The sequence below is a fragment of the Roseateles sp. L2-2 genome (assembly GCF_050613215.1).
Taxonomy (GTDB): Bacteria; Pseudomonadota; Gammaproteobacteria; order Burkholderiales; family Burkholderiaceae_C; genus Roseateles; species Roseateles noduli.
The window spans coordinates 1116943-1231007 of record NZ_CP192509.1 but is presented as its reverse complement, the minus strand read 5'-3'; the positions used below and the strand labels follow the sequence as shown (position 1 = coordinate 1231007).

General features: G+C 69.0%; 96 protein-coding genes and 1 pseudogene (2 of these 97 only partly in view). 45 read left to right on the top strand and 52 right to left on the bottom strand.

Going from position 1 to position 114065, the window contains the following annotated elements; translation table 11 throughout:
• On the bottom strand, positions 1-1515 hold the 5' portion of the coding sequence (uvrA, locus tag ACQZ13_RS05605) for an excinuclease ABC subunit UvrA (RefSeq protein ID WP_431050231.1). 4122 nt of this gene lie to the left of the window's left edge; the window shows 1515 of its 5637 coding nt (coding positions 1-1515); the start codon lies at positions 1513-1515; the stop codon falls past the left edge of the window.
• Between the two features lie 379 nt (positions 1516-1894).
• Between uvrA and ACQZ13_RS05600 the strand changes: the two genes are divergently transcribed.
• From ACQZ13_RS05600 to ACQZ13_RS05590, 3 genes are all read left to right on the top strand, one after another.
• Complete coding sequence (locus ACQZ13_RS05600) at positions 1895-2425, top strand: response regulator (RefSeq protein ID WP_431050230.1); 531 nt, start codon at positions 1895-1897, stop codon at positions 2423-2425.
• A 190-nt stretch (positions 2426-2615) separates the two neighbouring features.
• The gene (locus ACQZ13_RS05595; protein WP_431050229.1) at positions 2616-2828 is read left to right on the top strand and encodes a hypothetical protein; all 213 of its coding nucleotides are present in this window, start codon (positions 2616-2618) and stop codon (positions 2826-2828) included.
• Positions 2818-3078: a hypothetical protein gene (locus ACQZ13_RS05590; protein WP_431050228.1), complete on the top strand. Its 261-nt coding sequence runs from the start codon at positions 2818-2820 to the stop codon at positions 3076-3078. Before ACQZ13_RS05595 ends, ACQZ13_RS05590 begins: the two co-directional genes overlap by 11 nt.
• Positions 3079-3097: 19 nt before the next feature.
• Here the strand turns inward: ACQZ13_RS05590 and ACQZ13_RS05585 are convergent, their stop codons facing one another.
• The 9 genes from ACQZ13_RS05585 to ACQZ13_RS05545 all read right to left on the bottom strand — a co-directional run bounded on the left by ACQZ13_RS05585 (position 3098) and on the right by ACQZ13_RS05545 (position 13732).
• Complete coding sequence (locus ACQZ13_RS05585; RefSeq protein WP_431050227.1) at positions 3098-3943, bottom strand: alpha/beta fold hydrolase; 846 nt, start codon at positions 3941-3943, stop codon at positions 3098-3100.
• Positions 3940-5013, bottom strand: coding sequence for a branched-chain amino acid ABC transporter permease (locus tag ACQZ13_RS05580; protein ID WP_431050226.1), 1074 nt, complete (start codon positions 5011-5013; stop codon positions 3940-3942). Before ACQZ13_RS05580 ends, ACQZ13_RS05585 begins: the two co-directional genes overlap by 4 nt.
• A 16-nt stretch (positions 5014-5029) precedes the next feature.
• A complete protein-coding gene (locus tag ACQZ13_RS05575) occupies positions 5030-6082 on the bottom strand; it encodes a branched-chain amino acid ABC transporter permease (protein WP_431050225.1) in 1053 nt (350 codons plus the stop codon).
• A complete protein-coding gene (locus ACQZ13_RS05570) occupies positions 6079-6840 on the bottom strand; it encodes an ABC transporter ATP-binding protein (RefSeq protein ID WP_431050224.1) in 762 nt (253 codons plus the stop codon). The genes ACQZ13_RS05575 and ACQZ13_RS05570 overlap by 4 nt, the downstream gene beginning before the upstream one ends.
• Positions 6837-7592, bottom strand: coding sequence for an ABC transporter ATP-binding protein (locus tag ACQZ13_RS05565; RefSeq protein ID WP_431050223.1), 756 nt, complete (start codon positions 7590-7592; stop codon positions 6837-6839). The genes ACQZ13_RS05570 and ACQZ13_RS05565 overlap by 4 nt, the downstream gene beginning before the upstream one ends.
• Positions 7592-8842: an extracellular catalytic domain type 2 short-chain-length polyhydroxyalkanoate depolymerase gene (locus ACQZ13_RS05560; protein WP_431050222.1), complete on the bottom strand. Its 1251-nt coding sequence runs from the start codon at positions 8840-8842 to the stop codon at positions 7592-7594. The genes ACQZ13_RS05565 and ACQZ13_RS05560 overlap by 1 nt, the downstream gene beginning before the upstream one ends.
• A 34-nt stretch (positions 8843-8876) precedes the next feature.
• Positions 8877-10016, bottom strand: a complete 1140-nt coding sequence (locus ACQZ13_RS05555) for a substrate-binding domain-containing protein (RefSeq protein WP_431053134.1) — start codon at positions 10014-10016, stop codon at positions 8877-8879.
• 364 nt (positions 10017-10380) lie between these two features.
• The gene (locus ACQZ13_RS05550; protein WP_431050221.1) at positions 10381-12024 is read right to left on the bottom strand and encodes a methyl-accepting chemotaxis protein; all 1644 of its coding nucleotides are present in this window, start codon (positions 12022-12024) and stop codon (positions 10381-10383) included.
• Positions 12025-12208: 184 nt separating this feature from the next.
• Positions 12209-13732: a sigma-54 interaction domain-containing protein gene (locus tag ACQZ13_RS05545; protein ID WP_431050220.1), complete on the bottom strand. Its 1524-nt coding sequence runs from the start codon at positions 13730-13732 to the stop codon at positions 12209-12211.
• 213 nt (positions 13733-13945) lie between these two features.
• Between ACQZ13_RS05545 and ACQZ13_RS05540 the strand changes: the two genes are divergently transcribed.
• The 5 genes from ACQZ13_RS05540 to ACQZ13_RS05520 are packed head-to-tail and all read left to right on the top strand — an operon-like array spanning position 13946 to position 20681.
• Positions 13946-15280, top strand: coding sequence for a malonyl-CoA decarboxylase domain-containing protein (locus ACQZ13_RS05540; RefSeq protein ID WP_431050219.1), 1335 nt, complete (start codon positions 13946-13948; stop codon positions 15278-15280).
• A 59-nt stretch (positions 15281-15339) separates the two neighbouring features.
• Entirely contained in the window at positions 15340-16344 is a 1005-nt protein-coding gene (locus ACQZ13_RS05535; protein ID WP_431050218.1) for a Bug family tripartite tricarboxylate transporter substrate binding protein, read from the top strand.
• Between the two features lie 30 nt (positions 16345-16374).
• Positions 16375-17943: a malonate--CoA ligase gene (locus tag ACQZ13_RS05530; RefSeq protein ID WP_431050217.1), complete on the top strand. Its 1569-nt coding sequence runs from the start codon at positions 16375-16377 to the stop codon at positions 17941-17943.
• A 22-nt stretch (positions 17944-17965) separates the two neighbouring features.
• Positions 17966-18259, top strand: coding sequence for a cysteine-rich CWC family protein (locus ACQZ13_RS05525; RefSeq protein WP_431050216.1), 294 nt, complete (start codon positions 17966-17968; stop codon positions 18257-18259).
• A 31-nt stretch (positions 18260-18290) separates the two neighbouring features.
• A complete protein-coding gene (locus tag ACQZ13_RS05520; protein ID WP_431050215.1) occupies positions 18291-20681 on the top strand; it encodes a diguanylate cyclase domain-containing protein in 2391 nt (796 codons plus the stop codon).
• Between the two features lie 47 nt (positions 20682-20728).
• Here ACQZ13_RS05520 and ACQZ13_RS05515 read toward each other — a convergent pair whose 3' ends face one another.
• The 4 genes from ACQZ13_RS05515 to ACQZ13_RS05500 all read right to left on the bottom strand — a co-directional run bounded on the left by ACQZ13_RS05515 (position 20729) and on the right by ACQZ13_RS05500 (position 25282).
• Positions 20729-21307: a 3'-5' exonuclease gene (locus tag ACQZ13_RS05515; protein WP_431050214.1), complete on the bottom strand. Its 579-nt coding sequence runs from the start codon at positions 21305-21307 to the stop codon at positions 20729-20731.
• 52 nt (positions 21308-21359) lie between these two features.
• The gene (locus tag ACQZ13_RS05510) at positions 21360-22424 is read right to left on the bottom strand and encodes a VTT domain-containing protein (protein WP_431050213.1); all 1065 of its coding nucleotides are present in this window, start codon (positions 22422-22424) and stop codon (positions 21360-21362) included.
• Positions 22425-22555: 131 nt separating this feature from the next.
• Positions 22556-23242, bottom strand: a complete 687-nt coding sequence (locus ACQZ13_RS05505) for a methyltransferase domain-containing protein (RefSeq protein WP_431050212.1) — start codon at positions 23240-23242, stop codon at positions 22556-22558.
• A gap of 114 nt (positions 23243-23356) precedes the next feature.
• Entirely contained in the window at positions 23357-25282 is a 1926-nt protein-coding gene (locus ACQZ13_RS05500; protein WP_431050211.1) for a methyl-accepting chemotaxis protein, read from the bottom strand.
• A 356-nt stretch (positions 25283-25638) separates the two neighbouring features.
• Here ACQZ13_RS05500 and ACQZ13_RS05495 point away from each other — a divergent pair, with 356 nt between their 5' ends.
• Positions 25639-27693, top strand: a complete 2055-nt coding sequence (locus ACQZ13_RS05495) for a PEP-CTERM sorting domain-containing protein (RefSeq protein WP_431050210.1) — start codon at positions 25639-25641, stop codon at positions 27691-27693.
• 228 nt (positions 27694-27921) lie between these two features.
• Here ACQZ13_RS05495 and ACQZ13_RS05490 read toward each other — a convergent pair whose 3' ends face one another.
• Positions 27922-28512, bottom strand: a complete 591-nt coding sequence (locus ACQZ13_RS05490; protein ID WP_431050209.1) for a DUF3455 domain-containing protein — start codon at positions 28510-28512, stop codon at positions 27922-27924.
• Positions 28513-29029: 517 nt separating this feature from the next.
• Here ACQZ13_RS05490 and ACQZ13_RS05485 point away from each other — a divergent pair.
• Positions 29030-29218, top strand: coding sequence for a hypothetical protein (locus tag ACQZ13_RS05485; RefSeq protein WP_431053132.1), 189 nt, complete (start codon positions 29030-29032; stop codon positions 29216-29218).
• 87 nt (positions 29219-29305) lie between these two features.
• On the opposite strand, the gene ACQZ13_RS05480 is transcribed toward ACQZ13_RS05485, so the two are convergent.
• Positions 29306-33451: an LAGLIDADG family homing endonuclease gene (locus ACQZ13_RS05480; RefSeq protein ID WP_431050208.1), complete on the bottom strand. Its 4146-nt coding sequence runs from the start codon at positions 33449-33451 to the stop codon at positions 29306-29308.
• A gap of 322 nt (positions 33452-33773) precedes the next feature.
• On the opposite strand from ACQZ13_RS05480, the gene ACQZ13_RS05475 reads away from it, so the two are divergent.
• Positions 33774-34424: a GGDEF domain-containing protein gene (locus ACQZ13_RS05475; protein ID WP_431050207.1), complete on the top strand. Its 651-nt coding sequence runs from the start codon at positions 33774-33776 to the stop codon at positions 34422-34424.
• A 25-nt stretch (positions 34425-34449) separates the two neighbouring features.
• Here ACQZ13_RS05475 and ACQZ13_RS05470 read toward each other — a convergent pair whose 3' ends face one another.
• Complete coding sequence (locus ACQZ13_RS05470; RefSeq protein WP_431050206.1) at positions 34450-35100, bottom strand: DUF1134 domain-containing protein; 651 nt, start codon at positions 35098-35100, stop codon at positions 34450-34452.
• Positions 35101-35368: 268 nt separating this feature from the next.
• Between ACQZ13_RS05470 and ACQZ13_RS05465 the strand changes: the two genes are divergently transcribed.
• Entirely contained in the window at positions 35369-35797 is a 429-nt protein-coding gene (locus ACQZ13_RS05465) for a hypothetical protein (protein WP_431050205.1), read from the top strand.
• A gap of 25 nt (positions 35798-35822) precedes the next feature.
• Positions 35823-36185 (top strand): PilZ domain-containing protein, encoded by a 363-nt coding sequence (locus ACQZ13_RS05460; protein ID WP_088404978.1) that lies wholly within the window; start codon positions 35823-35825, stop codon positions 36183-36185.
• Positions 36186-36343: 158 nt separating this feature from the next.
• Here the strand turns inward: ACQZ13_RS05460 and ACQZ13_RS05455 are convergent, their stop codons facing one another.
• Complete coding sequence (locus tag ACQZ13_RS05455) at positions 36344-37192, bottom strand: alpha/beta fold hydrolase (protein WP_431050204.1); 849 nt, start codon at positions 37190-37192, stop codon at positions 36344-36346.
• 111 nt (positions 37193-37303) lie between these two features.
• Here ACQZ13_RS05455 and ACQZ13_RS05450 point away from each other — a divergent pair, with 111 nt between their 5' ends.
• From ACQZ13_RS05450 to ACQZ13_RS05435, 4 genes are all read left to right on the top strand, one after another.
• A complete protein-coding gene (locus ACQZ13_RS05450) occupies positions 37304-38572 on the top strand; it encodes a sensor histidine kinase (protein WP_431050203.1) in 1269 nt (422 codons plus the stop codon).
• Positions 38569-39678, top strand: a complete 1110-nt coding sequence (locus ACQZ13_RS05445) for a histidine kinase (RefSeq protein ID WP_431050202.1) — start codon at positions 38569-38571, stop codon at positions 39676-39678. The genes ACQZ13_RS05450 and ACQZ13_RS05445 overlap by 4 nt, the downstream gene beginning before the upstream one ends.
• Entirely contained in the window at positions 39675-40436 is a 762-nt protein-coding gene (locus tag ACQZ13_RS05440; protein WP_088404974.1) for a LytR/AlgR family response regulator transcription factor, read from the top strand. The genes ACQZ13_RS05445 and ACQZ13_RS05440 overlap by 4 nt, the downstream gene beginning before the upstream one ends.
• 68 nt (positions 40437-40504) lie before the next feature.
• On the top strand, positions 40505-42781 hold the full coding sequence (locus tag ACQZ13_RS05435; protein WP_431050201.1) for a molybdopterin-dependent oxidoreductase: 2277 nt from the start codon (positions 40505-40507) through the stop codon (positions 42779-42781).
• On the opposite strand, the gene ACQZ13_RS05430 is transcribed toward ACQZ13_RS05435, so the two are convergent.
• The 4 genes from ACQZ13_RS05430 to ACQZ13_RS05415 form a co-directional block, all read right to left on the bottom strand.
• Positions 42741-43784, bottom strand: coding sequence for a sce7725 family protein (locus ACQZ13_RS05430; RefSeq protein WP_431050200.1), 1044 nt, complete (start codon positions 43782-43784; stop codon positions 42741-42743). The two genes, ACQZ13_RS05435 and ACQZ13_RS05430, sit on opposite strands and share 41 nt — an antisense overlap.
• Positions 43785-44043: 259 nt before the next feature.
• Positions 44044-44691: a BON domain-containing protein gene (locus ACQZ13_RS05425; RefSeq protein WP_431050199.1), complete on the bottom strand. Its 648-nt coding sequence runs from the start codon at positions 44689-44691 to the stop codon at positions 44044-44046.
• Between the two features lie 87 nt (positions 44692-44778).
• Positions 44779-45348 (bottom strand): SIS domain-containing protein, encoded by a 570-nt coding sequence (locus tag ACQZ13_RS05420; RefSeq protein WP_431050198.1) that lies wholly within the window; start codon positions 45346-45348, stop codon positions 44779-44781.
• 137 nt (positions 45349-45485) lie between these two features.
• Positions 45486-45905: a YraN family protein gene (locus ACQZ13_RS05415; protein WP_431050197.1), complete on the bottom strand. Its 420-nt coding sequence runs from the start codon at positions 45903-45905 to the stop codon at positions 45486-45488.
• Between ACQZ13_RS05415 and rsmI the strand changes: the two genes are divergently transcribed.
• Positions 45904-46851: a 16S rRNA (cytidine(1402)-2'-O)-methyltransferase gene (rsmI, locus tag ACQZ13_RS05410; protein WP_431050196.1), complete on the top strand. Its 948-nt coding sequence runs from the start codon at positions 45904-45906 to the stop codon at positions 46849-46851. The two genes, ACQZ13_RS05415 and rsmI, sit on opposite strands and share 2 nt — an antisense overlap.
• Positions 46852-47015: 164 nt before the next feature.
• Here rsmI and ACQZ13_RS05405 read toward each other — a convergent pair whose 3' ends face one another.
• Positions 47016-47357, bottom strand: a complete 342-nt coding sequence (locus ACQZ13_RS05405) for a hypothetical protein (RefSeq protein WP_297530825.1) — start codon at positions 47355-47357, stop codon at positions 47016-47018.
• Positions 47358-47593: 236 nt separating this feature from the next.
• Here ACQZ13_RS05405 and tldD point away from each other — a divergent pair, with 236 nt between their 5' ends.
• Together tldD and ACQZ13_RS05395 are read left to right on the top strand one after the other, a co-directional pair.
• Positions 47594-49057: a metalloprotease TldD gene (gene tldD / locus ACQZ13_RS05400; protein ID WP_431050195.1), complete on the top strand. Its 1464-nt coding sequence runs from the start codon at positions 47594-47596 to the stop codon at positions 49055-49057.
• A 318-nt stretch (positions 49058-49375) separates the two neighbouring features.
• On the top strand, positions 49376-50521 hold the full coding sequence (locus tag ACQZ13_RS05395) for a 3-deoxy-7-phosphoheptulonate synthase (protein ID WP_088404966.1): 1146 nt from the start codon (positions 49376-49378) through the stop codon (positions 50519-50521).
• Between the two features lie 2 nt (positions 50522-50523).
• On the opposite strand, the gene ACQZ13_RS05390 is transcribed toward ACQZ13_RS05395, so the two are convergent.
• The gene (locus ACQZ13_RS05390; RefSeq protein ID WP_431050194.1) at positions 50524-50910 is read right to left on the bottom strand and encodes a hypothetical protein; all 387 of its coding nucleotides are present in this window, start codon (positions 50908-50910) and stop codon (positions 50524-50526) included.
• Between the two features lie 336 nt (positions 50911-51246).
• Here ACQZ13_RS05390 and ACQZ13_RS05385 point away from each other — a divergent pair, with 336 nt between their 5' ends.
• Positions 51247-52065 (top strand): zinc-dependent peptidase, encoded by an 819-nt coding sequence (locus ACQZ13_RS05385; RefSeq protein WP_088404964.1) that lies wholly within the window; start codon positions 51247-51249, stop codon positions 52063-52065.
• A gap of 39 nt (positions 52066-52104) precedes the next feature.
• Here ACQZ13_RS05385 and ACQZ13_RS05380 read toward each other — a convergent pair whose 3' ends face one another.
• Positions 52105-52656 carry a protein phosphatase CheZ gene (locus ACQZ13_RS05380; RefSeq protein ID WP_431050193.1) on the bottom strand — a complete coding sequence of 184 codons (552 nt, stop codon included), beginning with the start codon at positions 52654-52656 and terminating at the stop codon, positions 52105-52107.
• A 287-nt stretch (positions 52657-52943) separates the two neighbouring features.
• On the opposite strand from ACQZ13_RS05380, the gene ACQZ13_RS05375 reads away from it, so the two are divergent.
• Entirely contained in the window at positions 52944-53393 is a 450-nt protein-coding gene (locus tag ACQZ13_RS05375; RefSeq protein ID WP_088404961.1) for a hypothetical protein, read from the top strand.
• 37 nt (positions 53394-53430) lie between these two features.
• Here ACQZ13_RS05375 and ACQZ13_RS05370 read toward each other — a convergent pair whose 3' ends face one another.
• The gene (locus ACQZ13_RS05370; RefSeq protein WP_431050192.1) at positions 53431-54129 is read right to left on the bottom strand and encodes a CBS domain-containing protein; all 699 of its coding nucleotides are present in this window, start codon (positions 54127-54129) and stop codon (positions 53431-53433) included.
• Positions 54130-54189: 60 nt separating this feature from the next.
• The gene (locus ACQZ13_RS05365) at positions 54190-54660 is read right to left on the bottom strand and encodes an Lrp/AsnC family transcriptional regulator (protein ID WP_088404959.1); all 471 of its coding nucleotides are present in this window, start codon (positions 54658-54660) and stop codon (positions 54190-54192) included.
• A 162-nt stretch (positions 54661-54822) separates the two neighbouring features.
• On the opposite strand from ACQZ13_RS05365, the gene ACQZ13_RS05360 reads away from it, so the two are divergent.
• From ACQZ13_RS05360 to ACQZ13_RS05335, 6 genes and pseudogenes are all read left to right on the top strand, one after another.
• Positions 54823-58410, top strand: a complete 3588-nt coding sequence (locus tag ACQZ13_RS05360) for an indolepyruvate ferredoxin oxidoreductase family protein (protein ID WP_431050191.1) — start codon at positions 54823-54825, stop codon at positions 58408-58410.
• A gap of 98 nt (positions 58411-58508) precedes the next feature.
• Entirely contained in the window at positions 58509-60089 is a 1581-nt protein-coding gene (locus tag ACQZ13_RS05355; RefSeq protein WP_431050190.1) for a DUF1800 domain-containing protein, read from the top strand.
• A 15-nt stretch (positions 60090-60104) separates the two neighbouring features.
• Complete coding sequence (locus ACQZ13_RS05350; protein WP_431050189.1) at positions 60105-61313, top strand: DUF1501 domain-containing protein; 1209 nt, start codon at positions 60105-60107, stop codon at positions 61311-61313.
• A gap of 329 nt (positions 61314-61642) precedes the next feature.
• Positions 61643-62116, top strand: a complete 474-nt coding sequence (locus ACQZ13_RS05345; RefSeq protein ID WP_431050188.1) for a hypothetical protein — start codon at positions 61643-61645, stop codon at positions 62114-62116.
• A 19-nt stretch (positions 62117-62135) separates the two neighbouring features.
• Positions 62136-62744: pseudogene (locus tag ACQZ13_RS05340) on the top strand (lyase family protein); the annotation flags it as partial.
• Between the two features lie 73 nt (positions 62745-62817).
• On the top strand, positions 62818-63636 hold the full coding sequence (locus tag ACQZ13_RS05335; RefSeq protein ID WP_088404964.1) for a zinc-dependent peptidase: 819 nt from the start codon (positions 62818-62820) through the stop codon (positions 63634-63636).
• Between the two features lie 39 nt (positions 63637-63675).
• Here the strand turns inward: ACQZ13_RS05335 and ACQZ13_RS05330 are convergent, their stop codons facing one another.
• Positions 63676-64227 (bottom strand): protein phosphatase CheZ, encoded by a 552-nt coding sequence (locus ACQZ13_RS05330; protein ID WP_431050193.1) that lies wholly within the window; start codon positions 64225-64227, stop codon positions 63676-63678.
• A 287-nt stretch (positions 64228-64514) separates the two neighbouring features.
• Here ACQZ13_RS05330 and ACQZ13_RS05325 point away from each other — a divergent pair, with 287 nt between their 5' ends.
• Positions 64515-64964 carry a hypothetical protein gene (locus ACQZ13_RS05325; protein ID WP_088404961.1) on the top strand — a complete coding sequence of 150 codons (450 nt, stop codon included), beginning with the start codon at positions 64515-64517 and terminating at the stop codon, positions 64962-64964.
• A 37-nt stretch (positions 64965-65001) separates the two neighbouring features.
• Here the strand turns inward: ACQZ13_RS05325 and ACQZ13_RS05320 are convergent, their stop codons facing one another.
• On the bottom strand, positions 65002-65700 hold the full coding sequence (locus ACQZ13_RS05320; RefSeq protein ID WP_431050192.1) for a CBS domain-containing protein: 699 nt from the start codon (positions 65698-65700) through the stop codon (positions 65002-65004).
• Positions 65701-65760: 60 nt separating this feature from the next.
• Positions 65761-66231, bottom strand: coding sequence for an Lrp/AsnC family transcriptional regulator (locus ACQZ13_RS05315; RefSeq protein WP_088404959.1), 471 nt, complete (start codon positions 66229-66231; stop codon positions 65761-65763).
• 162 nt (positions 66232-66393) lie between these two features.
• Here ACQZ13_RS05315 and ACQZ13_RS05310 point away from each other — a divergent pair, with 162 nt between their 5' ends.
• From ACQZ13_RS05310 to ACQZ13_RS05285, 6 genes are all read left to right on the top strand, one after another.
• Positions 66394-69981: an indolepyruvate ferredoxin oxidoreductase family protein gene (locus tag ACQZ13_RS05310; protein ID WP_431050191.1), complete on the top strand. Its 3588-nt coding sequence runs from the start codon at positions 66394-66396 to the stop codon at positions 69979-69981.
• A gap of 98 nt (positions 69982-70079) precedes the next feature.
• Positions 70080-71660, top strand: coding sequence for a DUF1800 domain-containing protein (locus tag ACQZ13_RS05305; RefSeq protein WP_431050190.1), 1581 nt, complete (start codon positions 70080-70082; stop codon positions 71658-71660).
• A 15-nt stretch (positions 71661-71675) separates the two neighbouring features.
• The gene (locus ACQZ13_RS05300) at positions 71676-72884 is read left to right on the top strand and encodes a DUF1501 domain-containing protein (RefSeq protein WP_431050189.1); all 1209 of its coding nucleotides are present in this window, start codon (positions 71676-71678) and stop codon (positions 72882-72884) included.
• A gap of 329 nt (positions 72885-73213) precedes the next feature.
• Entirely contained in the window at positions 73214-73687 is a 474-nt protein-coding gene (locus tag ACQZ13_RS05295) for a hypothetical protein (RefSeq protein ID WP_431050188.1), read from the top strand.
• 19 nt (positions 73688-73706) lie between these two features.
• Positions 73707-75116: a class II fumarate hydratase gene (locus ACQZ13_RS05290; RefSeq protein WP_431050187.1), complete on the top strand. Its 1410-nt coding sequence runs from the start codon at positions 73707-73709 to the stop codon at positions 75114-75116.
• On the top strand, positions 75103-76029 hold the full coding sequence (locus ACQZ13_RS05285; RefSeq protein ID WP_431050186.1) for a ZIP family metal transporter: 927 nt from the start codon (positions 75103-75105) through the stop codon (positions 76027-76029). Before ACQZ13_RS05290 ends, ACQZ13_RS05285 begins: the two co-directional genes overlap by 14 nt.
• A 38-nt stretch (positions 76030-76067) precedes the next feature.
• Here ACQZ13_RS05285 and ACQZ13_RS05280 read toward each other — a convergent pair whose 3' ends face one another.
• Positions 76068-76799 carry a glycoside hydrolase family 25 protein gene (locus ACQZ13_RS05280; protein WP_431050185.1) on the bottom strand — a complete coding sequence of 244 codons (732 nt, stop codon included), beginning with the start codon at positions 76797-76799 and terminating at the stop codon, positions 76068-76070.
• A gap of 132 nt (positions 76800-76931) precedes the next feature.
• Positions 76932-78029: an LD-carboxypeptidase gene (locus ACQZ13_RS05275; RefSeq protein WP_431050184.1), complete on the bottom strand. Its 1098-nt coding sequence runs from the start codon at positions 78027-78029 to the stop codon at positions 76932-76934.
• A gap of 260 nt (positions 78030-78289) precedes the next feature.
• On the opposite strand from ACQZ13_RS05275, the gene ACQZ13_RS05270 reads away from it, so the two are divergent.
• The 3 genes from ACQZ13_RS05270 to ACQZ13_RS05260 all read left to right on the top strand — a co-directional run bounded on the left by ACQZ13_RS05270 (position 78290) and on the right by ACQZ13_RS05260 (position 80750).
• Positions 78290-79003 (top strand): hypothetical protein, encoded by a 714-nt coding sequence (locus tag ACQZ13_RS05270; RefSeq protein WP_431050183.1) that lies wholly within the window; start codon positions 78290-78292, stop codon positions 79001-79003.
• 392 nt (positions 79004-79395) lie between these two features.
• On the top strand, positions 79396-79956 hold the full coding sequence (locus ACQZ13_RS05265; RefSeq protein WP_431050182.1) for a hypothetical protein: 561 nt from the start codon (positions 79396-79398) through the stop codon (positions 79954-79956).
• Between the two features lie 320 nt (positions 79957-80276).
• Positions 80277-80750, top strand: a complete 474-nt coding sequence (locus ACQZ13_RS05260) for a hypothetical protein (RefSeq protein WP_431050181.1) — start codon at positions 80277-80279, stop codon at positions 80748-80750.
• 64 nt (positions 80751-80814) lie between these two features.
• On the opposite strand, the gene ACQZ13_RS05255 is transcribed toward ACQZ13_RS05260, so the two are convergent.
• On the bottom strand, positions 80815-82512 hold the full coding sequence (locus tag ACQZ13_RS05255; RefSeq protein WP_431050180.1) for a hypothetical protein: 1698 nt from the start codon (positions 82510-82512) through the stop codon (positions 80815-80817).
• Between the two features lie 304 nt (positions 82513-82816).
• On the opposite strand from ACQZ13_RS05255, the gene ACQZ13_RS05250 reads away from it, so the two are divergent.
• Positions 82817-83566, top strand: coding sequence for a carbonic anhydrase (locus ACQZ13_RS05250; protein WP_431050179.1), 750 nt, complete (start codon positions 82817-82819; stop codon positions 83564-83566).
• 60 nt (positions 83567-83626) lie between these two features.
• Here the strand turns inward: ACQZ13_RS05250 and ACQZ13_RS05245 are convergent, their stop codons facing one another.
• From ACQZ13_RS05245 to ACQZ13_RS05205, 9 genes are all read right to left on the bottom strand, one after another.
• The gene (locus ACQZ13_RS05245) at positions 83627-84757 is read right to left on the bottom strand and encodes an acyl-CoA dehydrogenase family protein (protein ID WP_088404948.1); all 1131 of its coding nucleotides are present in this window, start codon (positions 84755-84757) and stop codon (positions 83627-83629) included.
• 13 nt (positions 84758-84770) lie between these two features.
• On the bottom strand, positions 84771-86174 hold the full coding sequence (locus ACQZ13_RS05240; protein WP_431050178.1) for a hypothetical protein: 1404 nt from the start codon (positions 86172-86174) through the stop codon (positions 84771-84773).
• Between the two features lie 147 nt (positions 86175-86321).
• The gene (locus ACQZ13_RS05235) at positions 86322-86990 is read right to left on the bottom strand and encodes an SDR family oxidoreductase (RefSeq protein WP_431050177.1); all 669 of its coding nucleotides are present in this window, start codon (positions 86988-86990) and stop codon (positions 86322-86324) included.
• Positions 86991-87001: 11 nt separating this feature from the next.
• On the bottom strand, positions 87002-88180 hold the full coding sequence (locus ACQZ13_RS05230) for an acetyl-CoA C-acyltransferase (protein WP_431050176.1): 1179 nt from the start codon (positions 88178-88180) through the stop codon (positions 87002-87004).
• A gap of 34 nt (positions 88181-88214) precedes the next feature.
• Positions 88215-90038, bottom strand: a complete 1824-nt coding sequence (aceK, locus tag ACQZ13_RS05225) for a bifunctional isocitrate dehydrogenase kinase/phosphatase (RefSeq protein ID WP_431050175.1) — start codon at positions 90036-90038, stop codon at positions 88215-88217.
• Positions 90039-90043: 5 nt separating this feature from the next.
• Positions 90044-90718: a carbonate dehydratase gene (gene can, locus ACQZ13_RS05220; RefSeq protein ID WP_088404943.1), complete on the bottom strand. Its 675-nt coding sequence runs from the start codon at positions 90716-90718 to the stop codon at positions 90044-90046.
• A 56-nt stretch (positions 90719-90774) separates the two neighbouring features.
• Positions 90775-91953, bottom strand: coding sequence for an isovaleryl-CoA dehydrogenase (locus tag ACQZ13_RS05215; protein WP_088404942.1), 1179 nt, complete (start codon positions 91951-91953; stop codon positions 90775-90777).
• 351 nt (positions 91954-92304) lie between these two features.
• Positions 92305-92772 (bottom strand): DUF1854 domain-containing protein, encoded by a 468-nt coding sequence (locus ACQZ13_RS05210; protein ID WP_431050174.1) that lies wholly within the window; start codon positions 92770-92772, stop codon positions 92305-92307.
• Positions 92773-92790: 18 nt separating this feature from the next.
• Positions 92791-95097 carry an ABC transporter ATP-binding protein gene (locus ACQZ13_RS05205; protein WP_431050173.1) on the bottom strand — a complete coding sequence of 769 codons (2307 nt, stop codon included), beginning with the start codon at positions 95095-95097 and terminating at the stop codon, positions 92791-92793.
• A gap of 193 nt (positions 95098-95290) precedes the next feature.
• Between ACQZ13_RS05205 and cphA (ACQZ13_RS05200) the strand changes: the two genes are divergently transcribed.
• The 3 genes from cphA (ACQZ13_RS05200) to ACQZ13_RS05190 all read left to right on the top strand — a co-directional run bounded on the left by cphA (ACQZ13_RS05200) (position 95291) and on the right by ACQZ13_RS05190 (position 102264).
• The gene (gene cphA, locus ACQZ13_RS05200) at positions 95291-97468 is read left to right on the top strand and encodes a cyanophycin synthetase (protein WP_431050172.1); all 2178 of its coding nucleotides are present in this window, start codon (positions 95291-95293) and stop codon (positions 97466-97468) included.
• Positions 97469-97558: 90 nt separating this feature from the next.
• Positions 97559-100144: a cyanophycin synthetase gene (gene cphA / locus ACQZ13_RS05195; protein WP_431050171.1), complete on the top strand. Its 2586-nt coding sequence runs from the start codon at positions 97559-97561 to the stop codon at positions 100142-100144.
• Positions 100144-102264 carry an FUSC family protein gene (locus ACQZ13_RS05190; RefSeq protein WP_431050170.1) on the top strand — a complete coding sequence of 707 codons (2121 nt, stop codon included), beginning with the start codon at positions 100144-100146 and terminating at the stop codon, positions 102262-102264. Before cphA (ACQZ13_RS05195) ends, ACQZ13_RS05190 begins: the two co-directional genes overlap by 1 nt.
• Positions 102265-102267: 3 nt before the next feature.
• On the opposite strand, the gene ACQZ13_RS05185 is transcribed toward ACQZ13_RS05190, so the two are convergent.
• From ACQZ13_RS05185 to ACQZ13_RS05165, 5 genes are all read right to left on the bottom strand, one after another.
• Positions 102268-102693, bottom strand: coding sequence for an Hsp20/alpha crystallin family protein (locus ACQZ13_RS05185; protein WP_431050169.1), 426 nt, complete (start codon positions 102691-102693; stop codon positions 102268-102270).
• A 61-nt stretch (positions 102694-102754) separates the two neighbouring features.
• Positions 102755-103255, bottom strand: a complete 501-nt coding sequence (locus ACQZ13_RS05180) for an Hsp20/alpha crystallin family protein (protein ID WP_431050168.1) — start codon at positions 103253-103255, stop codon at positions 102755-102757.
• A 180-nt stretch (positions 103256-103435) separates the two neighbouring features.
• Positions 103436-104815 (bottom strand): c-type cytochrome, encoded by a 1380-nt coding sequence (locus tag ACQZ13_RS05175; protein WP_431050167.1) that lies wholly within the window; start codon positions 104813-104815, stop codon positions 103436-103438.
• Positions 104812-105600 (bottom strand): c-type cytochrome, encoded by a 789-nt coding sequence (locus tag ACQZ13_RS05170; protein ID WP_431050166.1) that lies wholly within the window; start codon positions 105598-105600, stop codon positions 104812-104814. Before ACQZ13_RS05170 ends, ACQZ13_RS05175 begins: the two co-directional genes overlap by 4 nt.
• Before the next feature lie 103 nt (positions 105601-105703).
• Entirely contained in the window at positions 105704-107620 is a 1917-nt protein-coding gene (locus tag ACQZ13_RS05165; RefSeq protein WP_431050165.1) for a diguanylate cyclase domain-containing protein, read from the bottom strand.
• 229 nt (positions 107621-107849) lie between these two features.
• Here ACQZ13_RS05165 and ACQZ13_RS05160 point away from each other — a divergent pair, with 229 nt between their 5' ends.
• The 3 genes from ACQZ13_RS05160 (at position 107850) to ACQZ13_RS05150 (ending at position 110344) form a co-directional block, all read left to right on the top strand.
• Entirely contained in the window at positions 107850-109070 is a 1221-nt protein-coding gene (locus ACQZ13_RS05160) for a low temperature requirement protein A (protein ID WP_431050164.1), read from the top strand.
• Positions 109067-110044, top strand: coding sequence for an alpha/beta fold hydrolase (locus ACQZ13_RS05155; protein WP_431050163.1), 978 nt, complete (start codon positions 109067-109069; stop codon positions 110042-110044). Before ACQZ13_RS05160 ends, ACQZ13_RS05155 begins: the two co-directional genes overlap by 4 nt.
• A 66-nt stretch (positions 110045-110110) precedes the next feature.
• Complete coding sequence (locus ACQZ13_RS05150) at positions 110111-110344, top strand: hypothetical protein (protein ID WP_431050162.1); 234 nt, start codon at positions 110111-110113, stop codon at positions 110342-110344.
• Positions 110345-110386: 42 nt separating this feature from the next.
• Here the strand turns inward: ACQZ13_RS05150 and ACQZ13_RS05145 are convergent, their stop codons facing one another.
• The 5 genes from ACQZ13_RS05145 to ACQZ13_RS05125 all read right to left on the bottom strand — a co-directional run.
• Positions 110387-111205 carry a hypothetical protein gene (locus ACQZ13_RS05145; RefSeq protein ID WP_431050161.1) on the bottom strand — a complete coding sequence of 273 codons (819 nt, stop codon included), beginning with the start codon at positions 111203-111205 and terminating at the stop codon, positions 110387-110389.
• A 157-nt stretch (positions 111206-111362) separates the two neighbouring features.
• Positions 111363-112286, bottom strand: coding sequence for a nucleotidyl transferase AbiEii/AbiGii toxin family protein (locus ACQZ13_RS05140; protein ID WP_431050160.1), 924 nt, complete (start codon positions 112284-112286; stop codon positions 111363-111365).
• Entirely contained in the window at positions 112283-113020 is a 738-nt protein-coding gene (locus ACQZ13_RS05135; RefSeq protein ID WP_431050159.1) for a type IV toxin-antitoxin system AbiEi family antitoxin domain-containing protein, read from the bottom strand. The genes ACQZ13_RS05140 and ACQZ13_RS05135 overlap by 4 nt, the downstream gene beginning before the upstream one ends.
• A gap of 251 nt (positions 113021-113271) precedes the next feature.
• The gene (locus tag ACQZ13_RS05130) at positions 113272-113805 is read right to left on the bottom strand and encodes an NYN domain-containing protein (protein ID WP_431050158.1); all 534 of its coding nucleotides are present in this window, start codon (positions 113803-113805) and stop codon (positions 113272-113274) included.
• A 164-nt stretch (positions 113806-113969) separates the two neighbouring features.
• Positions 113970-114065, bottom strand: partial view of an efflux transporter outer membrane subunit gene (locus tag ACQZ13_RS05125; RefSeq protein WP_431050157.1) — the 3' portion only. 1329 nt of this gene lie beyond the right edge of the window; the window shows 96 of its 1425 coding nt (coding positions 1330-1425); the start codon falls outside the window, past its right edge; its stop codon occupies positions 113970-113972.

The window sequence follows — 114065 nt, the reverse complement described above, 5'->3', positions numbered from 1 at the left end:
GGACAGCGTGCGGCTCTGGCGGTCCAGCGTCAGGTAGCCGATGCCGACGTCGACGAGGTACTTCAGCCGGTTGCGGATTTCGTCCAGCAGCAGCTTGAGCGCCTCGTCGAGCAGCGAGCCCGGCAACTGCAGCTCGTCCATGAAGCGTCTCAGCCGATGGATGGGGAGCTGCATCAGGTCGTGGACCGACAGGCCCGGCAGCGCTTCGAGCTGCGCGCGGGTCCACTTGACACCTTCGGGCATGAAGCGCTTGTCCGCCGGCAGCGCCGCGTCCGCCAGCGCCTTCGAGCCGACGCGCCACAGCAGCGCCTCGGTCTTGAGCCGCGCGCCGCGGCAGGTCGGGCACTCGGTGTAGCTGCGGTACTTCGACAGCAGCACCCGGATGTGCATCTTGTAGGCCTTGCTCTCCAGGTACTCGAAGAAGCGGCGCACGCCGTACCACTGCTTGTTCCAGTTGCCGTTCCAGTTCGGGCTGCCGTCGATCACCCAGTCGCGCTGAGCCTGCGTCATCTGGTTCCACGCGGTGTCGCGCGGGATGCCGGCGTCGCCGGCGTACTTCAACATGTCGTCCTGGCTCTCCTTCCAGGCCGGCGTCTGCATCGGCTTGATCGCGCCGCCGCGCAGCGTCTTGCGCTCGTCGGGGATGACCAGGCCGAGGTCCACGCCGATCACCCGGCCGAAGCCGCGGCAGGTCTCGCAGGCGCCCATCGCCGAGTTGAACGAGAACAGCGCCGGCTGCGGATCGGCGTAGCGGATGTCGCTCTCCGGGCAATGCAGGCCGGTGGAGTAGCGCCACAGCGTCGGCTCGACGCCTTCCTCCGCGCTGAGCACGTGGACCGTCAGGCGGCCGCTGCCGCGCTTGAGCGCCAGCTCGATCGCCTCCATCGCGCGCGCCTGCTCGACGCCCTGGATGCGGAAGCGGTCGGCGACCACGTCCAGCACCTTGCGCCCGTTGACGACGCGCTCCGACTGCACGCGGGTGAAGCCGGAGGCGGACAACCATTGCTCGACCTCGCCGGCGCTGACCGACTCGGGCAGCTCGACCGGGAAGGTCAGCACCAGGCGCGGGTCGTCACCGACGGTGCGCGCCAGCAGCTCGGCGTAGATGGTCTGCGGCGTGTCATGGCGGACCGGCAGGGCGGTGTCGCGGTCGAACAGCGCCGCGCCGCGCGCGAACAGCAGCTTCAGGTGGTCGTTGAGCTCCGTCATCGTGCCGACGGTGGAGCGGCTGGTGCGGACCGGGTTGGTCTGGTCGATCGCGATGGCGGGCGGCACGCCTTCCACCTTGTCGACCGCCGGGCGGTCCATGCGGTCCAGGAACTGGCGCGCGTAGGCGGAGAAGGTCTCCACGTAGCGGCGCTGGCCCTCGGCATACAGCGTGTCGAAGACCAGGCTGGACTTGCCCGACCCGCTGGGCCCGGTCACCACCGTCAGCTCCCCCGTGCGGATGTCCAGGTCGAGGTTCTTGAGGTTGTGCTGGCGGGCGCCCCGGATGCGGATATCGGAATCGGACATGTGGTGTCGTCTCTCGCGCCTCGAAAAAGGCAGTGGGCGATGATTCTAGGGAGCGCCGCGCCCCGGATTGGCAGCAGCGGTCAACGAGTGGGCGAACGGGCGGCGGACCGTGGGAGGGCAACCGTCCGGCGGGCGTCCGTGGCGGCGGGCACGACACAGTGGTAAGCAATTGCAAGCGCGCGACCGCTCAGGAAGCCTTCGCCTACCTCTTGTCAAGGCCTCCGATTGATGACTTCCGCACACTTGCTAGTCTTCGGGGGGTGCGGCAACAATGGACCCCGTCGTCGCCGAGCAACACACGATGCCGGTCCCACCCGAACGGCGGACGACTTTTCTAGGGAATACCCGCATCCTGATCGGATCGGGGACGACAAGCGACATGGACAGAAACGACGGCCATCCCTTTTCCGGAAGTTCCGAGACCACGCTGGTCTTGATGACCTCCGACGCGTCCGCCAAGCCCGCTCCCCCGTCCACGATGACCGACCCTTCCGTCTCCGGCCAGCGTCCGGCGCCCGGCGAGCCCTTCGTGCTGCTGGTCGAGGACAACCCGATCAACCAGGTCGTCGCGCTGGAGTTCCTGGCGCTGATGGGGCTGAAGACCCAGCTCGCCCGCAACGGCCAGGAAGCGCTGGACCTGTGCGAACAGGCGGCCCCCAGCCTGGTGCTGATGGACATCCAGATGCCGGGCATGGACGGCCTGGAATGCGCGCGCCGGCTGCGGGAGCAGCAGGCGCAGGGACGGCTGCCGCGTTTCCCCATCCTGGCGCTGACCGCGCACGCACTGGACAGCGACGTCGCCGACAGCCTGAAGGCGGGCATGGACGAGCACCTGACCAAGCCGCTCGACTTCCTGACGCTGCGCCGCCGCCTGGCGCGCTGGCTGGATCTGCCGCAGCTCAACGACTGACCCCGCGAGGGATCCCTCCGACGAGGGACGAAGCGTCGCCACAACGGGGGGACGCTCGTTATTTCGAGGGTCTTTGACGGCGCGCAAAGCTTCCGCGAATCCCCCGTCGCGGCACTGGCGTTGAGCGCTGCCTGCGTGCTCCACTTTCGATCCGTGCCCGATGTCCGGGCACCAGACGAAGGAGTCGCGAATGACCGTGCGTTTTCAGTTGGACATGCCTGACGACCAGCACCGCGCGCTGGAGCGCATCTACGCCGCAGACAGTCTCAGTTTTCCCGAGTTTCTGGCGCGAGCGGTGTCGCTCTTCCTGATGGCCCGCAGCGCCATCCGCAACGGACATGCGGTTGGCGTCGTCGACGCGGATCAACGGTCGACGCTGAAGGAGGAATTCATTGGCTTCTGATGCACTGCAAGCGCCCGGGGTCACCTTCTCGGGCACCTTCAGCTCGCCAGAACCTTCGGCTGACGCAAGCGTCCGTCGATTCAAGGACCTGGGACTGTTCGTGGTCAGCAACGTCATCCTGCTGACGCTCGTTGGCTTCAGCATCTTCGTGCTTGCCAACACCTGCGCTGCCGATGACAGCCATCAGTGGGCGCTGTCGACGCTGACGACCGTGTTCGGCGGCGTGCTGGGCTGGCTCATCAAGCGATGAGGCCTCGCATGCCGCACGCTCACCCGTTCTCAAGAAACCGCTGCACGATCGTGAAGTGCTCCGGCACGTTCAGCGCTGGCGCGTGCCCGCAGCCCGGGATCGTCACCACCTTCGCCCGCGGACCGCGCACGCGCATCGCGTCGGCCGTCTCCAGCAGCAGAAGATCCGAACTCTCCCCGCGCAGGCAGAGCACCGGCAGGCTCAACGAGTCCCACTCGGTCCAGCGCTTGTAATCGTCCGGATGGACGAAGAACTGGCGGACCATCGCCGGGTCGTAATGCGGCGTCACGCGCCCATCGGGCAGCCGACGCACAGAGCTCTCCGTCAAGCGCCGCCATTGCGCATCGCTCATCCAGCCGTAGGGCTGGTAGATCTGACGGAAGTACTGTTCCAGCGCCGTCACGGTATCGAACGCCGACGGCGACCCCGCGTAGCTGCGGATGCGCTGGATCGCCGGTTCCGCGAGTTCCGGGCCGATGTCGTTGAGCACCAGCCGCCGGATGCGCCCGCGCAGCGAGGTCGCCGCGGCCAGCAGGCCGATCGCGCCGCCCATCGACGTGCCTACCCAGTGGAACTCCGGCAACCCCAGCTGATCGACAAGCGCCACCGCCAGCTTCACGTAGAACGCCAGGCAGTACTCGTTGTCTGGATCCGGACTCCACTGCGACAGCCCTCGTCCGAGGGTGTCCGGACACACCACGAAGTAGCGGCCCGTCCCCGCGAGGTGGGCCGCCAGTTCGTCCATGTCGCGCCCGGTGCGCGCCAGGCCGTGCCAGGCGACCACCGGCTCCGCACCCGGGTCGCCCCAGGCCTGGAAATGAATCTCGCGGCCCTCGCAGCGCAGGTAGTTCGACGTCGACGTCACGATCCCCTCCTCGCCTGCCGCAGGCGTCCGACCAACCCGTTCGGGAAGTGATACACGGCCAGCACGAACAGCACGCCCAACCACAGCAGCCAGCGTTCCGGCGCGATCAGCTGCGACAGCACCGGCACGCCCTCCACCGCCGACGCGCCTATCCGCATCAGATCCTGCAGGTAGCTCTGCGCCAGCACGAACAACGCGCTGCCGACCACCGCGCCGTAGATCGTGCCCATGCCGCCGATCACGACGATCAGCAGGATGTCGAGCATGATCTCGAAGGACAGCGAGGTGTCCGGCCCGTTGTAGCGCAGCCAGATCGCCAGCAGCGCGCCGGCGAGCGTGGCGAAGACCGCCGCCAGCAGCGTCGACAGCGTGCGGTAGGTCACCAGCCGGTAGCCGATGGCTTCGGCGCGGAAGTCGTTGTCCCGGATGGCCTGCAGCACGCGGCCGAACGGCGAGTTGACGATGCGCAGCAGCGCCAGCACCAGCATCACGGCGACGACGAACAGCAGGTAGTAGGTCAACAGCCGACCGTCGACGACAACGCCGAGCACAGGCTCCTCAAGAAACTCCGTCGACGGCGAAAGCAGCGCCGGGAGCCTGAAGTTGAGCCCGTCCTCCCCGCCGGTGAAGTCCGACAGCTGCGAAGCCAGGCCCTGGAACGCCGCCGCGACGGCCAGCGTGATCATCGCGAAGAAGATCGCCTTCACACGGAGCGAGAACAGCCCGATGACGAGCGCCAGCAGCAGCGACACCGCCAGCGCGCCGCCGATGCCGAGCGCCAGCGCCGTGAAGCCCGGCGCCATTCGCGAGCTCGCGATGGCGACGCCGTAGGCCCCGATGCCGAAGAACATCGTGTGCGCGAAGCTCACGATGCCGGTGTACCCGAGCAGCAGGTCGTAGCTGCCCACGAGCACGATGAACACGAGGATCTTGGCCGCGACATTCATCGCCTTGGTGCCCGGGAACACGAACGGCGCGAACGCGAGTCCGAGCACGGTGAGCAGCAGCAGCGCCGCCAGCAGGCGGCTGCGCGGCAGGTCGTGGGAAAGCAGCGAACGGATCAGGCGCATGGCAAGCTCGCTCCGCTCAACGGTGGCCGACCGGATAGAGGCCCTGCGGCCGCCACAGCAGCACGGCGACCATCAGCCCGATGTTGGAGAACAGCGCCACCTTGGGCGCGAGGAAGCCGCAGTAGTTGGCCATCAGGCCGACCAGCAGCGCGCCGACGAAGCAGCCCAGCGTCGAGCCCAGCCCGCCGATGATGATGACGATGAAGATCAGCGTATTGACCTGTGCGCCGATCTGCGGGATCACGCTCTGCTGGTAGAGCCCCCAGAGCACGCCACCCAGGCCCGCCAGGCCGGAACCGGCGACGAAGACCGCCACGAACAGCCGCCGGATGCGGTAACCGAGACTCTCGACCATCTCGCGGTCCTGGACCCCGGCGCGGATCAGCAGGCCGAGCTTGGTGCGGTTGAGCAGCCACAGCAGCCCGATGAAGACCGCGAGGCCGACGACGACGGCCAGCAGACGGAACTTCTCGACCGCCACATCGCCCAGCACCAGCGCGCCGCGCAGGGATTCCGGCGGCTGCAGCGGGATCATCTGCGGGCCCCAGACCAGCTTGATCAGTTCCTCGCCGATGATCATCCCGCCCATCGTGATCAGGATCTGCTTCAGGTGCATGCCGTAGACGGGCCGCACCAGCACGCGCTCGAAGACCAGGCCCAGCGCCGCCGCGCTGACGATGCCGGCGAGCGCCGCGACGGCCACCGCGGCGAGATTGACCATGAGCGACGGACTCGACACGAAGCCCCCGTAAGTGTTCATCGCGCCCATCACCGTCGTCGCGACGAAGGCGCCGAGCGCGATGAACACGCCGTGGCCGAAGTTCAGCACGTCCATCAGGCCGAAGACCAGCGTCAGGCCCGAGGCGATGACGAAGACGATCAGCCCCATGGCGAGGCCGGCGATGGTCAGCGTGGCCCAGCTCGACATCGAGCCGATCATCGGCAGCGCCGCCAGCGCCAGCGCGACGACCAGCAGCAGCGGGATCGCGTCGAAGCGGGCCCTGGGAACGGGATCGGTCGGGTTCGGGCTCGCCAGCGGATGCGGATGCGATTGCGGATTCGGGGTCATTGGTGTGCCGCCAGGGAAAGGCCGAGCAGCCGCTGCTGCAGCGCCTCGTCGTCGGCCAGATCGGCCATGCGGCCGGCATGTGCGACGCGACCGTCGTCCATCACGGCCACGCCGTCGCCCAGCGCGCGGGCGACCATGAAGTTCTGCTCGACCAGCAGCACCGTCGTGCGCACGCCGTCGCGGCCGCGCTTGATCTCGCCGAGCGCGTCGATGAGGTTGCGGATGATCGCCGGCGCCAGCCCCTTGGTCGGTTCGTCGATCAGCAGCAGCCGACGCGGCTCCACCATCGCGCGCGCGATCGCCAGCATCTGCTTCTGCCCGCCGCTCAGCTTGCCGGCGGGATACAGCCAGAACTTGCGCAGCGCGGGGAACAGCCCGAACAGCCACTCCAGGCGCGCGGTATCGAGGTCATCGAGCGAGCGCGCCTGCCGCGCGGCCAGCAGCAGGTTCTCGCGCACCGTGAGGTCGCCGAAGATGCCCATGTTCTCGGGCACGTAGGCGATATCCAGACGCGCGATCTCCGGCGTCGGCGTGGCCTGGATCTCGCGGCCGTCGAACAGCACGCGGCCCGCGCTCGCACGCCACAGGCCCATCACCGTGCGCAGCGTCGTCGTCTTGCCGGCGCCGTTGCGGCCGAGCAGCATCGTGACCTCGCCCTCGACGACGGCCAGATCGACGCCATGCAGGATGTGATACGCCCCGATGTGTGTGTGCACGCCTTCGAGGCGCAGCAGGGTCTTGGGCGTCGAGGCTGTCATGCGACCTCCGGCATGGCGAGCCCCAGATACGCGCTCTGCACGACCGGCGAGGCGATCACCGTCTCGGGCTCGCCGTCCGCGACGAGCTGCCCGTTGTGCAGCACGACGATGCGATCGGCCAGCTCCCGCACCACGTCCATCTTGTGTTCCACCAGCAGGATCGTGTGCGTCCCTTCCGCCTTCAGCGCGCGGATCAGGTCGAGGATCACCGGCACCTCGTCGACGCTCATGCCCGCGGTGGGTTCGTCGAACAGGTAGACCTTGGGCTTCAGCGCCATCAGCATCGCGACTTCCAGCTTGCGCTGATCGCCGTGAGGCAGGCTCGCGGCGGTCGCATCGACGCGGTGGCCGAGCCGCACGCGTTCGACGATCGCGCGCGCCTCTTCGATCAGTTCACGATGGTTGAGCCAGACGGACAGCATTCGCAGGCCCTCGCCGCGCCGCGACTGCACGGCCAGACGCACGTTCTCGAGCACGCTCAAGCTCGGGAACAGCTGCGTCAGTTGGAAGGCGCGCCCCAGTCCGCGCCGCGTGCGCAGCGGTGCCGTCATTCGGGTCAGGTCTTCACCGTCCAGCAGCACGCGCCCGGCGCTGGCGACGAGCTGCCCCGAGATCAGGTTGAAGTAGGTCGTCTTGCCGGCGCCGTTGGGCCCGACGATGGCCGTCAGCGTGCCCGGATGGAAGGCACAGCTGACGCGGTCCACCGCCGTGTGCCCGCCGAAGCGGATGGTGAGGTCGCGGGTCTCCAGCATCAGGGACAGGTGCCGATCACGTAGTAGTTGGGCGCGGTCTGCTTCAGCGTCGTGGTGACGAAGATGTTCCACAGACCCATCGCCTGGTTGGAGCCGTTGGCGTAGGTGATGCCGTAGAGCGCGTACGCGCGGCCCGAGATGGAGTGTGTGTAGTTGGACGAGGTGAAGCAGGTCGCGGGCGTGCCCGGGTCGCCGGGATCACCGGGATCGCCCGGGTTGCCGGTCGTGCCGCCGGCCACCTTGTCCACCATCGCCTTGATCGCGCCGATCTGCGTGCCCGCTTTCTGCGCGAAGTTGGAGCCGTACCAGCCGACCCAGTCCCAGCAGCCGTTCGGGTTGGGCAGCAGGCCGCTGGCGGCAGTCGAGCGCGAGGTGTTGTCGACCTTCGTCTGCGGGAACAGCACGACGATGCTGTTGGTGTCGGCCCAGCGCGAGAAGCCGGTGTTCCTCACGAACTTGTCGCCGATGGTGGCGTAGTTCTGCTGGCAGCCGTGCAGCGCCACATGCAGCTTGCAGAGCTGACCGGCGGCGCAGTTGGCCGGCACATACGCCCAGCCGGTCGCCGCGAGACCGGGGTTCGTGCTGAACGCGGTCTGGTCGAACTCGATGTAGTTGGCCGCGGCAGGGCTGTTGTTGCGCGCACTCAAGCTGCCGTAGAGCTTCGTGAGCACCGCCTTCGCGCCGTCATAGCCGCAGTTGGCGATGTAGGGCGACGCGCTGCTGCCGCAGCTGTTGTTGCCGGCGGCGTCGAAGTCGGTCGGCAGCACGTGGGCGGTGCCGCTGCGCTGGACGTAGTCGAGATTGGCCGCCGTGACGCCGTTGTTGAGGTACTGCGTCTGCACCGCGTTCATCGGGTTGGGCCCGACGGTGGTGTCGCTCAGGCCGACGAACAGGAAGACCTTCTGCGAGGCGACGTTGCTCTTGGCGTCGATCGCCGTGCCGCTCCAGTTGTTGAGGTCGGCCTGCATCGTGTTCAGCGCGGACGACGAGATCGTCGCGTTGTACATGCAGGCGGTGTAGTTGCTGTGGCCGGCGCAGTTGTAGGGCCCGGCGGCGAAGACGCCGACGCCCTTGAACGTCGATGAATGCGCGTAGCCGAGCTGGTTGGCCATGAAGCCGCCCGACGACAGACCCGACACCGTGATCTGGGTCTTGTCGATGTTGAGCGAGGGCAGCGGCACGGCGGCATGGGCCGCCCCGGTGAGCGCCATCGCGGCGCCGAGCGAACGGATCAGAACGGAGAACTTCATCGGAAACCTCCTTGATGTAGCCGGACCTTCGGCCCTACCGCTTGTTGCGGACGGGGATGTTCATCTCCTCGGGTTTGATCTCGCGTACCAGTTCGGGCACGCCCCAGGCGAAGGCCGGATCCACCTTGATCTTGAAGTGGTACATCGACTGCATCGCCTGGTGGTCCTCGGGCCGGAAGGTCATGCGGCCCTTGGGCGTCTCGAAGCTCATGCCCTCCATGGCCTTGATGAGCTTGTTCGTCGCGGTGTCGCCGCCGGTCTTCTTGAGTGCCTCGACGACCGCGATCGCCGCGCTCATGCCGCCGGCGGTGAAGAAGTCGGGCGGCGTCTTGAACTGCTTGTAGTGGTTGGCCACCAGCCACTCATTGACCGGGTTCTTCGGAATGCCGAAGTAGTAGTAGGTCGCGCCCTCCATGCCGGGCAGCGCCTTGTACGCGGCCATCGCCGGCAGGATGTTGCCGCCGGTGGCGATCTCGATGCCGTAGCGCTTGAGGTCCAGGTCGGCGATCTTGAACGGATTCCCCGCCCCGGCCCAGATGATGAAGATCACCTTGCGACCGGGCTGGTCCTTGAGCCGGTCGATGAGCCGCTGCGCACCGGCGGTGAAGTCGGTCGTCGTCGTAGGCAGGTACTCCTCATGGACGACCTTGGCCTTCTTGATCGCATCCTTGAAGGCCTTCACGCCGTCGCGTCCGAAGGCGTAATCCTGCGCCAGCGTGGCGATCACCGTCCCCGGCTTGTCGAGCGCCACGGCATTGGAGATCGCATCCTGCGAGCTGTTGCGGCCGGTCCGGAAGATGTACTTGTTCCACTTGTCGCCGGTGATCGAATCGGCGACCGCCGGCTCGACCAGCAGGATCTTCTTGTATTCCTCGGCCACCGGCAGCAACGCAAGCGCGACACCCGACGACGACGGGCCGACGGCGATGTCCGCCTTGTCGTCACCGTAGGCCGCAGCCAGCAGGCTCTTGCCGACGTCGGGCTTGCCCTGGTCGTCCTTCTCGATGACGACGAGCTTGCGGCCCGCCACGGTCATCGTGCCGCCGGTCGCATAGTCCAGGCCCATGAGGAAGCCGGTCTGCGTCTGCTTGCCGTAAGCCTCCAGCGGACCGGTACGGCTGTAGACGTGGGCGATGCGGATTTCCTTGCCCTGCGCGAGCGCGGTGGCGCTCATGCTCAAGACGGCGGACAGCGCCAGAACCGCGCCAGTCGCGGCGCGGATGAAGCCATGGGTCATGGAACTTGTCTCCTGTGGGCGGACCGGTCGTGCGCCGGTCTCGGGGTGACCCCATCGCAAGGTCCGTGCCGACGTCGGGAGGCCAGGCGCGGGCTCTCCACGACTCAGGGGGCGTCCCTCCGGGAACCCCCAGAGTCATTCCGGCCCCACCCACGCTCGCTGACTCCGATTCTTCAAGCGGCCCGCTGAGGACCGGGCCCCGGAAACGACAACGCCGCTGTCCGGAATCCAGACAGCGGCGTACGGCAAGCAGCGGAAGAGTGTCTGGAATGCGGTCAGTGTCCAGACATCGGACAGGGCCTCAGGTGCGGAAGGTGGCGACGTGCTCGTTGAGCAGGCGGGCCTGCTGTTGCAGCGATTCGGCGGCAGCAGCGGTCTCCTCGACCAGCGCCGCGTTCTGCTGCGTCATGTCGTCCAGGTGCTTCACGGCCTGGTTGATCTGGGCGAGACCGTCGGACTGGCCCGCGCTCGATTGGCTGATCTCGGCGACCGTGCCGCTGACCTGCTGCACCGACTGCAGGATCTGACCCATCGCCTCGCCGGCACGGCCGACCTGCGCGCCGCCCGCGTCGACACGCGTGACCGAGTCGTTGATCAGCGCCTTGATCTCCTTGGCCGCATTGGCGCTGCGCTGCGCGAGCGCCCGAACTTCAGAAGCGACGACGGCGAAACCTCGTCCCTGCTCGCCCGCGCGGGCCGCTTCGACCGCCGCGTTCAGCGCCAGGATGTTGGTCTGGAACGCCACGCCGTCGATGACGGAGATGATGTCGGCGATCTTGCGGCTGGCGCCGGCGATGCCGTCCATGGTCTGCACGACTTCACCCATGACGTCGGCACCGAGCTTGGCGCGGTCGGCCGCGCCGATGGCCAGTTGATTCGTCTGATGCGCGGCCTGCGCGGAATGGGTGACCTGCTGCGTGAGCTCATGCATGGACGCCGCCGTCTGCTGCAGGCTGGACGCCGCCTGCTCGCTGCGTTGCGAGAGATCCTGGCTGCCCATCGCGACTTCGCGCGAGGCATGCTGGATGGAGTCCGTGGCGTCGCGGATCGCGCGCACCAGATCGCTGAGGCGACCCTGCATGGCCGCGACCTGCGTCAGCACCTGTCCGATCTCGTCGTTGCCCGCGCCCTGTCCGCCGACCACCTGCGCCCGCAGGTCGCCGTTGGCCACGGCCTCGACCACCTCGCGCATCTGGTTGAGCCGGCGCTTGAGGCCGCGGGCGAACCACTCGACCGCGATCAGCGCGGCGATGCCCACGGCGATCACCAGCACCAGCGCGACCGTCGCGTCGCGACGCGCGATGCCGGACACGTCGTCGATGTAGACGCCCGATCCGATCACCCAGCCCCAGGGCTTGAAGCCGGCGACGTAGGATCGCTTGGGCTCCGGATCCTTGGCGCCGGGCTTGGGCCAGAGGTAGTCGACGAAGCCGCTGCCCTGCGCCTTGACCGTGTCGACGAAGGCGACGAACAGCTTCAGGCCGTTGGGGTCCTTGTTGCCGGACAGGTCCTTGTCGTTGAGCTCCGGCTTGATCGGGTGCATGACCATCTTGGGGGTCATGTCGTTGATCCAGATGTACTCGTTGCCGGAGTAGCGGATCTTGCCGATCTCGGCGGCGGCCTGCTTCTTCGCGTCGGCCTCGGTGAGGCCGCCGGCGCCGATCTTGTCGAAGTAGCGCTTGGCGATCTGCTCGGCGTTCTTGACCTGCTCGACCGTCGTGATCATCTTGACGTCCAGCAGGCTCATCGCGGAGCGGTGGCTCAGCCACATCACCAGCACGACGAAGCCGACCACCGCGGCCAGCACCGCCACGCGCAGCTTGGTGGCCAGGGTCCAGGCCCGGGGCGCTGACGCCTTCGAGGTCGAGGCGGAGGTCGTGGTCGTCCGGACGCCGGAAGGCGCGTCCGCATGGAATCCGGTCGCGGTCGTGGTGAGCGTGTTCATGAAGTCTCCTGGGCGGGCCGGTCCATCCGGTCCTCGTCTTCTGCCCTGACCTCGAATATGCGCATGCCGCACACCGTGCGACAAGCCCCCCGAACCCTCGAAGAAGCCCATGAACACGGGTCAAACGTGACGATGTGGCGTCGCATCCGCGCGCCATGCCAGGGGCCACTCGTTGCCGTACGCGTCAGGCAGAGGCCAGTTCGGGGTACTTCGCCAGCTTTTCGTAGAGCGTGGCGCGGGAGATCGCCAGCAAACGGGCGGCGGCGACACGATTGCCGTTGGTGCTTCTGAGCGCCTGCGCGATGGCGGCGCGCTCCAGCTCGGCCTTGCGGGCCGGCAGAGTCTCCGTGGCTGCACCGAGCACACGTTGCGGCGACCGGTACCCCTCCTCGCTCCCACTCCTGCGCATGCTCGGAAGGTCGCTCGGAGGGGCACCGGCCGCCGCAACGTCCGCACCGCCCGTGGTGATCGCGGTCTCGTGCAGTCCGAAGTGCCTCGGGAGCAGCTCGTCCTCGTCACTCATCAGGAAGGCCTGCTCCAGCGCGTTGCGCAGCTCGCGCACGTTGCCGGGCCAGGTCTTGCCTTCGAGGGCCTGGAGCGCCGCGGCGCCCAGGCGCTTCGGGGCGAGACCGCTGCGCCGCGCGATGTCGGCCAGCAGCACGTCGACCAGCGCCTCGATGTCCTCGGAGCGCTCGCGCAACGCGGGCAGCCGGATCGGGAGGACGTTCAGGCGGTAGAACAGGTCGGCACGGAACTCGCCGCGCTGCACCATCGCCGCGAGGTCCCGGCTGGTCGCCGCGATCACGCGGACGTTGACCTTCACGACCTCGTTGCTGCCGAGCGGCTCCAGTTCCTGCTCCTGCAGCACCCGCAGGAGCTTGGCCTGGAGCGCCGGCGGCATGTCGCCGATCTCGTCGAGGAAAAGCGTGCCCCCGTCGGCCAGCTTGAACTTGCCGTCGCGGCCCTTGCGATCCGCGCCGGTGTAGGCCCCGGGGGCGACGCCGAAGAACTCGGCCTCCAGCAGGGTCTCGGGCACGGCGGCGATGTTGACGGACACCAGCGGCCTGGCCGCGCGCCGCGAGGCCGCATGGATCGCATGGGCGAGCAACTCCTTGCCGGTGCCGGTCTCGCCGAGCAGCAGCACCGTGGCCTCGGTCTGGGCGACGCGGCGCGCATGGCGCTTGACCTCGACCGCCGCCGCGCTCGATCCGACGAAGTCGACGATCCGATGCTTGGCGCGACGGTTGCGGGACTGCTCGGCGGCGAGCTGGCGGCGCGTGTCGTCGAGCTCCGCCTGCAGGCAGGCGAACTTGTTCATCAAGGGCTGCATCGTCGTCTCGGGATGGTCCAGCAGGACCATGCCCATCGCGCCGATGACGTCGCCGCCGGGACCGCGCAAGGGCAGCCGGCTGACGAGGAAGGTCCCCGCCTTGTTGGTCAGCAGGTCCACGAGGATGGGCTGGCCGGTGTCGATGACCTGGGCCATCAGGGTGTTGGGGACGACCTCCTCGACGCGCCGGCCGACGAACTCGGATTCGTCGCCGAAGCCGAGCGCGGGCAGGAAGCGCTTGTAGCCTTCGCTGATCCAGACGACGCGGTGCTCGCGGTTGACGACCATCGCGCCCTGCGCGGTGCTGGCCAGCACGTCGAACATCGATTGCGCGGCCAGCCGAAGCACCGCTTCGGCATCCTGGGGAATGTCGTTCATGACTTGTCTCCTGGACGTTCGTCCTGGGCCTTGCGCAGTACGGCAGGGTGTCCGGGGTCGGGCGGCCGCACGCGGCGCCGCCCCGGATCTGATGCGGCCCAATGTAGCAGCCGCCTCCGCGGTGCGAAGGCCGTCCACGCAGGCGAAGCCCTGGGGAATCCCCGAGGCGGACTTCGAGCCGCGCGAGAGGCGATCCGGCTATAAACCGCCCTCATGGCCATCGTGGATTCCTGGACGTCAGCGCGCGCGGCAAGGCAGGTGCTGTCGTTGGCGCACAAGCTGCTGTCGGAGCGCGGACAGGCGAACAGCCTGGGCCTGGCGCATGATCTGATCGGCCGGATGGGCGCGCTGCCGGCGGACGCGTGGCCGGCCGTGTTCGACAAGCTGGCCGCCGATTTCAATCCGGAGCCCGCGGCCGTGCTGCGCGCCGCGCAGGCGTATGCCGACGCGCCGGGCACCGAGACGCTGGGCCAGTTGACCGAGGTGAGCGAGCCGCCGCGGCAGGAGCTGTTCCGCCGCCTGAACCGCGCGCCCGGCGGCACGGGCACGCTGGTGCGGATGCGCCGCCGGCTGTTGGAGGGTCTGTCCTCGCACCCGGACTGGCGCATGGTCGACGCCGACCTGCTGCACCTGCTGTCCTCGTGGTTCAACCCGGGGTTCCTGGAGATGCGACAGGTCGACTGGCACTCGCCGGCGCACCTGCTGGAGCAGATCATCCACCACGAGGCGGTGCACGCGATCGACGGGTGGGATGACCTGCGGCGCCGGCTGCTGCCGGACCGGCGGCTGTTCGCGTTCTTCCACCCCCAACTGCCGAATGAGCCGCTGATCTTCGTGGAGATCGCGCTGCTGCCCGACATGCCGGACGCGATCGCGCCGCTGATCGGCAAGCGCAGCGAAGCGATGCCACCGAACAGCTTCAAGACCGCCGTGTTCTATTCCATCAGCAACTGCGAGCCGGGCCTGCGCGGGGTCTCGCTGGGCAACTTCCTGATCAAGCGCGTGGCCGAACACCTGCGACGCGAACTGCCGCGGCTGAAGCTGTTCTGCACGCTGTCGCCGATCCCGGGTTTCGCACGCTGGCTGCAGGCGCTGCGGACGGCGGACGACGCCGCCCCGGGACGCGCCCCTCCCACCCCGTCCGCCCTGCCCTCGCGCCTGGCCGACCTGCCCGGTCTGAAACCCGCGCAGCGATCGCGCGCAGCGGAGGCGCTGGAGCGACTCAAGCACCACTCGCCGACCGAGCTCGCCAGCCCGGCGGCGTTGGACGACGAGGCGCTGCAGGCCGACCTGCGCCGCCTCGCCGCCGTTTACCTCATCGGACAGACGCCGCTGCCGGGCGGGGATCCGGTGGCACGTTTCCACCTCGACAACGGCGCCCGGCTGGAACGACTCAACCCCGGCGGCGACCGCTCGGCCAAAGGACTGAAACAGTCGCACGGGATGATGGTCAATTACCTTTACGACCTCGACCGCATCGAGGAACACCACGAAGCCTTCACCCAGGGAGAGATCGCGACGGCGCGCGCCGTCGGCGGTCTGCTCTGATCTTTCCACCGTCCTTGCTTACCGACACCGCGGCCCGCAGAGGCCCACAGGAGACACGCATGACCCAGACTTCCACGACCCGCCGCCGCCTGCTGGGCGCCGCCGCCCTGGCTTCCCTGTCCGCCGCGGGCGCGGGGATCGCGCCGTCGGCGTTCGCGCAGGCCGCCTGGCCGAGCCGGCCGGTGGTCATCGTCGTGCCCTTCCCGGCCGGCGGCGGCACCGACGCCTTCGCGCGGCCGCTGACGGCCGTGCTGACCAAGCAGACCGGCAAGCAGTTCATCATCGACAACAAGGGCGGCGCCGGCGGCACCGTGGGCGCGACCCTCGCGTCCAAGGCCGCGCCGGACGGCTACACCTTCTTCATGGGCGCGGTGCACCACGCGATCGCCCCGGCGATGTACCCCAAGCTCGACTACAAGCTGGAGGAGGACTTCATCCCCGTCGCCCTGGTCTCCAGCGTGCCGCAGGTGATCGTGATCAACCCGTCGAAGGTGCAGGCCACCGACGTGAAGAGCCTGCTGGAATTCCTGAAGAAGAACCCCGGCAAGCTGAACTACGGCTCGGCGGGCAACGGCACCTCGCACCACCTGGCGGGCGAGCTGTTCAAGCTGCAGACGCAGACCTTCATCACCCACATCCCCTACCGTGGCGCCGGTCCGGCGCTGCAGGACCTGATGGCGGGCCAGGTGGACCTGATGTTCGACGGCCTCGGTTCGTCGGCGGCGCACATCCGCAGCGGCCGCATCAAGGCGCTGGCCGTCGCTTCGTCCAAGCGCGCGCCAGGCTTCCCGGACATCCCGAGCGCGGTGGAAGCGGGCATCCCGCAGTACCAGGTCTCCACCTGGTACGGCCTGTGGGCGCCCAAGGGCACGCCCAAGGAAGTGATCGCCGCGATGCAGGCCGAGTTGCGCAAGGCCTATGCGACCGAGGAGCTGAAGAACATCTGGACCGGCCTGGGCACCGACATGCCCACGCTCTACGGCGACGCCTTCGGCAAGTTCGTGCACGGCGAGGTCGTGCGCTGGGCCGACGTGGTCAAGCGCAGCGGTGCGAAACTGGATTGATTGCCTGAACCCCGGCCTGCGACTCCCGACATGAACGCTCCCCAGAAAGCCACCGCGAACGCCAACCTGTTCGCCGCGCTGCGCGCGAATTTCTCCGACGACCTGGACGCCTGCGCGATCGAGCTGGCCGACGGCCCCGACGCCGGCCAGCGCTACAGCTGGCGCGACATCGACCGCGCCACGGCGATGATCGCCAACCTGCTGGACTCGCTGGACCTGCCCGCGGGCAGCCGCGTCGCGGTGCAGACGGAGAAGAGCGTCGAAGCGCTGCTGCTGTACCTCGCGGTGCTGCGCGCCGGCTACGTCTACCTGCCGCTGAACACGGCCTACCAGGCGGCCGAGCTCGAGTACTTCATCGGCAACGCGGAACCGGCCGTGGTCATCTGCGCGGGGAAGAACTTCGGTTGGATCAGCAAGCTGGCGTTCCAGGCGAAGGTGCCATGGGTGTTCACGCTGAACGAGGACCGCAGCGGCACGTTGCTGGACCGCGCGGTGCAGATGCCCGACACGCACCAGCCGGCGCAGAAGCAGGCCGATGAGCTGGCCGCGATCCTGTACACCAGCGGCACCACCGGTCGCAGCAAGGGCGCGATGCTGAGCCACGGCAACCTGCTGTCCAACGCGGAGGTGCTCAAGCATCACTGGGGCTGGAAGGCGGACGACGTGCTGATCCACGCGCTGCCGATCTTCCATGTGCACGGGCTGTTCGTGGCGTCGCACGGGGCGCTGCTGGCCGGGGCGAAGATGCTGTGGTTCAACCGCTTCGATCCGCGCGGCGTGATCGCGCGGCTGCCCGACGCGACGCTGTTCATGGGCGTGCCGACGCTGTATGTGCGGCTGCTGGAACAGGCCACGCTGACGAAGGATGCGTGCGCGCGGATGCGGCTGTTCATCAGCGGTTCCGCGCCGCTGCTGATCGAGACCTTCCACGAGTGGCAACGCCGCACCGGGTTCACCATCCTGGAGCGCTACGGCATGAGCGAGACGGTCATGCTGACCTCGAATCCGTACAGGGAAGAGGACGGCGAGCGCCGGGGCGGTACCGTTGGCCGTCCGCTGCCGGGCGTGGGGCTGCGCATCGTCGACGACGCGGGCGCGCCCTGCCCCAGCACGGGCGACGGCGAGATCGGTCACCTCCAGGTGAGCGGGCCCAACGTGTTCTCGGGCTACTGGCGCATGCCGGAGAAGACGAAGGAGGAGTTCACCGCCGACGGCTGGTTCAAGACCGGCGACGTGGGCCGGCGCGACGACCGGGGCTACGTGACCATCGTGGGACGGAGCAAGGACCTGATCATCACCGGCGGCTACAACGTGTACCCGGCGGAGATCGAAGGCTGGCTCAACGAGCTGCCCGGCGTGGCGGAGTCGGCCGTGATCGGCGTGCCGCATCCGGATTTCGGCGAAGGCGTGATCGCGGTGGTGGTACCTCGATCCGGCGCCACGCTGGACGGCGCGACGCTGGTCGCGGCGCTGAAGGACCGCATCGCGGGCTTCAAGGTGCCCAAGCGGGTCTTCGTCGAGAGCGAGCTGCCGCGCAACGCGATGGGCAAGGTGCAGAAGAACCTGCTGCGCGATCAGCATCGCGGACTGTTCGGCTGAGCATCGCCGACAATCCGTCGTCATGAGCACGCCGACGCCGCTCCCCGCCAGCACGATCAACGCCGACAGCACCGCCAGCGCCATCGACACCGCCTGCCCGCGCTGCGGCGGCGGTTTCCATTGCGGGGTGAATGACGGCTGGTGCGCCTGCTTCGGCACGCGGCTGGGCGAGGGCCTCAAGCGCGAACTCGCCGCGCGCTGGCCCGACCAGTGCCTGTGCCTGCGCTGCCTGGGCGAGCTGGCCCGCGACGACCCGGACAGCCACGTGCCCGACGCCCCGAAAAAACCGTCCGGGCCCCCGTTGTTGGGCGTTTGAAGGCGTACGCGGCACGGCCACAATCCGACCGATGCCCGCCCCCTCGTTCAGCCAGTCCGTCGCGGAGCGCCTCCAGGTGAGGCGCGTGGTGGTCTTCGGCCCCTTCCTGGCGTTGGGGCTGGTGCTGATCGTGCTGTGGGCGCTGGTGCTGTGGTTCGCGCTGCTGTATCCGAAGTCGCTGGTCGAGGATCTTCAGGACGACCTGCACGGCATCGCGCTCAACGCGACCCAGGACACCGAGCAGCTGCTGCGCGAGACCGAAGGCAGCCTGCGCACGCTGGACCTGCTGCTGCTCACGCGCAAGACGGATCGCCAGGACCTCGACGCCACCGTGTCGCTGCTGGCCGATTCGCTGCGCGACAACTCGCGCGGAATCACCGACGTGATGCTCGCGAGCGCCGACGGACGCCTGTGGCGCATCCCGTCGGTCACCGGCGAACCCTATGTGAACCTCGGGCCGAACAGCTTCCTGTCCGAGCTCGGACGGCCGGGCGCGCCCAGCGTCATCCTCGGTACGCCGATCCGGCTGCGGCCGGGCGCCCACTTCGTGCTGCCGATGGCCACGCGCCTGAGCGCGCCGACCGGACCGTTCACGGCCACCGTCGGCTTCATCGACCTCGACGCGCTGCTGCGCCTGTACCGGACGCGCTCGATGCGCTCGGGCATGGCCGTGCTGCTGGAACGCGACGACGGCGTCGCGATGGCCCGCTGGCCCGAAGTGCCGGGCCTGGTCGGCACCAACATGCGCCAGGTGCCGGGCGGCGAGGTGCTGCCGCCCAGCCCGCCGGCCAGCGGCCAGTTCATGGTGTCGAAGAGCCCCGCGGACGGTCAGGACCGCATCGTCTCGTACCGCGTGCTGCAGGACTACCCGCTGCGCCTGTTCGTGTCCTTCGAGCGCGACCGCATCCTCGCCGGCTATCTGCAGCAGCGGCGCGCGGTGCTGGGCTTCTCGCTGCTGGTCACGGCGATCGCGGTCGGGCTGATGGCCTGGTTCACGCGGATCCAGAACCGCGCCCGCCTGCGCGAGGCGGAACGCGAAGCCACCGCCGATGCGTCACCGATGGGTCTCTTCCGCTGCGACCTGCTGGGCCGCACCGTCTACGCCAACGAGACCTATCTGCGCCTGCTGGAAGTCGACCGCAAGGACCTGGCCTGGGGCTGGCTGGACCGCCTGCCGGCGTCGGAGCGCGAGCTGACGCGCGAGCAATGGGCCGCGCTGGTCGCGGTGGGCGAGCCGGTCGACCGCGTGCGGCAGCTGACGCGCCGCGACGGCACGGAGATGCTGGTGCGGCTGCGCATGCGGCCGATGCGGCTGGGCGGACGCATCGTCGCGCACGCCGGCACCATCGCGGACATCAGCGCCGAACTCGCGGCCCGCCGCGAACGCGAACGCAGCCAGGCCGTGATGAGCGCGATGGCGCAGAGCGTCAACGTCATGATGCTGGCCGTCGACACCGACGAACGCGTGCTGTTCTGCAACAAGGCCTTCGAGCGGCGCTTCGACATCCCGGAGAGATCCTGGGAAGGCCGCCACGCGGCGGATGTGTTCAACGACCTGTACCCGGCCGTCCATCCGCTGATCCAGCGCGCCTTCGCGGGCGAGACCAGCGTGGTCGAGATGCGCGACGACGACGGCGTGAGCCGCCCGATGCCGCTGGACGGCGACGACCGCGGCGAGACCCGCTACGTCGAACTGACCTACGCACCGCTGGTCACCGACGACGGCACCATCATCGGCGCCTACGGCGTGGCGCGCGACGTCACCGACGTCAAGCAGGAACAGATGCGGCTGCTGAAAGCCTCCAACACGGACCCGCTCACCGAACTGCTCAACCGCGCCGGCTTCGCGTCGCAGGTCAACGCCGCACTCAGCCGCGCCACCGACCGCGACGAACTGGTGGCCCTGCTGTACCTCGACCTCGACCGCTTCAAACCCGTCAACGACGAGTACGGTCACCCCGTCGGGGACGCGCTGCTGAAAGCCGTCTCCGGGCGGCTGCGGCATGCGCTGCGGCCGCAGGACCTGGTCGCACGCATCGGCGGGGATGAGTTCGCCGTGTTCCTCACCCATGTCGCAAAACCCGTCGACGCACAGGTCGTCGCGGACAAGCTGGTGCACGCGCTGACGATGCCGTTCCGCATCGGTGCGCTCGAACTCCACATCGGCACCAGCGTCGGGTTCTGCGTCCAATGGGCCAGGCAGGCCGATATCGACGACCTCGTGACGCAGGCGGATGAACAGCTCTACCGCGCGAAACGCGCGGGACGCGGGAGATCGAGCGGGAGCCTCTGCGCGGAACGGAAGTCGGCGCAGGCGCCTGCGCCGTCAGACTCCGAGTTGCCAAGCGCGGGCTCTCCACGGGGCATGGGGCACCCCTCCAGGGACCCCAAGCCCCATTCCGGCCCCACAGAGATCAACTGACCCCGTGAGGTTTGGGGAGCAGCAGACTGCGTTGCTGGCGCGAGCGATCAGCCGCAGTTGCCGAAGTCGCCCGGATTGCGTCCATCCAGTGTCGCCGTCGGCGTCAATGGACCATGCTTCAAACGCATCAACGTCATCTGCAGGACCTTGGCGTCGGCGCTGGCGCGATGCCGCCTGAGCTTGGCCTCGGCCCGCACCTCCTGCTGCACCGCGTTCCAGCGCAGCGCCTCGTCTTCGCTGAGCAGACGGCGCAGGTCCTCGATGCGGAACCGCGGCAGGCGACCGACGCTGTCGAAGAGCTTGCTCATCCACGGATAGTCGTGGCCCCAGCTGTCGGAGTAGACCGTCTGGCCCGCCAGACGCTTGTTGAGCTCGTCGACCACCCATTCACGCGGGCGACCGTGGCGCAGCAGCAGTTCGCGCGTGATGCCGTGCAAGGCCTCGGCACCCTCGTCCCAGTGCTCCCAGTCGGGCGCGGGCTGGATCAGCGAACAGAAGGGCAGTCCGCCCGCCTCGACGAAGCCGATCTCGATCGGGTAGCTGCCGCGCCCGAACCCGGAAGCCTCGAGGTCGAGGATGGTCGGCGCAACGACCGGAAGGGCGGCAGGCAGGACGGCAACGGTCATGGGCGCGAGTATGCAAGCGCCGGGCCAGCCGCGGGAGCCTCCCCTCCTCAGATCAGGGGACGGCGGGCGCGGCGGGCGGCAGGGCGGCCGGAGCCACGGGCGAAGCGGCCGGTGATGCCGCCGTCGCGCTGGTCGTCGGCTTGAGCGGCAGTCCCGCCGCGTCGCCGTCGCCGCTATCGCCGCGGTCGCGCCCCTGGCGACGCTGCAGTTCGTGCCAGCCGTCCAGACCGCCGTCGAGCGCCAGCACGCGCGGGTGACCGCGCTTGAGCAGTTCGTGCGCGCCCTGGATGGCGGAGACCTCGTTGGGGCAGTTGCAGTACAGCACCAGCAGCCGGTCGTCGGGCAGTTGCTCGGCGTACTCGGGCAGGCGGGTCAGCGGGATGTTGAGCGCGCCCGGCAGCGTGCGCGGATCCGCGGCGCGGCCGGGATCGCTGCGGACGTCGATGAAGAGCGGCGCCATGTCCTGCTCGACGAGCGCGGCGGCGTCCTCGACGCTGATGCGCTCGACCTCGCCCTGCAGCTTGGCCATCTGGCGGCGACGCCGCCAGCGGTTGCCGACGAGGAGCAGCAGCACGGCGAGGATGGCGATCACCGCGTAGAGCCCGGCGTTGGAGAGGAAGTCCAGCACGTCCTGGATCTGGTCGCTGAAGATGAGGCCGAGGCCGAGGAAGCAGGCGGTCCAGACCAGGCCGGCGACGGCGTCGTAGGCGACGAAACGGCGCCAGCCCATGCCGAGCGCGCCGGCCATCGGGGCGGCGACGACGGAGATGCCGGGCAGGAACTTGGCGGCCAGCAGGGAGCTGCCGCCCCAGCGCGCGATGAGGGTTTCGCTCTGGCGCACGCAGACGTCGGGCGAGAGCGAGACGCGGCACAGGAGACGCAGGACGCGGTGGCCGTAGCTGCGGCCGGCGATGAACCAGATGGCGTCGCCGAGGACGTTGGCCAGCACCGCCGCCACGACCAACGACAGCGCCGACAGGCGGCCCGCGGCGGCCAGTCCGCCCGCCACGACCAGCAGCGGGGCCGCCGGCACGGGCGCACCGATGCGCGCCGCCAAGGTCACGAGGAAGACGAGCAGGAAGTCGTGTTGGATCAGCAGGTCGATCAGGGCGCGCATGCGGCGCATTGTCGCGGCTGCGGAGGACACCCGTCGGCGGTGGGGCGATTCAAGGCCCCCGCGCACCACTGCGGCGGCCCCAGAGGCGGCATGGACCGCAGAGACCGCGGAGCTTCAGCGTCTCCAGGTTCTCAGGACACCAGCCGGGGCGCCCGGGGTCGGGCGACGAAGGCGAACTGCACCCACTTGGTCTCTTCGAGCTGCCGGCCGAAGAGCCGGAAGGCGAGCCGGCGTCGGATCGAGGAGGTGTACCACTGCTCGTTGATGCCCTGGACGCTGAGGACCTCGTAGCCGCATTCCTCGAACATGCGCAGCGCGCTGGTGCGGGTGAAGAAGCGCAGGTGCGTCCGGTCCCGGACGCCGCAGGGCTCGTAGCGGAAGTCGCGGTCATGGACCAGCGGCCAGATGGTGTCCAGGTGCAGCAGGTTGGGCAGCGAAGCAAGCACGACCCCGCCCGGGGCGAGCAGCGGCGCGGCATGGTTGAGCGCCGCCCACGGATCGGGCATGTGCTCCAGCACGTCGTTGAAGGTGATGGCGTCGAAGTGGGACTCGGGCAGCGGCAGGCCCGGGCCGAAGAAGCCCTGCATCACGCGGTCCAGGTGCTGGGTGGCGCGTTCCGCCGCGCCGGCGTCGGGCTCGATGCCCCAGACCTCGGTGCCGGGGCGGGTCTGCTTGACCGCCTCCCCGAAGGCGCCGGTGTTGCAACCGACGTCCAGTACGCGCTGGCTCCCCGGCGGGAGGAAGGGCAGCATTTCGCGGCGTGCCGAATGCGGATAGTCGAATCGGGCCAGGGGACTGGCGGTACGGGTGGCCGGCATGGCGCGCTCCTCGGGCTCCGCCGCGGGCACCGCGCCGGTGCGCGAAGCATAGTCAGGAGCGCCCCCGCCCGACATCCTCCTCTTTCGGGACAGGGAAGTCCCGGGCGCGCAGGATCAGAACGAGGTCCAGTCATCGTCCCCTGCCAGCACCGGCTCGGCGGCCGGTTTGGCGGCGGGTCTGGCGGGCGCGGCGGTCGGGCGGACCACCTGCAGGTCCGGCGTCGGCGCCGAATGCCGCCGCGGTGCCGACGTGGCGGCGACCACCCGGACGTTCGGGCGCGAGACGGCCGGGGCCGATGCGTTGGCCAGTGCCGGGCGGCGCGGGGAAGCCGCAGCCTGCGACGCCGGCGCCGAGGTGGCTCGCGGCGGAACGGACGATGCGGTCCGGGCGGTCGTCGACGCCGTCGCGGACGCGCCGCGCAGAGCGGCGCGAGAGGACGACGACGCGGTCGAGGTCGAGCCCGAGGACCGGTCGTCCTCGCCGATGCGGAAGACCGCCACCGCGCCGACCATGTCGGCGGCCTGCTGCTTCATGCTGTCGGCGGCGGCGGCGCTTTCCTCGACCAGCGAGGCGTTCTGCTGGGTGGCGCGGTCCATCTGGGTGATGGCCTCGCCGACCTGCGTGACGCCGCTGCTCTGTTCGACGCTGGCCGCGCTGATCTCGCCGACGATGTCGGAGACGCGGCGGATCGCGCCGACGACCTCGGTCATGGTGGCGCCGGCCTGGTCGACCAGCCCGGTGCCCTGCTCGACGCGGGCGACGCTGTCGCCGATGAGCTGCTTGATCTCCTTGGCGGCGCCGGCGGACCGGCTGGCCAGGCTGCGCACTTCGGAGGCGACGACCGCGAAACCGCGGCCCTGCTCGCCGGCGCGCGCCGCTTCGACGGCCGCGTTCAGCGCGAGGATGTTGGTCTGGAAGGCGATGCCGTCGATGACGCCGATGATGTCGGAAATCCGGCGGCTGCTGTCGTTGATGCCGCGCATGGTCTCGACGACCTGGCCGACCACCTCGCCGCCGCGCACGGCGACCTCGCTGGCGTTGCGCGCCAACTGGTTGGCCTGCTGGGCGTTGTCGGCGTTCTGGCGCACGGTGGCGCTGAGCTGCTCCATGGAGGCAGCCGTCTCCTCGATGGCGGAGGCCTGCTCCTCGGTGCGCGCGGACAGGTCGTTGTTGCCCTGGGCGATCTGGGCGCTGGCCATCGCGATCTGGTCGGCCGAACCGCGCACCTGGGCGATCAGGGTGACCAGTTGCGACTGCATCACGCCCATGGAGGCGAGCACGCTGTCGGCCGGCGCCGAGGCGGCGCCCTCCACCGGGCGCAGGTCGCCGTCGGCGATGCGGTGGGCGGCGTCGGCGAGCTGCGCCGGCTCGGTGCCGAGCGCCGTCATCAGGCGACGGGTGATCAGCCAGCCGAGCCCGACCGCGACGCCGACCGCGGCCAGGCTGATCAGGCTCATCCACCAGCGCTGGGCCTGGTACTGGGCGGTGGACGCCGCGGTGACCTCGTCGCCGGCCTTGCCGGCGTAGTCGACGTACTCGCGCGCCGCCGTCAGCAGCGCCGCCAGCAGAGGACGGCAGTCCCGGGTCATCGTGTCCATCGCCTCGTCGCGCTTGCCGGCGGCAGCCAGCTCGACGATGCGCGCGGCGACCGGGCCGTACTTGCCTTCGACCTCGACGATCTTCGCCAGCAGCTCGCGCTCGCGCGGCGTGGCGTCGGGCGCCGCGGCAACCGCGTCGCGCAGCTTGCGCAGGTGCTCGCCGATCGCGGCGTGCGCTTCCAGCGCCATCTTCTTCGACGCCTCGATGTCGGCCGCTTCCTTGACGATGACCATGTCGCGCACGCCGATGGCGCGGCGGTTGGCGTCGATGCGGACGTCGACGGCCATCGATTCGCGTTCGTTGATGCCGTGGACGAAACCGCTGAAGCGGGCATCCGCGGCGGCCAGGTCGCGCAGCGCGACCACGCTGACCAGCACGACCGCCGCGACCAGCGCGGCGAAAGCGAACATCAACTGCTTCTTGACCGAAAGCGCATTCATGACCTGTCCCTGGAAAGCGTCGAAACAGCCGAAATGCTACTTTTGAAACTCGTGAAGCGAATGTGTCACTCGCCCCGCCGCGTGACACAGTGAGGGAAGCGGTTCGGGCTCCCCCGCATCCGGGGGGAACGGCGCCGTGACGGGGATCACGGGCGGAGGAATTCCCCGATGGATCCCGAGGATTTCCGACGTCGACGTCGGGGTGGTTCCGCTACCACCCGACCCGCGCGGGAGGTCAGCGCTCGATGACAGGCGTGTGTCAGAACGGCGTTGCAGAGCACCCTGCTCGGGCGGTGCCGCGCGAGGTCCGGGCCTCCTAGCATCGCGTGAATTTTTCACACGAGACATCCTCCGCCATGGTCCACCGCGCGCCCCGCCGTTCCCCGTCCGACCTCCGCCGTGCTCCGGCCTTCCGCCTGAGCGGACTGGCGCTCGCCGCACTGCTGCTGCAGGCCGGGTCGGCCGGCGCCGCGTCCTTCGACCTCTGCGGCGCGGTCACCGCGGCACAGACGCTGGGCAGCGGCAACGGTCAGACCGGCGCGCTGTGCGCCACCGGCACGCTGACGGTGGGCGGCTCCACGGTGGCGGTGACGGTCAGCGGCAACAACGCGACGCTCAACAACCTCGGCAGCATCGTGCAGACGGGCACGGGCCGCGTGATCCGCGACAACACCGGCGTGCAGAACCTGATCATCGTCAACGGCAGCGCGAGCAACAGCACCGCCTCCATGCGCGCGCAGGACGCGGACCTGATCCAGATGAACAAGTCCCCGGCCAGCGTCACGCTGACCAACTGGGGCAGCATGATCTCGACGAACGCGTCGGCGGGCGGCAACCAGGTCGTCGACTTCAACGCGATCGCCTCGGGCGTCAACATCGTGAACAACCAGGCGGGCGCGCTGATGCTGGCCTACGAGGCGGATGCGATCCGTCCCGGCGTCAACGGCATCGTCAACAACGCCGGCACCATCCGCTCGATCACGACGACGGGCTCCAGCAGCGACGGCATCGACTTCCAGGCCAACAGCGGCATCACGTTCAACAACCTGTCGGGCGGTCTGCTCGAAGGGGGCCGTCACGGCGTGACCGGCGGCCCGGAAACGGCGATCGCCTGGACCGGCGCGATCAACAACGCCGCCGGCGGCACGATCCGCGGCATGAACGGCGCGGGCCTGAACTTCGACGGCTTCAACGCGCTGCAGGTGATCACGGTCCGCAACGCCGGACTGATCACCGGCAACGGCGTGACCGGCGACGGGGACGGCGTCGATGTCGACGGCCCGCTGGATCTGATCAACAGCGGCACCATCCGCTCGATCAACGCGTTCTCGTCGCTGGGCGCGGGACTGGCCTTCAGCGAAGGCATCTCGGCGGGCGGCGGCACGATCCGCAACACCGGCCTGATCGAAGGCCTGGTCGCGGTCGGCAACACCAACGCAGTGGGTCGCGGGATCTCGCTGGTCGGCAACGACATCACCAGCGGCCCGAACGCCGGTCAGCGCGAGGCGCTCTATGCCAACGCGACGGTGGTCAACGGCGCCGGCGGCATGATCCGCGGCGACAGCGACTCGGCGATCTACATCGGCGGCCTGGGCGGCAGCGGGAAGCTGGTCCGTATCGAGAACCAGGCCGGCGGCGTCATCGTCGGCGGCGGGACGGCGGCGGCGATCCGCTCGGCCTCGGACTACGACACGACGGTGATCAACGCCGGCCGCATCGACGGCAGCGCGAGCGGCGTGGCGATCGACCTCGGCGCGGGCCGCAGCACGCTGGTGGTCAGCGGCGGGCAGGCGTTGATCCTCGGCGACGTGCACGGCGCCAGCGGCGCGGGCTCGGCGACGGTGCGCTTCGAAGTCGGCAATGGCAACCAGTTCAACTACGCGGGCGCCTTCAGCAACGTCAACCAGCTGCAGGTCGAGAGCGGACGCGTCGTGCTGACCGGCCAGAGCCAGCACATCGGCACGGTGACGCTGGACGGCGGCGTCCTGGAACTGCAAGGCGAGCAACGCCTGGGCGCGGCCGGCGCGCTCGAAGTGAACGGCGGCGCGCTGAAAGTGATCGGCGGGAACCAGAGCTTTGCGAGCCTGTCGCTACTGGGCAGCGGCGCGTTCGAACTGGACGGCGGCGGACTGAACTTCGCCTCGATCGGCAGCGTGGTGGCGGGCAGCGTGCTGACGGTGACGCAGCTCGGCGCCGGCTACGCGCTGCGTTTCGCCGGCGACCTGTCGCATGACGCGAGCTTCCTGAACCTCGTCGCCGCGACCAAGGTCAACGGCCTGACGGCGACCTACAGCTTCAGCAACGGCTTCACGACGCTGAGCGCGGTCCCGGAACCGTCGACCTACGCGCTGCTCCTCGCCGGCATCGCGATGCTGGGCTGGCGCCTGCGCAAGCGCGGCGCCGCCGTCTGACGGCACCACGACGCGCTCCCTCGCCTGCTGGCGGGAGAGATGCCGTCGTCCTCTGACTGCCAAGGTCGCTGGCCCTCACCCCTGCCCTCTCCCGCAAGCGGGAGAGGGAGCAAGAAGGGAGCCATGCGGTGGGCTCGGTGCATTCTCTCTCCCTCTCCCGCTTGCGGGAGAGGGTTGGGGTGAGGGCCAGCGGCGGTGGCAGTCAGCCACCTCTTGCGCCTGGCAGCCTCAGCGCATCGCCACTGGCGCCCAGAAGATGTAGTCCGCCTGATAGTCGACGACCTGCTTCTGACCCACGCCAGCGGCGTCGCACATCGTCTGCGGCGCGACGCCGCCCTTGGTGGCCACGCGCTGGATGTGGCTGACGCCCTGCATGGCGCCCATGCCGACGGCCGGATTGGCCTTCACCAGCTGGAACGGGATGCTCCCGGCCGCCGCGGGCGCCACCGCCACCTGCGTGCCGGTGACCTTGGAGCCGTCGCGGGCTTCCCAGGTCGCCGGCGGGCCGTAGTACTTGCCGACCATGGTGCCGCGTCTGTCGTTCAAGGCCGCATCCGGGCCGACGAACACCCATTCGAACTGCCCCGCCATGTCCTTCTTCGCGCGGCATTCGTAGGTGATCTTGCCGACGCCGACGGTCTCCATCGACACCTTGTGCCCGTCCGGCACCTGCACGGCGGCGGGCAGGCCGGCCTGGGAGAACGCGGGCCCGGCCGAGCCCGACGGACCGGACATGGCGCAGGCGCCGAGCAGCGCGACCGGCGCCAGCAGCGCAAGAACGGACGTGGTGCGGGAATTCAGGGCGTTCATCGGGGTCATCGCAGCTCCTCGGGGGTTGGCGGCGAGGCCGAAGTGCCCCACCGATGACGCTGTACGCAAACGCCGTCTTAACGGATTCGTTTTCCGTCAAAAAGGTTCGCACGCGGGTCTGCGCTACGATCAGCCGATAGACCGTGAGCCTGTCATCCCGAAGTCTTCGCTTCGCTCTCCTGTCGGAAGCCGTGCAAGTCCTCGCCTTGATTGCTTGGCGAATCTGTTCGCTCCGCATGTCGCGGGGTGAGATCGGAGGAGGAGCACCATGCCTGTCCCACAAACCCTCGACGAGCTCCGTGCTTCGTTGCGGCAGAGTGTCGATGCGCTCCAGCGGCGTCAGGCCAACGAGATTCCGGAAAAGCTGATCGACCGCCTGGTCGATCTGGACTGGCTGGAATGGCATGGCGGCGGCCTTCGATTGACCACCACCGGGACCAACGTCCACCGCCAGGAACTGGCCCGGATTCGCGCAATGGCGGAAACGTCAGGCTCATCGATCACCCCCAACCTATCGGAGGCCGATATCGCTACCCCCAACTACTCATACGAAAAACGCCAACGCGAGCTGGCCAAGAAAAAGAAGAAGGAAGAGAAGGCCCATCGCAAGGCCAGCGGTGCGGGCTCGGACGCCCCCGCGGATGAGCCGGTCACCCAGGGCGGACCGGCCGGCGGCGACGCCCCCACGGAAGACAAGGCCCCGGGCCAAGCCTGACCTCAGGGCTCATGTCGGGCCTGGATTCAGGCCTGACGCCGGGCATCAGGCCTGGCATCACGCCGGGCAAGGCGCCCGGCGGCGCGGTCACCCGCACTGCCCCACGAATCCGCACGCGGTGCAGAACTCGCACCCGTCGCGGTGGATGAGCGTGGCGTTGCCGCACTCGGGACACTTCTTGCCGGCCATCGCCACGATGCCGCCGGCTTCCGAGGCGGCGCGCGCCGCCCCTGCGGTCGCTCCCGCGGCCTTGAGCGGCGCCTGCTGCATCAGCCCCATGTCGACGAGCGGATAGCCGCTCTCGTCCAGCACGCCCAGCATCGCGTAGCGGTGGATGACCAGACGCGCAACATACGCGACCGTCGACGGCCACACCTGCTGCCGTCTTTCCCCCGACAGCGTCGGCACCGGCGCCATGAAGTGGCCCAGCGGCTCGCCGACGTTGAGCAGCTTGCGCAGCTTCATGCCGATCCAGCCCGGGTCGAGCACCCGCATGTCCAGCGACAGCAGACGCGCCAGCCCGTCCAGCGCCTTCGGATAGTTGCCGGAAAAGCCCATCGCGCAGGGCCGCGTGACGCTGCCGCCGTCGGGCGTGGGCAGGCTGACTTCCTTGAGCGTGAGCGTGAACAGCTCGCTGGTCGCAGGGTTGTCGACGTCGACCGCCCAGGCAAGCGTGCCGGCCGTGCCGGTGCGCGGCTCCTCGCGCGAGAACATCGCGTCGAGCACCGGCGTCGGACCGCCTTCCTGCAGCGCGCCGAGCTGCTCGCAGCGCCAGCGGATCACCGCCGCAGTGGCCGCGACGACGCCCGGGAACAGGCGCGCTTCGCCGAGCGGCGGCATCGGCATCTCGAAGGCACGCTCCTCGGCGACGGTCGCCAACGCGTCGAGCTTCAGTCGCAGCCAGGCCGCGTCGTTGGCGCGCAGGTCCATCGACAGCGTCTTCGCCAGCGCCCCGAGGCCGCGCGGCTGCTCGGCGCCGTTGACCCAGACCTCGAACGGCAGCGTGCGTCCGAAGAGGCCCGCATCCGGTCCCTCCGCCGGCAGTTCACCGACGAAGAGCGCGAAGTCGCCATGCGGGTGGCGGATCATCGTGGACCAGGCCGGGTTGCCGCCGGGCATCTCGGGCCGGCTCGGCCAGCGCAGCGAGGCCAGCACCGGCTTGGGCAGGCGCTCGACGCGCAGCCGCTGGTTGGGACCGATGTCGGCCTTCAGCGGCTCCGGCTTGGCGATGGGCTCCACGCTGAGCACCGCGCCGAGCACGCTGTTCGGACGATAGGTCGCGAGGCCCTTGAGCCCGCTCTTCCAGGCCAGCCGGTAGAGATCCTGGAAGTCGGCGTACGGATAGTCCGCCGGAACGTTGACGGTCTTGGAGATCGAGGTGTCGACGTATGGAGCGACCGCCGCGACCATCGCTTCGTGATCCGACGCCTGCAGTTCGAGCGCGGTGACGAAGGCGTCGGTCAGCGGTGCGTCGGCGCCGAACAGGTGGCGGTAGAGCCGCCAGGCGTGGTCCTCGACGGCGTACTCCTTGAACGAGTTGTCGGGCATCCGCTTCCTGCGGGTGTAGCTCCACGAGAACGCGGGCTCGATGCCGTTGCTGGCGTTGTCGGCGAAGGCCAGCGAGATGGTGCCGGTCGGCGCGATCGACAGCAGGTGCGAGTTGCGCAGGCCCTGCGCGCGGATCTTGTCCTTCAGCCAAGGAGGCAGCCGCGAGGCGAAGTTGCCGCCCGACAGATAGAGGTCGGCGTTGAAGAGCGGGAACGCGCCGCGCTCGATCGCGAGGTCGGCGGACGCCTCATAGGCGGCGTCGCGCATGATCTCGCTGATGCGCCGCGCCATCGCGCGGGCGGGCTCGCCGTCATAGCGCAGGCCGAGCATCACCAGCGTGTCGCCGAGGCCGGTGAAGCCCAGCCCCACGCGCCGCTTGTTGGCGGCCTCGCGCGCCTGCTGCGGCAGCGGCCAAGGCGTCACGTCGAGCACGTTGTCGAGCATGCGGGTGGCGGTCTTGCAGATGTCGGCGAACTCGGCCTCGTCGAACGAGGCCTTCGCCACGAACGCGTCCTTCACGAAGACCGTCAGGTCGATCGAGCCGAGGCAGCAGCAGCCGTAGGAAGGGAGCGGCTGCTCGGCGCAGTTGTGGACCATCAGACCATTGGCGTCGAAGGCGTGCACGTGCTCGACCGTCACGTCGTAGACGGGCTCGACGCCATCGAGTTCGACCGAAGCGACGGTCGCCACGAAGCGCTCGCGATTTGGCGCGCGCTTCTGTGAAACCAGGCGCTGCGCCAGCCGTTCGGCCTTTGCCGTGTCCGCAAAGCCGATGCGCTCCGCAAAGACCTGGAGGTTGTCGCGTGCGACGACCAGATCGTGGACAGGCTGGTGGGGATACTCCCGTTGTCCGCCTTTTCCGTCCGGCAGGACACGCATCCCCGCGAGCCTCCGGTTGACGTAGATCGTGCTTACGATGCCGAGTCGCTGCAGCATTCGCTGCACGGCTTGAAGCGTGCCCAGGTTGGACTGGGTCAGACGCACGCTGACGCCCTTCTCCTGGGTGCCTTGCACTGAACCATCAGCGTCAAACAGGCCGCGCAGGAATGCAGCTTGAAACGCCGACGACGCCCGTTCCATGACGGGCGTGATCCGCTTACCCCCTGGGCCACATCGCATGCCAAGCTCAAAAGCCAGATCGCGGAGGGGCGCGGACGCCATCCGCATCTGACCTTGCGCGGCGATCGGGCGTTGCCAACCGCGGAAATCGGCGCGATGAGGCAAGGTCGCGATCGCCTCCGAGATTGCAGCGGCAATCCCTTCCGCCGAATGGACCGGCATCACGCCGTTGACTGCCTGATGCAGTTCTGGTGCCCACACGGAAAGCACTGCCTTGGAATCCCTCAGCCATCCGTCGCCCAACAGCGCCCCGATCAGGTATCCCTGTGCGGCTGAGTAGTCGCCGCCCCACCCTTCGAACGAGCGATGCTCGTGGAGGACGACCTCATCCCCCGGCTGCAACGCACCAGCCGCTACCCAATCGGTCTCGGTCAAATAGCGGGAACGCTTGAGGACTCTCCTCACCAGGTGATTCGCGGTCAGCCGCAGCGAATGTCCTTCCTTCGTCTTCAGGCTCAACACGGGCTTCGTTCCCGTCGGGAAGAACCCGGCCGACTCCGTCCGGTAGGCCTTGCCGTCGACCATCGCCAGGAACGGTGTCCCGATCAGGTCGCTGACCTGCCGCGGGCCGTCCCCGGTCAACACCCAGGTGTCAGCCGTCACGCACGGATTCGTCGCGCTGATCGACTCACAGTAATGCAGGTTGTTGTCCGCATTGATCCGGTCCAGGAACAGCACGCCCGGCTCCGCGTGGTCGTAGGTGGAGCGCATGACCAGGTCCCACAGCTTGCGCGCCCGCATCCGGCGGTAGACCCACAGCCCGTCCGCCCGCTGCGTCGCGCCGGCCGCACGCTGCTTGGACCCCGGCGTCGCCTTGTGCACGAGCTCGATGTCCGCGTCCGCCTCCACGGCCTCCATGAACGCATCCGTCACGCCGACCGAGATGTTGAAGTTCTTCAGATCACCCTGGTCCTTCGCATGGATGAACTCCTCGATGTCCGGGTGGTCGCAGCGCAGCACGCCCATCTGCGCGCCACGCCGGGAACCGGCCGATTCCACCGTCTCGCAGCTGCGGTCGAAGACCCGCATGTAGCTCACCGGACCCGACGCGCTCGACTGCGTCGACTTCACATACGCGCCCTTGGGCCGGATCCGCGAGAAGTCATAACCGACCCCGCCGCCGCGCCGCATCGTTTCCGCCGCTTCCGTCAGCGCCGTGTAGATGCCGGGATGACCGTCTTCCTCCTCCGCGATCGCGTCGCCCACCGGCTGCACGAAGCAGTTGATCAAGGTGGCCGACAGCCCCGTCCCCGCCGCCGACGCGATCCGGCCCGCCGGCACGAAACCGCGCCGCTGCGCCTCCAGGAACTTCGCCTCCCAGTGCGCGCGCTGCTCCGGCGACTCCGCCGCCGCCAGCGCGCGAGCCACCCGCGCCCTGACTTCCTCGAGGCTGCGTTCACCGCCCTTGGCGTACTTCTCCAGCAGCACCTCGGCGCTGATGTCTTGCGGCGGCAATGTCTCGGGCGTGCCCTGCAGCGGCAGGTGCGTCGAGACCGCGGACGCGGTCGGGGAACCGTTCGGGGAACCGTTGGGGGGAACAGTCGGGGGCACGGTCTGCTGGGTCATGCGAGGGTCTCCATCGAGATCGACATCCACGGGTTCGGACCATCCTAGTCCCGCCCCTCCCCGACCCTTGTCCCCCAACCACGAAAGCGTCATGGCGTCGGCACGCCGTCGTCATCCGAATCGCGCATCGCCCGCTTCATCCCGACGTCGCGAAGCGCTCATCCGCTCGTCACCAATCCGTCGTCGGCGTGACCACCGGTAAGCACGCACTTGCGCCGCACACACCATTTGATGCGAGTGCAACGGCGTTTCCCCGGGTTCGTCCCATGGTTTGGTCGTATAGCGGACGCTATTCTTTTCCGTTATGACTGTAGACAAGGTCTTGCGATCCAGCCCCGGCACCCTGGGCGATCTGGAACAAGGCTGCGCCGAAGCCCGCCGTCTCATCCTGGACGGCCAACTCGACGCAGCCCGTTCCCGTCTGGATGAGCTGCGCAAGACCCACGGCGACGATCACGCGCCGATGCAGGAAACCTTCAGCGCGCTGGCCGAGGCCCACGGCGACTACAACGTCGCCCTCGCCCACTTCAAGCGCTTCCATGCGCTGGCGATCGAGTCCGGCGCCTCCTCGCCGCTGGCCTCGCGCGATCAGCTGCTGGCGCGGCTGGTCGAGCGCCAGCAGCAGAACTCCCCCGACATGGCCTGGTGCCTGGTCGCGCTCGGCGCGGCGCGGGCGCCCGCGGGCGCGCTGCCGCACATGCTGCGCCAGCAGTGCCGCGCTCAGGACGTGCTCGCGCTCGGACAGGGCGAAGCGATGCTCATGCTGCTGCACGACGTCGACCTGCCCACCGGCCGCAAGGTCTGCGAGCGCTTCCGCGCCGTGTGGATGCAGCAGCAGCCGACCGCCGGTCCGCTCAGCATGGGCCTGACGGCCTGGCGCGGTCCGGGCGATACCGGCAGCGGCCTGCTCGGTCGCGCCGAACAGGCGCTCGCGCGCAGCCAGCGCGAAGGCGCGCCGCTGCGCACCGGCTGAACGCCGGCCTGCCCCTCGCGGGGCTTCAGAACGGATTGATCGACTTCTCGCGCCGGTAGTGGACGTAGCCCACGCTCGCGCCCGCGCGCAGTCCCACGCCCAGCCGGATCGGCGCCAGCGTGATGCCGTTGGCGCGCTGGTAGTTCACGCCCGCACCGCCGATGTAGTACAGGCTGCCGTCCACGCCCGGGAAGCGGCGATAGATCGCGCTCGCCTTGGGCAGCTTGTAGACCAGCGTGAACACCTTGGATGCATTGCCGCCCACGTCGAAGCCCACCGACGGCCCGGCCCAGTAGACCTTGCCGCCGCCGCCGCGCTTCATGATCAGGTCGCCGTCGCCGTAGCGCAGGCCCACCGTCACGGCGCCGCTGGCTTCCTGGCCCTTGATGTAGGCGTTCGGGCGGCCCTGGTCCTTGAAGGCCTTCTCGATCACCTTGGCCAGGCCTTCGGTCGTCTCGCCGAAGAAGTCGGTCGCTTCCTTCAGCACCGAATCCTGGTCGTAGGTGTCGTCCTCGTTGTCGGCGGCCAACGCCGGCAGCACCGCCAGACCCGGCGGCAGCACCAGCCCCGCGGCGGCGTAGCGGCCCAGCCGCCCCAGCGCGTCGCGACGCGTGCGCAGCGACGGCGCCTCGCTCAGATCGATCAGTCCCTCGGTCGGCATGTCATGACGGTCCATGTGAATCTCCGGGTAAGTCGGGATGGCGTCGGGTCACTCATCCGCCGGCGCCGGGTCAGGTCGGACGGCAAAAAGAGTGCCCGCCCTGCGAACCGATGGATGCTACCCGTCGTCGTGACAAACGGTGTGCGCAGGGCCGCGGCGCGCCGATACACTCCTCTTTCCCGCCGTCCGGAGGGACCGGGTTTCCAGGAAGGGAACGCGGATCAAGGACCGGCGACGCATGCGAACAGCAGTCGTGAAAAGAGTGCATCAAGGAGGACATGCAGTGAGCAGTGACCTGCCCCGTCTGGCGCGAGCGCTGGAATACCTGGACATGGCGTCCGCCCTCTACGTGGGCGGCGGCGCGGACCATTCCGCGCAACTGCTGGCGGCCGCCGGCGAGCGCCTGCTGGGCGACCTCGCGCGGCTGATCCAGTCTCCCGAGCACGGCCACGAGGTCCAGCAGCTGCTGGGCCGCCTCACGCAGGCCCACGCGCCGTCGCAAGTGCCCGAGGTGTCCGGCCACCACCAGTCCCGCCAGCTGCAGGCGATGCTGTCGCGCGCCGAGTCGCCCGAATCGACCGAGCTCCGTCAGGCCACCTCCGCGCTGCTGCGCGCCTCGTGGTACCTGCTGGAGACGATGGGCCTGGAACCGCTGGCGCCCTCGCGCCTGCACCAGGCCATCGAGAAGAGCACCATCTACGCCGAGCTCTGAGCGCCGGCATACCCTCGACGACATCATGAGCGCCGAACGCCGTCACTTCTCCCGCATCGCCTTCGCCGGTCCGGCGCAGCTGGTGACGGTCGAGCAACGCCTGCCGGTGCAGGTGCTGGACCTGTCGCTCAAGGGCGCGCTGCTGTTGCTGCCGCCCGGCTCGGGCGTGGAACCCGGCGCGCTGTGCCTGCTGGACCTGCCGCTGGCGCCGCACGACGGGCGGATCACGATGGCCGCCCAGCTCGCCCACGTGGAAGGCGATCGCGCCGGGCTGCTCTGCCTGGGCATCGACATCGAGAGCATCACCCACCTGCGCCGCGTCATCGAGCTGAACCTCGGCGACGCGACGCTGGTCGAGCGCGATCTCAAGGCGCTGGTCGCGTCCTGACCCCTCTTACTCCCTCTCCCGCTTGCGGGAGAGGGCAGGGGTGAGGGCTAGCAGCGGTGGAAGTGCTGAAGCCATCTTTCTGACTGCCCAGGCCGCTGGCCCTCACCCCCGCCCTCTCCCGCAAGCGGGAGAGGGAGCAAAGCGTCACCGCTGACGATTCAATCAGCGATGAACTTCCTCAGCACCGCGAAGGCCGCGACGGGATCGTCACGCCAGGCGCCGTGCCCGACGCCCGGGAAGCGCGCCAGCTGACGCCACTGCGGCGGCAGCGCGTCGTGGATCTCCAGCGCGTCTTCGAGCGGGCAGACCGGGTCGTCCTCGCCGACCATCACCAGCACCGGGCACTGCGCCTTCTCCAGCCCCTTCAGGAGCCCGAGGTCCTGCTTCTCGCCGCTGACGAAGTGCAGCAGGATGTCCAGGTTCACCAGCGTGCGGCCGCCCGCCTCGGGATCGGCCGCCGGCTGCGTGTTGTAGAGGTGGCGCACGCCGGACCAGTAGGCCTCGAAGGTCTCGCGCGTCGGGCGGCTCCAGAACGCTTCCGCCAGGGCACGGGCCTCGGGACCGCCGCGGCGCTCGAACGCGTCCAGCTTGCGTGCCAGGCCCATGTGGTGCGAGGTGCTCGACAGGATCACTTTCGACGCATGCCCCGGATGCCGCGCGATGTAGCGCTGCGCCACGAAACCGCCGAAGGACTGTCCCAGCACGATCGGCTTCTCGATGCCCAGCGCGTCGCACAGGCGCACGATGTCGTCGGCCCACATGTCCAGCGTCCACTCGGACGACGGACGCGGATCGCTGCGGCCATGGCCGCGATGGTCGTAATAGACGATCTGCGCGATGTCCGCCAGCTGGCTGAACGCCGGCTTGAACGCCGCATGGTCGAAACCGGGTCCGCCGTGCATGCAGATCAGCGTCGGCTTCTCGCGCATCCGCGCCCCGTCCGGCACCAGGCCGGGTCCTTCGACGTCCACGAACAGGCGGGCGCCGTTTCCGATATGGATCTTCATGGGCGGCGAGTATGCCGCCTCCGCGCCATGGATGCCGGACTCGTCCGGCCCTGGGCGGCTTCGTCGCACGCCCGCTGGCGCCCCCTGCGCACGGCGGACAGAATCGCGACCATGTCCGATGCGTTCCCTCCCCTGCCCGGTCCCACGCCCGCCGGCCATGCCTCCGCCGGCAGCGCCGCCGTCGGCAGTGCCGCCTTGGGCGATACGCCCGAGCCTCGCCGCTCGGCGCGGGACGCCGCGCTGCAGCTCTTCAACCTGCGCATGATCGCGGCCGCCTTCTACTTCTGTCTGGCGATGGCCGGCTCGCGCGCGCTGACCTGGCTCACGCAGGACGACGGCATGGGCGCGTGGGGCATGGAGTGGCTGCGCTTCACCCGGCAGACGCTGCTCACCGCGCTGAGCGTGCTGGCCGCGCTCGCGTTGGTCGAGGCGCTGCTCACCCGCTGGCGCACGCGCTGGCCGGTCGGCGTGCGCGCCGTGGCCATCGCCGCGGGGGCCACCGTCGGCACGCTGCTGCGCTACAAGGTCGCCAACCTGGGCGATCCGGACGCGCCGCTGCACTGGGACTGGGTGCTGTCCACCTCGCTGCTGTGGCTGGTGCTGGGCGGCTTCTTCGCCGCGCTGCTGCACGGCGTGCGCGAGGAACGCAGCGCCCAGGCCCGTCTGGCCGAACTGGCCCGGCAGCATGACCGCCTCCAGGCGCAGCAGATGGAGGCGCAGTTCTCCGCGCTGAACGCGCAGATCGAGCCGCACTTCCTGTTCAACACGCTGGCCAACGTGAAGCGCCTCTACGAGACAGCGCCCGAACGCGGCCGCGACATGATGGGCAGCCTGATCGCCTACCTGCGGGCGGCCCTGCCCAGCATGCGCCAGGGCACGTCGACGCTGGGACAGGAACTGGAACTGGCGCGCAGCTACCTCACCATCCTGCAGATGCGCATGGGCGAGCGGCTGCGCTTCGACATCGAGGCCGACGCCGCGCTGTTCGCGACGCCCCTGCCGCCGATGGTGCTCCCGACGCTGGTGGAGAACGCCATCAAGCACGGCCTGTCTCCGCTGCCCGAAGGCGGCCGCATCGACATTTCCGCCCGGCGCGAGCCCGGCGGCCAGGGCCTGGTGCTGGAGGTGCGCGACACCGGCCAGGGCTTCGCCGCCAGCGGCGGCAGCGGCGTGGGCCTGGCCAACACCCGGGCGCGGCTGACGGCGATGTTCGGCCGCGAGGCCTGCCTGGAACTCGAAGCGGCGGCGCCGCGCGGCGTGGTCGCGCGGGTGCGCGTGCCGCTGGGCGGCGCGTCGCCCCTCTCGAGCGCCGGCCACACGGGGCTGGCGGGATCAAGCTCTTCGGCAAGCGCCGCGGCCACGGCCGGGGCCGCCCCATGAGCCCGGCCGGCTGGCTGCCCCATGTGTGGCACTCGTGGCGCTCGCTGCGTCGCGAGGAGCTGTCGTGGTTCCTGCTGATGGGCGTGTTCTTCGGCCTGCTGGACGTGTCCTCGGTGTTCTACGTGATGGACAACCCGCGCTGGCCGGCCGCGCTGGCCAACCAGATGATCACGCCGCTGCTGGTGGCGCTGGCCCTGCTGCTGACCTGGCTGCCCGCCGCGCGCAGCGCGCTGGACGACCGCTGGCGGATCGCGCGGCTGGGCGCCGCCGTCCTGATCGGCGCGCTGCTGGCCAAGCTGTTCTACAGCCAGCTGATGCCGCTGCTGCAGCTGCCCTCGATCGCCGAGCTCGCGCGCGAGCGCAAGGGCGAAGGTCCCTACCTGCCGATCCGCTGGCTCAACTTCATCGGCGAGAGCCTGTCGATCTGCGTGCATGCCGGGCTGTCCGTGGCCTGGATCGAGATGGTCATGCGGCGGCGGCGCACCCGCGCGCGGCTGGAGGCGATGCTGCGCGAGCAGAGCGCGATGCAGCGCGAGGCGGTCGCCGCGCGGCTGGCCGCGCTGCAGGCGCAGGTGGAGCCGCAGTTCCTGTTCGACACGCTGGTCGACATCGAGCGCGCCTACGGCCGCGCCGACCACGAGGCGCCGGATCAGATGGAGCGCCTGATCCGCCACCTGCGCGTGGCCCTGCCCCGGCTGCGCGACCGCGGCGTGACGCTGGCCTCCGAGGCGGCCCTGCTGGACAGCTACCTCGCCGTGGTCGCGGGACGGCACCGGCGACTGCTGACCTTGTCGACGGAGTGGTCCGCGTGGCTCGCCGCGCGGGCGGTGCCGCCGATGCTGCTGCTGCCGCTGGCGCAGCTGATGCTGCGCGACACCGCGCGACTGCCGTCGCAGGCCCGCTTGAGCGCACAGGAATCGCCCGGCGGCGGTCTGCGCCTGAGCCTGTCCTTCGACCGCGGCGGACTGGGCGGCGAAGAAGCCGCGCTGCACGCGCTCGGCGAGCGGCTGGAGCGCCTGGAGCGCGCGCCCGGCACGCCGCCGCCTCGGCTGCAGTGCCGCAGCAACGCCGACGACACCGAATTCACGCTGGAGCTGCCCGCATGACCCCGCATCCGACCGCCGTCGTCGCCGAGGACGAGGAAACACTGCGCCACGAACTCGTCGAGCGTCTCTCGCAGCTCTGGCCGGAGCTGGACATCCTCGGCGAGGCCGGCGACGGCGTGCAGGCGCTGCGCCTGCTGCACGAGGTCAAACCCGACGTGCTGTTCCTGGACATCGAGATGCCCGGCGCCACCGGCCTGGACGTGGCGCGGCAGGTGCAGGGGCGGTCGCACGTCGTGTTCGTCACCGCCTACGACCAGTACGCCGTCGCGGCCTTCGACGAGGGCGCGGTGGACTACCTGCTCAAGCCGCTCGAACCGGCGCGGCTGTTCACCGCGATCCAGCGCATCAAGCAGCGCCTGGCGGGACCGCCGGCCGACCTCAGCGCGGTGCTGAGCCAGCTCGGCGCGCAGGCCGGCGCGACGACGAAGCGGCAGTACCTGCGCTGGATCAACGCATCGGTCGGGCAGACGCTGAAGCTGATCACCGTCGACGAGGTGCTGTACTTCCAGTCCGACAGCAAGTACACCCGCGTCGCCACGCGCCAGGGCGAGGCGCTGATCCGCAAGCCGCTGAAGGAGCTGGTCGAGGAACTGGATCCGCAGCAGTTCTGGCAGATCCACCGCTCCACGCTGGTCAACGCGGCGGCGGTCGCCGGCGTCTCGCGCGACTTCCGCGGCCGCATGCAGGTCAAGCTCAAGGAAAGCGAAGACGCGCTGATCGTCGCGGAGAGCTACACCCACCTGTTCCGGCAGATGTGATGTCGCGCACATGACCTCGCGGGCACTGGGCCGCTCCCACAATCGTCGGCAAACGACGGGAGACAGCCATGGCCATCGCCGCCACCGCCAGCAGCTCGGCTGCCACGACCACCGAGCACACGCACACCCGCATCTGCCCGCTCTGCGAAGCCTGCTGCGGGCTTGAGATCCGCACCCGGAGCTCCGCCGAAGGCACGTCCATCGTGTCCATCCGCGGCAACGACTCGGACCCCTTCAGCAACGGCTATCTCTGCCCCAAGGGCTTTGCGCTGAAGGACCTGCACGAGGATCCCGACCGCCTGCGCCAGCCGATGCGCCGCCGCGCGGACCGCTCCGGCTTCGATCCGGTCAGCTGGGAGGACGCCTTCGAGGAGATCGCGCAACGCCTGCCCCCGCTGCGCGACCAGTTCGGCGCCGACGCCGTCGCGCTGACGATCGGCAATCCGGCCTCGCACAAGATCGGCCTGTTCAGCTACTTCCCGCACCTGGCGCGCGCGCTGGGCACGCGCAACCTGTTCTCGGCCTCGACGCTGGACCAGATGCCCAAGCAGCTCGCCTGCGGGCTGATGTACGGCCACTGGCTCAGCGTGCCGGTGCCCGACCTGCCTCGCACCGACCTGTTCATCTGCCTCGGCGCGAACCCGATGGTCAGCAACGGCAGCCTGTGGACCAGCCCCGACTACCGCGGCAAGGCCAAGGCGATGCGCGCCCGCGGCGGCCGGATCGTCGTCATCGACCCGCGCCGCACCGAGACCGCGCAGGCCGCCGATGAGCACCTCGCGATCCGTCCCGGCGGCGACGTCTTCCTGCTGCTGGGGCTGCTGCACACGGTGTTCGAGGAGGGCCTCGTGAATCTCGGCCGCATGGCCGAGCACGTCGAGGGCCTGGACGTGCTGCGCGCCGCCGTCGCCGACTTCCCGCCCGAACGCGGCGCCGCGCATTGCGGCATTGCCGCGGACGCGCAACGGCGGCTCGCGCGCGAGTTCGCCACGACGCCGAAGGCCGTCCTGTACGGCCGCTTCGGCACCTGCAAGCAGCGATTCGGCTCGCTCAACAGCTGGCTGATCGACGCGCTCAACATCGTCACGGGCCACTTCGACGTTGAAGGCGGCCTGATGTTCCCCAAGGCCGCCGCCTTCGCGGCCAACACCCTGGGCAAGCCCGGCCAGGGCAAGGGCGTCGCTACCGGCCGCCGTCGCAGCCGCGTCGGCAAGGCGCCCGAGGTGATGGGCGAGTTCCCCATCAGCTGCCTGGCCGAGGAGATCGAGACCCCCGGCGACGGCCAGGTCCACGCGCTGATCACGGTCGCCTGCAACCCGGTGCTCTCGTCGCCGAACGGCGCCCGGCTGGCACGCGCGCTCGACGGCCTGGACCTCATGGTCAGCCTCGACCCGTACATCAACGAGACCAGTCGCCATGCCGACCTGATCCTGCCGCCGCCGTCGCCGCTGGAGGACTGGCACTACGACATGGTGTTCGCGCAGCTGTCCTGGCGCAATCACGCGCGCTGGTCCGGCCCGGTCGTGCCCGCCGGCCCCGACACGCGCGGCGAATGGCAGACGCTGCTGCGTCTGGCCGCCATCGTCGCCGGCCAGCCGGCCGATGCGGACCTGCAAGCCTTCGACGACGCCGCGCTGCGCGCCGAGCTCAAGCGCCAGGCGGGCGATCAGGCCGAGGCCCTCTTCGCGATGCTGGACGGCGACGCCGGCCCGGCGCGCTGGCTGGACCTGGGCCTGCGCTCGGGCCCGTACGGCGACGGCTTCGGCGCCAAGCCGGACGGCCTGACGCTGAAGCAGGTGCGCGCCGCGCCGCACGGCATCGACCTCGGCGAACTGCAGCCGCGGATCCCCGAGGTGCTGCGCACGGCCTCGGGCCGCATCGAGCTGGCGCCGGCGGCGCTGCTGGCGGACCTTGTCCACGCGGATGCTGCCCTGCGCCATCCGACCGGCGACGAGCTGCTGCTGATCGGCCGTCGCGAGACCCGCAGCAACAACAGCTGGATGCACAACCTGCCGGTGCTGGCGAAGGGCCGGGACCGCTGCACGCTGCTGGTCCATCCCGACGACGCCGCGCGCGCGGGTCTGGCGGACGGCCAGTCCGCGCGCCTGAGCAACGCGCGCGGCAGCCTGATCGCGCCGATCGCCCTGAGCGCGGACATGCGGCCCGGCGTGGTGAGCCTGCCGCACGGCTGGGGGCACGACCTCGCCGGCAGCCGGCTCGCCGTCGCCGCGCGGCACCCGGGCGTCAACATGAACCTGCTGCTGGACGACGAGGCCCGGGACCCGGTTTCGGGCACCTCGGTGCTCAGCGGAATACCAGTGCGCCTGAGCGCGGACCCGTCGTGAGCAGGCTGTGCGGCGACGCCCCCGCCGGCGCCGGCGGGAAGCGTCCCGCCAGCACGCCGCTGACCAGTTCGAGGTGGTGCATGACCTCCCACTGCTTGCTCAGCGCGCGCGTCGGCACCACGTCGTCGATCAGGCCGGAGAGGTAGCGCCGCACCGCCTCGGTCGGACCGAAGCAGACGTCGGGCCGTTCGAGCGCCGCGTGGAAGGCCAGCAGCGCTTGGCGGAAGCGGGCCTCCGCGCCGCCCTCCTCCGGACCGAGGCGTCCGCCCATGAAGTGCTCGATCCAGAACTCGCCGGAGGCGGGCATCGTCCGCAGACAGCTGAGCCGGAAGGCCGCCAGCCGGGACGCGGTCTCGGGCGCCTCCGGGCGCGAGGGCAGCGTCGTGTAGTCCGAGAACCCGGCCAGCCCGTCGCGGGCGAAGGTCAGCGCACGGTCGGTGAACAGGTGGCGGTCGCTGGCGCGCAGGTCCAGGGTCTCCGGCAGCCGGCGGTCCTCGACCCAGACGCATCCCGCGCCGCCCAGCATCGCGCGCGCGGCCGTCGTCGGCTCGATGTCCTTGAAGAAGACCATGCGGATCTGCGCGCCGCCGAGCAGCGACATCACCTCGTGCAGCGGCGGCGAATCGGGCAGGACGACCAGCCCCATCGGCCGGGCGCCGAACAGCTGCACGAAGCGCCGCATCACGCTCGGCGTCAGCGACGGCCCGAGCATCAGGGTCGGGTGGATCCATTGCCGCTTCGGCAGCGAGGTGAAGAGCTGCCGGCCCCATTCGAGGGACTGCGCCGACGGCAGCAGCTCGAAGTCCTGGCGCATCGGATTGACCACCAGCCAGACCTGGAGCCGGTGCGTCTCGCAGGCCTCGAGCGTGTGCCGCACCGAGGTCGCCGCCTGACGCACCGGCTCCAGCACCGGCTGCAACCGGCCCTCCGATCCGAGCACCGGCGCGAGGTGCCGCAGGGCCAGCACCTCCTTCTGTTTGCCATGGAGATAGGGGAAGTACATCGTCTCAGCCTCCGCTTTGCTTATTGAGAGAGGCGCGATGATGAGGAGCGCTGACCGATCCGTCAGCAGCGACTGCCTTCATGTGTGAGGCAAGTCAAAGGAGTCGCTAAAAAACTCGAAAACGACGAGTCGGGATCGCACCGTTCGCGAGGGTCGCGACACTGATGCGCCCCCTTTTTCGGCGCGTGCCGTCGCCGGCCGCGCGCCAATGAAAAAGGGACCGCGATGGCGGTCCCTTCGAGGAGAAGAACGAGGTCGTTCAGGGGTTGGTCTTGGGCTTGTTCTGCTGCGCCTGGCCCATCGCGGCGAGGTCGGCCTCGCTGATGATCTCCATCGCGCGAACGACCTTCTGCACGCCGCGCACGCCGCGCGCGATGTCGGTCACGCGGGTGGCTTCGCGTTCGGTCACGCGGCCCATGATGTAGACGTTGCCGCGTTCGACCACCACGTAGAACGCGTTCGAGATCAGATCCTTCGCATCGACCAGGCTGGCCTTGACCTTGGCGGCGATGGCGACGTCGTTGGCGCGGCTGGACAGCGAGCTCAGCATGCCCACGCCGACCTCGTTGAGCACGCTGCCGACGTTCTCGACGCCTTGCGCGATGCGCTCGACGGCGGCCTTGTCCTCGTCGTTGCGGGTCTCGCCGGTCAGCAGCACCATGCGGTTGTAGCTGTTGACGCTGATGTGGACGCGGTCGCCGAGCTGCTCGCGGATGCGGTTGGAGGTCTTGAGCTCGATGCCCTGGTCCTCCAGCTGCGTGCCGGAGGTGCGCCGGTCGGTCGCCACGAAGGCCCCGCCCACGGCGGCGCCGCCGACGATCAGCGGCACGCAGGCGGTCTGCAGCAGGGCGCCGCCGAGTGCGGCGGCAAGGATCAGGCGGCGGTTCCAGCGGGTCGGGGTCGTCATGCGGAGGTCCTTGGAGAAGTCGGGGAGGAAGTCGTCGGCATCGCCGTCGGGGTCGGGATCAACGGACGAACACTGCGCGGCGCGCGGTCATTCGCCGGCGCCCAGCAGTTGCAGGTCGATCGCGTCGCTGAGGCAGTGCGTGAGCAGGCGGTGCGCTTCCGCGACGCGGGCGAAGCGGCTGTGCGGCACGCGCAGCTGCACGTCGGTGTCGAGCAGCGTGCCGCGCCAGTCGTCGTCCTGGGTGCCGCTGATCACGATCACGCTCATCTCCTGGCCGTGCGCCACCTGCAGCAGTGCGGCGGCGGCGCCGCTGGCCTGCGCCTCGAACAGCAGCAGCAGGTCGCCCGGATGGCCGAAGGTCTGGATCTGGCGCATCAGCGCCGACGCCGGATCGGCGTAGCCCTGCGACTGCGCGTCCAGCGCGATCGCGGCCAGGCCGGGCCGGTCCTGCTCGAAGTTGCCCGACAGCAGCGAGGCCATGTAGGTGGCGTCCGCCGCCGACGTGCCCAGGCCCGCGGTCAGCACGCGACCGCCGCCGGTCAGCACCGTCACCATCATCTGCGCCGCGGTCGCCAACGGCCGCGACAGGCTCTCGGCGATCTGGTACAGCAGGTCCGCGCTTTCGAAGAACTGTTGTTGTATGCGTTGTTCCAACATATGGCGGGGATGATAAGCGGTGAAGACCCTCACCCCATCCCTCTCCCGCAGTGCGGGAGAGGGGGCCATCCAGGGTGGCAATGCGGGGAATGACTCCCTCTCCCGCACTGCGGGAGAGGGCGGGGGTGAGGGTCGTGTCAATGCTCCGCCGGCACATCGAACGCTCCCCGCAGCCACTCGATCCTTTCGCCGTCGACGGCCACCACATCGAACCGGCACGGCGGCACGATGCGCTGCGTGCGCAGGAAACATTCCGCCGCGAAGATCACACGCCGTTGCTTGTGCCGGGTCACGCTGGCCGCCGCGCCGCCGTGGCTGTCGCTCTCGCGGGCGCGCACCTCGACGAAGACCAGCGTGCCGTCGCGTTCGCGCAGGATCAGGTCGACCTCGCCGCCGCGCGCGGACGGTCCGCGCGCCACCCGATAATTGCGGGCCACCAGCCGCAGGCCCTGCCGCCTCAGATGGTCGAGGGCGCGCTGTTCGGCCTCGGCCCCGCGCGCCTGCCTGTCCACGGCCGTTCCGGCGTCCGCGCTTCCCCTGGAGAAGTTCTTGAACATGTCGACGTCCCCGTCCGCTTCGCTGATCGCCGCCGCTGCCGCCGCGGCCGGTCATCAGCAACACCCGGCCGGCACGCTCTACGTCGTCGCGACCCCGATCGGCAACCTCGCCGACCTGAGCCTGCGCGCGATCCACGTGCTGGGCCTGGTCGACGCCGTCGCCTGCGAGGACACGCGCGTCAGCGCTCAGTTGCTGAGATGGCTCGGAGTGCACAAGCCGCTGGTGGCCCTGCACCAGCACAACGAGCAGCAGGCGGCGGAAGGACTGGTGGCGCGGCTGCTGGCCGGCGAGCGCATCGCCTACGTCAGCGACGCGGGCACGCCGGCGATCTCGGATCCCGGCGCGGTGCTGGTCGCCGCGGCGGCGAAGGCCGGCGTGCGCGTCGTGCCGCTGCCCGGCGCGAGCAGCGCGGCGGCGGCGCTCAGCGTCGCGGGCGACGCGCGGGCGCAGGGTTTCCGCTTCGTCGGCTTCCTGCCGACCAAGGCGGCGGAGCGCCGCAGCGCGCTCCAGGCGCTGACCGGCGCGCCGCACAGCCAGGTGCTGTTCGAGGCGCCGCATCGCATCCAGGAATTGATCGCGCTGCTGGCGGAGCTCGCGCCCGAGCAGACGCTGACGGTATGCCGCGAGGTCACCAAGCAGTTCGAGACCATCCACACCGCGCCCTGCGCGACCTTGCCCGCCTGGATGGCCGAGGACAAGCAACGCGAGCGCGGGGAATTCGTGCTGGTGCTGCATGCGGCGCCGACGGTGTCCGACACCGACGGCCTGCCCGAGGAGGCCCTGCGCACGCTGCGCGTGCTCGTGCGGGACCTGCCGCTGAAGCAGGCCGCGGCGCTGGCCGCGGAGCTCACCGGCGAGTCGCGCAAGGCGCTCTACCAGCAGGCGCTGGAGTGGAAGCAGGACGCCCAGGGCGAGGATGACGAGGACGCCGACGCGGCGTCCTGAATTCATCTTCCTGCGGAGACCCCAGCCCTCACCCCCGCCCTCTCCCGCAAGCGGGAGAGGGAGTCCAACCGGCTCCACTCGCAGCGCTGGCTCCTCTTGCTCCCTCTCCCGCTTGCGGGAGAGGGTTGGGGTGAGGGCCAGCGGCCTCGGCAGTCAGGTCTGGATCACTTGCCCGCAGTCTTGTTGTTGTGCTTCGCGCGGCGGATGTCGGCACTGGCGACGTCCTGCTTGCGCTGCAGCTGGCGGCGCTCCTTCGCGGTGACGACACCGTCGGACTTGGCCTTCGCCTCGGCGTTGTCGACGCGGGCCTGCTGCTTCTCCAGATGCTGCGTTTCCTTCGCGGTCAGCTGACCGGACGCGGCGCCGTTGGCGATGCGCTGCTGCTGGTTCGCTTCACGCTGGTCGACGCGCGGCGTGGCGGTCGAGGCCGGCGCGGCGGTCTGGGCGAACGCCGAAGCGGCGAGCAGGCTGGACACGAGGGCGATCGACAGGGACATGCGCTTCATCGAGGTTCTCCTTGGGAGGTTGGCTGCGGTTTTCGTTGCCGCTGGGGAGACAACGAGGGTCCCGTCGGAAACGGCGACCGGGTCGCCGTAAAGATCGGTGAAGCGATTGCTACGGATCGCTACGCCGCGCCGCCGTCCCTCCGCTTCGGGCAACCGACCTCGACTGGTCACCATCCCCCGGGGAGGGTCGCCCCCGTCGGCGAGCGCCCGCCCCGGGCGATGCCTACAATCAGCCGATGATTTCGCGCGAACCCACCCTCGCCCGCCTGGTCACCGCCCGTGCCCAGCTGCTCGAACCCTTCGGCCTGACCGATGCGTCGCTCTCGCAGGCCCTGCGCCTGATCACGGAGCACCGCGTCGACGACGCCGATCTCTACTTCCAGACCACCCGCGCGGAGGGCTGGAGCCTGGAGGAAGGCATCGTCAAGAGCGGCAGCTTCTCGATCGACCAGGGCGTGGGCGTGCGCGCCGTCGCCGGCGAGAAGACGGCGTTCGCGTACTCCGACGACATCTCCGAAGCCGCGCTGCTCGACGCCGCCCGCACCGTGCGCGCGATCGCCTCGGCCGGCCAGAGCCGCCGCGTGAAGGTGCCGACCGAGCCGGTCGTCTCCGGCAGCCGCTCGCTCTACGGCGACGCCGACCCGATCGCCAGCCTGGACAGCGCGCAGAAGGTCGCCCTGCTGGAGCGCACCGAGCGCCTGGCCCGCGCCAAGGACCCGCGCATCGCGCAGGTGATGGCCGGCCTGGCCGCCGAGCACGAGGTCGTCCTGATCGCCCGCGCCGACGGCACGCTGGCCGCCGACGTGCGGCCGCTGGTGCGCCTGTCCGTCACGGTCATCGCCGAGAGCAACGGCCGCCGCGAGGTGGGTTCCGGCGGCGGCGGCGGGCGTTTCGGCCTGGCCTACTTCACCGACGAGATGATCGCCTCCTACGTCGAGCAGGCGGTGAGCGCGGCGCTGACCAACCTCGAATCGCGCCCGGCCCCGGCCGGCGAGATGACCGTCGTCCTCGGCCCGGGCTGGCCCGGCGTGCTGCTGCACGAGGCCGTCGGCCACGGCCTGGAAGGCGACTTCAACCGCAAGGGCTCGTCGACCTTCTCCGGCCGCATCGGCGAACGCGTCGCCGCCAAGGGCGTGACCGTGCTGGACGACGGCACCATCCCCGACCGCCGGGGCTCGCTCAACGTCGACGACGAGGGCTGCGCCTCGCAGCGCAACGTGCTGATCGAGGACGGCATCCTCAAGGGCTACATCCAGGACGCGATGAACGCGCGCCTGATGAAGGTCGCCCCCACCGGCAACGGCCGCCGCGAGAGCTACGCCCACATGCCGATGCCGCGCATGACCAACACCTACATGCTGGGCGGCGACAAGGATCCGAAGGAAATCATCGCCAGCATCGACAAGGGCCTGTACGCGACCAACTTCGGCGGCGGACAGGTCGACATCACGTCGGGCAAGTTCGTGTTCTCCGCCAGCGAGGCCTACTGGGTCGAGAACGGCAGGATCCAGTACCCGGTCAAGGGCGCGACCATCATCGGCAACGGCCCGGACGCGCTGACCCGCGTCACCATGATCGGCAACGACATGCAGCTGGACACCGGCGTGGGCGTCTGCGGCAAGGAAGGCCAGAGCGTCCCGGTGGGCGTCGGCCAGCCGACGCTGCGCATCGACGGGCTGACCGTCGGCGGCACGGCCTGACCCCGCGCTGATCCGGCGCTGCCCCTGGAATCCACGAAGGATGGCTTGCCCGATGTCGTCGCACGACACGGGCGGCTGTCACCCCGCGGTGCTTGACGCGCTGCGGTGAGCACAGGCACTATTGGTCCCATGCGTTCCGCACCCAAGTTCTACTTTGCTTATTTTTGGTTCTCGCACCGCCCCGGCGGAGGAGAGGCGAACGCATAAGCAGAGCGCCAAAGAATCCTCGAAAACCGCCGGGCCCCAAGCCCGGCGGTTTTTTTTCGGCCGGGCCCCGAGCACACAGAGCCAAGCAGCCCACCACTGAAAGCGTCACCCATGAATGCCAAGTCGACCAGTCCTTATCCCAGCGCCACGCAGGCGGAGCGCTGGTATTCGCCGCAGGACAAGACCTCCCAGACCGACGACGAACGCATCCTGGACATCACGCCCTTGCCGCCTCCCGAACACCTCATCCGCTTCTTCCCGATCCGTGGCACGGCCATGGAGCAGCTCGTCGTCGGCACGCGCCAGCGCATCCGCGACATCATGCAGCGCAAGGACGACCGCCTGCTCGTGATCATCGGGCCCTGCTCGATCCACGACCCGGCCGCGGCGCTGGAGTACGCCAAGCGCCTGGTGACGCTGCGCGAGCAGCACGCCGACACGCTGGAGATCGTGATGCGCGTCTACTTCGAGAAGCCGCGCACGACGGTGGGCTGGAAGGGGCTGATCAACGACCCCTACCTCGACGAGAGCTACCGCATCGACGAGGGCCTGCGCATCGCGCGCCAACTGCTGCTGGAGATCAACCGGCTGGGCATGCCGGCGGGCTCGGAGTTCCTGGACGTGATCTCGCCGCAGTACATCGGCGACCTGATCAGCTGGGGCGCGATCGGCGCGCGCACCACCGAGAGCCAGGTGCACCGCGAGCTGGCCTCGGGCCTGTCGGCGCCCATCGGCTTCAAGAACGGCACCGACGGCAACATCAAGATCGCCACCGACGCGATCCAGGCGGCGGCGCGGCCCCACCACTTCCTGTCGGTGCACAAGAACGGCCAGGTCGCGATCGTCGAGACCAAGGGCAACCGCGACTGCCACGTGATCCTGCGCGGCGGCAAGGCGCCGAACTACGACGCCCAGAGCGTCGCGGCAGCCTGCGCGGACCTGGCGACCTCCAAGCTCGACACGCGGCTGATGGTCGACTGCTCGCATGCCAACAGCAGCAAGAACCACGAACGCCAGCTGGACGTCGCGCGCGACATCGCCGCGCAGATCCGCGCCGGCGGCACCAGCATCTTCGGCGTGATGGTCGAGAGCCACCTGAAGGGCGGCGCGCAGAAGTTCAGCCCCGGCAAGGACGATCCGTCCAAGCTGGAGTACGGCAAGAGCATCACCGACGCCTGCCTGGCCTGGGACGACTCGATCGAGGTGCTGGACGTGCTCAGCGAGGCGGTCCGCGCCGCGCGCACGGAAACGGTCTGAATTCAGGCAGTCACGTCGAGGATGCGCGGCGTTCCGCCCGCGCGATCGACGTGGCTGACCAGCATCGGTCCGAGTTCGACCTGCACGCTCAGGTCGGGAAAGCTGACGGCGGTGAAACTGCCGTGAGAGTACGCCGGCGTCTCCACGCGGCTGACCGGCGGCGCTTCCTGCCCGAGCGGGTGACGGCCATAGGTGACGTCGGCGCTGTTGCGCGCGTACATCTCCTTGAGCGGCCCTTCCGTCCCGATGAACGGAGACAGGCGCAGCACCACGGACGGCGGCGCGCCGTCCAGCATCTCCTGCTGGACTTTCGCGCGGTACTGCTGCAGCGGACTGACGTCGAACGGCGACGTCCTCAGCGACGTCGCCTGCACTTCCGAAAACTTCAAATTGCCTCGACGGCCACCGCGCCTTCCGGCCGGTCGCCGCCCTCCCTCTTGACTCGTCTGTTCGTAACAAGGCGACCGTCTGGTGGCGGCGCTTCAATCAGCGCTCAAGTCCGCGGTCGTCCAGGCCGAAATTGTCCGGGTCGCGGGTGACGGGATCGGGCGTCCCGGTCGTCGGATCGACTGGCAATCGCCCCGGGGGCCCGACTTCGTCGCGCCGACGCCGCACTCCTGTTCGAACAACGATTGCAAGCGGCAACACCTGACCCGCTCTTGAAAAGCGCTCCGCCCGCGCGCATCTTCGAAGTCTTGCAGCGAAGCGCCGAAGCGCTCCCCGCCATGACCCTGCTGTTGCTCGCGCTGTTCGCGGCGCTGATCTGCTTCTGGCTGATGAGCCACTCCTGGCGACAGGCGCGCCGCCGCGCCCGGCTGCGTGCGAAGGCCTTCCCCGCCGCATGGCGCGCCATCCTGCGCCGCAACGTGCCGCAGGTCGCGCGGCTGCCGGCGGACCTGCAGCTCAAGCTCAAGCGGCAGATGCAGGTCTTCCTCGCAGAGAAATCCTTCATCGGCTGCGCCGGCCAGGTCATCACCGACGAGGTCCGCGTGACCATCGCCGCGCTGGCGACGCTGCCGCTGCTCGGCCGCGCCCGCGGCTACTACCCGAAGCTGCACACGGTGCTGGTGTATCCCGGCGCGTTCATCGTCGACCGCGTGCGGCATCAAGGCCCGCTGCAGATGCAGGACCGGCAGGTGCTGAGCGGCGAATCGTGGGGCGAGGGCCAGGTCGTGCTGTCCTGGGACGACGTGCTGAGAGACGCCGCGCAGCCCGAGCGCGGCCACAACGTCGCGGTGCATGAATTCGCGCACCAGCTCGATCAGGTCAAGGGCCTGGCCAACGGCGCGCCGTGGCTGGGCAACCGGGCGCGGCAGGCGCGCTGGGCGGCGGTGATGCAGCAGAGTTTCGACCTGCTGCGCGCGCGGCTGGCCGCGGGCGAGCCCGATCCGCTGGGCGATTACGCGGCCACCGAGCCGGCAGAGTTCTTCGCGGTCTCCAGCGAGCGCTTCTTCGGGCAGCCGTGGGCGCTGGCACAGGCGCATCCCGCGCTGTACGGCGAACTGCGGCGCTACTACGAGGTGGATCCGATGCTCTGGTCCTGAGCAGGGACCGCCGCGTTCATCGAACGCCGGGCGTCAGGCTCAGAACCCCATTTCGGCCAGCATCGCGTCGACGTCGTCCTGCTGCAGCGCCTTGTCCGGCGTCTGCACGCCGGCGAGCTGTTCTTCCGCAGCGGCGGCCGGGGCGGCATGTCCCTGCGCGGCAAGCAGCTGTTGCAGCGGCTCCTCCGCAGGGCGCAGCATGCCCAGCACCTTGTTGATCACCTGACCGGACAGGTCCTGGAAGTCCTGGGCCATCATGATCTCGGTCTGCAGGCCCTTCACGCGGTCCGCGAAACCGGCGGCGCCGGCCGCATAGGCGGCGCACAACCGCATCATGGCGCGCGCGCGTTCGACGCTCAGGTCCGGCGACGCGGCCAGACGCTGCAGCGATTCCGACAACTCATGCCCCTGGCGCGCGACGGCCTGCGCGTCCTCCTGCGCCGACTCGACGATCCCCAGCACCTTGTTGGCGGCCTGATCGGTCATGCGCTTGACGTAGTCCAGGCGTTCGCAGGCGTCGGGCAACTCGTGCGACAACTTCTGCAGCGCCTGATGTGCGGCGTCCGTGAGGGGGGTATCGAATTGGGACATGGTGAATCGAGCTCGCGAAGGTGGACGCAGGGTCGGCGTGTGGTTTCGCGCGGTGTGCGCACTGCGCCACTTCGGGCGCTTCAGAACGCCCGGAAGGCGCTCTTTGGAGGTGCAGAAATCTTAGTTCTGCAACTGCTGTAACCAACGGAAAGGGGTGGGATCACCCGTGCATTTTTGGTGGGGAGACCCGCATTTAAGTAGTTGACGAGGCCGGTCGCCTGTAGCCTTCATCCCGTCCGTCTCCGGTCCGCCCAGCTGGTTGTCTTTTTGGCAAAGCGATCCGTCTCATGAACATGGCCACCACCCGTCCTTCGCCCGGCTTGTCTCGCGCCAACGCGCGATCCGGCCCGTCCACGTCGCGTTCGCCTGCGAGCGCCTCGCGGGACGACGGCCGCAGCTTCGCCGCCGCGCCCCGTGCGCAGGTGGCGCAGCCGGCGCCGCCGTCGGCCCTGCGCGACGTCAGCGACATCGTCGTGGGCGTGGCGTTGATGCTGGGCGTGCTGTTCGCGCTGCTGATGCTGACGCTGTACACGCGGGATTCGATGGTCATCGGCAAGGCGCTGCAGGACCAGGGCTCGGCGCGCGGCACCCTGATCTGCAAGGACGGGAAGGTCGCCCGCGGCGACGGCTCGCTGCCGGACCGCATCGTGGAAGACGGCGTGTTCGTGTGCACCGACTGGCGCACGCTGCAGGCGATCGAGCAGGAAGAAGCCGACCGCGGGATGCGCAAGTACTGACCCTGGGCGCCCTCGAGCGCCCCAGGCGTCGCACGCGTCAGGACCAGAGGTCCAGCGGCGGTTCGTGCGTCATGCCGCGCAGCAGGTCGCTGCGCGAGAGAAAGCCGATCAGGCGGCCGTTGTCGTCGCCCACCGGCAGACCCGGCAGGCCAAGGTCCAGCATCAATTGCGCAGCCTCGCGCAGCGGCGTGTCGGACTGCGCCACCGGCACCGGCGTCCACATCACATCGTCCACGGGCGCAGCCAGCCGCCGGGCGATGACCATGATCTCGGCCATCTCCTCCAGATCCTCCGCCAGACCGCGTGTGAGATCACCGCGCGACACCAGGCCACGCACCTCGCCCTGCTCCCCGAGCACCGGCGCCTGAGCCACCCCGACGCGCGACATCGTCCGCATCGCCTGACGCAGCGACGAGCCCGACATCACGCTGATCAGCTTGCGGCTCATCAGCTGATGCACCTGGGTGAGCGGCACGCGCGTGGTGTCGCCGGCGTAGGCCGCCAGCGCCTCGTGCGCCATGTAGGCCGACGGACCGAATCCCGGCCCGCCCCCGACGCCGCCGCCAGCGCCCTGCCCCACCCCCGCCAGCACGACCGTCGACGGCGTCAGGTCGCCCTGCCGCGCAATCGGCGCCACCGCGCGCGTGCGCGCCACCGCCTGCACCGGAGCCAGGTCGCGAACCTGCTCCAGGCCGCCGGTGAGAATCTTTCCGGAAGTGCCGTAGACGGAGAACATGGCGTCAGGATCTCACGTCGAAAACGCGATGCCCATTGAGGAGAACGCGCAGGAACACCATCACGGCACCGGATACGCGGTCTCGTACTTCACCTCGCGCAACACCACGTTGCTGCGCACGCTGGCCACGCCCGGGACACGGAACACCTTGCTCTGCAGGAACTGGTCGTAGGCCTTCATGTCGGGCGCGACGATCTTGATGACGTAGTCCGCCTCGCCGGTGATGGCCTGGCATTCGACGATCTCCGGACTGCCCGCGACCATCGCCTCGAAGGCGTCGACCGCCCCTTCCGTGTGACGCACCAGGCTGACGTTCGCCAGGACGCAGATCGACAGGCCGAGTTGTTCCCGGTCCACCAGCGCCACGTGACGCCTGATCACGCCGCGCTCCTCGAGCTCCTTGACCCGGCGCCAGACCGGCGTCGCCGAGAGCCCCACCTTGTCCGCCAGCTGCTGGGTGCTCTGGCGCGCATCGGCCTGCAACGCCTCCAGGATCAAGCGGGTCGCCCGATCGAAACGTTCATTCTCCATATCCGCGCTTTCTGAGTATGACTTGATCGATCCTTGCTGCCGCACTAGTAAACGGAGCAAGAAAGTTCCCATTGTCTCGGAAAGAATCCCCTCATCGATCCATCTACAAATCCGAGCCGACCGGCCCGCCCCGGCCGGCTCGCCCCATTGGGGAGACAAGCCATGACCGAAGCCAGTCTTGCCGTCGCGCCGGCCCTGCGCCCCTACCAGCTCTCCGACAACCTGGCCGCCAGCGCCGGACCGGTGTTCCTGACCGGCACCCAGGCGCTCGTGCGCCTGCTGTTGATGCAGAAGGCGCAGGACGAACGCCAGGGCCTGAAGACCGCCGGCTTCGTCAGCGGCTACCGCGGCAGCCCGCTGGGCATGGTCGACCAGCAGCTGTGGAAGGCGAAGAAGTTCCTCGACAAGGCGGAAGTCAACTTCCTGCCCGCCATCAACGAGGACCTCGCCGCCACCGCCTGCCTGGGCGTGCAGCGCGTGGCGCTGGACCCGAAGCGCACCGTCGATGGCGTGTTCGCCATGTGGTACGGCAAGGGCCCGGGCGTGGACCGCTCCGGCGACGCGCTCAAGCACGGCAACGTGTACGGCACGGCGAAGCAGGGCGGCGTGCTCGTCGTCTGCGGTGACGACCACGGCTGCGTGTCCTCGTCCACGCCGCACCAGAGCGACCTCGCGCTGCAGGCCTGGTCGATGCCGCTGGTGCATCCGGGCAACGTCGCGGAGTACCTCGAATTCGGCCTCTATGGCTGGGCGCTGTCGCGCTTCTCGGGCGCCTGGGTCGGCTTCAAGGCGATCTCGGAAGTTGTCGAGTCGGGCATGACGGTCGACCTCGATGCGGTGGCCATGGACTTCGAGCTGCCCGTCGACCACACGCCGCCGACCAACCTCCACATCCGTTCCGTCGACCTGCCGTCGCTGGAACTGGAGTCGCGCCTCGCGCACAAGATCGACGCGGTGCTGGCCTTCGCCAAAGTCAATTCGATCGACAAGCACATCGTCGTCAGCCCGCGCGCGTCGCTGGGCATCGTGACTGTCGGCAAGGCGCACTACGACTTCATGGAAGTGCTGCGCCGCCTGGACCTCGACCCCAACGCGCTGGCCGCCGCCGGCGTGCGGGTCTACAAGGTCGGCCTGGTGTACCCGTTGGAGCCGACGCGCATCCGCGAGTTCGCGCAGGGCCTGACCGACATGCTGGTCATCGAGGAGAAGGCACCCGTCGTCGAGCGCCAGATCAAGGAACTGCTCTACCACCTGCCCGACGCGCAACGTCCGCGCGTGGTCGGCAAGTCCGATGAACACGGGGCCGCCGTGCTGAGCGCGCTCGGCGAGCTGCGGCCGTCTCGCATCATGCCGACCGTCGCCGACTGGCTGGCGCGTCTGAACCCGGCGCTGGACCGGCGCCATCTGGTCGTCGATTTCCTGACGCCCTGCCTGCTGTCCAACAGTGCGGATGCGGTGCGCCGCCAGCCCTACTTCTGCTCGGGCTGCCCGCACAACACCTCGACCAAGCTCCCCGAAGGCTCGCGCGCGCTGGCCGGCATCGGCTGCCACTTCATGGCGAGCTGGATGGAACGCGGCACCTCGGGCCTGATCCAGATGGGCGCCGAAGGCGTGGACTGGGCGGCGCATTCGCGCTTCACGACCGAGAAGCATGTCTTCCAGAACCTGGGCGACGGCACCTACTACCACTCGGGCTACCTGGCGATCCGGCAGGCCATCGCGGCCAAGGCCAACATCACCTACAAGATCCTCTACAACGACGCGGTCGCGATGACCGGCGGCCAGCCGGTCGACGGCCAGACCTCGGTGCCGCAGATCGCGCGCCAGGTCGAGGCCGAAGGCGTCAAGCGCCTGGTCGTGGTCTCCGACGACATCGAGAAGTACGAGGGCCACCACGGCCTCTTCCCGACGGGAACGACCTTCCACGACCGGTCCGAGCTGGACGCCGTGCAGCGCGAGCTGCGTGAGATCGCCGGCGTCACCGTGCTGATCTACGACCAGACCTGCGCCGCGGAGAAGCGCCGCCGCCGCAAGAAGGGCGAGTTCCCCGACCCCGACAAGCGGATCTTCATCAACGAGTCCGTCTGCGAAGGCTGCGGCGACTGCGGCCAGGCGAGCAACTGCCTGTCGGTCGTGCCGGTGGAGACCGACTTCGGCCGCAAGCGCGTGATCGAGCAGAGCAGCTGCAACAAGGACTTCAGCTGCGTGAACGGCTTCTGCCCGAGCTTCGTGTCGGTGCACGGCGCCAAGCTGAAAAAGCGCGCCGGCGCGGCCTTCGGGCCGGCGGACCTGTCGCGCGAGATCGCCGCGATCCAGCCGCCCGCGCCCTGGGCGTGGACGGGGCCCTTCGACATGCTGGTCACCGGCGTCGGCGGCACCGGCGTCGTGACCGTGGGCGCGCTGGTCACCATGGCCGCGCATCTGGAAGGCAAGCAGAGCTCGGTGCTGGACTTCATGGGCTTCGCGCAGAAGGGCGGCGCGGTGCTGTCCTTCGTGCGCGTGGCGCCGACGCAGGACCTGCTCAACCAGGTCCGCATCGACACGCAGCAGGCCGACGTGCTGCTGGCCTGCGACATGGTCGTGGGCGCGAGCGCCGACGCCCTGGCGACCATCAAGGCCGGCCGCACGGTGATCCTGGCCAACACGCATGAGCTGCCGACCGCCGCCTTCGTCCGCAACCCGGACGCGAGCCTGCAGGCCGACGCGCTGATCGCGAAGATGCGCCACGCCGTCGGCGAGGGCAAGGACCTGCTCGCCAGCATCGACGCGCAGGACATCGCCAAGCGCCTGATGGGCGACACCATGCCCAGCAACATCATCATGCTGGGTGCGTGCTGGCAGCGCGGCCTGGTGCCGGTGTCCTTCGAGGCGCTGATGCGCGCGATCGAGCTGAACGGCGTCGCCATCGAGAACAACAAGACCGCGTTCGCGCTGGGTCGTCTCGCGATCGCCGCGCCGGAGGCGCTGCGCCGCCTGGCGGGCGAACAGCCGGGCTCCGCGGTGCAGTGGTTCAACTTCGACCAGCTCGACGACAAGGAGGGCCAGCCCGGCCTGATCGCGCGCCGCAAGGCCTTCCTCACCGACTACCAGGACGCCGCCTACGCCACTCGCTACGAGGCGCTGGTGCAGCGCGTACGCGCCGCCGAGTCCGCTCTGGGCAACGCAGGCAAGGGCCTGCGCCTGACCAAGGCCGTCGCGCGCTATTACGCCAAGCTGCTCGCGATCAAGGACGAGTACGAGGTCGCGCGCCTCTACACCGACGGCAAGTTCGAAGCCGCGCTGAAGGCGCAGTTCGAGGACTGGGATCACCTGAGCTTCCACATGGCCCCGCCGCTGCTGTCCAAGCCGGGTGCAGACGGCCGCGCGAAGAAGGTCGAGCTCGGCTCGTGGACCTTCAAGGCGCTGAAGACGCTGGCGAAGTTCAAGGGCCTGCGCGGTGGCGTGCTCGACATCTTCGGCAAGACCGAGGAGCGCCGCATCGAACGCCAGCTGGTTCGCGACTACGAGGCGCTCGTCGACGAGCTGCTGGCGCACCTGAGCGCGGACAAGCTCGACGTCGCCATCAAGCTCGCGCGACTGCCCGAAGGCATCCGCGGCTACGGCCACGTCAAGCTGGCGAACGTCGTCACCGTGCGCGCGCAGTGGAAGGATCTGCTGGACCGCTTCCACGGTCGCGCGGTCGAAGCGCCCATCGCCGTCGTGCCGATGACGAAGGCGCCCGAACGGGTCAAGGGCGTCGCCGAACTCTGAAAACGCAGGCGCCGGGACACGGCGGAACGGGCGCTACAACTGTGAAGTAGCGCAAAGGCCACTGGACACGGTCGACACGAGGGCGGCATGCTTGTCGCATGTCACCTTCGACCACCGCCTCGACCACCGCCTCGATCAGCGCTGCGACCACCGGACTTCAACGCCGGTCGCTGCTGCTCGGCGCGACGGCGACCGCAGCGCTCGCGGCGTGCGGCGGACTGCCTTCGGCGCCCGACATCCCGATGGACGCCTCGCAGCGCCTGCGCGCGGCCAACCGCATCGGCTGGGGCGCGACGCAGTCGCAGCTGGGCGAGATCGAACGCCTCGGCTGGGGTCCTTATGTCGAACGCCAGCTCCGTGCGGATGCGAGCGCGAAGATGCCCGCGCCGGTCCAGGCCCGCATCGATGCCATGGGCATCAGCCAAGGCACGCTGCCGTCGCGCGTGTGGGCGGCGGAATCCTTCCGGCGCAACGGCGACAACAAGGGCGGGACCGAAGAAGAACGCGTTGCCGCGCGCAAGGCCTATCAGGAGGCGCAGGGGCTCGCCGCGCGCGAGACCGGCGAACGTCAGCTGCTGCGCGAGCTCTACGCCCAGCAGCAACTGCTCGAACAGCTGTCGTGGTTCTGGTTCAACCACTTCAACGTGCACCAGGGCAAGCGCGACATCCGTCTGATGCTGGCCGACTACCAGGACCGCGCACTGCGTCCGCATGCGCTCGGTTCGTTCCGCACAATGCTGGGCGCGGTCGCGCGGCATCCGGCGATGCTGCGTTACCTCGACAACGATCAGAACGCCGTCCGGGCGATCAACGAGAACTACGCGCGCGAGCTGCTGGAGCTCCACACCCTGGGCGTCGACGGCGGCTACACGCAGCGCGACGTGCAGGAGCTGGCGCGCGTGCTGACGGGCTTCGGCGTGCGCGTCGATCCCGAGCCGGCGAAGGTCGCGCCGCGCTTCGAGGCGCTCTACAAGCGCGACGGCCTGTTCGAGTTCCACCCCGGCCGCCACGACTTCGGCGACAAGCAATTGCTCGGTCGCACGATCAAGGGCCGCGGCGCGGAGGAACTCGACGAGGTGCTGGACCTGCTGGTCGCGCAGCCGGCGACGGCGCGTTTCGTCTGCGGCAAGCTCGCGGTGTTCTTCCTCGGCGAGCAGCCGCCGCGGGACGTGGTCGACGCGATGAGCGCCGCCTTCCTCAGAACGAAGGGCGACCTGCCCGCAACGCTGCGCCCCATGCTCTACGCGCCGCAGTTCGCCTCGGCAGACTCGCCGCGGTTCAAGGACCCGCACGTCTACCTGCTGTCGAGCCTGCGCGCGGGCTTCGAGCAGCGCGAATTGCAGAACGCGCAGCCGCTGCAGAACTGGCTCCGTCGACTCGGACAGGGCCTCTACGACAAGCAGACGCCGGACGGTTATCCGTTGACGGCGGACGCCTGGAACAGTCCCGGGCAGATGACGCTGAGATTCGAAGTCGCGCGGCAGATCGGCGGCGGCGCGGTCGCGCTGTATCGCCCCGAGGGGACGAACACGCCGGTGCCGCTGCCGGACCTGCAGCCGCTGCGCCTGCGCGTCGAACCGACGCTCGCACCGGCGACGCGCACGGCGCTCGCGCAGACCACGACGCCGCAGCAATGGCTGACGCTGTGGCTCTCCAGTCCTGACTTCATGTATCGCTGACCGGAGCCGTTGACCATGCAACGACGTCACCTCCTGCAAACGCTCGCCGCGGCCCCGTTGGCGATGTCCGGCGCACGGCTGTTCGCGGCGGGCGCGGACAGGCCGCGTTTCCTGCTGGTGTTCCTGCGCGGCGGCTATGACGCCACCAACCTGTTGATCCCCACCAGCAGCAGCTTCTACTACGAGCAGCGCCCGCGCATCGCGATCGCGAGACCGTCGCCGACGGACGCGGCCTCGGCGCTCCCGCTGAATGCCGATTGGGGCCTGCACCCTGCCCTGCGCAACAGCGTGTTCCCGCTGGCGCAGGCGGGTCAGGCGCGATTCCTCCCGTTCGCCGGGACGGAGGACCTCTCGCGCAGCCACTTCGAGACGCAGGACAGCATCGAGCTGGGCCAGCCGGTGGGTGGCTCCCGCGACTACAACTCCGGTTTCCTGAATCGCCTCGCTGCGGAGCTCGATGCGCAGCAGGCGCTGTCGTTCACGGACCAGTTGCCGATCGCTTTCCGTGGACCGGTCCGCATCGCCAACGCCGGCCTGCGCGAGACCGCGCGCCCTGCCGTCGACGCGAAGAACCGCGCGTTGATCGCGAGCATGTACCAGGGCCAGAGTCTGGGCGCTTCGGTGGAGGAAGGACTCGCGCTCCGCGAGGAGCTGGCGCGAGACCTGTCCCCCGACCGGATGAAGACGATGACCGACGCCGCCGGTCGCAATGCGATTCCCGCCAAGGGATTCGAGCTGGAGGCGCGCCGCATCGCCACCTTGATGCGCGGCCGCTTCAGCCTGGGTTTCATCGACGTCGGCGGCTGGGACACGCACGTGAATCAGGGCGGCGCCACCGGCCAGCTGGCCAACCGCTTCGAGGAAGTCGGCCGGGGCCTGGCGGCCATCGCGGACGAACTCGGCCCGGACGTCTGGCGGCAGACCTCCGTCATGGTGATCAGCGAATTCGGCCGCACCTTCCGCGAGAACGGCAACCGCGGCACCGACCACGGTCACGGCAGCGTCTACTGGCTGCTGGGCGGCAGCCTGGCGTCCGGCGGCCCGGTCGCCGGCGTCCAGATCGCCCTGACCGCGTCGACGCTGTTCCAGAACCGCGACTACCCGGTGCTCAACGACTACCGCGCCGTGCTGGGCGGCCTGTGGCAGCGCCAGTTCGGCCTGTCCAACGAGGCGCTCGCCCGCGTCTTCCCCGGCGTCCGCCCCAAGGACCTTCGGCTGATCTGACGCCCCTTCGCCCAAAACCCCCAGGCCTCGCAAGCGCATCCCTCCTCGGGGCTTGCAGATGAGAGCAATTCTCATCTAGGATGGTCCACAAACGAGAAGACTCCTGCGGGTTCCGACCCCGCGCGACCAATGCAAATTGCAGAGAGGTTGCGCCGCGATCCGATTCGGCATCGTTTCGCGGCTCGACCTCTCTTTTCTTTTTGCCTTTGCGTCGGGCGCCGGTCTTGCCGGATCTCCTTCCCGTTCCGCCACAGCAAGCGTCCCTGCCAGCCCGTGTCCGCCGTGTTTCCGGTGTTCCCCGGTTCACGCCTCGATCGTCAGGAGCCGCCATGCCCTTGCTGCCGTCCCGCCTGCCCGCTCCCCGGGGCCCGTCCGTGCCCCCGTCCGCCGTGGGTCTCCCTCCCGCGGGGGAGGCGCGCGCCGCTCCGATGGCGGTCGACGGGGGCTGCGCGGCCGCCGATCATCCGGGCGTCGAATGCCTGCGCTGGATGGCGCTGAAGATCACCTGCGGACTCGCCCCCGACGAACCGGCGCTGCTGCGGCAGCACCAGTTGGCGCTGGAGCAGTTGGTGGAGGCCGGCGTCCTGGCCGCGATCCCCGCTCACGAACAGGCCCTCCGGCTGCTGTACGGCGCCTCTCACAACACGCTGCTACCCTGGCATTGGCGATGTGCCTGCCTGGATCAGCTCAACCGTCCGCTGGCGGCGCTGCACCGGCTGGCCGACGCCCAGGGCGACGCCGCCCTCGTCGCGCGCCTGCAGCGCTTCCATTGGCGTCTGAGCCGCAGCCCCCTCCAGGAATGACCAGGAAAGAAGCATCCCCATGACCAAGGCCACCAAGGCGACCCGCATCGAACGTGACTCCATGGGCGAAGTCGCCGTGCCCGTCGACGCGCTGTACGGCGCGCAGACCCAGCGCGCGGTCGAGAACTTCGCCATCAGCCGCCAGCCGATGCCCGAGCGTTTCGTGCGCGCGCTGGTGCTGCAGAAAGCCGCCGCGGCGCGCGCCAACATCGCGCTGGAGCAGGTACCGGCCGACATCGGCCACGCCATCGACCGCGCGGCCACGCAGCTGCTGCAGGACCCGGCGCTGATGAGCCACTTCCCGGTGGAGATCTTCCAGACCGGCTCGGGCACCAGCTCGAACATGAACGCCAACGAGGTGATCGCCACCGTCGCCACGCGGCTGATCGGCAGCGGCGTGGCCAACCCGGTCACGGTCAACGCCAACGACCACGTCAATGCCGGCCAGAGCAGCAACGACTCGATCCCGACGGTGCTGCACATCAGCGCCGCGCAGGCGCTGCAAGGCGAGCTGCTGCCGGCGCTGGACCTGCTGGTGCAGACGCTGCAGGACAAGATCCGCAGCGACGGCCATCACGTCAAGACCGGCCGCACCCACCTGATGGACGCCATGCCGCTGCGCCTGGGCCAGGAGCTCGGCGGCTGGTGCGCGCAGATCGAGGCGCGCCGCGCGCAACTGCGCCGCCGAAGCGCTCCCCGCCATGACCCTGCTGTTGCTCGCGCTGTTCGCGGCGCTGATCTGCTTCTGGCTGATGAGCCACTCCTGGCGACAGGCGCGCCGCCGCGCCCGGCTGCGTGCGAAGGCCTTCCCCGCCGCATGGCGCGCCATCCTGCGCCGCAACGTGCCGCAGGTCGCGCGGCTGCCGGCGGACCTGCAGCTCAAGCTCAAGCGGCAGATGCAGGTCTTCCTCGCAGAGAAATCCTTCATCGGCTGCGCCGGCCAGGTCATCACCGACGAGGTCCGCGTGACCATCGCCGCGCTGGCGACGCTGCCGCTGCTCGGCCGCGCCCGCGGCTACTACCCGAAGCTGCACACGGTGCTGGTGTATCCCGGCGCGTTCATCGTCGACCGCGTGCGGCATCAAGGCCCGCTGCAGATGCAGGACCGGCAGGTGCTGAGCGGCGAATCGTGGGGCGAGGGCCAGGTCGTGCTGTCCTGGGACGACGTGCTGAGAGACGCCGCGCAGCCCGAGCGCGGCCACAACGTCGCGGTGCATGAATTCGCGCACCAGCTCGATCAGGTCAAGGGCCTGGCCAACGGCGCGCCGTGGCTGGGCAACCGGGCGCGGCAGGCGCGCTGGGCGGCGGTGATGCAGCAGAGTTTCGACCTGCTGCGCGCGCGGCTGGCCGCGGGCGAGCCCGATCCGCTGGGCGATTACGCGGCCACCGAGCCGGCAGAGTTCTTCGCGGTCTCCAGCGAGCGCTTCTTCGGGCAGCCGTGGGCGCTGGCACAGGCGCATCCCGCGCTGTACGGCGAACTGCGGCGCTACTACGAGGTGGATCCGATGCTCTGGTCCTGAGCAGGGACCGCCGCGTTCATCGAACGCCGGGCGTCAGGCTCAGAACCCCATTTCGGCCAGCATCGCGTCGACGTCGTCCTGCTGCAGCGCCTTGTCCGGCGTCTGCACGCCGGCGAGCTGTTCTTCCGCAGCGGCGGCCGGGGCGGCATGTCCCTGCGCGGCAAGCAGCTGTTGCAGCGGCTCCTCCGCAGGGCGCAGCATGCCCAGCACCTTGTTGATCACCTGACCGGACAGGTCCTGGAAGTCCTGGGCCATCATGATCTCGGTCTGCAGGCCCTTCACGCGGTCCGCGAAACCGGCGGCGCCGGCCGCATAGGCGGCGCACAACCGCATCATGGCGCGCGCGCGTTCGACGCTCAGGTCCGGCGACGCGGCCAGACGCTGCAGCGATTCCGACAACTCATGCCCCTGGCGCGCGACGGCCTGCGCGTCCTCCTGCGCCGACTCGACGATCCCCAGCACCTTGTTGGCGGCCTGATCGGTCATGCGCTTGACGTAGTCCAGGCGTTCGCAGGCGTCGGGCAACTCGTGCGACAACTTCTGCAGCGCCTGATGTGCGGCGTCCGTGAGGGGGGTATCGAATTGGGACATGGTGAATCGAGCTCGCGAAGGTGGACGCAGGGTCGGCGTGTGGTTTCGCGCGGTGTGCGCACTGCGCCACTTCGGGCGCTTCAGAACGCCCGGAAGGCGCTCTTTGGAGGTGCAGAAATCTTAGTTCTGCAACTGCTGTAACCAACGGAAAGGGGTGGGATCACCCGTGCATTTTTGGTGGGGAGACCCGCATTTAAGTAGTTGACGAGGCCGGTCGCCTGTAGCCTTCATCCCGTCCGTCTCCGGTCCGCCCAGCTGGTTGTCTTTTTGGCAAAGCGATCCGTCTCATGAACATGGCCACCACCCGTCCTTCGCCCGGCTTGTCTCGCGCCAACGCGCGATCCGGCCCGTCCACGTCGCGTTCGCCTGCGAGCGCCTCGCGGGACGACGGCCGCAGCTTCGCCGCCGCGCCCCGTGCGCAGGTGGCGCAGCCGGCGCCGCCGTCGGCCCTGCGCGACGTCAGCGACATCGTCGTGGGCGTGGCGTTGATGCTGGGCGTGCTGTTCGCGCTGCTGATGCTGACGCTGTACACGCGGGATTCGATGGTCATCGGCAAGGCGCTGCAGGACCAGGGCTCGGCGCGCGGCACCCTGATCTGCAAGGACGGGAAGGTCGCCCGCGGCGACGGCTCGCTGCCGGACCGCATCGTGGAAGACGGCGTGTTCGTGTGCACCGACTGGCGCACGCTGCAGGCGATCGAGCAGGAAGAAGCCGACCGCGGGATGCGCAAGTACTGACCCTGGGCGCCCTCGAGCGCCCCAGGCGTCGCACGCGTCAGGACCAGAGGTCCAGCGGCGGTTCGTGCGTCATGCCGCGCAGCAGGTCGCTGCGCGAGAGAAAGCCGATCAGGCGGCCGTTGTCGTCGCCCACCGGCAGACCCGGCAGGCCAAGGTCCAGCATCAATTGCGCAGCCTCGCGCAGCGGCGTGTCGGACTGCGCCACCGGCACCGGCGTCCACATCACATCGTCCACGGGCGCAGCCAGCCGCCGGGCGATGACCATGATCTCGGCCATCTCCTCCAGATCCTCCGCCAGACCGCGTGTGAGATCACCGCGCGACACCAGGCCACGCACCTCGCCCTGCTCCCCGAGCACCGGCGCCTGAGCCACCCCGACGCGCGACATCGTCCGCATCGCCTGACGCAGCGACGAGCCCGACATCACGCTGATCAGCTTGCGGCTCATCAGCTGATGCACCTGGGTGAGCGGCACGCGCGTGGTGTCGCCGGCGTAGGCCGCCAGCGCCTCGTGCGCCATGTAGGCCGACGGACCGAATCCCGGCCCGCCCCCGACGCCGCCGCCAGCGCCCTGCCCCACCCCCGCCAGCACGACCGTCGACGGCGTCAGGTCGCCCTGCCGCGCAATCGGCGCCACCGCGCGCGTGCGCGCCACCGCCTGCACCGGAGCCAGGTCGCGAACCTGCTCCAGGCCGCCGGTGAGAATCTTTCCGGAAGTGCCGTAGACGGAGAACATGGCGTCAGGATCTCACGTCGAAAACGCGATGCCCATTGAGGAGAACGCGCAGGAACACCATCACGGCACCGGATACGCGGTCTCGTACTTCACCTCGCGCAACACCACGTTGCTGCGCACGCTGGCCACGCCCGGGACACGGAACACCTTGCTCTGCAGGAACTGGTCGTAGGCCTTCATGTCGGGCGCGACGATCTTGATGACGTAGTCCGCCTCGCCGGTGATGGCCTGGCATTCGACGATCTCCGGACTGCCCGCGACCATCGCCTCGAAGGCGTCGACCGCCCCTTCCGTGTGACGCACCAGGCTGACGTTCGCCAGGACGCAGATCGACAGGCCGAGTTGTTCCCGGTCCACCAGCGCCACGTGACGCCTGATCACGCCGCGCTCCTCGAGCTCCTTGACCCGGCGCCAGACCGGCGTCGCCGAGAGCCCCACCTTGTCCGCCAGCTGCTGGGTGCTCTGGCGCGCATCGGCCTGCAACGCCTCCAGGATCAAGCGGGTCGCCCGATCGAAACGTTCATTCTCCATATCCGCGCTTTCTGAGTATGACTTGATCGATCCTTGCTGCCGCACTAGTAAACGGAGCAAGAAAGTTCCCATTGTCTCGGAAAGAATCCCCTCATCGATCCATCTACAAATCCGAGCCGACCGGCCCGCCCCGGCCGGCTCGCCCCATTGGGGAGACAAGCCATGACCGAAGCCAGTCTTGCCGTCGCGCCGGCCCTGCGCCCCTACCAGCTCTCCGACAACCTGGCCGCCAGCGCCGGACCGGTGTTCCTGACCGGCACCCAGGCGCTCGTGCGCCTGCTGTTGATGCAGAAGGCGCAGGACGAACGCCAGGGCCTGAAGACCGCCGGCTTCGTCAGCGGCTACCGCGGCAGCCCGCTGGGCATGGTCGACCAGCAGCTGTGGAAGGCGAAGAAGTTCCTCGACAAGGCGGAAGTCAACTTCCTGCCCGCCATCAACGAGGACCTCGCCGCCACCGCCTGCCTGGGCGTGCAGCGCGTGGCGCTGGACCCGAAGCGCACCGTCGATGGCGTGTTCGCCATGTGGTACGGCAAGGGCCCGGGCGTGGACCGCTCCGGCGACGCGCTCAAGCACGGCAACGTGTACGGCACGGCGAAGCAGGGCGGCGTGCTCGTCGTCTGCGGTGACGACCACGGCTGCGTGTCCTCGTCCACGCCGCACCAGAGCGACCTCGCGCTGCAGGCCTGGTCGATGCCGCTGGTGCATCCGGGCAACGTCGCGGAGTACCTCGAATTCGGCCTCTATGGCTGGGCGCTGTCGCGCTTCTCGGGCGCCTGGGTCGGCTTCAAGGCGATCTCGGAAGTTGTCGAGTCGGGCATGACGGTCGACCTCGATGCGGTGGCCATGGACTTCGAGCTGCCCGTCGACCACACGCCGCCGACCAACCTCCACATCCGTTCCGTCGACCTGCCGTCGCTGGAACTGGAGTCGCGCCTCGCGCACAAGATCGACGCGGTGCTGGCCTTCGCCAAAGTCAATTCGATCGACAAGCACATCGTCGTCAGCCCGCGCGCGTCGCTGGGCATCGTGACTGTCGGCAAGGCGCACTACGACTTCATGGAAGTGCTGCGCCGCCTGGACCTCGACCCCAACGCGCTGGCCGCCGCCGGCGTGCGGGTCTACAAGGTCGGCCTGGTGTACCCGTTGGAGCCGACGCGCATCCGCGAGTTCGCGCAGGGCCTGACCGACATGCTGGTCATCGAGGAGAAGGCACCCGTCGTCGAGCGCCAGATCAAGGAACTGCTCTACCACCTGCCCGACGCGCAACGTCCGCGCGTGGTCGGCAAGTCCGATGAACACGGGGCCGCCGTGCTGAGCGCGCTCGGCGAGCTGCGGCCGTCTCGCATCATGCCGACCGTCGCCGACTGGCTGGCGCGTCTGAACCCGGCGCTGGACCGGCGCCATCTGGTCGTCGATTTCCTGACGCCCTGCCTGCTGTCCAACAGTGCGGATGCGGTGCGCCGCCAGCCCTACTTCTGCTCGGGCTGCCCGCACAACACCTCGACCAAGCTCCCCGAAGGCTCGCGCGCGCTGGCCGGCATCGGCTGCCACTTCATGGCGAGCTGGATGGAACGCGGCACCTCGGGCCTGATCCAGATGGGCGCCGAAGGCGTGGACTGGGCGGCGCATTCGCGCTTCACGACCGAGAAGCATGTCTTCCAGAACCTGGGCGACGGCACCTACTACCACTCGGGCTACCTGGCGATCCGGCAGGCCATCGCGGCCAAGGCCAACATCACCTACAAGATCCTCTACAACGACGCGGTCGCGATGACCGGCGGCCAGCCGGTCGACGGCCAGACCTCGGTGCCGCAGATCGCGCGCCAGGTCGAGGCCGAAGGCGTCAAGCGCCTGGTCGTGGTCTCCGACGACATCGAGAAGTACGAGGGCCACCACGGCCTCTTCCCGACGGGAACGACCTTCCACGACCGGTCCGAGCTGGACGCCGTGCAGCGCGAGCTGCGTGAGATCGCCGGCGTCACCGTGCTGATCTACGACCAGACCTGCGCCGCGGAGAAGCGCCGCCGCCGCAAGAAGGGCGAGTTCCCCGACCCCGACAAGCGGATCTTCATCAACGAGTCCGTCTGCGAAGGCTGCGGCGACTGCGGCCAGGCGAGCAACTGCCTGTCGGTCGTGCCGGTGGAGACCGACTTCGGCCGCAAGCGCGTGATCGAGCAGAGCAGCTGCAACAAGGACTTCAGCTGCGTGAACGGCTTCTGCCCGAGCTTCGTGTCGGTGCACGGCGCCAAGCTGAAAAAGCGCGCCGGCGCGGCCTTCGGGCCGGCGGACCTGTCGCGCGAGATCGCCGCGATCCAGCCGCCCGCGCCCTGGGCGTGGACGGGGCCCTTCGACATGCTGGTCACCGGCGTCGGCGGCACCGGCGTCGTGACCGTGGGCGCGCTGGTCACCATGGCCGCGCATCTGGAAGGCAAGCAGAGCTCGGTGCTGGACTTCATGGGCTTCGCGCAGAAGGGCGGCGCGGTGCTGTCCTTCGTGCGCGTGGCGCCGACGCAGGACCTGCTCAACCAGGTCCGCATCGACACGCAGCAGGCCGACGTGCTGCTGGCCTGCGACATGGTCGTGGGCGCGAGCGCCGACGCCCTGGCGACCATCAAGGCCGGCCGCACGGTGATCCTGGCCAACACGCATGAGCTGCCGACCGCCGCCTTCGTCCGCAACCCGGACGCGAGCCTGCAGGCCGACGCGCTGATCGCGAAGATGCGCCACGCCGTCGGCGAGGGCAAGGACCTGCTCGCCAGCATCGACGCGCAGGACATCGCCAAGCGCCTGATGGGCGACACCATGCCCAGCAACATCATCATGCTGGGTGCGTGCTGGCAGCGCGGCCTGGTGCCGGTGTCCTTCGAGGCGCTGATGCGCGCGATCGAGCTGAACGGCGTCGCCATCGAGAACAACAAGACCGCGTTCGCGCTGGGTCGTCTCGCGATCGCCGCGCCGGAGGCGCTGCGCCGCCTGGCGGGCGAACAGCCGGGCTCCGCGGTGCAGTGGTTCAACTTCGACCAGCTCGACGACAAGGAGGGCCAGCCCGGCCTGATCGCGCGCCGCAAGGCCTTCCTCACCGACTACCAGGACGCCGCCTACGCCACTCGCTACGAGGCGCTGGTGCAGCGCGTACGCGCCGCCGAGTCCGCTCTGGGCAACGCAGGCAAGGGCCTGCGCCTGACCAAGGCCGTCGCGCGCTATTACGCCAAGCTGCTCGCGATCAAGGACGAGTACGAGGTCGCGCGCCTCTACACCGACGGCAAGTTCGAAGCCGCGCTGAAGGCGCAGTTCGAGGACTGGGATCACCTGAGCTTCCACATGGCCCCGCCGCTGCTGTCCAAGCCGGGTGCAGACGGCCGCGCGAAGAAGGTCGAGCTCGGCTCGTGGACCTTCAAGGCGCTGAAGACGCTGGCGAAGTTCAAGGGCCTGCGCGGTGGCGTGCTCGACATCTTCGGCAAGACCGAGGAGCGCCGCATCGAACGCCAGCTGGTTCGCGACTACGAGGCGCTCGTCGACGAGCTGCTGGCGCACCTGAGCGCGGACAAGCTCGACGTCGCCATCAAGCTCGCGCGACTGCCCGAAGGCATCCGCGGCTACGGCCACGTCAAGCTGGCGAACGTCGTCACCGTGCGCGCGCAGTGGAAGGATCTGCTGGACCGCTTCCACGGTCGCGCGGTCGAAGCGCCCATCGCCGTCGTGCCGATGACGAAGGCGCCCGAACGGGTCAAGGGCGTCGCCGAACTCTGAAAACGCAGGCGCCGGGACACGGCGGAACGGGCGCTACAACTGTGAAGTAGCGCAAAGGCCACTGGACACGGTCGACACGAGGGCGGCATGCTTGTCGCATGTCACCTTCGACCACCGCCTCGACCACCGCCTCGATCAGCGCTGCGACCACCGGACTTCAACGCCGGTCGCTGCTGCTCGGCGCGACGGCGACCGCAGCGCTCGCGGCGTGCGGCGGACTGCCTTCGGCGCCCGACATCCCGATGGACGCCTCGCAGCGCCTGCGCGCGGCCAACCGCATCGGCTGGGGCGCGACGCAGTCGCAGCTGGGCGAGATCGAACGCCTCGGCTGGGGTCCTTATGTCGAACGCCAGCTCCGTGCGGATGCGAGCGCGAAGATGCCCGCGCCGGTCCAGGCCCGCATCGATGCCATGGGCATCAGCCAAGGCACGCTGCCGTCGCGCGTGTGGGCGGCGGAATCCTTCCGGCGCAACGGCGACAACAAGGGCGGGACCGAAGAAGAACGCGTTGCCGCGCGCAAGGCCTATCAGGAGGCGCAGGGGCTCGCCGCGCGCGAGACCGGCGAACGTCAGCTGCTGCGCGAGCTCTACGCCCAGCAGCAACTGCTCGAACAGCTGTCGTGGTTCTGGTTCAACCACTTCAACGTGCACCAGGGCAAGCGCGACATCCGTCTGATGCTGGCCGACTACCAGGACCGCGCACTGCGTCCGCATGCGCTCGGTTCGTTCCGCACAATGCTGGGCGCGGTCGCGCGGCATCCGGCGATGCTGCGTTACCTCGACAACGATCAGAACGCCGTCCGGGCGATCAACGAGAACTACGCGCGCGAGCTGCTGGAGCTCCACACCCTGGGCGTCGACGGCGGCTACACGCAGCGCGACGTGCAGGAGCTGGCGCGCGTGCTGACGGGCTTCGGCGTGCGCGTCGATCCCGAGCCGGCGAAGGTCGCGCCGCGCTTCGAGGCGCTCTACAAGCGCGACGGCCTGTTCGAGTTCCACCCCGGCCGCCACGACTTCGGCGACAAGCAATTGCTCGGTCGCACGATCAAGGGCCGCGGCGCGGAGGAACTCGACGAGGTGCTGGACCTGCTGGTCGCGCAGCCGGCGACGGCGCGTTTCGTCTGCGGCAAGCTCGCGGTGTTCTTCCTCGGCGAGCAGCCGCCGCGGGACGTGGTCGACGCGATGAGCGCCGCCTTCCTCAGAACGAAGGGCGACCTGCCCGCAACGCTGCGCCCCATGCTCTACGCGCCGCAGTTCGCCTCGGCAGACTCGCCGCGGTTCAAGGACCCGCACGTCTACCTGCTGTCGAGCCTGCGCGCGGGCTTCGAGCAGCGCGAATTGCAGAACGCGCAGCCGCTGCAGAACTGGCTCCGTCGACTCGGACAGGGCCTCTACGACAAGCAGACGCCGGACGGTTATCCGTTGACGGCGGACGCCTGGAACAGTCCCGGGCAGATGACGCTGAGATTCGAAGTCGCGCGGCAGATCGGCGGCGGCGCGGTCGCGCTGTATCGCCCCGAGGGGACGAACACGCCGGTGCCGCTGCCGGACCTGCAGCCGCTGCGCCTGCGCGTCGAACCGACGCTCGCACCGGCGACGCGCACGGCGCTCGCGCAGACCACGACGCCGCAGCAATGGCTGACGCTGTGGCTCTCCAGTCCTGACTTCATGTATCGCTGACCGGAGCCGTTGACCATGCAACGACGTCACCTCCTGCAAACGCTCGCCGCGGCCCCGTTGGCGATGTCCGGCGCACGGCTGTTCGCGGCGGGCGCGGACAGGCCGCGTTTCCTGCTGGTGTTCCTGCGCGGCGGCTATGACGCCACCAACCTGTTGATCCCCACCAGCAGCAGCTTCTACTACGAGCAGCGCCCGCGCATCGCGATCGCGAGACCGTCGCCGACGGACGCGGCCTCGGCGCTCCCGCTGAATGCCGATTGGGGCCTGCACCCTGCCCTGCGCAACAGCGTGTTCCCGCTGGCGCAGGCGGGTCAGGCGCGATTCCTCCCGTTCGCCGGGACGGAGGACCTCTCGCGCAGCCACTTCGAGACGCAGGACAGCATCGAGCTGGGCCAGCCGGTGGGTGGCTCCCGCGACTACAACTCCGGTTTCCTGAATCGCCTCGCTGCGGAGCTCGATGCGCAGCAGGCGCTGTCGTTCACGGACCAGTTGCCGATCGCTTTCCGTGGACCGGTCCGCATCGCCAACGCCGGCCTGCGCGAGACCGCGCGCCCTGCCGTCGACGCGAAGAACCGCGCGTTGATCGCGAGCATGTACCAGGGCCAGAGTCTGGGCGCTTCGGTGGAGGAAGGACTCGCGCTCCGCGAGGAGCTGGCGCGAGACCTGTCCCCCGACCGGATGAAGACGATGACCGACGCCGCCGGTCGCAATGCGATTCCCGCCAAGGGATTCGAGCTGGAGGCGCGCCGCATCGCCACCTTGATGCGCGGCCGCTTCAGCCTGGGTTTCATCGACGTCGGCGGCTGGGACACGCACGTGAATCAGGGCGGCGCCACCGGCCAGCTGGCCAACCGCTTCGAGGAAGTCGGCCGGGGCCTGGCGGCCATCGCGGACGAACTCGGCCCGGACGTCTGGCGGCAGACCTCCGTCATGGTGATCAGCGAATTCGGCCGCACCTTCCGCGAGAACGGCAACCGCGGCACCGACCACGGTCACGGCAGCGTCTACTGGCTGCTGGGCGGCAGCCTGGCGTCCGGCGGCCCGGTCGCCGGCGTCCAGATCGCCCTGACCGCGTCGACGCTGTTCCAGAACCGCGACTACCCGGTGCTCAACGACTACCGCGCCGTGCTGGGCGGCCTGTGGCAGCGCCAGTTCGGCCTGTCCAACGAGGCGCTCGCCCGCGTCTTCCCCGGCGTCCGCCCCAAGGACCTTCGGCTGATCTGACGCCCCTTCGCCCAAAACCCCCAGGCCTCGCAAGCGCATCCCTCCTCGGGGCTTGCAGATGAGAGCAATTCTCATCTAGGATGGTCCACAAACGAGAAGACTCCTGCGGGTTCCGACCCCGCGCGACCAATGCAAATTGCAGAGAGGTTGCGCCGCGATCCGATTCGGCATCGTTTCGCGGCTCGACCTCTCTTTTCTTTTTGCCTTTGCGTCGGGCGCCGGTCTTGCCGGATCTCCTTCCCGTTCCGCCACAGCAAGCGTCCCTGCCAGCCCGTGTCCGCCGTGTTTCCGGTGTTCCCCGGTTCACGCCTCGATCGTCAGGAGCCGCCATGCCCTTGCTGCCGTCCCGCCTGCCCGCTCCCCGGGGCCCGTCCGTGCCCCCGTCCGCCGTGGGTCTCCCTCCCGCGGGGGAGGCGCGCGCCGCTCCGATGGCGGTCGACGGGGGCTGCGCGGCCGCCGATCATCCGGGCGTCGAATGCCTGCGCTGGATGGCGCTGAAGATCACCTGCGGACTCGCCCCCGACGAACCGGCGCTGCTGCGGCAGCACCAGTTGGCGCTGGAGCAGTTGGTGGAGGCCGGCGTCCTGGCCGCGATCCCCGCTCACGAACAGGCCCTCCGGCTGCTGTACGGCGCCTCTCACAACACGCTGCTACCCTGGCATTGGCGATGTGCCTGCCTGGATCAGCTCAACCGTCCGCTGGCGGCGCTGCACCGGCTGGCCGACGCCCAGGGCGACGCCGCCCTCGTCGCGCGCCTGCAGCGCTTCCATTGGCGTCTGAGCCGCAGCCCCCTCCAGGAATGACCAGGAAAGAAGCATCCCCATGACCAAGGCCACCAAGGCGACCCGCATCGAACGTGACTCCATGGGCGAAGTCGCCGTGCCCGTCGACGCGCTGTACGGCGCGCAGACCCAGCGCGCGGTCGAGAACTTCGCCATCAGCCGCCAGCCGATGCCCGAGCGTTTCGTGCGCGCGCTGGTGCTGCAGAAAGCCGCCGCGGCGCGCGCCAACATCGCGCTGGAGCAGGTACCGGCCGACATCGGCCACGCCATCGACCGCGCGGCCACGCAGCTGCTGCAGGACCCGGCGCTGATGAGCCACTTCCCGGTGGAGATCTTCCAGACCGGCTCGGGCACCAGCTCGAACATGAACGCCAACGAGGTGATCGCCACCGTCGCCACGCGGCTGATCGGCAGCGGCGTGGCCAACCCGGTCACGGTCAACGCCAACGACCACGTCAATGCCGGCCAGAGCAGCAACGACTCGATCCCGACGGTGCTGCACATCAGCGCCGCGCAGGCGCTGCAAGGCGAGCTGCTGCCGGCGCTGGACCTGCTGGTGCAGACGCTGCAGGACAAGATCCGCAGCGACGGCCATCACGTCAAGACCGGCCGCACCCACCTGATGGACGCCATGCCGCTGCGCCTGGGCCAGGAGCTCGGCGGCTGGTGCGCGCAGATCGAGGCGCGCCGCGCGCAACTGCGCGCGCTGCTGCCGTCGGTGTGCGAGCTCGCGCAAGGCGGCACCGCGGTGGGCACCGGCATCAACGCGCATCCGGACTTCGCGCAGCGTTTCGCCGAGGAGCTGTCCACGCTCACCGGCCTGAGCTTCCGCCCGGCGCCGGACTTCTTCGCCGCGCTGTCGGCGCAGGACACGGCGGTGGCGCTGTCGGGCGCTCTGAAGGGCCTGGCGGTGTCGCTGATGAAGATCGCCAACGACCTGCGCTGGATGAACTCCGGCCCGCTGGCCGGCCTCGCCGAGATCGAGCTGCACGCGCTGCAGCCGGGCTCGTCGATCATGCCGGGCAAGGTGAATCCGGTGATCCCGGAAGCGGTGACCATGGTCTGCGCGCAGGTCATCGGTCATGACACGGCGATCACGATCGCGGGCCAGTCGGGCAACTTCCAGCTCAACGTGATGCTGCCGCTGATCGCGACCAACCTGCTCGACAGCCTGGCGCTGCTCTCCGCGGCGACCAAGGCGCTGGCCGAGCAGGCGATCCGCGACTTCAAGGTCAACACCGACGGGCTACAGCACGCGCTGGCGCGCAACCCGATCCTGGTTACCGCGCTGAACCGCGAGATCGGCTACCTGAAGGCCGCCGCGATCGCCAAGCGCGCCTATGCGGAGAAGCGCCCCATCGTCGACGTCGCCGAGGAGATGACCGACTTCGACCGCGCCACCCTCCAGCAGATGCTGGATCCCGCGAAACTGACCGATGGCGGACTCTGACGCGATCACCCGAGACGAACGGAGCCTGGCGCGCCGGCATCGGCTGCGCCAGGTCTTCGGTTTCGCGATCCTGCTGATCGGCGCGGTGCTGCTGCTCCAGCAGGGCTGGACGTGGATCAAGCCGGCCGGCGGCGTCGGCCACGGCTCGGTGATCGCGATGGCACTGCAGGCGGGCCTGCTCGCCGCGGCGGCGACGGCCTTCGGCACGCTGCCCGCGTTGGGCACGCGCAGCCTCTCCGCGCGCGGGCAGGACGCGCTGATGGGCTTCGGCGCCGGCGTGATGCTGGCGGCGTGTTCGTTCTCGCTGATCATTCCCGGCCTCGAGGCCGCGCGCGCGCATTCGACGCCGACCGGCGCCGCGACCCAGGTCGCATTGGCGGTTCTGCTCGGCGCGTGGGCGCTGATGGCGATGGACCGCTGGCTGCCGCACGAACACTTCATCAAGGGCCGCGAGGGCATGGACCCGACGCGCCTGCGGCGCACGACGCTGTTCGTGATCGCGGTGACGCTGCACAACCTGCCGGAGGGCCTCGCGATCGGCGTGGCCTTCGCGGCCAACGATCCGGTCGCGGCGGCCAGCCTGAGCCTGGCCATCGCGATCCAGGACCTGCCCGAGGGCTTCGTCATCGCGGTGGCGCTGATGGCCGTGGGCTACTCGCGGCGCAAGGCGCTGCTGCTGGGCGCGGCGTCAGGGCTGGTCGAGCCCGTCGGCGCGGTGCTGGGCGCGTGGGTCGTGTCCGCCTGGCCGCTGCTGCTGCCCTGGGGACTGGGCTTCGCGGCGGGCGCGATGCTGTTCGTCATCAGCCACGAGATCATTCCCGAGTCGCACCGCAAGGGCCATGAACGCTGGGCGACGCAGGGGCTGATGCTCGGGTTCGCACTCATGATGGTGCTGGACACGGCGCTGGGTTGAGCGCCGCGTCGCGATGCCGGGCCTGCCCGGCGACCCGCTTACTTCCTCAATGCGTGCGCGGCCCAGAAGTTCCGCGCGTTCTCGAGCGTGCCGTTGAAGGTGTCGCGGGCCACGGTGCCAAGGCCGGGGAACTCATGCGGCGACGGGCCGAGCGTGCCGTCGGTGTACTGCAGCATCGTCCAGTCGTCCCAGATGTCGCTCAGCCATCCGAAGTGGGACGAGTAGAAGCCCTGCCACAGCGGGCACGATCGGAGCGTCCCGGTGCCTTGCCGGGGCGCGAGGTTCGCCAGCGCCCAGTAGCCGCAATACAGCATCGGGTAGATGCCGGTGCGGTCATGGAATTGGTTGATCATTTCCACCAGCGACGTCTGCGTCATCGTGCCCTGGCTGGGGATGGCGATGTGCTGCCAGTCGAGCACGGGCACCACGCCCGCCGAGCTGCCGCTCGTGGCGATGGTGTCAAGGAAACGGTCGATCTGATCCTCCACCAGCTGGTTGGTGCAGAGGTGGTACGCGCCGATCAGCAGGCCCAGTTCGCGCGCCTTCCTCGCGCGTGCCGCCCAGGTCGGATCGACGAAGCTCGCGCCCTGCGTCGCCTTGTGCATCATGCCGACCAGCCCGGCGGCGTGCGCGGCGTCGAGGTCGACGGTCTGCTGCCAATGGCTGATGTCGACGAAGGCGTTCAGACCTGGCACCGGGCAGCCCGGAGCGCCGGCCGGCAGCGGTGGCAGCGGAGGGGACGATGATTGCGGAGCGGAGCTGTTGGGCATCGAAGGCTCGTTCATGCAGAGTGATGGAGCGCGTTGAGTGACCCGGTGAACGAGCGCCATCCGACATCCGCAGGCCCGGAATGCCGCCAGGCGACGCAGAAATTGGCGTCGGACCCTGCGTCACCCTCTCCCTCAGGCGTTTCCCGCCTGGACGGCCAGCAGGGGTCGCTCGCCCAAGGTGAGGCGGGCGGAGGTGTTCAAGGGCAACGGCCGATTGACCGGGCCGTGGCCGAAGAGGTTCTCCGCACGCAGCACGGGCGTCCCTGTCGACGCCAGCGCCGCGCCGAAGCGGCGCTGGATGTAGTCGAACTTCTGCTGCTCCTGCGGCGGATTGGGCAGTCCGCCGACGTGGATGAAGTCCCCGAACATCACCGCGCCGGCTTGCCGCACCAGGGTTGAATACAGGAAGCCGTCCAGCAGTCGCGAGACCTCGCCGGGACCGTTGGCGATCGACTCGATGAACAGGATCGCTCCGGCGGTGTCGGTCGTGAAATCGACGCTGCCCTTCAAGGCCGACAGCAGCAGGCTGTTGCCGCCGACGACCCGCAGCTTGTCGAGCACCGCCGGCCTGGCGGCCGGATCGTTCAGCGCGGTGAGCGGATAACTGAGCGTCGGACGGTGGCCGCGCAGGACCGACAGCATCTCATCGATGTGATCGTGATTCCAGCCGGCGCCGATGTCGCCGTTGGCGCCGAGCTCGATGCCATGCAGGGTCGGCCAGCCCCACACGTGATTGAAGAAGATGTGTAGTGCCGTCACGTCGCTGAAGCCGATCACCGGTTTGGGCCGTGCCGGTTGACGCATGCGCTGCAGCAGCGGCATCAGTTCGGAACCCCAGCCGCCGCCCTGGATGGCCCACACGGCCTTGGAATCGGAATGCAGCGCCTGCTCGATGAAGGCAACGCGGCGCTCGGCCGTGTTGGCGGCTTGCAGCGGCTGCGTGGGAGCAATGAGTCCGTCCGGGATACGGACTTTCAGGTCGGTGCGGGCGAAGTAGGCCTGGATCGCGGCGATGGTGGCCGCCGGATCGGCGGGCGGCGACGACGGCGCGATCACGTCGATGATGTCGCCGACCTGGAGCGGCAGCCAGGGCGATGACGCGGCCCGCGCTGCGGGGGGCGCGGAGCTTGCGGGGATCGCCGGCATGGCGGAGGTCGGCTCCTCGATGCAGGCGGCCAGGCCCAGGCCGGAACAAGCGAGGGTCAGGAATTGACGTTTGTCGACGGGCATCCGGAGCCTTGCAGGAAATGGGTCGGACGCGCTGAGTGATCGAACTCACGATCAGCGGCCGCGGCGCCAGATCGGGCGATGAAGGCCATCGACGCGAGCCCGCCGACGACGCGAAACCTGTCACGCGACCCACCGGCTTGTGGCCGCACGCGGTGCGCATTGGCCGCTGTCGCCGTTCACCATCGGGTTTCGCGCGAGGCGCCCCGCAATCCGGCCCGGTCCTCGCTCCGCTCCAGCCCTGGAATCTGCAGGCCCGCCCGATGTTCAAGCACTCCCTCGTCGTTCTCCGTGTCGCGCTGTGCGGCGCCCTCGCCCTGTCGGGCCTGACGGCGAAGGGCGCCGGCCTCACGCCGCTGGAACAACGCTGGATCGCCGGCATGACTCCGGTGCTGCAGCATGCGCGGACTTCGGGCATGCCGGTGGACATCGTCGTGCAGCCGCAGGACGCGCCCGACGCCGCGCCGCTGGCACTGGGCTTCAAGGACGGCCGCTGCAAGTTCGTGCTCAGCCTGCGCGGCAATCCCGAGGGCGAGGCCACGACGCAGCGCCTGCCGGCCGGCCTGGAAGACAGCGCGCTCGAACTGATGGCGGCGCACGAGCTCGGCCATTGCCGCCGCTACCTCGAAGGTGCCTGGTTCCACCTGCCGGCAGGTTTCTCCGCCACGCCGGTGCCCGAAGGCCTGAGCCCGGACCTGCAGCGCGCCTACCTGTCCATGAAGTCCGTGCGCCGCGAGGAAGGCTACGGCGACCTCGTCGCGCTGGGCTGGACGGCGCAGCGCCACCCCGATCAATACGCCGCGCTGCACGCGTGGCTGATGCAGGAACGCAGCCGCGACCTGCTGCCGGGCAGCCACCACGACACATTGACGTGGATCAAGCTGGTCCGCGATCCGAAAGCGCTGGGAAGCGCGCCCTCGATGTTCGACGCAGCCCTGCCGGTGTGGCAATCCGGACTGAATATCGATGAGGAATGAGCGCAGCGCTCACTAGTTGATTTGACTGGAAGCGCGGCGACGCCTTTCAGCAATTTGAGTAGACCTCATCGCAGATATTTGTTAAGCAAATATCCCGAGGTTCAAACGAGAGCTTCATTTCTAGACTGATGCGGATTTCCCGCTGGCCGGCTTCGCTGTGTCGACTTGGGAGATCCGGAGGCAATTGCCCCGATGCCGCCCTCTGATTCGAGGACGGCTTTTTTCATTCCGGAGATGCAATGAAGAGATCTATTTCCGCCCTGCTATTGATGTTTCTACTTGGATTGAGCGCGTCTTCTTCTGCGGGACCAAATTACGTACCGACGCAGCAGCGACAGGTGTACAGAGACGGCGACGCTCTCGTTGTGAGAAACACAGCCATACTCAACCAATTGGTCGACGAAGCGATCAGGATACTTGACGAGAATCCATCCATTCACCGGCTTTGGCTCATCGACGTGCCGGGCGGATTTGGGGTTCCCGCGGCAAGATTGGCCTCGCGCGCGCAGGAACTGGACGTTTACGTGGCTGGCGGCTGCTATTCGGCGTGCGCGGAGGTGGCGCTCTCCGGACGTGTCCTGCATGTCGTGCCTTGGCGAGACGGCCGGCTTGCATCGGCGCTCATCATCCACGGCGCTTTCGCAATGAACACCGGCGAATGGGTCGCGCAGGGTTTGAACAACCTCGCGCGATATGCCGAGCGACTCGATCCAATCAGCCGAGCGGACATTGAGGCGGCCCTGCGATTCCCATCGCCCACCGCGGCCGGCCTGTTCATCTTCACGGACAAGTCCGTCCGCGACGCCAAGGGGCAGACCGTCCTGCTCTGCGAGTACTTCCCGAGCAAATGCCGCAGCATCGATGTAACGCGCGAGCAGATCCACATCGCCAGATCCGATCTGCCGGTGCCGCCGGAATTGCCGCCTGACGACGACGTCGACCAGGGCAAGTGAACGTCCAGCAGATGCGGGCACTAGTTCAAGTGATGCACCCTACTGAAAACTGAGACGCGGAGCGCCACGACTACTGATTCGCTCAATAGACGATCGGCGCGGGGATGCGAAGAATTGCGTTCAGGTGATCAGACACCTGCAAGTTCCAAGAGCAGCCACTCAGTGGCCACGTTGTCCGATTTCTTCGGGCGAGATGGACCAATCCGCGAGGACGGTCGCACGCAGGAACTTGCCGTGAATCTGAACATCTCGCCCACCCTTTTCATCGCCAACGAGTCCGGTGGGTTCCCTCAACTGATGTTGGCAAAGGACCTCTCCCCATGCTGTCCACCCGCTTCATCGAATCCGTCGCCCGCAGCAACTTCCGCATCTCCGAGCATCTCGCGCTCGAACACCTGGACCTGGATCCGACGCCGAGCGCGCCGCGCCCCATGCTGCTCCGCAAGCCGCTCGAACTCAACTCCGAACGCACAGTGGAGGTGCTCAACACCGCCGCCGGCAACCCCTACCGCTACGACCTGGATGAACCCGGTCGCACCTTCTGCCGCCCGCACCGGCTCACGCGCGACATCACCGTCGGCGACGCGCTGATCAGCATGCGCGACCGGCTCACGCACCTGACCGCGCTGCTGCAGGACTTCGACGTGCCGATGGAGATGCGCCGCAAGAACGGCACGCTCTGCGATATCGCCGTGGATCTGATCCACGAGGTCACCAGCTACTTCGCCCTCGTCGAGATCGCCGTGCACGAAGACCACAACCGGCAGGTGAAGCGCTCCGTCGAGGCCAACTGACCCCGGCCGGCGCCGCACGCCAGCGCGCCGGGGCTCACTGCCCTGGCGCGCCCTTCGCCTGCGTTCAACGCAGATTGAACGTCTTCACCGTGGACAGCTGGCCCGTCCCGGTCATGGCGGAGTACAGCACCAGCACGCCTTCCGGCGTCATGCCGAGCCAGCCGCCCGTCGCGACCTGCCAGGCGGCGGTGCGCGTCGCCAGATCGATGGCCACCGTCTGCTTGTCGGTCGACACGAACAGGTGGGTGTCCGTCAGGACCATCTGACGCTGCCAGAAGCTGTCCGTCGTCGGCATCGCCCACGTCCACAGCAGCGAGCCGTCGGCGAGGCTGCGCGCCTCCACCGCCTTGGTCGACTGGTTGGCGGCGTAGACGACGCCATGCGCCGTCACCGGATGGTCCATGAACTGTCCCGTCGCGTCCCAGCGCTGTGCGCCCGTGGCGCGATCCACCACCGTCAGATGGTTCTGCATGGCGGTCCCGCGCGCCAGGTCGCGATGGCTCAGCAGGACGGCGCTCACCCCGTCCTCCGGCAGCACCGGCGCCTCGTAGCTCCAGACCTGCCCCAGGCCCAGGTCTTCCCGTGTCGGCACCTGCGCCTCCGCCGTGATGACGCCGTCGCTCAGGCGCAGCACGCGGTAGACGCCGCCCGTGTTCACGTACGTCAGGCCGGCATCCACGTCGGCGGTCGCTCCCCAGGCCGAGTAGTTCACGCCCACGATCCGGTCCGACACGGTCGTCGTCCACACCGGCGTCTTGATGTCCGCCACGTCCAGCGCGGACAGGTAGTTGACCTCCGGATCCGTCGGCATCAGCAGACGCCCGCCGGCGAAGGTCCAGCCCGGCGCGACCACCGTGTTGCCCTTGGCCGTGTGTTCCCCGACCAGCGTCCCCGCCGTCGTCGACGTCACCATCACCCGACTGTTCGACGCCTGCCAGTACAGACGGTCGCCGCGCCCGGTCACCTGGATCGGAACGTCCGGCAACAGGCCCTTCCACAGATCGGTGCCGTCCTTGAGCGACATCACCGTCGCGTTGCTGGTCGTGGCACCGCCGCTGCCGAGGATCATGTCAGGCACCGCGATCAGTCCCTGCCCCAGATGCAGACCCTCGCCGTACGTATTCGCGGGCGTGGCGATCCAGCGGGTCCAACGCGGACTGAACTTCGTGGCATCCAGCGACAGAGGCACATACCCCGAGCGCGTCCCGCCGCCGCCGAATCCCGACCAGCTCTCCCGACCCGGCATCACCGCGGGCAGGGTCGTCAGGTTCTCGGTGCCGTTGTTGCCGACCTCCAGCCGGTACCGCACCTTGTTGGGCACGTAGTTGGTGAAGAGTTCGAGACTCAGGATGTTGATCTCGATCGTGCCGGTGTAGACACCCGGCCGCATCTGCGTCATGAACCCGACGCTGATCCTCACGTCGCCGTTGGCCTCGTTGTCGCGATAGACGTGGTCGATGACGCGGACCGGGGCGTTGTTGTCCGGGATCTCGGTCCAGATCGGCCGGACCGTGACGGGGCCGTCATGCCGCTTCGTGGCGTAGATCTTGACGTCCGTGCAGGCCGAGCCCGGCTCGGTCGCCTTGCAGTCCGCCGTGTTCTGGCTGAGCGAGTACGGGACCTTGGTCTCGTCCAGCAGATTCCCGACGGCCTTCTCGACGGCGCCGCCGCAGCCGGCCAGCATCCCCGAGACCACCAGCGCCAGCACCGGCGCGAAAAGACTTCCCATGGCGGGCAGGCGCCGCCGCATCGTCGACAACATGAGCTTCTCCCTGATCGAAGGCGGCGCCCGATGCCCCGTCCAGGGTCAGGTCTTGTCGCCAGCGGGGCGCAATCTACGTCCCACGCCTCCCGCAGGCAACCCGTCTGAAGGGGGACGCGGGAAAACGCCAACGTCGCTCGTCGGACATCGCGCGGAAGACGGTTTCGGATCCGTGAACAAGCATTCGCAAGACATCGTTTTCCTCAACGACTTCTTAACACTTTGATCACGCCTCGACCGCTAGCCTCGCGCGGCCCTTGTCATTCACTGATCCGATTCCTCTGCGCTTCCTTCGAGCATCCTCATGGCACTTCACGCACGCGTTTTCCTCGCCGCCCTGTCGGTCGGCCTCTTCTCTTCCGCCCTGCCCGCCGTCGCGGCCGCGCACTGGGAGTACACCGGCGACAAGGGCGCCGCGCATTGGGGCGAGATCGATCCGTCGTTCGCCGAATGCGCCTCGGGCCATCAGCAGAGCCCGATCAACATCGTCAAGCCGGTGAAGGCCGCGCTGCCCGCGCTCGACTTCCACTACGGCAGCGCCGCGCCGACGATCTGGAACAACGGCCACACCGTGCAGGTGAACCTGCCGGCCGGCAATTCGCTGGCCGTCGGCGGCCAGAGCTACGAGCTGCTGCAATTCCACTTCCACACGCCCAGCGAGGAACACATCAACGGCAAGTCGCTGCCGATGGTGGCGCACTTCGTCCACAAGAACGCGGCGGGCGAACTCGGCGTGGTGGCGGTGCTGATCCGCGCGGGACGCTCGAACGCGGCCTGGGGCTCGGTGTTCCAGCACCTGCCGCGCGTGGGCGAGAAGATCACCGTGGACGAGCTGTCGCTGGACCTCGCAAGCCTGCTGCCGAAGTCGCTCGGCTACTACGACTTCGCCGGTTCGCTGACCACGCCGCCCTGCTCGGAGGGCGTGCACTGGATGGTGCTGAAGGAACCGGTGACGCTGTCGGCCCGGCAGATCGACGCGTTCCGAAAGCTGGTCGGCAGGAACGCGCGGCCGGTGCAGCCGCTCAACGCGCGGCTGGTCCAGGAAAGCGAATGAGACTGAGCGGGCCGGTCCACCGGCCCGCGGTTCCGCAGGGTCGTGAGGCCGCTGCGGCGCTCAGACGAGCGCGCGGCCGATCAGGATCTTCTGCACTTCGGACGTGCCTTCGTAGATCTGCGTCACGCGCACGTCGCGGTAGATCCGCTCCACCGGGAAATCGCTGACGTAGCCGTAGCCGCCGTGGATCTGGATCGCGGCGGAGCACACCCGCTCCGCCATCTCGCTGGCGAAGAGCTTGGCCATCGCCGCTTCCTTCAGGCAGGGCTGGCCGGCGTCCTTCAGCGCGGCGGCGTGCCAGATCAGCTGGCGCGCGGCCTCGATCTGCGTGGCCATGTCGGCCAGCTTGTGCTGCATCGCCTGGTGCTCGAAGATCGGCACGCCGAAGGCGACGCGCTCCTTGCTGTAGCGCAGCGCCGCTTCGAAGGCCGCGCGCGCCATGCCCACCGACTGCGACGCGATCCCGATGCGGCCGCCTTCCAGTCCCGACAGCGCGATCTTCAGCCCCTGGCCTTCCTCGCCGATCCGGTTGGCGACGGGCACGCGGCAGTTCTCGAACAGGATCTGCGCCGTGTCGCTGGCGTGCTGGCCCATCTTGTCCTCGATGCGCGCCACGACGTAGCCGGGCGTGGTCGTCGGGACCAGGAAGGCGGAGATGCCCTTCTTCCCCGCGGCCTTGTCGGTCACCGCCATCACGATGGCGACATCGCCGTTCTTGCCGCTGGTGATGAACTGCTTGACGCCGTTGAGGACGTAGGCGTCGCCGTCGAGCACCGCCGTGGTCTTCAGTCCGCCGGCCTCGGAACCCACATGCGGCTCGGTCAGGCAGAACGCGCCCAGCATGTCGCCGCGCGCCAGCGGCTTGAGGAAGCGCTGCTTCTGGTCCTCGTTGCCGAAGGCCATCAGGATGCTGCAGACCGGACAGTTGTTGACGCTCACGACCGTGGAGGTCGCGCCGTCGCCGGCGCCGATCTCCTCCAGGATGATCGCCAGCGCCAGGTAGTCCAGGCCCGCGCCGTCGTACTCGGTCGGCACGGCCACGCCGTAGCAGCCCAGCGCGGCCAGGCCCTTGAGCTCCTCGGCGGGGAACTGGTGGGACTTGTCCCACGCGGCCGCCTTGGGCGCGATCTGGTCTTGCACGTAGGCGCGGACGGCGTCCTGCACGGCGCGGTGGTCTTCTGAAAGCAGCATGGTCGGCTCTTGGTCAACTCTTGGTCGGAGACGGATCCGGGTTGGATCCCGTGACGGTGGCGGCGCTCGTGGCGCCGGAGGGAATGCGGTAGCGGAGCGTGTCCTGGCTGGACACGGGCGCCCAGAGTCGCGCGACGACGTGTTCGCCGTCGATAGCGAGTCGTTCGCGCAGGCGGGCGTCCATCGGTTGTTGGGACAGCCAGACCGCGCGCCTCGCGGGCTCGACGTCGCCCGCAGCCAGCGCGAGGCGGGCGGCTTCGTTGAGCAGCATCAGGGACGCCTGCTTGCGCACGTAGATGGGAAAACCGGGCGCGGCGACCGCGACGAGCGTTCCGCCGATCGAGTTGCGCCAGGGGAAGCCCAAGGCCCAGTCCGCTGACGGATCTGGCTCCCAGTCAAGCATGTTCAGCGCACCGCCGCCGGACTTGGCTTCGGCCTGCAACCAGTACTTGTCCAGGAGGTGCTGCGTGGCATTGGGCATGGCCCAGAAGCGAGGCTCGCAGTGAAACGGGCTGTCGGCGGACATCGCCGAGGCGTCGGCGCCGAGATCCATGCAGGCGTATTCGCGCACGGCTTCGCGGCCGAAGTTCGCCTCGGTCCGGATCCAGCGGGAGGTGTCCGCCGCCCGCGCCGACATCGGGCGCAGCATCGCGCGCAGTTCAGGGGCGGCTGCGGGATACACGGCGGCCAGATCGGTGACGACACGCCAATGGCGCCGCGCCATCGCGCCGGCCACATTGACGCCGATCAAGGTGTTGGTGCCGTCCAGCATCGCCCCCGTCAGCGCGTCGGCTTGCTTGACGAAGGTCAGCATGGCCGAGCGATCGCCCGACTGGCCCGCGAGCGCCGATCGCAGGTGCAGCCAGCGCAGGCAATTCACGGTGGTCTGCCAGGGCAGGAGCGTCGCGCGCCGGATGTAGAGCTGCCCGGCCGTCTTCAGTTCGGCGGACGGAGTGATCATCGGCTCGTCGATCGCCATGCCCGTCTGGGCCACGGCTTCGCAGCGACGGCCGATGTCGGCGTGAGCCGCGGTCAATGCTCGCAGGGCATCGGCCTCCTGCATCCAGACCGCGACGCAATCGGTCGTCTGCGTGTCGCAGCCCCAGGCCTTGCTGGCCGGTTGGCGGGTCTCGCTTGCCGGCCATTTGCGCGGCGAAGCCGGCAGGGATGTGATGGCGCCGGCATCCATCGCCGCCCATCGCCGCAGACCGGCCGAGTGCGGGTCGTCTCCGGCCTCGGCCAGACCCAGCAGCGCAAAGACCGCATTGCGCTCCGGCGGCAATGTCGGCGCCGGCACGCGCAGCGCTTCCGGCACCGGACGCGGCGCGTCATCGACCAGCCGGTTGTTGAACGCCGCCCAGGCCGCCGCGAGCGTCACCACGCCCAGCAGCAGACCGCCCAGGATCTTCAAGCTCACACGCGCCCACCGCTTCATCGTTCTCTCCCTGAATCTTGATCTGTGGTCAGTGAGTATCGGACGACCGCAGCCCTCACCCCTGCCCTCTCCCGCAAGCGGGAGAGGGAGAAAGAAGGAGACGCGCTCTCGGTTTTCCGGGCGAACCTGTTACCAGGGCAGCGGCGTGCCGTCGTAGTTGAAGAACCCGCCGTTGTCGCTCGCCTTCAGCCCGTCGAGCACCGCGCGCAGGCTGGACGCGCTAGTGGCGACGTCGATGTCGGCTTCCTGGCCGCCCATGTCGGTCTTGACCCAGCCCGGATGCAGGCTGACGCAGACGGCGCGGCCGTCGAGGGTCAGCGACAGGTCCTTCATCACCGAGTTCACCGCCGCCTTCGACGCGCGATAGACCCAGCCCGCCGAGTTCGCGCGCAGCGTCATCGAGCCCATCCGCGAAGACAGGATGCCGATGCGCGCGTCCGGCGCGAGCGCGTCCAGCAGCTGCGGCAGCACGCGCATCGGGCCCAGCACGTTGGTGTGCATGACGGCGTCGAAGTCGTCCGCGCTGGGCGGCTGCAGGCCGATGGTCTTCGGACCGTAGAGGCCGGCGACGTACAGGACGCGGTTGAACTGGTAGCCGTCGAGCTGCCAGGCCAGACCCGCGATGCTGACGACGTCGGAGACCTCCAGCTTGATCGCCGTTGCACCGAGCGACTTCAGCTTCTCGAGGCTGGCGTCGTCACGCGCGGTCGCGACGACGGTGTCGCCGCGCTCGCGGTGCTGCTTCACGAGCTCGAGGCCGATGCCCCGCGAGGCGCCGATGATGAGAACTTGCGTCATCCGGTCCGTCCTCAGATCAGCTCGACGCCGACGGCGGTCGCTTCGCCGCCGCCGATGCACAGCGCCGCGACGCCGCGCTTCAGGTTGCGGTGCTTGAGGGCGCCCAGCAGCGTGACGAGGATGCGGGCGCCCGAGGCGCCGATCGGGTGACCCAGCGCCACGGCGCCGCCGTTGACGTTGACGATCTCGTGCGGCAGCTTGAACTCGGCCATCGCCGCCATGGTCACCGCGGCGAAGGCCTCGTTGACTTCCCACAGGTCGACGCTCTTCGCGTCCCAGTTGTTCTTGGCCAGCAGCTTCTGGATCGCGCCGACCGGCGCGGTCGTGAACCACTCCGGCGCGTTGGCGTGCACCGCGGTACCGACGATGCGGGCGATCGGCGTCACGCCGAGCTTCTTCGCGGTGGACTCGCGCATCAGCACCATCGCGGCGGCGCCGTCGGAGATCGACGACGAGGTCGCGGCCGTGATCGAGCCGTCCTTCTTGAACGCCGGCTTCAGCGTCGGGATCTTGTCGAGCTTGGCCTTGAACGGCTGCTCGTCGCGCGAGATCACCGTGTCGCCGCCACGACCGGCGATGGTCACCGGCGCGATCTCCCACGCGAAGCTGCCGTCCTCGTTGGCGCGCTTGGCGCGCTCCGTCGACGAGATCGCGAACTGGTCCTGCGCCTCGCGCGTGAAGGCGTACTTGTCGACGCACTGCTCGGCGAAGACGCCCATGGCCTTGCCGCGCTCGTACGCGTCTTCCAGGCCGTCCAGCGCCATGTGGTCGTACATCTGCGCGGCGCCGTACTTCACGCCCTTGCGCGCGAACATCAGGTGCGGCGCGTTGGTCATGGACTCCATGCCGCCGGCGATCAGGATGTCGGCGCTTTCGGCCTTCAGCGTGTCATGCGCGAACATCGTCGCGCGCATGCCGGCGCCGCACATCTTGGACAGCGTGACCGCGCCCACGGACTGCGGCAGGCCGGCCTTCAGCACGGCCTGGCGCGCCGGGGCCTGGCCCTGGCCGGCCATCAGGCAGTTGCCGAGGAAGGCTTCCTCGATCGCGTCGGTCGGGATGCCGGCGCGCTCGACGGCCGCCTTGATGGCGACGGCGCCCAGCTCCCACGCGGCCAGGCCGGCGAAGTCGCCCAGCAGGCCGCCGATCGGCGTGCGGGCGGCGGAAACGATGACGATGGAATCGGACATGAAAGCCTCCTTCTGAGAAATCAGTGTGTGTACGTCAATGAATGGGGAGCTCGCGATCCTGCGGCTCCGGCACCTTCAGGGCCGGCGCGACGTCGCGGACGTGGAAGCGCTTGTGCGGGTCGTACGGGAACACGTCCTCGACGTGTCCCGCCAGGATGCGTTCCTTGTGGGTCTGCCAGAACGCGGGATCGAGCAGGTCGGCGTGGTGCGCCATGAAGACGTCGCGCACGCCCGGATGGCCGAGCAGGAAGGGCCCGAAGGTCTCGGGGAACACGTCGAGCCTGTTCACCGCGTACCAGACCTCGCCCGACATCTCCTCTTCCTCGTTGCGGGCCTCGGGCACCTTGCGGAAGTTGCAGTCGGTCAGGTACTCGATCTCGTCGTAGTCGTAGAACACGACCTTGCCGTGGCGCGTCACGCCGAAGTTCTTCCACAGCATGTCGCCGGGGAAGATGTTGGCCGCCACCAGGTCCTTGATCGCGTTGCCGTACTCGACCACCGCGTGCGCCAGCTGCGCCGGCGACGCCTCCTGCAGGTAGATGTTGAGCGGCACCATGCGGCGCTCGATGTAGAGGTGCTTGATGACCAGGTCGTCGCCGGTCTCCTCCAGCAGCGAGGGGCAGAAGTGCTTCAGCTCGGCGACCAGCTCGTCCTCGAAGCGGTGGCGCGGGAACGCGACCCGCGTGTACTCCAGCGTGTCGGCCATGCGCCCGACGCGGTCGTGCTGCTTCACCAGCAGGTACTTGGACTGGATCTGCTCGCGCGTCGTGTCCTTCTGCGGCGGGTAGAAGTCCTTGATGACCTTGAACACGAACGGGTAGGACGGCAGGTCGAAGACCAGCATCACCATGCCCTTGATGCCGGGCGCGATGCGGAACTTGTCGCTGCTGTGTCGCAGGTGGTTGAGGAAGTCCCGGTAGAAGAGGTTCTTGCCCTGCTTCTGCAGCCCCAGCGTCGCGTAGATCTCCGAGCGCGGCTTGCGCGGCATCAGCGAGCGCAGGAACTGCACGTAGGCGCTCGGAACCTCCATGTCGACGAGGAAGTAGGCCCGCGCGAAGCTGAACAGCATCTGCAGCTCATCCTCGCCGAAGAGCGCGGCGTCGATGTAGAGCTGGCGTTCGGTCGTTCCGTCGCTCGTTTCCTTGTGCAGGATCGGCAGCGCGAACGGCGTCTCGGTGAAGCCGTTGATGATCTTGCCGACGATGTACGCGCCCTTGTTGCGGAAGAACAGCGAGGACAGCACCTGCACCTGGAAGTTGGTCCGCCAGCGGAAGGCACCCAGTTCCTCGCCGACGGCCTTCAGCACCAGGTCGACGTCGCGGCCGAGGTCCTCGAACTCCAGCGCCAGCTGGAAGTTCCAGACGATGCGCATGAAGGTGTCGCGCAGCGTGTCCTGCGAGGGGTAGTAGCAGCGGTAGGTCGGCTGGGCGGCGGGTTCCTCGTTCTCGATGAACTCGGTGGAGATCGCCGGCCGGACGAAGATGAACTCGTTGTGGAAGTAGCTGTGGTGGAGGATGCGCGTCGTGACCGAGTTGAAAAAGGTCTCGGCGAGCTCCGGCCGCAGGTGCCGGGTCAGCAGCCCGATGTAGTGCAGCTTCACCTGCTGCCAGACTTCGCTGGGCAGCGCGCTGGTCTTGAAGCGCTGTTCCAGTTCGATGACGGCCTCGTCCACGCGCAGGTCGTAGAACTCGATGCGCTCGCGCTGCGCGAACTGCTGGCCGTGCCAGTCCGCCTGCTCGAAACGCGTCTTGGCCGTGGCCGACGCGGCGCGGAACAGGCGGTAGTGCTTGTCGAAACCCTCGAGCATCGTCTGCGCGATCTCGAACGCGCGCGGATCGTTGAGCTCGTGGGGGAACATGGCGTTCAGCGGCCCATGGCCGCCTCGTAGCGGCGGTGCAGCGCCTCGAGCGCGCTGCGGTAGGCGGGACCCACGTCCTCGGCCTTGCCGACGGTGATGCTCAGGTCCTTCAGCAGGCCGTTGTGGAGGCCGTAGACCCAGCCGTGCACGGCGACTTCCTGGCCGCGCGCCCAGGCGTCCTGGACCACGGTCGTCTGGCAGGCGTTGCGGGCCTGCTCCAGCACGTTCAGCTCGCACAGCGCATTGGCGCGCTGGTCGGGGACGACCTGGTCCAGCCATTCCTGATGGTGGTTGCGCACGTCCTGGACGTGGCGCAGCCAGTTGTCCACCAGGCCGACCCGCAGGTCTTCCAGCGCGGCGCGCACGCCGCCGCAGTTGCTGTGGCCCACGATGATGATGTGCTGGACCTTCAGCTGGTCCACGGCGAACTGCATGACGGACAGGCAGTTCAGGTCCGAATGGACCACGACGTTGGCGACGTTGCGGTGGACGAAGAGCTCGCCCGGCAGCAGGTCCACCAGCTCGTTGGCGGGGACGCGGCTGTCGGCGCAGCCGATCCAGAGGTATTGCGGCGTCTGCTGCTTGAGCAAGCGCGAGAAGAAGCCGGGCGACTGTTCCTCAGTCGCGGTGGCCCAGCGCTTGTTGTTGTCCAGCAGGTCTTGCAGTTCGTTCGTGCTCATGGACGTGGATTGTCGCGGTTACGGACCGACACGCGCCTGTCGCAACCGCGAAGGCCTCACATCGTTTCGGCGAACAGTTCCCGGCCGATCAGCATGCGCCGGATCTCGGACGTGCCCGCGCCGATTTCGTAGAGCTTCGCGTCACGCCAGAGGCGGCCCAGCGGGTACTCATTGATGTAGCCGTTGCCGCCGAAGATCTGGATGCCTTCGCCGGCCATCCAGGTGGCCTTCTCGGCGCACCAGAGGATGACGGAGGCGCAGTCCTTGCGCACCTGGCGGACGTGGGCGCCGTCGAGGGCGTCCAGGTTCTTGCCCACGGTGTAGCAGAACGCGCGGGCGGCCTGCAGCACGGTGTACATGTCGGCGACCTTGCCCTGGATCAGCTGGAACTCGCCGATCGACTGGCCGAACTGCTTGCGGTCGTGGATGTAGGGGACGACGTTGTCCATCACCGCCTGCATGATCCCGATCGGACCGGCGGCCAGCACGGCGCGCTCGTAGTCCAGGCCCGACATCAGCACCTTGGTGCCGCCGCCGACCTGGCCCAGCACGTTCTCGGCCGGGACCTCGACGTCCTGGAATACCAGCTCGCCGGTGTGGCTGCCGCGCATGCCGAGCTTGTCCAGTTTCTGCGCGATCGAGAAGCCCTTCATGCCCTTCTCGATCAGGAAGGCGGTCATGCCGCGGGCGCCGAGTTCGGGTTCGGTCTTGGCGTAGACGACCAGCGTGTCCGCGTCGGGACCGTTGGTGATCCACATCTTGTTGCCGTTGAGGACGTAGTAGCCGCCCTTGTCCTCGGCCCGCAGCTTCATCGACACGACGTCGGAGCCGGCGCCGGGTTCGCTCATCGCCAGCGCCCCCACGTGTTCGCCGGAAATCAGCTTGGGCAGGTATTTCTGCTTCTGCGCGTCTGTGCCGTTGCGCTTGATCTGGTTGACGCACAGGTTGGAGTGGGCGCCGTAGCTCAGGCCCACCGAGGCGCTGGCGCGGCTGATCTCCTCCATGGCCACCATGTGGGCCAGGTAGCCCATCGCGGCGCCGCCGTATTCCTCGGGCACGGTGATGCCCAGGACGCCGACGTCGCCCATCTTGCGCCACAGGTCCATCGGGAACTGGTCGCTGCGATCGATCTCCGCGGCGCGGGGGGCGATCTCGGCTTGGGCGAACTCGCGCACTGCGTCGCGCAGGGCGTCGATGTCCTCGCCGAGATGGAAATTCAGACCGGGCAGGCTCATGGGTTTGTCTCCTCGACCACCTCCGCGGCCGCCTCTCCGGGCAACCGCTGGATGATTCGTCTTACGTTTACGTAAACGTCAATTGTAGGGCAGGTCCTTGCCGCTTCGGGTATCGCATAAATGCTTAAGAGGCTTCCAGTACTGCCACGGCCGCTGGCCCTCACCCCGACCCTCTCCCGCAAGCGGGAGAGGGGGCAAGAGCGCTGCATGACTGCCTAGACCCCGCGCGCTGCGCGCGCCCCTCACCCCAACCCTCTCCCGCAAGCGGGAGAGGGGGTAAGAAGGGCCGCGGTCGGACTCCCTCTCCCGCTTGCGGGAGAGGGCGGGGGTGAGGGCCAGCGGCCTAGGCAGTCAGAGGAAGCGTTCGAGCAACTTCCGCGAATGCCGATCCAGGGCGAACCGGTCCGGCACCAGGAAGTGCAGCCCGTGGGAGCTGGCGATCAGCAGCCGCCCTTCGCCGATCCGGCGGATGTCTTCCTCGCTCTTGAGGATGAATTCCGTGGTGCCGCGGTCGGTCTCGACGGTCCACTGGGAAGGCGTCGAGAAGGTGGAGACCTCCAGGAGCTTCAGCACCGTCGGCGTCATTTCGCGGTGTGCGAGTTCGTCCTGGAGCAGCTCGCGCTGAGTGTGCGGCAGGTCGGTCAGCCGGTCGATCCAGGCGATCTCGTGCCCGTCGGTGCCGACCAGCGAGATGCCCTCGTCCGGCGCGCTCAGCGGATGTGCCCGGACCGGGGTGACGTTGTCGTGGGTCTGTCCGGCGTCATCGACCAGGCTCAGCCGGCCGAAGGCATTGCGCGCCAGGTTCTGGATGTTGTTCATGAAGGATCCTAGTCGCGATCAGGCCTGGGTGGCCGTGTGGACGTTGACGTTCGGAGCCACGACGACGACGTTGTCCTGCTCCTCCGCGTCCACGCGGCGGGCCTGCGCCTCCCACAGGCGCCAGTAGGCGCCCTGCTTGGCGATCAGCTCGTCGTGCGGTCCGACCTCGACGATCTCGCCGCGGTCCATCACCACCAGCCGGTCGGCCTTGCGCAGCGTCGACAGCCGGTGGGCGATCGCGATCGTCGTGCGGCCCCGCACCAGGTTGTCCAGCGCCTTCTGGATCTCCTTCTCCGTCTCCGTGTCCACGGCCGAAGTCGCCTCGTCCATGATCAGGATGCGCGGGTCGATCAGCAGCGCGCGGGCGATCGAGATCCGCTGGCGTTCGCCGCCGGACAAGCCCTGACCCCGCTCGCCGACCAGCGAGTCGTAGCCCTGCGGCAGCCGCAGGATGAATTCATGCGCATGCGCGGCCCGCGCCGCGGCGACGATCTCCTCGCGCGTCGCCTCGGGCTTGCCGTAGGCGATGTTCTCCGCGATCGTGCCGAAGAACAGGAAAGGCTCCTGCAGCACCAGCCCGATGTGACGTCGGAAGTCCGCCAGCTTGAAGCGCCGCAGGTCGACGCCGTCGAGCTTGATCGCCCCTTCCGTCACGTCGTAGAAGCGGCAGATCAGGTTGACCATGGTGCTCTTGCCCGAGCCGCTGTGCCCGACCAGCCCGATCATCTCGCCCGGCTTGATCACCAGGTTGAGGTCGCGGATCACCGTCCGGTTGCCGTAGCGGAAGCCGATGTCCTGCAGCGACAGCTCGCCCGCCACCTTGTCCAGCACCACCGGCTGGGTCGGCTCCGGCACGTTGGACTGGTGGTCCAGGATGTCGAAGATCCGCTTCGCGCCCGAGGCCGCCTTCTGCGTCACGGACACGATCCGGCTCATCGAATCCAGCCGGCCGTAGAAGCGCCCGATGTAAGCCAGGAAGGCCGTCAGCGTCCCGACCGTGATCTGCGAATGCGCGATCAGCCAGATGCCGAAGGCCCAGACGACCAGCAGGCCGATCTCGGTCAGCAGCGAGACGCTGGGCGTGAACAGGCTCCAGGTCTTGTTGAGCCGGTCGTTGACGACCAGGTTGTGCTTGTTGGCGGTGCGGAAGCGCTCGGCCTCGCGGCGCTCCTGCGCGAAGGCCTTCACCACGCGGATGCCGGGAATCGTGTCCGCCAGCACCGAGGTCACCTCGCCCCAGACCCGGTCGATCTTCTCGAAGCCGGTGCGCAGCTTGTCCCGCACCAGATGGATCAGCCAGGCGATGAAGGGCAGCGGCACCAGCGTGGCCAGCGCCAGCCACGGGTTGGTGTGGAACAGGATCGCCGTGATCATCGCCAGCATCAGGCAGTCGGTGATGAAGTCCAACGCGTGCAGCGACAGGAACACGCTGATCCGGTCGGTTTCCGAGCCGATGCGGCTCATCAGGTCGCCGGTGCGCTTGGAGCCGAAGTACTCCAGCGACAGGCCCAGCAGGTGGTCGAAGGTCGCGGTCCGCAGGTCGGCGGCGATGCGCTCCGACACCAGCGCCAGGATGTAGGTCTTGGCCCAGCCCAGGATCCAGGACACGATCGCCGCCCCGAACAGCCCGCCCAGGTACAGCGCCACCAGCATGGTGTCGATCTGCTTGCCCTGCTGGAACGGAATGAGGACGTCGTCCATCAGCGGCATCGTCAGGTAGGGCGCCACCAGCGTCGCGCCGGTCGCGCCCAGCATCAGCAGGAAGCCCAGCAACAGCTGACCCCGGTAAGGCCCGGCGAAGCGCCACAGCCGCAGCAGCACCCAGGTGGACGGCGGCGTGTGCAGCTCGCGGGCGCAGGAGGGGCACTCCTCGCTGTCCTCCGGCAGGACGGCCTGGCAGCTCGGGCAGAGCTCGGGCTCCTCGTCCAGCCGGGCCTCGACCTCGTCGCGGCGGTTGAAGGCATCCTGGAAGCGCTGGGCCTGCAGGTTGGCCCGCATCGTGAAGCGCCACTGCGCCAGCCGGCCGTCGGCGTCCACCAGTTCCAGCGCGCCCAGTCCGGCGTGGTCGGACAGCACCAGCTTCAGGTCCGGCGTCAGCGGCCATTCCCGGAAAACGGGGGGCCCGCCCGCGTCCTCGGAGGCCTCCAGCGACAGCAGCCGTTGATCCGTGAGTCGCAGACCGCCCGCCGAGAAGCGCAGACGCCCGTCGAGGTCAACCTCCAGCGAGGCCCGGACGTTTTCGCCACGCCGCAGGCGTGTTTCGAAGGCCTGGCCGGCCGGGACGCCGCCGGCACCGGCCAACGCGACAGGATGTGAATGCTGCATTTTTGATTCTTCTGGCGATCTGCGAAACGTTGAGTTTCTTCGAGACTTTTCTGCCGTGGCCCCCCAACGGGGCAAGACCCGGTCCAGCCGGTTCGTGGCATGTTTCGCACAATTTTGGCTTAAGCGCACAATTGTGCTTCGCATCATTGTCCGGTGGTCCGCCGGGCGACCCTCTTCCACGTTTCCACCCCTCATGAGCCGACACGACGACATCAAGCTCCTGCGCATCAACTACCTGCGCGGCCCCAACATGTGGACCTACCGTCCGGTGCTGGAAACCTGGCTGGACCTGGGTGGCCTGGAAGAACACCCCTCCCACCTGATTCCCGGTTTCACCGAACGCCTGTGCGCGCGCCTGCCGGCGCTGGAAGAGCACCACTGCGGCGTCGGCGAGCGCGGCGGCTTCCTGCAGCGCCTGACCGAGGGCACCTGGATGGGCCATGTGCTGGAGCACATCGTCATCGAGCTGCTCAACCTGGCCGGCATGCCGACCGGCTTCGGCCAGACCCGGTCGACCTCGAAACACGGCGTCTACCGCATGGTCTTCCGCGCCCGCGACGAGCAGGTCGCCCGCTGCGCGCTGGAGCAGGGCCACGCGCTGCTGATGGCCACCATCAACGGCGACGACTTCAACGTCGACGCCGCCGTCGTGGCGATCCGCGACAAGCTGGACGACTGCTACCTCGGCCCCTCGACCGCCGCCATCGTGGCCGCGGCGACGGACCGCCGCATCCCCCACATCCGCCTGAACGACGGCAACCTGGTCCAGCTGGGCTACGGCGCGCGACAGCGCCGCATCTGGACGGCCGAGACCGACATGACCAGCGCGATCGCCGAGGGCATCGCGCGCGACAAGGACCTGACCAAGGAACTGCTGAAGTCCGTCGGCGTGCCCGTTCCGGCCGGCCAGGCGGTCAAGACCGCCGCCGAGGCCTGGGACGTCGCCCAGGACCTGGGCCTGCCGGTCGTCGTGAAGCCGTCCGACGGCAACCACGGCCGCGGCGTCACGCTGGACCTGCGTCACGAGGCCGACGTCGAGGCCGCCTTCCACCTCGCCGACAAGGAAGGTTCGGAAGTGCTGGTCGAGAGCTACATCCCCGGCATGGAGCACCGCCTGCTGGTCGTCGGCGGCCAGGTGGTCGCCGCCGCCCGCGGCGAGGAAGCCTGGATCACCGGCGACGGCACGCACACCGTCGTCGAGCTGATCGACCTGCAGATCAACACCGACCCGCGCCGCGGCACGACCGAGGACTTCCCGCTCAACCGCATCACCATCACCGACGACCCGGTCGTGCTGCTGGAACTCCAGCGCCAGGGCCTGTCGGGCGACGGCGTGCCCGAAGCCGGCCGCCGCGTGCTGATCCAGCGCAACGGCAACGTCGCGATCGACTGCACCGCGCAGATCCACCCGGACGTGGCACACGCCGTCTCGCTGGCGGTGCGCACCGTCGGCCTGGACATCGCCGGCGTCGACCTGGTCTGCAGCGACATCTCGAAGCCGCTGACTGAAACCGGCGGCGCCATCGTCGAGGTCAACGCCGGCCCCGGCCTGCTGATGCACCTGAAGCCGGCCGAGGGCATGCCCCAGCCGGTGGGCCAGGCCATCATCGACCACCTGTTCGCCGAGGACGAAAGCGGCCGCATCCCCATCGTGGGCGTGGCCGGCTCGCGCGGCACGGCGCAGATCGCGCGCCTGGTCGGCTGGCTGCTGCACCTGAACGGCCGCCACGTCGGCCTGGCCTGCGGCGACGGACTGTTCCTGGGCACCCGCCGCGTGGAGCGCAAGCCCAGCGCGACCTGGGCCGCCAGCCACCGCCTGCTGATGAACCGCGCCGTCGACGCCATCGTGGTCGAGAACGGCGCCGGCACCATCCTGGGCGACGGCCTGGCCTACGACCGCTGCCAGGTGGGCGTCGTCACCGACCTGGGCCGCGTGGCCGAGCTCGACAACCACGACATCCAGACCGAGGACCAGCTCTTCAAGGTGCTGCGCACGCAGGTCGACGTGGTGCTGTCCGACGGCGTCGCGGTGCTGAACGCCGACGAGCCCAAGGTGGCCGAGATGGCCGAGCTGTCCGACGGCGAAGTGATCCTCTACGCGCTGGACGCCGGCAACGCCGCGCTGACGGAGCACCGCGGCAAGGAAGGCCGCGGCGTGTTCCTGCGCGGCGGCGCCGCGATGCTGGCGCAGGGCACCTCGGAGACCTCCGGCGCCAACGTCGAATCGCTGCAGGCCCGCTTCCGCGCGGTCGGCCAGGAGATCGCGACCGACGCGGTGCTGGCCGCCGTGGCGACCGGCTGGGCCATGGGCATCTCGCCCGAGCTGATCTCGGCCGGCCTGGACACCTTCGTGCCGGACCTGCCGCAGTAAGCCTGACGCAGTAACCACCGACCAGCGAGCCGCCGCGCCTCACCAGCCGACCCGCCCCTTCGAAGAACAGTCGAACCCGAAAGACGACAGATGGAAGTCTCCCGCACACGCGCCCTCCGCGGTCCCAACATGTGGAGCCGCCACACCGCCATCGAGGCGGTCGTGCACTGCAGCGACACGGAACGCACGATCGCGGACATGGCCGGCTTCGAGGCCCGCCTGCGCGAACGCTTCCCCGGCATCGGTCCGCTCCGGCCGGCCAGCAGCGCCAAGACGCCGATCACCCTGGCCCACGTGCTGGAGCAGGCCGCGCTGGCGCTGCAGGCGCAGGCCGGCTGCCCGGTGACCTACAGCCACACGCACACCACGTCGGAGGACGGCACCTACCAGGTGGTCGTCGAGTACAGCGAGGAAGACGTCGGCCGCGCCGCGTTCGAGAAGGCCGTCGAGCTGATCAACGCCGCGCAGTCGGGCGCCGCCTTCGACGCCGACGCCGCCGTCAAGGCGCTGCGCGAGACGGACGAGGACATCCGCCTCGGCCCCTCGACCGGTTCCATCGTCGACGCCGCCTGCAAGCGCGGCATCCCGTTCCGCCGCCTGACGCAGGGCTCGCTGGTGCAGCTGGGCTGGGGCGTGAAGCAGCGCCGCATCTGGGCCGCCGAGGTCGACGCGACCAGCGCCGTCTCCGAATCCATCGCGCAGGACAAGGACCTGTCCAAGCGCCTGCTGCAGTCGGCCGGCGTGCCGGTGCCCATCGGCGCGCCGGTGGAGACCGTAGCCCAGGCCTGGGAACTGGCGCTGGAGATCGGCCTGCCGGTCGTGGTCAAGCCGCTGGACGGCAACCAGGGCAAGGGCGTGACGGTGAACGTCGCCTCGCGCGAGCACATGGAGATCGCCTACAAGGCCGCGGACGAGATCGGCACGGTGATGGTCGAGAAGTTCCTGCCCGGCAGCGACTACCGGCTGCTGGTCGTCGGCGACAAGCTGGTGGCCGCGGCCCGCCGCGATCCGCCCAACGTGACCGGCGACGGCGTGCACACGGTGCGCCAGCTGGTCGACAAGGTCAACGAGGACCCGCGCCGCGGCGACGGTCACGCGACCTCGCTGACCAAGATCCGTCTGGACGACATCGCGATCGCGCGCCTGGACCTGCAAGGCCTGACCCCCGAGTCGGTGCCGGACAAGGGCCAGCGTGTGATCCTGCGCAACAACGCGAACCTGTCCACCGGCGGCACCGCGACCGACGTGACCGACGACGTGCATCCTGAAGTCGCCGCCCGCGCGATCGCCGCGGCGACGGTCGTCGGCCTGCATGTGTGCGGTGTCGACGTCGTGGCCGAGAGCGTGCTCAAGCCGCTCGAGGAACAGAGCGGCGGCATCGTCGAAGTCAACGCCGCGCCCGGCCTGCGCATGCACCTGAGCCCGTCCTACGGCAAGGGCCGCGACGTGGGCGAGGCCATCATCTCCAGCATCTACGGCGGCAACCGCGGCGCCGCGAGCGAGGACGGCCGCATCCCCATCGTGGCGGTGACCGGCACCAACGGCAAGACGACGACCTCGCGCCTGGTGGCGCACATGTTCGCGACGCAGGGCCTGCGCGTGGGCATGACCAACACCGACGGCGTCTACGTCGACGGCCGCCAGACCGACAGCGGCGACTGCTCCGGCCCGAAGAGCGCGCGCAACGTGCTGATGCACCCGGACGTCGAGGCGGCGGTCTTCGAGACCGCGCGCGGCGGCGTGCTGCGCGAAGGCCTGGGCTTCGACCGCTGCCAGGTGGCGGTGGTGACCAACCTGGGCGAGGGCGACCACCTCGGCATGAACTTCCTCAACACCGTCGAGGAACTGGCGCTGGTCAAGCGCGTGATCGTGCAGAACGTGGCGCCCAACGGCTACGCGGTGCTGAACGCCGCCGACCCGGTCGTGGCCAAGATGGCCGACGTCTGCCCGGGCCAGGTGATCTTCTTCGCGAGCGACCGCCACCATCCGCTGATGGCGACGCACCGCGCGCAGGGCAAGCGCTGCGTCTACGTCGACGGCGACGCGCTGGTCGCGGCGCAGGGCGCGTGGCGCGAGTCGATCCCGCTGCGCGACATCCCCTTCACCCGCGGCGGCGCGATCCCGTTCCAGAACGAGAACGCGATGGCGTCGGTGGCGGCGGCCTGGGGCGTGGGCCTGGACTGGGACACGATCCGGCGCGGGCTGGCGAGCTTCATGAGCGATCCGGACAGCGTGCCGGGCCGCTTCAACGTGATGGACTATCGCGGCGCGACGGTCATCGCCGACTACGGCCACAACGGCGACGCGATGCGGGCGCTGGTGCAGGCGGTGCAGGCGCTGCCGGCCAACAAGCGCTCGGTGGTGATCTCGGGCGCCGGCGACCGCCGCGACGAGGACATCCGCATCCAGACGCAGATCCTGGGCGAGGCCTTCGACGAGGCCATCCTGTTCCAGGACGCCTGCCAGCGCGGCCGCGAGGACGGTGAAGTCCTGGCGCTGCTGCAGCAGGGGCTGAAGGGCGCGACGCGGACCAAGCACATCGAGGAGATCCGCGGCGAGTTCGTCGCGATCGACCGCGCGCTGGAGCGTCTGCAGCCGGGCGATCTCTGCCTGGTGCTGGTGGACCAGGTCGAAGAGGCCCTGGCCCATCTGAACCAGCGCGTCCGGGAAGCCTGATGGCGGCCGGTCGCTGGCGTCACTGGCCGGCGCACTGGTGGAACGGCCTCAGCGTCGCCCTCGGGGTGATGCTGGTGCAGGTGATCGTGTCGCATGCGGCCCCGGCCGAGCTGTCGCACGTCGCCTCGCAGCTGGCGATGGCCTGCGCCATCTGCGCCAGCCTGGCCGATCTGCCGGGCAGCGTGCGGCGCAACCGCAACCGCGTGCTCACCGCCGGCGGCATGACGCTGCTGGCCGTGGGACTGGTTGCGGTCCTGCATCCGTATCACGGCGCGATGGGCGCGCTGGTGGCGGTGCTCGCCTTCGGCAGCGCCATGCTGCTGAGCTGGGGCCCGCGCGCGGGTCCCGTGTCCTTCGCACCCATCCTGGCGATGGTGTTCGCGCTCGCGTGGCCGCCGCAGCCGCTGATGATCGTGCTGGCGAGCGGCGCGGCGGGCATCGCGCTGTACCTCGTGTGGAGCGTGATCTCCAGCGCCTTCCTGCAGCGCCGCTTCCACCGGCTCGCGCTGGCGGAGGCGCTGCACGGCCTGGCGCAGCTGATGAGCGCGCGGGCCGAGCTGCTGGGCAGCGGCGGCGCGGCGCATGCGATGCGCGACTGGCTGGGCAACGAGGCCCAGCTCGCGGAACTGCTGCAGACGGCGCGTGATCAGGTCTTCCCGCGCGCGAAGACCGATCCGCGCAGCGCGGCCGTGCTGCTGCACGTCGTGGAACTGCGCGACCTGATGCTGGCGAGCCGGCTGGACCTGGAACTGCTGGGCGAGGACCCGGTCGGTCAGCACATGCGCACGGCGCTGGTCAGCCGCCTGCGGTCGCTGGCTGTGCTGCTGGACGAATACCGCGACGCGTTGCTCGACGAGCGCGCGCCGGCGATGAACACCGTTCGACCGACGCAGTGGCCGGACCTGCCACCGCAGGATCCGCGCACGCGGCTGCAGCTCGTGCTGCAGGACCGGTTGTCGCATCTGGATGGCGAAGTGCTGGCGATGGGTCGCGCGCTCGATGCCGCCCAGCCCTTGCCGCCGCTGGCGCTGGACGCCGGCGAACTGCGCAACTTCGTGACGCCGGTCGGCTGGCCCATCGGCCTGCTGAAGGCGCAGATCCACCTCGACTCACCCGTGATGCGGCATGCGCTGCGCAGCGCGCTGGCGCTGTCGTCGGCCTACTTCATCGCGCTCGCGCTGCCGTGGGCCTCGCACCCGCACTGGCTGGTGCTGTCGGTCGCGGTGGTGCTGCGCGGCAGCCTCGACCAGACGCTGGAGCGCCGCAACATGCGGGTGCTCGGCACGGCGATCGGCTGCGGGCTGATGCTGGCGCTGTCGCTGATCCCCAACCAGACGCTGTGGATCGTCGTGCTGCAGGTGGCGGTCGGCATCGCGCATGCGTTCGTCACGCGCCGCTACCTGATCACGGCGATCGCGGCGACGGTGATGGCGCTGCTGCAGTCGCATCTGGCGGATCCGACGCATGGCATCGCGATCTCCGAGCGCCTCGCGGACACGGTGCTGGGCGCGATCCTGGCCTGGGCCTTCAGCTACGTGCTGCCGGCCTGGGAGCGTCGCAACCTGCCGCGCGCGCTCAAGCGGGCACGCGCCGCCCTGCAGCAGTACGCGATGCAGGCGATGACCGCCGAGATGACGCCGGCCGGCGCGCTCACGCAGCGCATGGCGCGGCGCCAGGCCTACGACGCGCTGGCCGCGTTGTCCGCGGCGCTGACGCGCAGCGCGGCCGAACCGCGCCGGGTGCGTCCGCCGCTGCAGGAGCTGAACACGGTGCTCGACCACGGCTACCGGCTGATGGCGCATCTCTCGATGATGCGGCAGAGCCTGATGCGCCGCGCGAAGGACCTGGACGCCGACTTCCTGGCGGAGATGCCGGAATCGGCCAAGCGCCTGCAACGGGCGCTGGTGGGCCAGGAGCCGGTGCCGCACGCGGTGCAGGCGCTGCAGGACTGGAGCCTGCTGCCCGACGTCGGTCCGCTGGAAGACCTGCGACCGTGGATGCGTCGCCGATTGCAGGTGAGCCTGGACGACGCGGCCCGCGCTGGCGAAGCGGCCGATGCGGCTTTCGCCGCCATGGCCGCACCGCCGGAGCCGGACGTCACGCTGTCGCGCCTGCAGTGACGATCAGCCCAGCTTGATCTCAATCTTGCGCGGTTGCGCATGCGCGGCCTTGGGGATGCGCACGCGCAGGACGCCGTTGTTGAGCTCGGCGCCGATCTGCTCGGCATCGAGTTCCTTGCTCAGCGTGAACGCGCGGCGGTAGAACTGGCGCGACACCTCGACATGGCCGGCCTTCAAGCCGTCCGGCAGGTCGAGCTGCATTTCAGCCTCGATGATCAGGCGGTCCTTGTCGACGCGCAGCTGGAGCTGTTCGCGCGGCACGCCGGGCAGGTCGGCGAACAGCGTCAGGCCTTGCGCGTCCTCGAGGACGTCGACGGCGGGCTGAATCGCATAGTCATCGCGACGACGCGCGGCCTGCGCGGCGGTCGAGGCGCTGGTCTTCACTTGCTCGGCCGCATCGGCGGCGGGGGTGTGCACGGCAGTGGTCATGGTGTTCTTTCGAATCGGGTTCGGTTCGTGTCTGGGATCGGTGGACGGCGGGGTCCGCGACTCAATGGATGTCGATGCGGCGCGGCTGCGGTGCCGGGCGGCGCTTGACGCTGACGCGCAGCACGCCGTCCTTGTACGAGGCCGAGACCTGTTCCGGATCGATGTCGTCGGGCAGGCTGACCACGCGGCGGAACTTGCCGGCGAAGCGCTCGCGCTGATGGACGAGGGTCTTGTCGGCGGCCTTCACGGCGGGGGCGGCGGTCTCGCCTTCGGCGGTCGCGGCAGTCGCAGCCGTCGCTGCGGAAGCTTCCGACGACGAGGACGCGCGCTCGCCGGACAGGCTCAGCACGCCGCGGTCCAGGTCGACGCCGATGGTGGCGGGATCCAGGCCAGGGGCGAAGGCGTAGACCTCCACGGCTTCCGGCGACAGGCCGACGTTGAGGGCCGGGTAGCCGCCGCGCGGGGTGGCGCGGCTGGCGGTGGATTCGAACAGGCCGCTCATCTCGCGCTGGAAGCGGTCGAGGTCGTTGAACAGCTCACGGGCAAACAGTTGACGGTACATGCGGGGCTCCTTGGCTTCCTGCGGGTGGATCGCGGCGGGACGTGTCCGCCATGCATCCCAACCTAGGAGCGAGAAGCCGCGCTTCAAGATCTTGAAATCAAGGGTGGCCCGTCCCCATATGGCGCGCCCGTTGCGCGAGCCGAGGGCGCTTTTCGTGTGCTTTTGTGCCCCTGAGCCCGCTCATTTCAGGCGCAGCACTTCCTGCTCCGTCACCGCCGATGCCTGGTTCCCCCAGCTCTGCCGGATCAAGGTCGCGACGGCGGCCATCTCGGCCTCCGTGAGCACCTGCCGCAGCGGCGGCATCCCGTACGGACGCGGGTGACCCGGCGTCGTCGGCGCGTAGCCGCCGTCGGCCAGCATCTGGAGCACGTTCTGAGGCGCGTCCAGCGTCACCGTGCGGTTGCCCGCCAGCGGCGGATAGGCCGGTTCGCCGGCGATCTGACGCCCCTGTCCCTGATCGCCATGGCAGTCGGCGCAGTGCTTCGCGTACACCTGCCGGCCGAGATCCATCTGCGCCGACGAGGCCGGCTTGAACTCCGCCGCGGTCGATCCCTCGCGCGGCAGTCCGCGCAGGTACACGGCCATCGCCTGCGCATCGGCGTCGGTCAGATGCTGGAGGCTCTCCGCGACGACATCCGCCATCGGGCCGAGCGCCGCGCCCTGGGTCGACCAGCCGGTCCGCAGCCACGACCGCACTTCCGTCTCGGACCAATCCTGCACGCCCGCCGCATGCGGATCGGCCAGCGAAGGCGCGATCCAGCCCTGCACGCCGACCCAACCGCCGCGCAGTCCTGCCGCGTCGCGCAACGCGCCGAGCCGGTTGCGCGGCGCATGGCATTCGGCGCAATGGCCGACCGCCTGGACGAGGTAGCGACCTCGCTCCAGCGTCGCCTGGCCGGCGGCGCCCTGCGTCGCACGGCGATCGACGCCCGGTTCATCGTGCGACGGCGCATCGCCCGGCGTGAAGTACATCAGCCGCCACACCGCGAGCGCGGACTGCCAGCGGTACGGCCAGCCGAGCTGATGGGGTGGCGTCGTCTGCGTCACCGCCGGCTGCTGCTTCAGCCACGCGAAGATCGCATCGGCGTCCTCGCGCGACATCGCCGTGTAGCTGGTGTACGGAAACGCCGGATAGAGCAGCCGCCCGTCGCGGCTGCGGCCGTGATGCATCGCGCGCCAGAAGTCGTCGGCGTTCCAGCGGCCGAGACCCGTCTCGGGATCGGGCGTCAGGTTGCTGCTGAACAGGGTCCCGAACGGCGTGCCGAGCGGCAGTCCGCCGGCCAGCGGCGCGCCACCGCGCGGGCTGTGGCAGCCGGCGCAATTGGCGATGCGCGCGAGGTACGCGCCTCGTGCGATCACCGCAGGGCTGGTGTCCTGTGCGCCGGCCAGCGAGGGTCGCCCCGACAGCCAGAGCTCCCGTCCCCACGCGCCGGCGAGCAGCAACGCGGCCATCAACGGGACCGCGATCGCAACGCCGACCAGCAGCCGGACGAAGGTCCTCATCGGCGCCGCGCTGGACGTCTCGCCGGAGGTCCCTGTGGAGGTCGAATCCCCGCTCATGGCGCCAGCCCTCCGCATTGCACCGGCAAGGGCGTCGTCGACGGCGGCTCCGGATGGGCGCCGGCGGGCTTGGCGGCGAGCCAGCTCGCGACGACGGCGATGTCGTCGGTCGACAGCGCCTTCGCCACGTCGGCCATGCAGTCCGGCGCGTGCGCGCGACGCAGCCCGCTGCGCCACGCGCCGAGCTGGCCGACCAGGTAGTCGCGCGGCAGCCCGAGCAGCCCCGGGATCGCCGGCTCACGCCCCGCCATCGACGGGCCATGACAGGCCGTGCACGCCGGCACCTTGCGCGCCGGATCGCCTTGCAGGATCAATCGTTCCGCGCGCGCCTGCTGCTCGGTGTTCAGGCCGGACGGTCCCGGCGCCGGATACGGCACGTCGAGCGCGGCGAAGTAGCCGGCGATCTCGCGCAGGTAGTCGTCGCTCATGTTGCGCAGCAGCCCGGCCATCAACGCGTGATGACGGCGGCCGTCGCGGAAGCTCTGCAGCTGGTTGAAGAGGTAGCCCGCAGGCTTGCCCGCCAGACGCGGGAAGTAGCCCTGCGTCGTCGCCCGGCCCTGCGCGCCGTGGCACAGGGTGCAGGCCTGGATGCGTTCGCCGGTGTCGTTGGTCAGCGGGCGCAAGGGCTGCGAAAGGCGCGAAGGCCCGGCGCCGGCATCGGCCGGCGGCGCTGCGGCCGTCTGCGCGAACGCCGAGGAAGCGGTGGAGACAGCGGAGACGGCGGAGAGTCCCAGGCCCAGCACAGCGGCGATGAGGACACCCGGGAGGAAGCGGGAGTTCTGCATCGGGCCATCATCGCCGATCGTCGCCGGACGCGTCGGCCGCCAGCGCGGGCCGTCGACGACGTGCGCCCACCTCCACCGTCCAGGTCGTCCGTCGGCCCGGGCGTCAGCGTCTCTGGTCCTGCCCGGGCCATCGCACGGCCGCCCAGCCGTCGCGGCCCTGGTGCTTGGCCTGGTACAGCGCGCGGTCGGCGAGTTCGATCAGGCTCGCCGCGGGCACCTCGCCGTCGGCGACGCTGGCGATGCCGATGCTGGCCGTGATCGGAACGCCCGCCGGCTGCGCGGCCCGCACCGCGTCGACGATCTTGGCCGCGACCTGCTCGGCTTCCTCGGGCCGGTTCAGGCCTTCGAGCACCGCGACGAACTCGTCGCCCGCGATCCGCGCCACGTGGTCGCTGCCGCGCACGACGCGCCGCAGCACGGTGGCGAAGTCGCGCAGCACCGTATCGCCGACGCCGTGGCCGTGGGTGTCGTTGATCGCCTTGAAGTGGTCGATGTCCAGGAACAGCACCGCCAGCAGCCGGCCGTCCCGCGCCTGACGCCGCTGCCGGGCGAGCGCGCCGGCCAGCGCCTGGTCGAACTCGCGCCGGTTCGGCAGCCCCGTGAGCGCGTCCGAGCTGGCCAGCCGCGCGAGCTGCGCCTCCGCCTGCTTCATGACGGTGATGTCGATGGACAGCGTGAAGATGCCTGCCACGCGCCCGTCCGGCCCGACGTCCGGCACGTAGATCGAGCGCAGGTGCCGCTGCTTGCCGAGCATGGTCGAGGTGACCTCGAACTCGACACGTTCGCCGCCCAGCGCGAGCGCCAGTTGCGCGCTGCGCTGGCTGGTGCTCTCGACGCCGAAGACCTCGTCGATGTGCAGGCCCAGCGACGCCTGCGGATCGAGGCCGAACCAGCTCCGCATCGTCTCGTTGGTGTAGCGCAGCTTGCGCTCCGCGTCGATGTAGGTGATGAAGACCGGCAGGTTGTCGGTGATCGCCTTCATCCGGCGCTCGCTGGCGGCGACCGCCGCCTCGGCGCGCTTGCGCTCGGTGATGTCCATCGAACAGGCGTAGAAGCCCTCGACGCGGCCGCCGGAAAACTCCGGGACGAAGCTCTGGTGGAAATGCAGCGTCTCGCCCTCGATCACCTGCTCCGCGTCGAAGGCCACGGACTCGCCGTTCAGCACGCGCTCGATGTACGGGCGCAGCTGCTGGACGCCTTCCACGCCGCGCATCTCCTCCAGCGTCTTGCCGAGCAGGCTGGCGGGGTCGGTGTGGAGCACGCGGCCGACCTCCGCATTGGCGAAGCGCAGTTGGCCCTTTCCGTCGAAATGGCTGATGAGCGCCGGCACGTTGTCGGCGATGCCGCGCAGGCGCTTCTCGGTGCGCAGCAGGTCGCGCGAGCGCAGCAGCACCTGCGAGGTCGCCATCACCGTGAACAGCGCCAGCATCGCCAGGCCGGCGAGCAGCAGCAGCTCGGTGTGGCCGGCTTCTCGGGCGAGGCGCTCGCTGATGGCGGCGCGCTCGGCGCGCAGCGACGAGGTGAGCTCGCCCAGCAGGTCGCGCAGCTCGTCCATGTGGTGCAGGCCCTGGTCGCCGAGCACCAGCTCCAGCGCCTCCTCGTGACGGCCGGAATCGTGCAGACGGATGGTCTGGTTCATCTCGGTCATCTTGAGCTGGACCAGCTCATGGATGCGGGCGAGCCGGGCCGCGTGCGCGGGGTCGTCGTCGCTGGCCAGGACCTCCTCGACCCGGCGGTCGAGACCGCGGAGGGCGTCGCGATAGGGCTGCAGGTAGCTGGCGCGTTGCGTCAGCAGGTAGCCGCGCTGGCCGGTTTCGGCGTTCAGCAGATCCTCCGTGAGCAGCACCATCGCCGAGAGCATGGTGTTGATGCGGTCGGCGCGGCGCAGGTCGTCGAGCGTCGTTCGGGCGCGCCAGGCCAGCAGCGCCACGATCACGGCCATCGCGAGCAGCGCCACCATCAGCAGGCCCACGCCGCGACCGAGACTGGTGCGATGGGTCGTCTCGGCGGAGGAACGCATGCAACGGCTCGGGCGGATCGAGGTCTGAAGTTGGAAAGGCGGACGCGCGGGGACGCGGAAGAAAGGCGAAGGGATCGCTGAGGACACGCAGGAAGCGTGCCGCTCGCCCGGCCGTGGCGACGGCTTGGCCGGGGGGCGATGCGAGCGATTATGGGGATGGCCGTGCGATTGGCGTCAAGCCGGCATCGGCCCCGGTGGCTCGGTGGTGCACGCATGCGACAGTCCGGGGATGCCCACCGTTCCCCTCCTGCGCCGGCCCGACCCGCACGGCCACGCGAAGGTCAGCTTCGTCGAGCTGTTCTTCGACCTCGTCTTCGTCTTCGCCGTCACACAGCTGTCGCACACGCTGATCGGCCATTTCGCGCATGACGGCGTCACGCTGTCGGGCGCGTTGCAGACCGGGTTCCTGATGGCGGCGGTCTGGTGGGTGTGGATCTTCACCTCGTGGGTGACCAACTGGCTGGACCCGGAGCGCCTGCCGGTGCGGATCTGCCTGTTCGCGATGATGCTGGCGGGACTGCTGATGTCGGTCTCGCTGCCGCAGGCCTTCGGGGAACGCGCGCTGATGTTCGCGGCCTCGTTCACGGCGATCCAGGTCGGGCGGACGCTGTTCTTCCTGTGGGCGGCGCGCGGCGCGGACGCGGGCCTGGTGCGCAACTTCCAGCGCATCGGGGCCTGGCTGGCGGTGTCGGCGGTGCTGTGGATCGCCGGGGCGCTGACACCGTCGATGCGCGTGCCCCTGTGGGTGGCGGCGCTGGCGATCGAGGTCGTCGGACCGTCGGCCGGCTTCTTCGTGCCGGGGCTGGGGCGATCGACGACGGCGGACTGGACGATCTCCGGCGGCCATCTGGCCGAGCGCTGCGCGCTCTTCGTGATCATCGCGCTGGGCGAGTCGCTGCTGGTGACGGGTGCGACGTTCGCGGAGGAGCCGCTGACGACGATGAGCCTGCTCGCCTTCCTGGTGTCCTTCGCCGGGAGCATCGCGCTGTGGTGGCTGTACTTCGACACGACCAACGACTTCGCGACGGGCCGCATCGTCCACAGCGACGACCCGGGGCGGCTGGCGCGGCTGGCCTACACCTACATCCACCTGCCGATCGTGGCGGGGATCATCGTCAACGCGGCGGCGGATGAATTCGTCCTGGCGCATCCGGACGGTCACACGGATCTGAAGACGGCGCTGTGCCTGCTGGGCGGCGTGGCGCTCTACGTGATCGGCGTGGGGCTGTTCAAGCGCACGGTGGTCGGGCGCTGGCCGTGGTCGCACGGCGTGGCGGTGCTGGTGCTGGCGGCGGCCGGGCCGTTCGTGCACGGCTGGCCGCCGGTGGCGACCAGCGCCTTCGCCTGCGCGGTGCTGGTCGCGCTCGCGGCGTGGGAGCGGCGCTCGCGGGCGATGTGTCTCATTCCCGACAGCGGGGACGAGGACGACGCGCCTAGCATCGGCGCATGAGCGCGCCCTCCTCCACTGCCGGCCCCGTCGGCGCGTCCGCCTTCGCGGCGGACTTCACCGTCGAGCCGCATCCGGCCGATGCCCTGTTTCCTGCGTCGACGCGACGGCTGTTCGTCGAGACCGAGCCCGGCGTGCGCATCCATGCGCGCGTGTGCGGCGAAGGTCCGCCGCTGCTGCTGATCCACGGGCATCCGCAGACGCTTGTGATCTGGCATCGCGTGCTGCCGGCGTTGGCGGCGCGTTTCACCGTCGTGATGCCGGATCTGCGCGGGTATGGCGATTCGTCGAAGCCGAAGGGCGACGAGGACCACGGCAACTACAGCAAGCGCCGTATGGCGCAGGATCTGATCGCGGTGATGGGGGTGCTCGGGCATGAGCGCTTCCGCGTCCTGGCGCATGACCGGGGCGCGCGGGTCGCCCACCGGATGGCGGCGGATCATCCGACGGCGGTCGAGCGCCTCGCACTGCTGGACATCGCACCGACGCTGGCGATGTACGAGCAGACGACCGAGGCCTTCGCGCGGGCGTACTGGCACTGGTTCTTCCTGATCCAACCGGCGCCGATGCCGGAGCGGCTCATCGAGGCCGATCCGGCGGCGTATGCGCTCGACGTGATGGGCAGGCGGCATGCGGGCCTGTCGGCCTTCGATCCGCGCGCGTTCGCCGAGTACCAGCGCGCGCTGGCACTACCTGGCACCGCGCACGGCATGTGCGAGGACTACCGGGCGGCAGCGGGCATCGACCTCGTGCACGACCGCGCGGACCGCGACGCCGGCGCGAAGCTGGCGATGCCGCTGCGTGTGTACTGGGGCGCGCAAGGCGTGGTGGCGAAATGCTTCGAGCCGCTGGAGGAATGGCAGCGTGTCGCGACGGACGTCGACGGCGGGCCGCTGCCTTGCGGTCACTACATCCCGGAGGAAGCGCCGGACGCGCTGCTGGCGGCGGTGATGCCGTTTCTCACCGAGGGGCTTTGAGCGCGGCAGCCACGAGGCCCGTTAGGCTGCACGCATTGCAGTGTCCGAATTGGACGGAGTGACGGGATGAACAAGCTGGTGGCGCTCGGGCAGTTCCTGGGCGGAGCGGTCCTGTGGATCGCGGCGGTGGTGGCGGGCTATAACGCGATCAAGCCGCTGATCGGCGCCGCGGAAGGCGCTGGCGCGCCGGCGGGAGCCGGCGGGGCGTTCGTGATCGTGCTGCTGCTGGCCGGGATCGGCACGTGGCTCATGCGTGCCGGCTGGCGCCGGCTGCGGGCGCGGGCGGGTGGGCATTGCTGAGCGGCTGAGGTCTCACTCAGGTTCGACGTCCCTCGCGCCCAGTCAGGCCGCCTGCTTCTGCATGTCGGCGATGAGCTCCGGTCGCGACGAGTGTGCGAACGACTCGCGCTTCAAGGTCAGCGCGTCGATCATGGCTTGATTGGTCAGCAGGAAGTTGTCCAGCAAGGTGTACCAGTTCAGCACGAAGCGCTTCATGCGCCGTTCGTCGCTGACCAGGCCGAGCAATTCCTTCGCGACCTGTCCTTCCATCCGGCTCCGAATCTCCGTATCTGTCTCGGAGATCTTGCGCCCGATCAGGATGAGTTCGAAGTGCATCGCTTCGCTGCCGAATTCCGCGTGCCTCTTGATCAGCTGTGCGTAGCCATCCAGTTGCTGGAGGTGCTTGTAGTTGAGCGCGATACCTGGACGCTTGATCTCCACCACGATGCAACGATAGATCTTCCGACCCATCGAGTCGTGGTGCGGGACCTTGCGGGCGAGGAACAAGTCCGTCTGCTTCCTCGTGCCGTCGATGGCAGAGGCATCAGCCGCATCCAGGTCGTCCACAGCAATGTCGTCGATCCCCTTGACTGCATCGCGCAGCGATTTGGCGATCTCGGTGAACGAGTCTTCCTCCGCGCCAAGCGTCTCGTAAGAGCTGCCGAACAACCAAGTGTTGGCTTCGATGATGCCCTGCAGGTCCGGCGTCTCGCGCGTCTCCAGGTAATGGTCGTTCATCAGCGTCCGCAGCTTGTCGGCCACCTCATGCCTGCGGCGGAGGACTTCGATCTCCCGATCGAGCCACGGATCGTTTATCCGGACGTGCTTCTTGATTTCCTCCCCGCTGATCTCCGTCTTTCCTGCGATTGTTCGAGTCGTCATGGCCGTCTCTTGTCTTTGATCCCGGATGGTGGCCGTGGCGCCGCCACGAGACCATGGCCTCTAGTGACGGAGAAGCCATCCCGGCATATGGAAAAAGGGCATGGCAGTGACTGAGACCGGTTGCTGGCGCAGGCGGGTGGGCATTGCCGAGGGCGAATCAACGCTCCAGCCCCTCCATCAACTTTCGATACTGCTCTTCGAACTTCGCAGGTTGCTTCTTGCGAAGCACCGCGAGGTTGTCCAGCTTCCACCGCACTGCAGGCAAGTGCCGCAGATGAGCGAAGGGCATCAAGGACCAGTCTGGCTCTGCCCGTACCAGCGAAGCCAGAAACTCACGATGCGCTTTGGTGAGCTGTCCGGGCAGCTCGGCGAGCAGTTGCCGCTGAACGGATTCGAGCTCTGACTGGGAAACCGGCGTGCGCGTCATGCCGCGAAATTCGTTGCCGTAACTCAGTTGCAGAGATCGGGGCGCGGAGAAGAGCACCTCATGCACTGGCCGGTTGTGCCCGGCGAGGTATCCGACGAAGCAGTCGACGACGCGGGAGTTCCATCCGAACCGCTGCCACATGCCGATCACGTCGAACAGATCGCGCGGATGTTGACGGTCCATCGCCGCCACGAGCTTGCTCCCGTACAACTCCTCGACAGCGAGCGTCGGAACTGCGACGTCGCTGTCGAAGATCTCGGCAGCCGCCGCCGTGAGCGGCGAGGAACGAACCGGAAGCAACGTGCCCCGAAACACGGCGTTCGCTTCCACTTTCACCCGCGTTGTCTTCCGAGCGGCGAGGAGTCGCACCTCCTCGCCATCGAGGCGCGTCGGCCATTGCACTTGCAGTCCCTGCTTGCTCAGCGCCGCTGCCAAGCAGCTCAACTCGCCCGTGATTCCTGCGAGATCGGCCTCGCGGTCTGGCGTTGGATCGACCCAGACCAAGTCGATATCGACGGAGAGTCGGGGCATGTCCTGCACGAACAGGTTGATCGCCGTGCCCCCTTTCATCGCGAACCGCCCCGAGGCGAACACCATCGGGAGGATTTCCAGCAGCAGTCGCACCGTGTCGACGTACCGCGCATTGAATGTCATCGAAAGTCCAGTCTCTCCCCAGCTTTGGACACGGCGATCCAGCGCGAACCGCCAAGGCGGTCGCTGTGCGTGCGCGCCACGGCCGCCCAAGGCAGGCCGAGGTCCGCAGCCAGGTGTGCGGCCGCGCGGACGACCTTGATCCGATCCGTCCGCGCCAGCAGTTGATCGAGCACCTTCGTCCGCAAACCGCCAAGCCCTTCCATCAGGCGGCGGGCGTCCGCAAGGCTCTGCGTCTTGCCCAGGTCGCTCAGCATCTCCAGCATGGCCCGCTCCGGTGAGGAGACAAGCACGCGAGGATCGCCGGCGGGCAGGGGCTTCAGTCCCAGCGAGGCATGAGCCTGCTTCTCGAGGATCCGCGTCGTCTGGTACCGGACGGGAAACCGCTCGGCGATCCACGCCGGGATCGCCTTGGGTCGATCGCCCCAAAGGCTGAGGACCTCGTCGAACGCGATGTCGTGTTCCAGGCCATGCCAAGCCAGCGCCGTTTTTCCGCCCACGTGAAATCCCGGCACCTGACGCGCCAGGAAAGCGAGAGCGCCATCTCGCGACAGCTCATCGCCCGCGACGGCATAGACGCCTCGACCGAGATGGTCGAGCCATCCGGTACGAGCCCAGGCGGACGCACGGAAAGCGGAGATGCCTTCGCGTTGCAACACGCCCATGTCCACAGGCTCTCCCCGCGGGTGATCGCGGAGAAGCGTTTTGAATGATCCTTGGTCGATAGTTGTCGCCATTCGTCAACTTTACGCCTCATTTCATTCCCCAGGCCCCTGTTTGTCAGCGACGAACCTTAGGTGGTGCAAGCGCGGTCAGCCATGACCTCCACTCGTGGAGAAGCCGCCCCGACCTACGGCAATAGGTCAGGGCCGTGACTGAAATCGCTGGGGGAAAATGAGGAACGGGCAAGCATTCCTGCCCGCAGGAAGCGGATGGGAAAATGTCCGCGGCGGGAACGCTGTTCAGGCGTGGGCTTCGCCGTCAGCCCTCACCTGGCGATCGCCGGATAGAGGTCATCCATCCACACGACCTCGTCCGCGTAGGACTGGAGGTCGGTCGACAGATTGGCCTGCAGGCCACTGACCCAGATTTCCTTCTTGAGATCCGACTTGACGTAAGAGATCGCCTCTTCGAAATCGCCGTCGCCCGCCGACAGGATCAACCGGTCATAGACGTTCTGCACCGCGAGCTTGATCAGCAGCGTCGCGATCGCGACGTCCACGCCCTTCTGCACTTCGCGGTCGAACTGCACGCCGCAATCCGGGCATTGAAGGTGCAGGTTCTTCATCTCGTACAGCTGGACGCGGATCTTCGGTCCGCGTGGCGGCGCCGCCTTGAGCCACGTGTGAAACGCGTTCTGCTGGTCCGTCGCCAGGTCGCGCGTGGAGTTCAGGTAATAGCTCTCGTAGATCGGACCACCGTTGCGCTGCACAAGCTCGTTCTTGAGCTTCAGGTAATCGAACGGACGGCCGCGACCCACGTTGAACAGGTAGGCGCCGTCGATGATCCAGACCGTTTTCATGCTTCCTTTCGGTTGCGACGATTCTAGGCAGGGTCGCGCGCGGCATCCCTTCAAGCCTGAGCAGGCCACGGACGAAAAAAAAGGCGTGCATCCCTGCACGCCCAAAGGGGCACCGGTAAAGGTCCGGTCGCATTGAAAGGGGCCGGGTCTTGCCCGGCCGGGGCTCAGGCTGGGGTGGTCCAGCCGCCGCCCAGGGCGCGGACGAGTCCGACCGTCGCCTGGTACTGCGCCGCCTGCACCTGCAGCGCCGCGCGGCGGTT

Bases quoted from the DNA above. Each gene is read 5' to 3' on its own strand.
- ACQZ13_RS05505 (WP_431050212.1), bottom strand. From the start codon at position 23,242: ATGCCGGCCACCCGTACCGCCAGTCCCCTGGCCCGATTCGACTATCCG.
- ACQZ13_RS05375 (WP_088404961.1), top strand. From the start codon at position 52,944: ATGAACATGGCCACCACCCGTCCTTCGCCCGGCTTGTCTCGCGCCAAC.
- ACQZ13_RS05370 (WP_431050192.1), bottom strand. From the start codon at position 54,129: ATGTTCTCCGTCTACGGCACTTCCGGAAAGATTCTCACCGGCGGCCTG.
- ACQZ13_RS05190 (WP_431050170.1), top strand. From the start codon at position 100,144: ATGGCGGCCGGTCGCTGGCGTCACTGGCCGGCGCACTGGTGGAACGGC.
- ACQZ13_RS05530 (WP_431050217.1), top strand. From the start codon at position 16,375: ATGAACGCTCCCCAGAAAGCCACCGCGAACGCCAACCTGTTCGCCGCG.
- can (WP_088404943.1), bottom strand. From the start codon at position 90,718: ATGAGCACGAACGAACTGCAAGACCTGCTGGACAACAACAAGCGCTGG.
- ACQZ13_RS05510 (WP_431050213.1), bottom strand. From the start codon at position 22,424: ATGCGCGCCCTGATCGACCTGCTGATCCAACACGACTTCCTGCTCGTC.
- ACQZ13_RS05445 (WP_431050202.1), top strand. From the start codon at position 38,569: ATGAGCCCGGCCGGCTGGCTGCCCCATGTGTGGCACTCGTGGCGCTCG.
- ACQZ13_RS05420 (WP_431050198.1), bottom strand. From the start codon at position 45,348: ATGTTGGAACAACGCATACAACAACAGTTCTTCGAAAGCGCGGACCTG.
- ACQZ13_RS05435 (WP_431050201.1), top strand. From the start codon at position 40,505: ATGGCCATCGCCGCCACCGCCAGCAGCTCGGCTGCCACGACCACCGAG.
- ACQZ13_RS05230 (WP_431050176.1), bottom strand. From the start codon at position 88,180: ATGTCCGATTCCATCGTCATCGTTTCCGCCGCCCGCACGCCGATCGGC.
- ACQZ13_RS05205 (WP_431050173.1), bottom strand. From the start codon at position 95,097: ATGCAGCATTCACATCCTGTCGCGTTGGCCGGTGCCGGCGGCGTCCCG.
- ACQZ13_RS05595 (WP_431050229.1), top strand. From the start codon at position 2,616: ATGACCGTGCGTTTTCAGTTGGACATGCCTGACGACCAGCACCGCGCG.
- ACQZ13_RS05480 (WP_431050208.1), bottom strand. From the start codon at position 33,451: ATGACCCAGCAGACCGTGCCCCCGACTGTTCCCCCCAACGGTTCCCCG.
- ACQZ13_RS05325 (WP_088404961.1), top strand. From the start codon at position 64,515: ATGAACATGGCCACCACCCGTCCTTCGCCCGGCTTGTCTCGCGCCAAC.
- ACQZ13_RS05215 (WP_088404942.1), bottom strand. From the start codon at position 91,953: ATGAGCCTGCCCGGTCTGAATTTCCATCTCGGCGAGGACATCGACGCC.
- ACQZ13_RS05280 (WP_431050185.1), bottom strand. From the start codon at position 76,799: ATGCCCAACAGCTCCGCTCCGCAATCATCGTCCCCTCCGCTGCCACCG.
- ACQZ13_RS05405 (WP_297530825.1), bottom strand. From the start codon at position 47,357: ATGAAGCGCATGTCCCTGTCGATCGCCCTCGTGTCCAGCCTGCTCGCC.
- ACQZ13_RS05515 (WP_431050214.1), bottom strand. From the start codon at position 21,307: ATGACCGTTGCCGTCCTGCCTGCCGCCCTTCCGGTCGTTGCGCCGACC.
- ACQZ13_RS05270 (WP_431050183.1), top strand. From the start codon at position 78,290: ATGTTCAAGCACTCCCTCGTCGTTCTCCGTGTCGCGCTGTGCGGCGCC.
- ACQZ13_RS05575 (WP_431050225.1), bottom strand. From the start codon at position 6,082: ATGACCCCGAATCCGCAATCGCATCCGCATCCGCTGGCGAGCCCGAAC.
- ACQZ13_RS05560 (WP_431050222.1), bottom strand. From the start codon at position 8,842: ATGAAGTTCTCCGTTCTGATCCGTTCGCTCGGCGCCGCGATGGCGCTC.
- ACQZ13_RS05290 (WP_431050187.1), top strand. From the start codon at position 73,707: ATGACCAAGGCCACCAAGGCGACCCGCATCGAACGTGACTCCATGGGC.
- ACQZ13_RS05335 (WP_088404964.1), top strand. From the start codon at position 62,818: ATGACCCTGCTGTTGCTCGCGCTGTTCGCGGCGCTGATCTGCTTCTGG.
- ACQZ13_RS05430 (WP_431050200.1), bottom strand. From the start codon at position 43,784: ATGTACTTCCCCTATCTCCATGGCAAACAGAAGGAGGTGCTGGCCCTG.
- ACQZ13_RS05140 (WP_431050160.1), bottom strand. From the start codon at position 112,286: ATGACATTCAATGCGCGGTACGTCGACACGGTGCGACTGCTGCTGGAA.
- ACQZ13_RS05545 (WP_431050220.1), bottom strand. From the start codon at position 13,732: ATGAACGACATTCCCCAGGATGCCGAAGCGGTGCTTCGGCTGGCCGCG.
- ACQZ13_RS05235 (WP_431050177.1), bottom strand. From the start codon at position 86,990: ATGACGCAAGTTCTCATCATCGGCGCCTCGCGGGGCATCGGCCTCGAG.
- ACQZ13_RS05490 (WP_431050209.1), bottom strand. From the start codon at position 28,512: ATGACCCCGATGAACGCCCTGAATTCCCGCACCACGTCCGTTCTTGCG.
- ACQZ13_RS05380 (WP_431050193.1), bottom strand. From the start codon at position 52,656: ATGTCCCAATTCGATACCCCCCTCACGGACGCCGCACATCAGGCGCTG.
- ACQZ13_RS05315 (WP_088404959.1), bottom strand. From the start codon at position 66,231: ATGGAGAATGAACGTTTCGATCGGGCGACCCGCTTGATCCTGGAGGCG.
- ACQZ13_RS05245 (WP_088404948.1), bottom strand. From the start codon at position 84,757: ATGCTGCTTTCAGAAGACCACCGCGCCGTGCAGGACGCCGTCCGCGCC.
- ACQZ13_RS05540 (WP_431050219.1), top strand. From the start codon at position 13,946: ATGGCCATCGTGGATTCCTGGACGTCAGCGCGCGCGGCAAGGCAGGTG.
- aceK (WP_431050175.1), bottom strand. From the start codon at position 90,038: ATGTTCCCCCACGAGCTCAACGATCCGCGCGCGTTCGAGATCGCGCAG.
- ACQZ13_RS05295 (WP_431050188.1), top strand. From the start codon at position 73,214: ATGCCCTTGCTGCCGTCCCGCCTGCCCGCTCCCCGGGGCCCGTCCGTG.
- ACQZ13_RS05520 (WP_431050215.1), top strand. From the start codon at position 18,291: ATGCCCGCCCCCTCGTTCAGCCAGTCCGTCGCGGAGCGCCTCCAGGTG.
- ACQZ13_RS05500 (WP_431050211.1), bottom strand. From the start codon at position 25,282: ATGAATGCGCTTTCGGTCAAGAAGCAGTTGATGTTCGCTTTCGCCGCG.
- ACQZ13_RS05565 (WP_431050223.1), bottom strand. From the start codon at position 7,592: ATGCTGGAGACCCGCGACCTCACCATCCGCTTCGGCGGGCACACGGCG.
- ACQZ13_RS05305 (WP_431050190.1), top strand. From the start codon at position 70,080: ATGTCACCTTCGACCACCGCCTCGACCACCGCCTCGATCAGCGCTGCG.
- ACQZ13_RS05365 (WP_088404959.1), bottom strand. From the start codon at position 54,660: ATGGAGAATGAACGTTTCGATCGGGCGACCCGCTTGATCCTGGAGGCG.
- ACQZ13_RS05470 (WP_431050206.1), bottom strand. From the start codon at position 35,100: ATGGACCGTCATGACATGCCGACCGAGGGACTGATCGATCTGAGCGAG.
- ACQZ13_RS05310 (WP_431050191.1), top strand. From the start codon at position 66,394: ATGACCGAAGCCAGTCTTGCCGTCGCGCCGGCCCTGCGCCCCTACCAG.
- rsmI (WP_431050196.1), top strand. From the start codon at position 45,904: ATGTCGACGTCCCCGTCCGCTTCGCTGATCGCCGCCGCTGCCGCCGCG.
- ACQZ13_RS05155 (WP_431050163.1), top strand. From the start codon at position 109,067: ATGAGCGCGCCCTCCTCCACTGCCGGCCCCGTCGGCGCGTCCGCCTTC.
- ACQZ13_RS05550 (WP_431050221.1), bottom strand. From the start codon at position 12,024: ATGAACACGCTCACCACGACCGCGACCGGATTCCATGCGGACGCGCCT.
- ACQZ13_RS05135 (WP_431050159.1), bottom strand. From the start codon at position 113,020: ATGGCGACAACTATCGACCAAGGATCATTCAAAACGCTTCTCCGCGAT.
- ACQZ13_RS05555 (WP_431053134.1), bottom strand. From the start codon at position 10,016: ATGAGCGCCACCGCGCTCGCGCAGGGCAAGGAAATCCGCATCGCCCAC.
- ACQZ13_RS05160 (WP_431050164.1), top strand. From the start codon at position 107,850: ATGCCCACCGTTCCCCTCCTGCGCCGGCCCGACCCGCACGGCCACGCG.
- ACQZ13_RS05255 (WP_431050180.1), bottom strand. From the start codon at position 82,512: ATGTTGTCGACGATGCGGCGGCGCCTGCCCGCCATGGGAAGTCTTTTC.
- ACQZ13_RS05495 (WP_431050210.1), top strand. From the start codon at position 25,639: ATGGTCCACCGCGCGCCCCGCCGTTCCCCGTCCGACCTCCGCCGTGCT.
- ACQZ13_RS05600 (WP_431050230.1), top strand. From the start codon at position 1,895: ATGGACAGAAACGACGGCCATCCCTTTTCCGGAAGTTCCGAGACCACG.
- tldD (WP_431050195.1), top strand. From the start codon at position 47,594: ATGATTTCGCGCGAACCCACCCTCGCCCGCCTGGTCACCGCCCGTGCC.
- ACQZ13_RS05525 (WP_431050216.1), top strand. From the start codon at position 17,966: ATGAGCACGCCGACGCCGCTCCCCGCCAGCACGATCAACGCCGACAGC.
- ACQZ13_RS05385 (WP_088404964.1), top strand. From the start codon at position 51,247: ATGACCCTGCTGTTGCTCGCGCTGTTCGCGGCGCTGATCTGCTTCTGG.
- ACQZ13_RS05145 (WP_431050161.1), bottom strand. From the start codon at position 111,205: ATGACGACTCGAACAATCGCAGGAAAGACGGAGATCAGCGGGGAGGAA.
- ACQZ13_RS05250 (WP_431050179.1), top strand. From the start codon at position 82,817: ATGGCACTTCACGCACGCGTTTTCCTCGCCGCCCTGTCGGTCGGCCTC.
- ACQZ13_RS05150 (WP_431050162.1), top strand. From the start codon at position 110,111: ATGAACAAGCTGGTGGCGCTCGGGCAGTTCCTGGGCGGAGCGGTCCTG.
- cphA (WP_431050172.1), top strand. From the start codon at position 95,291: ATGAGCCGACACGACGACATCAAGCTCCTGCGCATCAACTACCTGCGC.
- ACQZ13_RS05320 (WP_431050192.1), bottom strand. From the start codon at position 65,700: ATGTTCTCCGTCTACGGCACTTCCGGAAAGATTCTCACCGGCGGCCTG.
- ACQZ13_RS05170 (WP_431050166.1), bottom strand. From the start codon at position 105,600: ATGCAGAACTCCCGCTTCCTCCCGGGTGTCCTCATCGCCGCTGTGCTG.
- ACQZ13_RS05440 (WP_088404974.1), top strand. From the start codon at position 39,675: ATGACCCCGCATCCGACCGCCGTCGTCGCCGAGGACGAGGAAACACTG.
- ACQZ13_RS05580 (WP_431050226.1), bottom strand. From the start codon at position 5,013: ATGCGCCTGATCCGTTCGCTGCTTTCCCACGACCTGCCGCGCAGCCGC.
- ACQZ13_RS05355 (WP_431050190.1), top strand. From the start codon at position 58,509: ATGTCACCTTCGACCACCGCCTCGACCACCGCCTCGATCAGCGCTGCG.
- ACQZ13_RS05535 (WP_431050218.1), top strand. From the start codon at position 15,340: ATGACCCAGACTTCCACGACCCGCCGCCGCCTGCTGGGCGCCGCCGCC.
- ACQZ13_RS05175 (WP_431050167.1), bottom strand. From the start codon at position 104,815: ATGAGCGGGGATTCGACCTCCACAGGGACCTCCGGCGAGACGTCCAGC.
- ACQZ13_RS05395 (WP_088404966.1), top strand. From the start codon at position 49,376: ATGAATGCCAAGTCGACCAGTCCTTATCCCAGCGCCACGCAGGCGGAG.
- ACQZ13_RS05330 (WP_431050193.1), bottom strand. From the start codon at position 64,227: ATGTCCCAATTCGATACCCCCCTCACGGACGCCGCACATCAGGCGCTG.
- ACQZ13_RS05180 (WP_431050168.1), bottom strand. From the start codon at position 103,255: ATGTACCGTCAACTGTTTGCCCGTGAGCTGTTCAACGACCTCGACCGC.
- ACQZ13_RS05425 (WP_431050199.1), bottom strand. From the start codon at position 44,691: ATGACGACCCCGACCCGCTGGAACCGCCGCCTGATCCTTGCCGCCGCA.
- ACQZ13_RS05300 (WP_431050189.1), top strand. From the start codon at position 71,676: ATGCAACGACGTCACCTCCTGCAAACGCTCGCCGCGGCCCCGTTGGCG.
- ACQZ13_RS05570 (WP_431050224.1), bottom strand. From the start codon at position 6,840: ATGACAGCCTCGACGCCCAAGACCCTGCTGCGCCTCGAAGGCGTGCAC.
- ACQZ13_RS05360 (WP_431050191.1), top strand. From the start codon at position 54,823: ATGACCGAAGCCAGTCTTGCCGTCGCGCCGGCCCTGCGCCCCTACCAG.
- ACQZ13_RS05275 (WP_431050184.1), bottom strand. From the start codon at position 78,029: ATGCCCGTCGACAAACGTCAATTCCTGACCCTCGCTTGTTCCGGCCTG.
- ACQZ13_RS05185 (WP_431050169.1), bottom strand. From the start codon at position 102,693: ATGACCACTGCCGTGCACACCCCCGCCGCCGATGCGGCCGAGCAAGTG.
- ACQZ13_RS05455 (WP_431050204.1), bottom strand. From the start codon at position 37,192: ATGAAGATCCATATCGGAAACGGCGCCCGCCTGTTCGTGGACGTCGAA.
- cphA (WP_431050171.1), top strand. From the start codon at position 97,559: ATGGAAGTCTCCCGCACACGCGCCCTCCGCGGTCCCAACATGTGGAGC.
- ACQZ13_RS05460 (WP_088404978.1), top strand. From the start codon at position 35,823: ATGAGCGCCGAACGCCGTCACTTCTCCCGCATCGCCTTCGCCGGTCCG.
- ACQZ13_RS05350 (WP_431050189.1), top strand. From the start codon at position 60,105: ATGCAACGACGTCACCTCCTGCAAACGCTCGCCGCGGCCCCGTTGGCG.
- ACQZ13_RS05450 (WP_431050203.1), top strand. From the start codon at position 37,304: ATGTCCGATGCGTTCCCTCCCCTGCCCGGTCCCACGCCCGCCGGCCAT.
- ACQZ13_RS05285 (WP_431050186.1), top strand. From the start codon at position 75,103: ATGGCGGACTCTGACGCGATCACCCGAGACGAACGGAGCCTGGCGCGC.
- ACQZ13_RS05260 (WP_431050181.1), top strand. From the start codon at position 80,277: ATGCTGTCCACCCGCTTCATCGAATCCGTCGCCCGCAGCAACTTCCGC.
- ACQZ13_RS05345 (WP_431050188.1), top strand. From the start codon at position 61,643: ATGCCCTTGCTGCCGTCCCGCCTGCCCGCTCCCCGGGGCCCGTCCGTG.
- ACQZ13_RS05165 (WP_431050165.1), bottom strand. From the start codon at position 107,620: ATGCGTTCCTCCGCCGAGACGACCCATCGCACCAGTCTCGGTCGCGGC.
- ACQZ13_RS05210 (WP_431050174.1), bottom strand. From the start codon at position 92,772: ATGAACAACATCCAGAACCTGGCGCGCAATGCCTTCGGCCGGCTGAGC.
- ACQZ13_RS05130 (WP_431050158.1), bottom strand. From the start codon at position 113,805: ATGAAAACGGTCTGGATCATCGACGGCGCCTACCTGTTCAACGTGGGT.
- ACQZ13_RS05415 (WP_431050197.1), bottom strand. From the start codon at position 45,905: ATGTTCAAGAACTTCTCCAGGGGAAGCGCGGACGCCGGAACGGCCGTG.